General features: G+C 69.8%; 132 protein-coding genes and 1 tRNA gene (1 of these 133 only partly in view). 107 read left to right on the top strand and 26 right to left on the bottom strand.

What is annotated here, in order from left to right:
* Positions 1 to 582, bottom strand: partial view of an HAD family hydrolase gene (locus tag PINTE_RS00620; RefSeq protein ID WP_068424729.1) — the 5' portion only. Its footprint begins 135 nt before the window's first position; only the first 582 of its 717 coding nucleotides appear in the window; it begins with the start codon at positions 580 to 582; the stop codon falls past the left edge of the window.
* A 1-nt stretch (position 583) separates the two neighbouring features.
* Positions 584 to 4150, bottom strand: coding sequence for a methionine synthase (gene metH, locus PINTE_RS00615; protein ID WP_068424726.1), 3567 nt, complete (start codon positions 4148 to 4150; stop codon positions 584 to 586).
* A 205-nt stretch (positions 4151 to 4355) separates the two neighbouring features.
* Between metH and PINTE_RS00610 the strand changes: the two genes are divergently transcribed.
* Entirely contained in the window at positions 4356 to 5204 is an 849-nt protein-coding gene (locus tag PINTE_RS00610; RefSeq protein ID WP_068424723.1) for a PAC2 family protein, read from the top strand.
* A gap of 188 nt (positions 5205 to 5392) precedes the next feature.
* Here the strand turns inward: PINTE_RS00610 and mshC are convergent, their stop codons facing one another.
* The 3 genes from mshC to PINTE_RS00595 all read right to left on the bottom strand — a co-directional run bounded on the left by mshC (position 5393) and on the right by PINTE_RS00595 (position 8282).
* Positions 5393 to 6676 carry a cysteine--1-D-myo-inosityl 2-amino-2-deoxy-alpha-D-glucopyranoside ligase gene (gene mshC / locus PINTE_RS00605; protein WP_068424720.1) on the bottom strand — a complete coding sequence of 428 codons (1284 nt, stop codon included), beginning with the start codon at positions 6674 to 6676 and terminating at the stop codon, positions 5393 to 5395.
* A 96-nt stretch (positions 6677 to 6772) separates the two neighbouring features.
* A complete protein-coding gene (locus PINTE_RS00600) occupies positions 6773 to 7720 on the bottom strand; it encodes an SCO1664 family protein (RefSeq protein ID WP_245642726.1) in 948 nt (315 codons plus the stop codon).
* Position 7721: 1 nt separating this feature from the next.
* Entirely contained in the window at positions 7722 to 8282 is a 561-nt protein-coding gene (locus PINTE_RS00595; protein WP_068424714.1) for a DUF3090 domain-containing protein, read from the bottom strand.
* 268 nt (positions 8283 to 8550) lie between these two features.
* Between PINTE_RS00595 and PINTE_RS00590 the strand changes: the two genes are divergently transcribed.
* The gene (locus PINTE_RS00590) at positions 8551 to 9507 is read left to right on the top strand and encodes a TIGR03885 family FMN-dependent LLM class oxidoreductase (RefSeq protein ID WP_068424711.1); all 957 of its coding nucleotides are present in this window, start codon (positions 8551 to 8553) and stop codon (positions 9505 to 9507) included.
* Positions 9508 to 9526: 19 nt separating this feature from the next.
* Complete coding sequence (locus PINTE_RS00585) at positions 9527 to 11209, top strand: alpha-amylase family protein (protein WP_068424708.1); 1683 nt, start codon at positions 9527 to 9529, stop codon at positions 11207 to 11209.
* Between the two features lie 223 nt (positions 11210 to 11432).
* On the opposite strand, the gene PINTE_RS00580 is transcribed toward PINTE_RS00585, so the two are convergent.
* Positions 11433 to 12146, bottom strand: a complete 714-nt coding sequence (locus tag PINTE_RS00580; RefSeq protein ID WP_068424705.1) for an MSMEG_4193 family putative phosphomutase — start codon at positions 12144 to 12146, stop codon at positions 11433 to 11435.
* Positions 12147 to 12243: 97 nt separating this feature from the next.
* Here PINTE_RS00580 and corA point away from each other — a divergent pair, with 97 nt between their 5' ends.
* On the top strand, positions 12244 to 13218 hold the full coding sequence (gene corA, locus PINTE_RS00575) for a magnesium/cobalt transporter CorA (RefSeq protein ID WP_068424702.1): 975 nt from the start codon (positions 12244 to 12246) through the stop codon (positions 13216 to 13218).
* A 7-nt stretch (positions 13219 to 13225) separates the two neighbouring features.
* Here corA and PINTE_RS00570 read toward each other — a convergent pair whose 3' ends face one another.
* Together PINTE_RS00570 and PINTE_RS23625 are read right to left on the bottom strand one after the other, a co-directional pair.
* Positions 13226 to 14074, bottom strand: a complete 849-nt coding sequence (locus tag PINTE_RS00570) for an undecaprenyl-diphosphate phosphatase (protein WP_068424699.1) — start codon at positions 14072 to 14074, stop codon at positions 13226 to 13228.
* A gap of 218 nt (positions 14075 to 14292) precedes the next feature.
* Positions 14293 to 14697, bottom strand: a complete 405-nt coding sequence (locus PINTE_RS23625; RefSeq protein ID WP_068424697.1) for a hypothetical protein — start codon at positions 14695 to 14697, stop codon at positions 14293 to 14295.
* A gap of 203 nt (positions 14698 to 14900) precedes the next feature.
* Between PINTE_RS23625 and PINTE_RS00560 the strand changes: the two genes are divergently transcribed.
* On the top strand, positions 14901 to 15086 hold the full coding sequence (locus PINTE_RS00560) for a DUF5703 family protein (RefSeq protein ID WP_068424764.1): 186 nt from the start codon (positions 14901 to 14903) through the stop codon (positions 15084 to 15086).
* A 109-nt stretch (positions 15087 to 15195) separates the two neighbouring features.
* Here the strand turns inward: PINTE_RS00560 and PINTE_RS00555 are convergent, their stop codons facing one another.
* The 3 genes from PINTE_RS00555 to PINTE_RS00550 form a co-directional block, all read right to left on the bottom strand.
* The gene (locus PINTE_RS00555; RefSeq protein ID WP_068424693.1) at positions 15196 to 15597 is read right to left on the bottom strand and encodes a hypothetical protein; all 402 of its coding nucleotides are present in this window, start codon (positions 15595 to 15597) and stop codon (positions 15196 to 15198) included.
* A gap of 211 nt (positions 15598 to 15808) precedes the next feature.
* Positions 15809 to 15916, bottom strand: a complete 108-nt coding sequence (locus PINTE_RS24090) for an AbgT family transporter (RefSeq protein WP_245642725.1) — start codon at positions 15914 to 15916, stop codon at positions 15809 to 15811.
* Positions 15917 to 16701: 785 nt separating this feature from the next.
* Positions 16702 to 17061 (bottom strand): helix-turn-helix domain-containing protein, encoded by a 360-nt coding sequence (locus tag PINTE_RS00550; RefSeq protein ID WP_068424691.1) that lies wholly within the window; start codon positions 17059 to 17061, stop codon positions 16702 to 16704.
* Positions 17062 to 17310: 249 nt separating this feature from the next.
* Here PINTE_RS00550 and PINTE_RS22445 point away from each other — a divergent pair, with 249 nt between their 5' ends.
* The 93 genes from PINTE_RS22445 (at position 17311) to PINTE_RS00120 (ending at position 88820) form a co-directional block, all read left to right on the top strand.
* On the top strand, positions 17311 to 17481 hold the full coding sequence (locus PINTE_RS22445) for a helix-turn-helix domain-containing protein (protein WP_157087003.1): 171 nt from the start codon (positions 17311 to 17313) through the stop codon (positions 17479 to 17481).
* Complete coding sequence (locus PINTE_RS22440; RefSeq protein WP_157087002.1) at positions 17478 to 17723, top strand: hypothetical protein; 246 nt, start codon at positions 17478 to 17480, stop codon at positions 17721 to 17723. The genes PINTE_RS22445 and PINTE_RS22440 overlap by 4 nt, the downstream gene beginning before the upstream one ends.
* A gap of 749 nt (positions 17724 to 18472) precedes the next feature.
* Positions 18473 to 19609, top strand: a complete 1137-nt coding sequence (locus tag PINTE_RS22435; RefSeq protein WP_068424690.1) for a DUF6745 domain-containing protein — start codon at positions 18473 to 18475, stop codon at positions 19607 to 19609.
* Between the two features lie 32 nt (positions 19610 to 19641).
* Complete coding sequence (locus PINTE_RS00540; RefSeq protein ID WP_068424687.1) at positions 19642 to 20055, top strand: DUF8820 family protein; 414 nt, start codon at positions 19642 to 19644, stop codon at positions 20053 to 20055.
* Between the two features lie 404 nt (positions 20056 to 20459).
* Entirely contained in the window at positions 20460 to 20651 is a 192-nt protein-coding gene (locus PINTE_RS00535; RefSeq protein ID WP_068424684.1) for a hypothetical protein, read from the top strand.
* 143 nt (positions 20652 to 20794) lie between these two features.
* Positions 20795 to 20965 (top strand): hypothetical protein, encoded by a 171-nt coding sequence (locus PINTE_RS22430; RefSeq protein WP_157087001.1) that lies wholly within the window; start codon positions 20795 to 20797, stop codon positions 20963 to 20965.
* A gap of 389 nt (positions 20966 to 21354) precedes the next feature.
* Positions 21355 to 21933, top strand: coding sequence for a hypothetical protein (locus tag PINTE_RS00530; protein ID WP_068424681.1), 579 nt, complete (start codon positions 21355 to 21357; stop codon positions 21931 to 21933).
* A complete protein-coding gene (locus PINTE_RS00525; protein WP_068424678.1) occupies positions 21930 to 22484 on the top strand; it encodes a hypothetical protein in 555 nt (184 codons plus the stop codon). The genes PINTE_RS00530 and PINTE_RS00525 overlap by 4 nt, the downstream gene beginning before the upstream one ends.
* A gap of 104 nt (positions 22485 to 22588) precedes the next feature.
* On the top strand, positions 22589 to 22900 hold the full coding sequence (locus PINTE_RS00520; protein ID WP_068424676.1) for a hypothetical protein: 312 nt from the start codon (positions 22589 to 22591) through the stop codon (positions 22898 to 22900).
* Entirely contained in the window at positions 22897 to 23139 is a 243-nt protein-coding gene (locus PINTE_RS22425) for a hypothetical protein (protein WP_157087000.1), read from the top strand. Before PINTE_RS00520 ends, PINTE_RS22425 begins: the two co-directional genes overlap by 4 nt.
* Positions 23139 to 23369, top strand: coding sequence for a hypothetical protein (locus PINTE_RS00515; RefSeq protein ID WP_157086999.1), 231 nt, complete (start codon positions 23139 to 23141; stop codon positions 23367 to 23369). Before PINTE_RS22425 ends, PINTE_RS00515 begins: the two co-directional genes overlap by 1 nt.
* 44 nt (positions 23370 to 23413) lie before the next feature.
* The gene (locus PINTE_RS00510) at positions 23414 to 23668 is read left to right on the top strand and encodes a hypothetical protein (protein ID WP_157086998.1); all 255 of its coding nucleotides are present in this window, start codon (positions 23414 to 23416) and stop codon (positions 23666 to 23668) included.
* Positions 23665 to 23868 carry a hypothetical protein gene (locus tag PINTE_RS00505; protein ID WP_068424667.1) on the top strand — a complete coding sequence of 68 codons (204 nt, stop codon included), beginning with the start codon at positions 23665 to 23667 and terminating at the stop codon, positions 23866 to 23868. Before PINTE_RS00510 ends, PINTE_RS00505 begins: the two co-directional genes overlap by 4 nt.
* Positions 23865 to 24050 (top strand): hypothetical protein, encoded by a 186-nt coding sequence (locus PINTE_RS00500; protein ID WP_068424661.1) that lies wholly within the window; start codon positions 23865 to 23867, stop codon positions 24048 to 24050. The genes PINTE_RS00505 and PINTE_RS00500 overlap by 4 nt, the downstream gene beginning before the upstream one ends.
* Complete coding sequence (locus PINTE_RS00495; protein WP_068424658.1) at positions 24047 to 24880, top strand: PD-(D/E)XK nuclease-like domain-containing protein; 834 nt, start codon at positions 24047 to 24049, stop codon at positions 24878 to 24880. Before PINTE_RS00500 ends, PINTE_RS00495 begins: the two co-directional genes overlap by 4 nt.
* Positions 24877 to 25824, top strand: coding sequence for a recombinase family protein (locus tag PINTE_RS00490; RefSeq protein ID WP_068424656.1), 948 nt, complete (start codon positions 24877 to 24879; stop codon positions 25822 to 25824). Before PINTE_RS00495 ends, PINTE_RS00490 begins: the two co-directional genes overlap by 4 nt.
* Positions 25821 to 25997: a hypothetical protein gene (locus tag PINTE_RS22420; protein WP_157086997.1), complete on the top strand. Its 177-nt coding sequence runs from the start codon at positions 25821 to 25823 to the stop codon at positions 25995 to 25997. Before PINTE_RS00490 ends, PINTE_RS22420 begins: the two co-directional genes overlap by 4 nt.
* 86 nt (positions 25998 to 26083) lie before the next feature.
* A complete protein-coding gene (locus PINTE_RS00485) occupies positions 26084 to 26371 on the top strand; it encodes a hypothetical protein (protein ID WP_068424647.1) in 288 nt (95 codons plus the stop codon).
* A gap of 12 nt (positions 26372 to 26383) precedes the next feature.
* Complete coding sequence (locus PINTE_RS00480; protein WP_068424644.1) at positions 26384 to 26644, top strand: WhiB family transcriptional regulator; 261 nt, start codon at positions 26384 to 26386, stop codon at positions 26642 to 26644.
* A gap of 183 nt (positions 26645 to 26827) precedes the next feature.
* A complete protein-coding gene (locus tag PINTE_RS00475) occupies positions 26828 to 28390 on the top strand; it encodes a DNA cytosine methyltransferase (RefSeq protein ID WP_068424638.1) in 1563 nt (520 codons plus the stop codon).
* Between the two features lie 18 nt (positions 28391 to 28408).
* Positions 28409 to 28678, top strand: coding sequence for a hypothetical protein (locus tag PINTE_RS00470; protein ID WP_157086996.1), 270 nt, complete (start codon positions 28409 to 28411; stop codon positions 28676 to 28678).
* 142 nt (positions 28679 to 28820) lie between these two features.
* Positions 28821 to 29012 carry a hypothetical protein gene (locus PINTE_RS22415; protein WP_157086995.1) on the top strand — a complete coding sequence of 64 codons (192 nt, stop codon included), beginning with the start codon at positions 28821 to 28823 and terminating at the stop codon, positions 29010 to 29012.
* A 96-nt stretch (positions 29013 to 29108) separates the two neighbouring features.
* Positions 29109 to 29882: a phage replication protein O gene (locus PINTE_RS00465; RefSeq protein WP_157086994.1), complete on the top strand. Its 774-nt coding sequence runs from the start codon at positions 29109 to 29111 to the stop codon at positions 29880 to 29882.
* The gene (locus tag PINTE_RS00460; RefSeq protein WP_068424627.1) at positions 29879 to 31135 is read left to right on the top strand and encodes an AAA family ATPase; all 1257 of its coding nucleotides are present in this window, start codon (positions 29879 to 29881) and stop codon (positions 31133 to 31135) included. Before PINTE_RS00465 ends, PINTE_RS00460 begins: the two co-directional genes overlap by 4 nt.
* Before the next feature lie 62 nt (positions 31136 to 31197).
* The gene (locus tag PINTE_RS00455) at positions 31198 to 31440 is read left to right on the top strand and encodes a hypothetical protein (RefSeq protein ID WP_157086993.1); all 243 of its coding nucleotides are present in this window, start codon (positions 31198 to 31200) and stop codon (positions 31438 to 31440) included.
* Positions 31437 to 31820 (top strand): RusA family crossover junction endodeoxyribonuclease, encoded by a 384-nt coding sequence (locus PINTE_RS00450; protein ID WP_157086992.1) that lies wholly within the window; start codon positions 31437 to 31439, stop codon positions 31818 to 31820. The genes PINTE_RS00455 and PINTE_RS00450 overlap by 4 nt, the downstream gene beginning before the upstream one ends.
* A gap of 334 nt (positions 31821 to 32154) precedes the next feature.
* Positions 32155 to 32409, top strand: a complete 255-nt coding sequence (locus PINTE_RS23040; protein WP_068424621.1) for a hypothetical protein — start codon at positions 32155 to 32157, stop codon at positions 32407 to 32409.
* Positions 32406 to 32741 (top strand): HU family DNA-binding protein, encoded by a 336-nt coding sequence (locus tag PINTE_RS23035; RefSeq protein WP_068424619.1) that lies wholly within the window; start codon positions 32406 to 32408, stop codon positions 32739 to 32741. Before PINTE_RS23040 ends, PINTE_RS23035 begins: the two co-directional genes overlap by 4 nt.
* Positions 32722 to 33039 carry a hypothetical protein gene (locus PINTE_RS00435; protein ID WP_068424616.1) on the top strand — a complete coding sequence of 106 codons (318 nt, stop codon included), beginning with the start codon at positions 32722 to 32724 and terminating at the stop codon, positions 33037 to 33039. Before PINTE_RS23035 ends, PINTE_RS00435 begins: the two co-directional genes overlap by 20 nt.
* 72 nt (positions 33040 to 33111) lie before the next feature.
* Complete coding sequence (locus PINTE_RS00430) at positions 33112 to 33465, top strand: hypothetical protein (protein ID WP_068424614.1); 354 nt, start codon at positions 33112 to 33114, stop codon at positions 33463 to 33465.
* Complete coding sequence (locus PINTE_RS23030) at positions 33465 to 33926, top strand: hypothetical protein (protein WP_068424603.1); 462 nt, start codon at positions 33465 to 33467, stop codon at positions 33924 to 33926. The genes PINTE_RS00430 and PINTE_RS23030 overlap by 1 nt, the downstream gene beginning before the upstream one ends.
* Positions 33889 to 36372, top strand: a complete 2484-nt coding sequence (locus PINTE_RS00420) for a hypothetical protein (protein WP_068424594.1) — start codon at positions 33889 to 33891, stop codon at positions 36370 to 36372. The genes PINTE_RS23030 and PINTE_RS00420 overlap by 38 nt, the downstream gene beginning before the upstream one ends.
* A 269-nt stretch (positions 36373 to 36641) precedes the next feature.
* Positions 36642 to 38492, top strand: a complete 1851-nt coding sequence (locus tag PINTE_RS00415; RefSeq protein WP_068424585.1) for an MntP/YtaF family protein — start codon at positions 36642 to 36644, stop codon at positions 38490 to 38492.
* Positions 38493 to 38541: 49 nt separating this feature from the next.
* Positions 38542 to 38997 carry a hypothetical protein gene (locus PINTE_RS00410; RefSeq protein ID WP_068424582.1) on the top strand — a complete coding sequence of 152 codons (456 nt, stop codon included), beginning with the start codon at positions 38542 to 38544 and terminating at the stop codon, positions 38995 to 38997.
* Between the two features lie 14 nt (positions 38998 to 39011).
* Positions 39012 to 40013 (top strand): VldE C-terminal domain-containing protein, encoded by a 1002-nt coding sequence (locus PINTE_RS00405; RefSeq protein ID WP_157086991.1) that lies wholly within the window; start codon positions 39012 to 39014, stop codon positions 40011 to 40013.
* On the top strand, positions 40010 to 40435 hold the full coding sequence (locus tag PINTE_RS22410; RefSeq protein WP_157086990.1) for a hypothetical protein: 426 nt from the start codon (positions 40010 to 40012) through the stop codon (positions 40433 to 40435). The genes PINTE_RS00405 and PINTE_RS22410 overlap by 4 nt, the downstream gene beginning before the upstream one ends.
* Positions 40419 to 40679: a hypothetical protein gene (locus PINTE_RS00400; RefSeq protein ID WP_068424578.1), complete on the top strand. Its 261-nt coding sequence runs from the start codon at positions 40419 to 40421 to the stop codon at positions 40677 to 40679. The genes PINTE_RS22410 and PINTE_RS00400 overlap by 17 nt, the downstream gene beginning before the upstream one ends.
* Positions 40680 to 40702: 23 nt before the next feature.
* Positions 40703 to 41464 carry a hypothetical protein gene (locus tag PINTE_RS00395; protein ID WP_157086989.1) on the top strand — a complete coding sequence of 254 codons (762 nt, stop codon included), beginning with the start codon at positions 40703 to 40705 and terminating at the stop codon, positions 41462 to 41464.
* 648 nt (positions 41465 to 42112) lie between these two features.
* Positions 42113 to 42757, top strand: coding sequence for a metal-dependent hydrolase (locus PINTE_RS21570; protein ID WP_169798427.1), 645 nt, complete (start codon positions 42113 to 42115; stop codon positions 42755 to 42757).
* Positions 42751 to 42912 carry a hypothetical protein gene (locus PINTE_RS22405; RefSeq protein WP_157086988.1) on the top strand — a complete coding sequence of 54 codons (162 nt, stop codon included), beginning with the start codon at positions 42751 to 42753 and terminating at the stop codon, positions 42910 to 42912. Before PINTE_RS21570 ends, PINTE_RS22405 begins: the two co-directional genes overlap by 7 nt.
* Entirely contained in the window at positions 42909 to 43097 is a 189-nt protein-coding gene (locus tag PINTE_RS00380) for a hypothetical protein (protein WP_068424564.1), read from the top strand. The genes PINTE_RS22405 and PINTE_RS00380 overlap by 4 nt, the downstream gene beginning before the upstream one ends.
* Positions 43097 to 45193 carry a hypothetical protein gene (locus tag PINTE_RS00375; protein ID WP_068424561.1) on the top strand — a complete coding sequence of 699 codons (2097 nt, stop codon included), beginning with the start codon at positions 43097 to 43099 and terminating at the stop codon, positions 45191 to 45193. Before PINTE_RS00380 ends, PINTE_RS00375 begins: the two co-directional genes overlap by 1 nt.
* A gap of 11 nt (positions 45194 to 45204) precedes the next feature.
* A complete protein-coding gene (locus tag PINTE_RS00370; protein WP_068424558.1) occupies positions 45205 to 45603 on the top strand; it encodes a hypothetical protein in 399 nt (132 codons plus the stop codon).
* A 239-nt stretch (positions 45604 to 45842) separates the two neighbouring features.
* Positions 45843 to 47075: a hypothetical protein gene (locus PINTE_RS00365; RefSeq protein WP_157086987.1), complete on the top strand. Its 1233-nt coding sequence runs from the start codon at positions 45843 to 45845 to the stop codon at positions 47073 to 47075.
* 212 nt (positions 47076 to 47287) lie between these two features.
* On the top strand, positions 47288 to 47710 hold the full coding sequence (locus tag PINTE_RS00360) for a hypothetical protein (RefSeq protein ID WP_157086986.1): 423 nt from the start codon (positions 47288 to 47290) through the stop codon (positions 47708 to 47710).
* Positions 47711 to 47715: 5 nt separating this feature from the next.
* The gene (locus PINTE_RS00355; protein WP_068424549.1) at positions 47716 to 48168 is read left to right on the top strand and encodes a DUF4326 domain-containing protein; all 453 of its coding nucleotides are present in this window, start codon (positions 47716 to 47718) and stop codon (positions 48166 to 48168) included.
* The gene (locus PINTE_RS00350) at positions 48165 to 48470 is read left to right on the top strand and encodes a hypothetical protein (RefSeq protein ID WP_068424546.1); all 306 of its coding nucleotides are present in this window, start codon (positions 48165 to 48167) and stop codon (positions 48468 to 48470) included. Before PINTE_RS00355 ends, PINTE_RS00350 begins: the two co-directional genes overlap by 4 nt.
* On the top strand, positions 48470 to 49033 hold the full coding sequence (locus tag PINTE_RS00345) for a hypothetical protein (protein ID WP_505802758.1): 564 nt from the start codon (positions 48470 to 48472) through the stop codon (positions 49031 to 49033). The genes PINTE_RS00350 and PINTE_RS00345 overlap by 1 nt, the downstream gene beginning before the upstream one ends.
* Entirely contained in the window at positions 49030 to 49467 is a 438-nt protein-coding gene (locus tag PINTE_RS00340) for a thermonuclease family protein (protein WP_068424544.1), read from the top strand. Before PINTE_RS00345 ends, PINTE_RS00340 begins: the two co-directional genes overlap by 4 nt.
* Complete coding sequence (locus tag PINTE_RS00335) at positions 49464 to 50036, top strand: hypothetical protein (RefSeq protein WP_068424541.1); 573 nt, start codon at positions 49464 to 49466, stop codon at positions 50034 to 50036. Before PINTE_RS00340 ends, PINTE_RS00335 begins: the two co-directional genes overlap by 4 nt.
* Before the next feature lie 141 nt (positions 50037 to 50177).
* Complete coding sequence (locus tag PINTE_RS00330) at positions 50178 to 50573, top strand: hypothetical protein (RefSeq protein ID WP_157086985.1); 396 nt, start codon at positions 50178 to 50180, stop codon at positions 50571 to 50573.
* On the top strand, positions 50566 to 50775 hold the full coding sequence (locus PINTE_RS00325; RefSeq protein ID WP_157086984.1) for a hypothetical protein: 210 nt from the start codon (positions 50566 to 50568) through the stop codon (positions 50773 to 50775). The genes PINTE_RS00330 and PINTE_RS00325 overlap by 8 nt, the downstream gene beginning before the upstream one ends.
* A 490-nt stretch (positions 50776 to 51265) precedes the next feature.
* Complete coding sequence (locus PINTE_RS22400; RefSeq protein ID WP_157086983.1) at positions 51266 to 51436, top strand: hypothetical protein; 171 nt, start codon at positions 51266 to 51268, stop codon at positions 51434 to 51436.
* A gap of 90 nt (positions 51437 to 51526) precedes the next feature.
* Entirely contained in the window at positions 51527 to 51973 is a 447-nt protein-coding gene (locus tag PINTE_RS00320) for a hypothetical protein (protein ID WP_157086982.1), read from the top strand.
* A gap of 131 nt (positions 51974 to 52104) precedes the next feature.
* Complete coding sequence (locus PINTE_RS00315; protein ID WP_157086981.1) at positions 52105 to 53127, top strand: hypothetical protein; 1023 nt, start codon at positions 52105 to 52107, stop codon at positions 53125 to 53127.
* A 235-nt stretch (positions 53128 to 53362) separates the two neighbouring features.
* On the top strand, positions 53363 to 53839 hold the full coding sequence (locus PINTE_RS22395) for a hypothetical protein (protein ID WP_068424523.1): 477 nt from the start codon (positions 53363 to 53365) through the stop codon (positions 53837 to 53839).
* Positions 53840 to 54096: 257 nt separating this feature from the next.
* On the top strand, positions 54097 to 54285 hold the full coding sequence (locus tag PINTE_RS00305; protein WP_068424520.1) for a hypothetical protein: 189 nt from the start codon (positions 54097 to 54099) through the stop codon (positions 54283 to 54285).
* Positions 54282 to 54920 (top strand): C1 family peptidase, encoded by a 639-nt coding sequence (locus PINTE_RS00300; RefSeq protein WP_157086980.1) that lies wholly within the window; start codon positions 54282 to 54284, stop codon positions 54918 to 54920. Before PINTE_RS00305 ends, PINTE_RS00300 begins: the two co-directional genes overlap by 4 nt.
* A gap of 445 nt (positions 54921 to 55365) precedes the next feature.
* On the top strand, positions 55366 to 55830 hold the full coding sequence (locus tag PINTE_RS00295; protein WP_157086979.1) for a hypothetical protein: 465 nt from the start codon (positions 55366 to 55368) through the stop codon (positions 55828 to 55830).
* Complete coding sequence (locus PINTE_RS00290) at positions 55793 to 57880, top strand: LAGLIDADG family homing endonuclease (RefSeq protein WP_068424510.1); 2088 nt, start codon at positions 55793 to 55795, stop codon at positions 57878 to 57880. Before PINTE_RS00295 ends, PINTE_RS00290 begins: the two co-directional genes overlap by 38 nt.
* A gap of 73 nt (positions 57881 to 57953) precedes the next feature.
* Entirely contained in the window at positions 57954 to 58472 is a 519-nt protein-coding gene (locus tag PINTE_RS00285; protein WP_217996445.1) for a phage terminase family protein, read from the top strand.
* 20 nt (positions 58473 to 58492) lie between these two features.
* On the top strand, positions 58493 to 59893 hold the full coding sequence (locus PINTE_RS00280) for a phage portal protein (protein WP_084343045.1): 1401 nt from the start codon (positions 58493 to 58495) through the stop codon (positions 59891 to 59893).
* On the top strand, positions 59874 to 60707 hold the full coding sequence (locus tag PINTE_RS00275; protein ID WP_068424502.1) for a VG15 protein: 834 nt from the start codon (positions 59874 to 59876) through the stop codon (positions 60705 to 60707). Before PINTE_RS00280 ends, PINTE_RS00275 begins: the two co-directional genes overlap by 20 nt.
* A gap of 108 nt (positions 60708 to 60815) precedes the next feature.
* Positions 60816 to 61409, top strand: a complete 594-nt coding sequence (locus PINTE_RS00270) for a DUF4355 domain-containing protein (protein WP_169798426.1) — start codon at positions 60816 to 60818, stop codon at positions 61407 to 61409.
* Between the two features lie 35 nt (positions 61410 to 61444).
* Complete coding sequence (locus PINTE_RS00265; protein ID WP_157086978.1) at positions 61445 to 61816, top strand: head decoration protein; 372 nt, start codon at positions 61445 to 61447, stop codon at positions 61814 to 61816.
* Positions 61817 to 61821: 5 nt separating this feature from the next.
* Positions 61822 to 62844, top strand: a complete 1023-nt coding sequence (locus PINTE_RS00260) for a hypothetical protein (RefSeq protein ID WP_068424492.1) — start codon at positions 61822 to 61824, stop codon at positions 62842 to 62844.
* Complete coding sequence (locus tag PINTE_RS00255) at positions 62844 to 63038, top strand: hypothetical protein (protein ID WP_068424489.1); 195 nt, start codon at positions 62844 to 62846, stop codon at positions 63036 to 63038. Before PINTE_RS00260 ends, PINTE_RS00255 begins: the two co-directional genes overlap by 1 nt.
* 42 nt (positions 63039 to 63080) lie before the next feature.
* Positions 63081 to 63545: a hypothetical protein gene (locus PINTE_RS00250; protein WP_157086977.1), complete on the top strand. Its 465-nt coding sequence runs from the start codon at positions 63081 to 63083 to the stop codon at positions 63543 to 63545.
* Positions 63542 to 63919, top strand: a complete 378-nt coding sequence (locus tag PINTE_RS00245; protein ID WP_157086976.1) for a hypothetical protein — start codon at positions 63542 to 63544, stop codon at positions 63917 to 63919. The genes PINTE_RS00250 and PINTE_RS00245 overlap by 4 nt, the downstream gene beginning before the upstream one ends.
* Position 63920: 1 nt before the next feature.
* Complete coding sequence (locus PINTE_RS00240) at positions 63921 to 64172, top strand: hypothetical protein (protein ID WP_068424481.1); 252 nt, start codon at positions 63921 to 63923, stop codon at positions 64170 to 64172.
* A gap of 12 nt (positions 64173 to 64184) precedes the next feature.
* Positions 64185 to 64616: a phage tail termination protein gene (locus PINTE_RS00235; RefSeq protein WP_157086975.1), complete on the top strand. Its 432-nt coding sequence runs from the start codon at positions 64185 to 64187 to the stop codon at positions 64614 to 64616.
* A gap of 241 nt (positions 64617 to 64857) precedes the next feature.
* Complete coding sequence (locus PINTE_RS00225; RefSeq protein WP_169798425.1) at positions 64858 to 65007, top strand: hypothetical protein; 150 nt, start codon at positions 64858 to 64860, stop codon at positions 65005 to 65007.
* A gap of 64 nt (positions 65008 to 65071) precedes the next feature.
* Positions 65072 to 65653 (top strand): phage tail tube protein, encoded by a 582-nt coding sequence (locus tag PINTE_RS00220; RefSeq protein ID WP_068424465.1) that lies wholly within the window; start codon positions 65072 to 65074, stop codon positions 65651 to 65653.
* 88 nt (positions 65654 to 65741) lie between these two features.
* Positions 65742 to 66077: a hypothetical protein gene (locus PINTE_RS00215; RefSeq protein ID WP_068424462.1), complete on the top strand. Its 336-nt coding sequence runs from the start codon at positions 65742 to 65744 to the stop codon at positions 66075 to 66077.
* A 107-nt stretch (positions 66078 to 66184) separates the two neighbouring features.
* A complete protein-coding gene (locus PINTE_RS00210; RefSeq protein WP_157086974.1) occupies positions 66185 to 66451 on the top strand; it encodes a hypothetical protein in 267 nt (88 codons plus the stop codon).
* Between the two features lie 10 nt (positions 66452 to 66461).
* The gene (locus PINTE_RS00205; RefSeq protein ID WP_068424456.1) at positions 66462 to 70478 is read left to right on the top strand and encodes a phage tail protein; all 4017 of its coding nucleotides are present in this window, start codon (positions 66462 to 66464) and stop codon (positions 70476 to 70478) included.
* A gap of 144 nt (positions 70479 to 70622) precedes the next feature.
* Positions 70623 to 71417 carry a phage tail family protein gene (locus PINTE_RS23025; RefSeq protein ID WP_169798424.1) on the top strand — a complete coding sequence of 265 codons (795 nt, stop codon included), beginning with the start codon at positions 70623 to 70625 and terminating at the stop codon, positions 71415 to 71417.
* Positions 71418 to 71448: 31 nt separating this feature from the next.
* On the top strand, positions 71449 to 72540 hold the full coding sequence (locus tag PINTE_RS00195; protein ID WP_068424448.1) for a Gp37-like protein: 1092 nt from the start codon (positions 71449 to 71451) through the stop codon (positions 72538 to 72540).
* 7 nt (positions 72541 to 72547) lie between these two features.
* Positions 72548 to 73438, top strand: a complete 891-nt coding sequence (locus PINTE_RS00190) for a hypothetical protein (RefSeq protein WP_068424440.1) — start codon at positions 72548 to 72550, stop codon at positions 73436 to 73438.
* Positions 73438 to 73899: a hypothetical protein gene (locus tag PINTE_RS00185; RefSeq protein WP_068424438.1), complete on the top strand. Its 462-nt coding sequence runs from the start codon at positions 73438 to 73440 to the stop codon at positions 73897 to 73899. Before PINTE_RS00190 ends, PINTE_RS00185 begins: the two co-directional genes overlap by 1 nt.
* A gap of 9 nt (positions 73900 to 73908) precedes the next feature.
* On the top strand, positions 73909 to 76806 hold the full coding sequence (locus tag PINTE_RS00180) for a glycoside hydrolase family 26 protein (RefSeq protein WP_157086973.1): 2898 nt from the start codon (positions 73909 to 73911) through the stop codon (positions 76804 to 76806).
* Between the two features lies 1 nt (position 76807).
* Positions 76808 to 77806: a hypothetical protein gene (locus tag PINTE_RS00175; protein WP_068424435.1), complete on the top strand. Its 999-nt coding sequence runs from the start codon at positions 76808 to 76810 to the stop codon at positions 77804 to 77806.
* Between the two features lie 3 nt (positions 77807 to 77809).
* Complete coding sequence (locus tag PINTE_RS00170) at positions 77810 to 78700, top strand: hypothetical protein (RefSeq protein WP_157086972.1); 891 nt, start codon at positions 77810 to 77812, stop codon at positions 78698 to 78700.
* Between the two features lie 99 nt (positions 78701 to 78799).
* A complete protein-coding gene (locus tag PINTE_RS00165; protein ID WP_068424431.1) occupies positions 78800 to 79444 on the top strand; it encodes a hypothetical protein in 645 nt (214 codons plus the stop codon).
* 2 nt (positions 79445 to 79446) lie between these two features.
* Positions 79447 to 79893: a hypothetical protein gene (locus PINTE_RS00160; RefSeq protein WP_068424427.1), complete on the top strand. Its 447-nt coding sequence runs from the start codon at positions 79447 to 79449 to the stop codon at positions 79891 to 79893.
* Between the two features lie 25 nt (positions 79894 to 79918).
* The gene (locus PINTE_RS23755) at positions 79919 to 80752 is read left to right on the top strand and encodes a peptidoglycan recognition protein family protein (protein ID WP_084343051.1); all 834 of its coding nucleotides are present in this window, start codon (positions 79919 to 79921) and stop codon (positions 80750 to 80752) included.
* Complete coding sequence (locus PINTE_RS00150; protein ID WP_174523977.1) at positions 80752 to 81084, top strand: hypothetical protein; 333 nt, start codon at positions 80752 to 80754, stop codon at positions 81082 to 81084. Before PINTE_RS23755 ends, PINTE_RS00150 begins: the two co-directional genes overlap by 1 nt.
* Positions 81085 to 81086: 2 nt before the next feature.
* On the top strand, positions 81087 to 81278 hold the full coding sequence (locus tag PINTE_RS00145) for a hypothetical protein (RefSeq protein ID WP_068424418.1): 192 nt from the start codon (positions 81087 to 81089) through the stop codon (positions 81276 to 81278).
* A 59-nt stretch (positions 81279 to 81337) separates the two neighbouring features.
* Complete coding sequence (locus tag PINTE_RS00140; RefSeq protein WP_068424415.1) at positions 81338 to 82048, top strand: hypothetical protein; 711 nt, start codon at positions 81338 to 81340, stop codon at positions 82046 to 82048.
* Between the two features lie 204 nt (positions 82049 to 82252).
* Positions 82253 to 83311 carry a hypothetical protein gene (locus PINTE_RS00135; protein WP_157086971.1) on the top strand — a complete coding sequence of 353 codons (1059 nt, stop codon included), beginning with the start codon at positions 82253 to 82255 and terminating at the stop codon, positions 83309 to 83311.
* Between the two features lie 8 nt (positions 83312 to 83319).
* Entirely contained in the window at positions 83320 to 87762 is a 4443-nt protein-coding gene (locus PINTE_RS00130) for a chitosanase (protein WP_068424410.1), read from the top strand.
* Positions 87759 to 88046, top strand: coding sequence for a hypothetical protein (locus PINTE_RS00125; protein ID WP_217996444.1), 288 nt, complete (start codon positions 87759 to 87761; stop codon positions 88044 to 88046). The genes PINTE_RS00130 and PINTE_RS00125 overlap by 4 nt, the downstream gene beginning before the upstream one ends.
* Positions 88047 to 88052: 6 nt before the next feature.
* Positions 88053 to 88820: a sigma-70 family RNA polymerase sigma factor gene (locus PINTE_RS00120; protein WP_068424408.1), complete on the top strand. Its 768-nt coding sequence runs from the start codon at positions 88053 to 88055 to the stop codon at positions 88818 to 88820.
* Between the two features lie 25 nt (positions 88821 to 88845).
* Here the strand turns inward: PINTE_RS00120 and PINTE_RS22385 are convergent, their stop codons facing one another.
* The 4 genes from PINTE_RS22385 to PINTE_RS00105 form a co-directional block, all read right to left on the bottom strand.
* Positions 88846 to 88995: a hypothetical protein gene (locus PINTE_RS22385; protein WP_157086970.1), complete on the bottom strand. Its 150-nt coding sequence runs from the start codon at positions 88993 to 88995 to the stop codon at positions 88846 to 88848.
* 49 nt (positions 88996 to 89044) lie between these two features.
* The gene (locus tag PINTE_RS22380; RefSeq protein WP_217996443.1) at positions 89045 to 89539 is read right to left on the bottom strand and encodes a hypothetical protein; all 495 of its coding nucleotides are present in this window, start codon (positions 89537 to 89539) and stop codon (positions 89045 to 89047) included.
* An 8-nt stretch (positions 89540 to 89547) separates the two neighbouring features.
* Positions 89548 to 90645, bottom strand: a complete 1098-nt coding sequence (locus tag PINTE_RS00110; RefSeq protein ID WP_157086968.1) for a tyrosine-type recombinase/integrase — start codon at positions 90643 to 90645, stop codon at positions 89548 to 89550.
* Positions 90646 to 90810: 165 nt separating this feature from the next.
* Positions 90811 to 90898 (bottom strand) — tRNA-Leu (locus tag PINTE_RS00105).
* 335 nt (positions 90899 to 91233) lie between these two features.
* Here PINTE_RS00105 and galE point away from each other — a divergent pair.
* Positions 91234 to 92187, top strand: coding sequence for a UDP-glucose 4-epimerase GalE (gene galE, locus PINTE_RS00100; protein WP_068424396.1), 954 nt, complete (start codon positions 91234 to 91236; stop codon positions 92185 to 92187).
* On the top strand, positions 92184 to 93377 hold the full coding sequence (gene galK, locus PINTE_RS00095; protein ID WP_084343043.1) for a galactokinase: 1194 nt from the start codon (positions 92184 to 92186) through the stop codon (positions 93375 to 93377). The genes galE and galK overlap by 4 nt, the downstream gene beginning before the upstream one ends.
* Positions 93378 to 93459: 82 nt before the next feature.
* Here galK and PINTE_RS00090 read toward each other — a convergent pair whose 3' ends face one another.
* From PINTE_RS00090 to PINTE_RS00075, 4 genes are all read right to left on the bottom strand, one after another.
* On the bottom strand, positions 93460 to 93795 hold the full coding sequence (locus PINTE_RS00090) for a hypothetical protein (protein ID WP_068424389.1): 336 nt from the start codon (positions 93793 to 93795) through the stop codon (positions 93460 to 93462).
* A 158-nt stretch (positions 93796 to 93953) separates the two neighbouring features.
* Positions 93954 to 95003 (bottom strand): DUF2382 domain-containing protein, encoded by a 1050-nt coding sequence (locus PINTE_RS00085; RefSeq protein WP_245642724.1) that lies wholly within the window; start codon positions 95001 to 95003, stop codon positions 93954 to 93956.
* 336 nt (positions 95004 to 95339) lie between these two features.
* Positions 95340 to 97520 (bottom strand): DEAD/DEAH box helicase, encoded by a 2181-nt coding sequence (locus PINTE_RS00080; protein ID WP_084343042.1) that lies wholly within the window; start codon positions 97518 to 97520, stop codon positions 95340 to 95342.
* 71 nt (positions 97521 to 97591) lie between these two features.
* Complete coding sequence (locus PINTE_RS00075; protein ID WP_084343041.1) at positions 97592 to 98602, bottom strand: lysophospholipid acyltransferase family protein; 1011 nt, start codon at positions 98600 to 98602, stop codon at positions 97592 to 97594.
* A gap of 77 nt (positions 98603 to 98679) precedes the next feature.
* Here PINTE_RS00075 and PINTE_RS00070 point away from each other — a divergent pair, with 77 nt between their 5' ends.
* Both PINTE_RS00070 and PINTE_RS00065 read left to right on the top strand, forming a co-directional pair.
* Complete coding sequence (locus tag PINTE_RS00070; RefSeq protein WP_068424387.1) at positions 98680 to 99477, top strand: HipA family kinase; 798 nt, start codon at positions 98680 to 98682, stop codon at positions 99475 to 99477.
* Positions 99474 to 99899 carry a DUF3037 domain-containing protein gene (locus PINTE_RS00065; protein WP_084343040.1) on the top strand — a complete coding sequence of 142 codons (426 nt, stop codon included), beginning with the start codon at positions 99474 to 99476 and terminating at the stop codon, positions 99897 to 99899. Before PINTE_RS00070 ends, PINTE_RS00065 begins: the two co-directional genes overlap by 4 nt.
* Before the next feature lie 97 nt (positions 99900 to 99996).
* Here the strand turns inward: PINTE_RS00065 and PINTE_RS00060 are convergent, their stop codons facing one another.
* The 7 genes from PINTE_RS00060 to PINTE_RS00030 all read right to left on the bottom strand — a co-directional run bounded on the left by PINTE_RS00060 (position 99997) and on the right by PINTE_RS00030 (position 108016).
* A complete protein-coding gene (locus PINTE_RS00060) occupies positions 99997 to 100644 on the bottom strand; it encodes an SDR family oxidoreductase (RefSeq protein ID WP_068424382.1) in 648 nt (215 codons plus the stop codon).
* A 141-nt stretch (positions 100645 to 100785) separates the two neighbouring features.
* Positions 100786 to 102207, bottom strand: coding sequence for a xylulokinase (gene xylB / locus PINTE_RS00055; protein WP_245642723.1), 1422 nt, complete (start codon positions 102205 to 102207; stop codon positions 100786 to 100788).
* 69 nt (positions 102208 to 102276) lie between these two features.
* The gene (locus PINTE_RS00050; protein WP_068424376.1) at positions 102277 to 103347 is read right to left on the bottom strand and encodes a zinc-dependent alcohol dehydrogenase family protein; all 1071 of its coding nucleotides are present in this window, start codon (positions 103345 to 103347) and stop codon (positions 102277 to 102279) included.
* Between the two features lie 4 nt (positions 103348 to 103351).
* Positions 103352 to 104845, bottom strand: a complete 1494-nt coding sequence (locus PINTE_RS00045) for a mannitol dehydrogenase family protein (RefSeq protein ID WP_068424372.1) — start codon at positions 104843 to 104845, stop codon at positions 103352 to 103354.
* Positions 104842 to 105723, bottom strand: coding sequence for a carbohydrate ABC transporter permease (locus PINTE_RS00040; protein ID WP_068424370.1), 882 nt, complete (start codon positions 105721 to 105723; stop codon positions 104842 to 104844). Before PINTE_RS00040 ends, PINTE_RS00045 begins: the two co-directional genes overlap by 4 nt.
* The gene (locus PINTE_RS00035; protein ID WP_068424366.1) at positions 105720 to 106679 is read right to left on the bottom strand and encodes a carbohydrate ABC transporter permease; all 960 of its coding nucleotides are present in this window, start codon (positions 106677 to 106679) and stop codon (positions 105720 to 105722) included. Before PINTE_RS00035 ends, PINTE_RS00040 begins: the two co-directional genes overlap by 4 nt.
* Positions 106676 to 108016, bottom strand: a complete 1341-nt coding sequence (locus PINTE_RS00030) for an ABC transporter substrate-binding protein (RefSeq protein ID WP_245642722.1) — start codon at positions 108014 to 108016, stop codon at positions 106676 to 106678. Before PINTE_RS00030 ends, PINTE_RS00035 begins: the two co-directional genes overlap by 4 nt.
* A 275-nt stretch (positions 108017 to 108291) precedes the next feature.
* On the opposite strand from PINTE_RS00030, the gene PINTE_RS00025 reads away from it, so the two are divergent.
* From PINTE_RS00025 to PINTE_RS00005, 5 genes are all read left to right on the top strand, one after another.
* Entirely contained in the window at positions 108292 to 109290 is a 999-nt protein-coding gene (locus PINTE_RS00025; protein ID WP_084343038.1) for a sugar-binding transcriptional regulator, read from the top strand.
* A 10-nt stretch (positions 109291 to 109300) separates the two neighbouring features.
* The gene (locus tag PINTE_RS00020; protein ID WP_068424359.1) at positions 109301 to 109837 is read left to right on the top strand and encodes a YbhB/YbcL family Raf kinase inhibitor-like protein; all 537 of its coding nucleotides are present in this window, start codon (positions 109301 to 109303) and stop codon (positions 109835 to 109837) included.
* Positions 109838 to 109983: 146 nt separating this feature from the next.
* Positions 109984 to 110346, top strand: a complete 363-nt coding sequence (locus tag PINTE_RS00015; protein WP_068424356.1) for a YciI family protein — start codon at positions 109984 to 109986, stop codon at positions 110344 to 110346.
* Positions 110343 to 110696 (top strand): YciI family protein, encoded by a 354-nt coding sequence (locus tag PINTE_RS00010; protein WP_245642721.1) that lies wholly within the window; start codon positions 110343 to 110345, stop codon positions 110694 to 110696. The genes PINTE_RS00015 and PINTE_RS00010 overlap by 4 nt, the downstream gene beginning before the upstream one ends.
* 13 nt (positions 110697 to 110709) lie before the next feature.
* On the top strand, positions 110710 to 111777 hold a 1068-nt coding region (locus PINTE_RS00005; RefSeq protein WP_068424350.1), incomplete at its 3' end, for an RNA polymerase sigma factor.

Genomic DNA, 111777 nt, shown 5'->3' with positions numbered 1-111777 from the left:
CGACGCGAACGCGGACGCCACCCCGGTCACCGAGTCCTCGATGGCCACGCAGTCGCCCACGTCGACCCCCAGCTCGCGGGCGGCCACGAGGTACGGCTCGGGGTGCGGCTTGCCGCGCTCCACCTCGTCGCCGGAGAGCACGACGTCGAAGCTGCCCTCGGGCAGTCCGGCGACGACGACGTCGACCATCGCGCGCCACGACATCGTCACCAGCGCGCACGGCACGCCCAGCGACCGCAGTTCGGCGAGCAGTTCCAGCGCGCCCGGCCGCCACGGCACCTCCTCGCGGAGCCGGTCGATGACCCCGGACTGCAGAGCGTCGACGAGCGCCTCCGGCTCCAGGTCGACCGGCGAGTGCTCGCGGATGTACGCGGCGGTGACGAGCAGATCGTTTCCCACAAGGTTGTGTGCGTGTTCGTCGCTCCACACCCCGCCGTAGGACTCGACGAGGCGGTGCTCCTGCTCGATCCAGTACGGCTCGGTGTCGAGCAGCGTGCCGTCCATGTCCCAGAGCACCGCCGCCGGCAGGCCGCCACTCGGCACGTCCGACGTCACACTCTTGTGTGCACTGTTCGACGCCATCTCAGACCTTGAAGTACTTCGCCTCGGGGTGGTGCACGACGAGCGCGTCGGTCGACTGCTCAGGGTGCAGCTGCAGTTCCTCGCTCAACTCCACGCCGATCCGCTCCGGCTCCAGCAGCGACACCAGCGTCGCGCGGTCCTCCAGCTCCGGGCAGGCCGGGTAGCCGAAGGAGTACCGGCAGCCGCGGAAGCGCACGTCGAGCACCTCGTCGAGGTCGAGCGACTCGGGGTCGGCGAAGCCCAGCTCGGAGCGCACCCGCGCGTGCCAGAACTCCGCGAGCGCCTCGGTGAGCTGCACCGAGAGGCCGTGCAGCTCGAGGTAGTCGCGGTAGGCGTTCTGCTCGTAGAGCTTTCCGGTGACCCCGGAGACCTTCTCACCCATCGTCACGAGCTGCAGCTCGATGACGTCGGGCCGCCCGTCGGCGTCGTACTTCTCCTTGGCGCGGAAGAAGTCCGCCAGGCACAGCCGCCGGTCGCGCCGCTGCCGCGGGAACGTGAACCGGGCCCGCTCGCTGCCCTTCGCCTCGCCGTTCGGCCCGTCCTCGTGCCAGAGCACCACGAGATCGTTGCCCTGCGAGTAGCACGGGAAGTACCCGTAGACGACGGCCGGCTCCATGATGTCCTCGGTCTTGATGCGGTCCAGCCACATCCGCAGCCGCGGCCGCCCGTCGGACTCGACGAGCTCCTCGTACGAGGCGCCGCCCTCCCCGCGCGTCGGCTTGAGCCCCCACTGCCCGAGGAACGTCGCCCGCTCGTCGAGGTAGGCGGAGAACTCCGCGAGCGAGACGCCCTTGACCACCCGGGTGCCCCAGAACGGCGGGGTCGGGATGTCGTTGTCGTCGGCCACGTCCGAGCGGTTCGTGTCGGTGACGTCGGCGCCCTCCTCGTGCGGGGTGGCCGCCCGCACCCGCCGCTTGCGCAGCTCGGGCAGCACGTCGTCGAGGGAGACCGACGGGTCGTTCTTGGCCTTGGCGATCGCGTCCATGAGCCGCAGCCCCTCGAACGCGTCGCGGGCGTAGCGCACGTGCCCGTCGTAGATCTCCGCGAGGTCCTGCTCGACGTAGGCGCGGGTCAGCGCGGCGCCGCCGAGCAGCACCGGCCATTGCGCCGCGAGCCCGCGGGCGTTGAACTCCTCGAGGTTCTGCTTCATGACGACCGTCGACTTCACCAGCAGCCCCGACATGCCGATCGCGTCGACCTTGGCCTCGGTGGCGGCGTCGATGATCTCGTTGACGGTCTTCTTGATGCCGATGTTGACGACGTCGTAGCCGTTGTTGCTGAGGATGATGTCGACGAGGTTCTTGCCGATGTCGTGCACGTCGCCCTTGACGGTGGCCAGCAGCACCTTGGCCTTGGCCCGGGACGTCCCGCCGCCCGACTCCTGCTCCTCGATCGTCGGCTCCAGGTGCGCCACGGCGGCCTTCATCGTCTCGGCCGACTGCAGCACGAACGGCAGCTGCATCTTGCCGGAGCCGAACAGGTCGCCGACGACCTTCATGCCGGCCAGCAGGTGGTCGTTGATGATGTCCAGCGCGCGGGTGCCCTCGGCGAGCGACTCGTCGAGATCGGCCTCCAGGCCGTTGCGCTCACCGTCGATGATGCGCCGCTGCAGGCGCTCCCCCAGCGGCAGCGCCGCGAGCTCGGCGGCCCGCGACTCCTTGAGGGAGGCCGAGTCGACCCCCTCGAACAGCTCGAGCATGCGCGCCAGCGGGTCGTACGTGCACTCCCCCGCGTCGTCGAACTCCCGCTTGTCCCAGACGAGGTCGAGCGCGACCTTGAGCTGCTCCTCGGGGATCCGCGCGACCGGCAGGATCTTCGCGGAGTTGACGATCGCGCTGCTCAGCCCCGCCTTGGCGGCCTCGTCGAGGAAGACCGAGTTGAGCACCACCCGCGCCGCCGGCTTGAGGCCGAAGCTCACGTTGGAGACGCCCAGCGTCGTCTGCACACCCGGGTACTTCGTCGTGATCGCGCGGATCGCCTCGATGGTCTCGATGGCGTCGCGGCGGGTCTCCTCCTGCCCGGTGGCGATCGGGAACGTCAGGGCGTCGACGACGACGTCCTCGACGCGAAAGCCCTTCTCGACGAGGGAGTCGATGAGCCGGGAGGCGATCGCCACCTTCTTGTCGGTGGTGCGCGCCTGCCCCTCCTCGTCGATCGTCAGCGCGACGAGCGCCGCGCCGTGCTCGCTCGCCAGCGCCGTCATGCGGGCGAACCGGGAGTCGGGCCCGTCGCCGTCCTCGTAGTTGACCGAGTTGATGACCGCGCGCCCGCCCAGGCGCTCCAGCCCCGCCTCGACGACGGCCGGCTCGGTGGAGTCGAGCACGAGCGGCAGCGTGGAACTGGTGGCGAGCCGGGAGACGAGTTCGCTCATGTCGCCGGCGCCGTCGCGGCCCACGTAGTCGACACAGACGTCGAGCAGGTGGGCGCCCTCGCGGGTCATGTCCTTGGCGATCTCGACGCAGTCGTCCCAGCGCTGCGCGAGCATCGCCTCGCGGAAGGCCTTGGAGCCGTTGGCGTTCGTGCGCTCCCCGATCGAGAGGTAGGAGGCGTCCTGCCGGAACGGCACCGAGGTGTACAGCGAGGAGACCGCGGCCTCCTCGACCGGCTCCCGGGTCGTGACCTCGCGGCCGCCGACGGCCTCGACGACGGCGCGCAGGTGCTCGGGGGTGGTGCCGCAGCAGCCGCCGACGATCGACACGCCGTAGTCGCGGGTGAACTGCTCGTGGGCGGAGGCGAGTTCGGCCGGAGTCAGCGGGTAGTGGGCGCCGTCCTTGCCCAGCTGCGGCAGGCCCGCGTTGGGCAGCACGCTGAGCGGGATCGTCGAGTACCGCGACAGGTGCCGCAGGTGCTCGCTCATCTCCGCGGGGCCGGTGGCGCAGTTGAGGCCGATGACGTCGACGCCCAGCGGCTCCAGCGTCGTCAGCGCGGCGCCGATCTCGGAGCCCATGAGCATCGTGCCGGTCGTCTCGATCGTCACCTGCGCGATGATCGGCAGGTCGGCCTCGCGGGCGGCCAGGGCCCGCTTGCAGCCGACGATCGCGGCCTTGGCCTGCAGCAGGTCCTGGCAGGTCTCGACGAGCAGGGCGTCGGCGCCGCCGTCGATGAGCCCGAGCGCGCACTGCTCGTAGGCGTCGCGCAGCTGGGAGTAGGGGGCGTGCAGCAGCGAGGGCAGCTTGGTGCCCGGTCCGATGGAGCCGAGCACGAACCGGGGCTGCTCGTCGGTGCTGTAGGCGTCGGCGACCTCACGCGCGATGCGGGCGCCCGCCTCCGCGAGTTCGTAGGTGCGCTCGGGGATGTCGTACTCGCCGAGGTTGCCGAGGTTGGCGCCGAAGGTGTTGGTCTCGATCGCGTCGACCCCCACCTGCAGGTACTCCTCGTGCACCGAGCGCACGATGTCGGGTCGGGTGACGTTGAGGATCTCGTTGCAGCCTTCGAGCTGCTGGAAGTCATCCAGAGAGGGGTCCGCCGCCTGCAGCATCGTGCCCATCGCGCCGTCGGCGACGATGACGCGACGGCCCAGAAGGCTACGGAGAGTAGGGCGTGCGGAGGACTCGGAGCGGCTGCTCACAGTGGCGGGCTTTCTACTGGCGAACGGGACGACTCATGCTAACGACCCGACGCGGCGCGACCTTCCCGCCCGCCGGTCGCCCGCCTCCGGCGCGCCGACCACCCGGTTCCCGCCCGACAGACCGCCGCGCGCGTGCCGACGCTGCTGGACCGAGTGCGTAGGGTGGGGGAATGAGCAGTCTTTCCGAGAGCCGGCGGGTGTCCTCGTGATCGAGGTCGAGGACCTTCCCGAGCTCGTCGACCCCGTGGTCATCGCGGCCTTCGAGGGCTGGAACGACGCCGGGGAGGCGGCCACCGCGGTCGTCGAACACCTCGCGCAGACGTGGGAGGCCGAGCCGATCGCGGCGATCGACCCGGAGGAGTACTACGACTTCCAGGTGAACCGGCCGCGCATCGGCTCGACCGACGGCGTGCGTCGCATCACGTGGCCGACGACGCGGGTGATGTACGCCCCGCGCCGCGCGGCCGGCCGCGACATCCTGCTCATCCAGGGCATCGAGCCGTCGACGCGGTGGCGCTCGTTCGTCGTCGAACTGCTGTCGCTGGCCGACGAGGTCGACGCGTCGATGGTCCTGTGTCTCGGTTCGCTGCTCGCCGACGTGCCGCACACGCGGCCGCTGCCGGTCGGCACGTACTCCGAGGACGCCTCGCTGGCGCACTCCCTCGACCTCGAGCCGAGCACCTACGAGGGCCCGTGCGGGATCGTCGGCGTGCTCGCCGACGCCTCCCACCAGGCGGAGATCCCGACGATCTCGTGCTGGGTGTCGGTGCCGCACTACGCGGGTGGCACCCCGTCTCCGAAGGCGGCGCTCGCGCTGCTCGACCAGGTCGAGGAGCTGCTCGACCTGCGCGTGCCGCGCGGCGACCTGGAGGACCTGTCGAAGGCGTGGGAGCGCGGTGTCGACGAGCTCGCCGCGGGCGACGACGAGGTGGCCGAGTACGTGCAGGCCCTCGAACAGGCCACCGACACGGCCGAACACCCCGAAGCGTCAGGCGACGCCATCGCCCGCGAGTTCGAGCGCTACCTGCGCCGCCGCGACGAGCCCGGCGCCTGAGGCGGTTCACGCGGGCGCGTTTCAGTCCCTGAAAGCCTGTTCTTGGCTGGCGGGACGGGGCCGGGCGGCTGCCGCGGGACCGGCTCCGCGGAGGTGGCTCAGCGGGAGCCGGCCGGTCCGGTGCGATGGCACAGGCTCCCGTGCGGACAACGGAGACGGGCCGGCCCGGGCTCGCCTGACAGCGCGCCTTACAGCTCCACGCCCAGCAGGGCGTCGACGGTCTCGCGCGCCAGCCGGGCGCCGGAACCGTCTCCGTCGCGGGCGAGCATGCAGGCGTCGACGGCGGCCAGGGCCGCGGGGGTGTCGAGGTCGTCGGAAAGCAGCTCACGCACGTCGACCAACAGCCGCTGCGCCTGATCCGCGGAGACGGTCTCGACCCCGGCTCGCCACGCCGCGAGCCGCTGCTGCGCGGACTGCAGGGCGTCGGCGGTCCAGTCCCACGGGGTGCGGTAGTGGTGATCGAGCAGCACGAGTCGGATGGCCATCGGGTCGACACCCTCGGCGCGCAGCGTCGAGACGAGCACGAGGTTGCCCTTGGACTTGCTCATCTTCGACCCGTCCAGGCCCACCATCTCCTGGTGCATGTAGACCCGCGCGAAGGAGCCTGCGCCATAAAGGCTTTCGGCCTGCACTCCGCTCATCTCGTGGTGCGGGAACACGAGGTCGATGCCGCCGCCCTGCACGTCGAACGCGGTGCCGAGATGGTCGACGGCGATGCACGTGCACTCGATGTGCCAGCCGGGCCGACCCGCCGGCAGCCCCGCCGCCTCCCACGAGGGCTCCCCCGCCCGGGCCGCGCGCCACAGCAGCGGGTCGAGGGGGTCGCGCTTGCCCGCCCGGTCGGGATCGCCGCCGCGGTCGGCGTAGACCTCGAGCATCTGCTCCCGCGTCCAACCGCTGACCTCGCCGAACCGCGGGCAGCGCGCCAGGTCGAGATAGACGTCGGCCGACCCCGGCGCCTGCGCGTCGTCGGCCGGCACCTCGTACGCCGCGCCGGAGTCCAGCAGCTGCCGCACGCCCGCCGCGATCGAGTCCATGCTCTCGACGACCCCGCAGTAGCCGCCGGGCGCGATGACCCGCAGCGCCGCCATGTCGTCACCGAACAGCGCGATCTCGCGGGCGGCCAGGTCGCGCCAGTCGATGCCGTCGCGCTCCGCCCGCTCCAGGAGCGGGTCGTCGACGTCGGTGATGTTCTGCGCGTAGCGCACCGGGCGCCCGCCGTCGAGCAGCACCCGGTGCAACACGTCGAACGTCACGTACGTGGCCGCGTGACCCATGTGGGTCGCGTCGTAGGGGGTGATGCCGCAGACGTACAGGCCGGCCGGCGCGTGCGGATCGTCCGCCCGCGCGGAGTCGACGAGGCCGGGGCCGAGCACCGCCAGGCCGCGGCGGGAGGAGTCGTAAACCCGTGGAGGGGTGCCGGTTCCGTGGTCGGACAGGTCGGGAACGGCCGGGGAACTCCAGGATCTCACCGCGCCAGCGTAACCGCCCTGCTCGCCGGTCCCGTCCGGCGGTCCGTCGACGCACGGCGCCCGATCCCGACGGCCCGGCCGGGCGGGTTCACAGGTTCACAGGGCCGGCCACGGCACCGAGGGCCAGTCGGGGTTGGGATGCGGGTGCCGGCCGGTGCGCAGCAGGTCCCGGACCCGCCGGCGCAGGGCGCCGATCTCGCCATCGGTCAAGAGCTGCCCCAGCCGCCCGCTCACCGCCGAGTCGGGCGCGAGCGCGGCGCGCAGCCGCTCCAGCCGCTCCACATCGGCCGGCGGCAACCGGCGACCGGCCCACCCCCACAGCACGGTGCGCAGCTTGTCGTGCGCGTGCAGCGTCACCCCGTGGTCGATGCACCACAGCCGGCCGTCCTGGCCGGCGAGCAGGTGGGTGCCCTTGCGGTCGCTGTTGTTGATGACCGCGTCGAGCACGGCCACCGAGCGCAGGTCGGCCCGGTCGGCGTGCGCGACGATGACCCGTCCCCCGGTCGCCAGGCTCCCCGCGATCACCGGCAGCCAGCCCTGGGGCAGCGCCGCAGGGTCGAAGAGGTCGACGAACCGGTCGCTGTGCTCGACGTCGGTGTCGACCTCGATCTCGTCGGCGACCTCGAGTTCCTCCGGCTCCTCGACCGGCTCCGGCTCCTCCTCCAGCGGCACCTGCGTGACCCACCGCTGCACGGAGCCGGGCCCGAACGGTCCGTCGCGAAGCACCGTCGGCGGCACGACGTCCCAGCCCCCGGCGGTCGCGACGACCCACGTGGCGACCTCCCGGAACGCCAGGTACCCGTCGGGAAAGTCCCACAGCGGCCGCTCCCCGGAGACCGGTTTGTAGATCGCGTGCTCCCCGCTGCCGTCCTCGAGCCGGGTCAGCAGCGTCGTGTTCGAGGAGTCCAGCAACTGCCCGAGCACGGTCAACGGCGCCGAGCGCAGCCGTTCCCGCACCGCCGCCTCGGCGTTCACGCCCGCCTCGGCCGGTGCGCCCGCCTCGGGATCCGGCCGGCCCGACTCCGCCCGATCGCGCCCACTCACGTCAGCGCTTGTACCCGTTGGCGCGCGGACAGATGTGCCCCTCGGGGTCCAAGGGGGTGGCGCAGAACGGGCACGGAGGCCGGCCGGCCGCCACCACCGACACGCTGCGCCGGGCGAAGGCCCGCGCCACCGCCGGGTCGAGCACCACGCGCATGACGAGTTGATGGGGGTCGGTCGCCGGGTCGCGCTCCTCCTCCATCGACTCCAGGGCCTCGGGCGAGTCGTAGGCGTCGCCCGCCGCGTGGCACTCGATGACGAGGCGCTCCCGCTCCGGATCCCAGCTCAGCCCCATGGTGCCGACCGTGAACTCCTCCTCGATCGGGGTGTCCAGGGGGGCGTTGTCGACGTGGCGCTGCGCCGCCTGCTCGGTGGCCGAGCCCCCGGCGAAGGAGTCAAGCAGGTCGTTGACCCGGTCGGCGAGCACCTGCACCTGAGCCTTCTCCACCGCCACCGTCGTCGTGCGACCCGAGGCGGTCGCCTGCAGGAAGAACTGACGCTGCCCGGGCGGACCGACCGTGCCCGTGACGAACCGGTCCGGTGGATCGAAGGCGATGAGTGCCATACCTCGACCTTAACCGCGCCGCGGCGAGCCGTTCGTGCGCAGGTCCGGAGTCGGCGCGCTCCGTTCCACTTCCGGTTTCGCTCGGGATCGTGCAGACATCGTGCAGACATCGTTGCGACCCCGCAACGACGGACCGCTCCGCGACCTTCCCACCTGTCGAGACGGACAATTCGTGGACCACCGCTGCCCGTGCAAGGAATTCGCGGTGTGACGACGACACCACGGCCTCCGGAGTGCCTCGACGTGCACTTCCTGGTGTCCTGTGGGGATGACCGTTGTCGGCTTCCACGCCTCCCACGAACAGATATCGCCCAGCCAGCTGCTCGCCGACGTGCAGGCCGCCGAGCAGGCCGGCTTCGACGCCGCCATGTGCTCGGACCACTTCGAGCCGTGGAGCTCACGGCAGGGCCAGTCGGGCTACACGTGGTCATGGCTCGGAGCCGCCCTGGCCACGACCGGCCTGAGCTTCGGCACCGTCACCGCCCCCGGCCAGCGCTACCACCCGGCGATCATCGCCCAGGCCAGCGCCACCCTCGCCCAGATGTTCCCCGAGCGCTTCTGGATGTGCCTAGGCACCGGTCAGTGGATGAACGAGCACATCACCGGCGACCCCTGGCCGAGCAAGGACCAGCGCAACCAGCGCCTGCTCGAGTGCATCGACATCATCCGGCGCCTGCACCGCGGCGAAACCGTCTCCCATCGCGGCCTCGTCACCGTCGAGAACGCCAAACTGTGGACGCTGCCCGACGTGCCGCCCAAACTCATCCAACCCGCGATCTCCCCCGAGACCGCCGCGATGGGCGCGCGCTGGGGCGCCGACGGCGTCGCCACCATCAACGCCCCGGTCGACCACGTGCGCCGCGTCGTCGACTCCTACCGCGACGCCGGCGGCGACGGCCAACTCTTCCTCCAGGTGCACCTCTCCTGGGCGCCCACGCAGGACGAGGCATGGGCCATCGCCCGCGACCAGTGGCGCACCAACACCTTCGCTCCCCCCGCCAACGTCGACCTCACCTGCGAGCAACTCGAGGAGGTCAGCAAGCACGTGCCCGACGACGCCGTCGGCCGCTCCGTCCTCATCGACTCAGACATCCACCGCCTCGCCGCCCGCATCCGCGAACTGACCGACCTCGGGTTCGACCGCGTCTACCTGCACTTCGTCGGCCAGCACCAACGGCCGTTCATCGACGCCGCCGCCGAACACCTTCTGCCCGCCCTGCGCTGACCGCCGACCCAAGGAGCCCATGCGCATCACCGACACGTCCGACCGCTGGTGGAAGAACGCCGTCGTCTACAGCATCGACGTCGAGACCTTCGCCGACAGCAACAACGACGGCATCGGCGACCTGCCCGGCCTCGCCCAGCGCATCCACTACCTCGCCGAACTCGGCATCACCGTGCTGTGGCTCATGCCCTTCTACCCCAGCCCCGACCGCGACGACGGCTACGACATCACCGACTTCTACAACGTCGACCCGCGCCTCGGCACCCTCGGCGACATGGTCGAAGTCATCCGCACCGCCCACGACCGCGGCATCCGCGTCATCGCCGACCTCGTCATCAACCACACCTCCGACGAACACCCCTGGTTCAAAGAGGCCCGCAAGAGCGTCGACAACCCCTACCGCGACTGGTACGTCTGGCGCGACACCACCCCGCCCGACACCTCCGACAAAGTCGTCTTCCCCGACGCCGAAGACTCCATCTGGGAGAAAGACCAGACCACCGGCCAGTGGTACCTGCACAACTTCTACAAATTCCAACCCGACCTCAACATCGCCAACCCCAAAGTCCGCGACGAGATCTTCAAGATCGTCGGATTCTGGACCCAGATGGGCATCGACGGCTTCCGCGTCGACGCCGTCCCCTTCATCCTCGAGACCACCGGCTACACCGCCGCCGAGAAGAGACAACTCGGCGACCCCCAGGACTTCCTGCGCGAGATCACCTCCTTCCTCGGACGCCGCACCGGAGACGGCATCCTCCTCGGCGAGGTCAACATCCCCTACAAGCAGCAGCACACCTACTTCGGCGGCGACCGCGGCGACGGCCTGACCATGCAATTCGACTTCATCGGCATGCAGTCGCTGTACCTCTCCCTCGCCCGCCACGACGCCCGCCCCCTCGTCAAAGCCCTCACCCAGCGCGGCTCCTTCCCCCTCGGCCCCGAAAGCCAGTGGGCCAACTTCCTGCGCAACCACGACGAACTCACCCTCGACAAACTCACCGACAAACAGCGCGAGGAAGTCTTCGCCGCCTTCGGCCCGGAGCCCGACATGCAAGTCTTCGGCCGCGGACTCAAACGACGGGTCCCCTCGATGATGGAAGGCGACCCCCGCCGCATCCGCATGGCCTACAGCCTCCTCTTCAGCCTCCCCGGCACCCCGTCCCTCTTCTACGGCGAAGAGATCGGCATGGGCGAGAACCTCGCCGAGTCCGGCCGCATGGCCGTGCGCACCCCCATGCAATGGACCTCAGAGCCCGACGGCGGCTTTTCCGACGCACCCCCCGACAAACTCGTCGCGCCCCTGCCCACCGACGGGTTCAGCCCCGAGCACGTCAACGTCGCCGACCAACGCTCCGACCCCGACTCCATGCTCTCCTTCATCCGCCGGCTCATCTTCCGCTACCGCCAGCACCCCGAACTAGGCTGGGGCACCTTCGAAGTCGTCGACCAGCCCGACCACGCCGTGCTCGTGCACAGCTCCCGCTGGGAGGACCATCGGGTCGTCGCCGTGCACAATTTCGACGCCGGAGGCCGACGGGTCGAGTTCACCCTGACGGACGTCGAGCCGGGCACCACCCTCGTCGACGTCTTCGGCGACGAGCGCCTGTCCATGGACGACGGCCGCATCGAGCTGACCCTCGACGGCTACGGCTTCCGGTGGCTGCGCGTTCAGCAGCCCGGCGACCATCGGCTCTGGTGACCTTCGCAGGGCTTCAGTCGTTTGTGCCCCCGTCGTTTGTCCCGTCGCTTGTCCCCCGTCGGGCCGCGTGGCGGGCGGTGGGCCCTGCGGTCGGCGACCATCCGCCCGACCTGCGCTAGCGCTCCGGTCGGGCTCCCGCCAGACCCAGCCAGCCTCCCTTAGGGCCCACCGCCCGCCACGCTCCTTTGTCTGCGCGCGTCACCTTTGCGGGCGTCACTCGGGCTCAGACGCCGCCGCCTACTGCTGCGTCGCCGGGGTGCGGCTCGTCGGTCTCTGAGGAAACCTGCTTCGGCGGGGGCGCTAGGCGGCTGAGGTCGGCGCCGGTGTCGTTGACGCGCTCGACGAACGGCCGCCCCGGCGTGTACCGCACCACCGACAGGGAGGCGGGCCCGGCGACGAACCGCTGGAACTGGTCCAGGTGCGACCCGGCCGCGTCCGCGAGGATCGCCTTGATCACGTCGCCGTGCGAAACCGCCATCCACAGGGCGTGCTCGCCGTGCTCGGCGGCCACCTGCGCGTCGAGACGGCGCACCGCCGCCACCGCCCGCGCCGACATCGCCGCGATGCTCTCCGCCGGATAGTCGTCGCCCTCGGGGAAGACCGCCGCGCTCGGCTGGTCCTGCACGACCCGCCACAGCGGCTCCTTGGCGAGCTCGCTCAAGGGCCGGCCCGTCCACGCCCCGTAGCGGCACTCCCCCAGGTCCTCGACGACCTCCAGCGGCGCCCGGCCCTGCCCCACGAGTTCCGCGGTGCGGCGGCATCGTTCGAGGGGGCTTGTCGCGATGAATGCGATCGGCAGGTCAGCCAGGCGGAGCCCGAGCTCGTGCGCCGCCGCCTCGCCGTGCTCATCGAGGTGGACGCCCGGCGTCCAGCCGGCGAGGGTGCCGGAGGCGTTGGCGGCGGTACGTCCGTGGCGCACGAGCAGGCAGGTCGGCACCGCTCCACTGTACGCACCCGTACGTCGGCACGCGGACCCGCGCGCGTCGGCGGACGTGCCGCACCGCCACGGCCTCCTGTGTGGTGACATAGCAGTCGTGATCGTCGACAAGGCCGTCTACCTCGACGGTCGGCGCGTGGCCTGCGCCGACCCCAGCGACGAACTCGAGGCGCTGCGCGAGCGCGGCCAGGGCTTCCTGTGGATCGGTGTGAAGGATCCGGCGGACGCCGAGTTCGCCGAGATCAACGACGAACTGCGGCTGCACCCGCTGGCCGTCGAGGATGCCGTCAAGGGCAACCAACGCCCCAAGGTGGACTTCTACGACGAGTCGATGTTCGTCGTGCTGAAAACCCTGCACTACATCGACGAGACCAGCGACGTCGAGACCGGCGAACTCATGCTGTTCGTCGGTGACCAGTTCGTACTCACCGTGCGTCGCAGCGAGGTCAACCCGCTCGCGGACGTGCGGGCCCGGCTCGAGCAGCGCCCCGAGCTGCTGCGGTTCGGCCCGGTGTCGGTGCTGCACGGGGTGCTCGACCACGTCGTCGACACCTACCGCGAGATCGACCTCGAGCTCGCCGACGACCTGGCCGACATCGAGGAGGCGGTCTTCGCCGGTGAGGGCCGCGACCTCGGGCAGGAGATCTACAAGCTCAAGCGCGAGGTGCTGGAGTTCAAGCGGGGCGCGGTGCCGCTGGTCATGCCGCTGAAGCGCCTGGTCAACGGCGACGAGAGCGCCCACGTCCCGAAGAAGCTGCGGCCGTTCTTCGGCGACGTGCTCGACCACCTGCTGCAGGTCGTCGAGCACGCGGAGGCGTACGACCGGCTGCTCTCGGACGTGCTGTCGGCCTACCTGTCGCAGGTCGCGTTGCGCCAGAACGACGACATGCGCAAAATCTCCGCCTGGGTCGCGATGGCCGCCGTGCCGACGATGATCGCCGGCATCTACGGGCAGAACTTCGACTTCATGCCCGAACTGCACTGGGAGTACGGCTACTTCATCTCACTCGGGGTGATGGGCGCGGTCGTGCTGTTGCTGTACTACCTCTTCCGCCGCTCGGGCTGGCTGTGACGGCCCCTCACGTGGCGGTCAGGAGACCGGTGCCCAGCGCCCCGATGAGCACGAGGCCCAGGGCGATCCGGTAGTAGATGAACGCGCGCAGCGAGTTGCTCGCCACGAACCGCAGCAGCCACGCGATCGAGGCGTAGGCGACGACGAACGAGACGAGCAGGCCGACGGCCATCGGCCCCCAGCCGATGATCGTCGTGTCGACGTCCTTCAGGCCGAACAAACCCGCGGCGGTGAGCGCGGGAATCGCGAGGAAGAACGAAAGCCGGGTTGCGACGACCCGGTTGATGCCGGCCAGCAGCCCGGCGGAGATCGTGGCGCCCGACCGAGACACCCCGGGCACGAGCGAGAAACACTGCACGAGACCGAGGATCACGCCGTCGCGGACCGTCACGTCGGTCTCCTCGCGCTCACGGCCGGCGCGCACCGTGCGGTCGTAGACGATCTCGGCGACCCACATGACGGCGCTCCAGGCGATGAGCGCGCCGGCGACGACCCACAAAGAGCGCAGCGGCCCCTCGATGATCGTGCGCCCGAAGAACCCGACGATGCCGACCGGCAGGGATCCGACGATGACCGCCCACGCGAGCGTGTAGTCCTGCCCGCGGGCGCCGGCGTCGCGCAGGCCGGCGATCCAGGCGCGGAAGAGCCGGGTGATGTCCTTCCAGAAGTACAGCAGCGTGGCCGCGATCGCGCCGATCTGGATCGTCGCGGTGTAGCCGGTCACCGTGGGGTTGTCGATCTGCAGCCCGAGCAGCTTCTCGGTGATCGTCAGGTGGCCGGTCGAGGAGACCGGGAGGTATTCGGTGAGCCCCTCGACGATGCCGAGGATGATGGCGTCCAGGTAGGACAGGTACACGCTCGCCCCTTCGACTGGTTGTGCCGGTGCGTGACAAAGGCGCGTCGCCTGCGCGACGCGCCGTTGCGAAACACTAGTGCGCGATCCTGTAGGAGCCCTGAAGCCCACGCGGCGCGGTGGGCTAAATCACGGTGTGGGAGCGCCTTATTGCCGACGAGGGGGCCGGCAACCGAACGCCGCGCCCGGGCGTGCCGAGCGCGGCGCAGGGAGCAGGACCGTTACGAGTGAGGCCGGCCGGGGCGGCGCGGCGCGGGGCCCTGGCCCTCGTCGCGGTCGAACTCCTCGTCGTCGAGCCCGACGTACGGTTCGCCGTCGTCGTCCTCGTCGTCGAAGTCCTCGTCCTCGTCGTCCTCGTCGTCCTCGTCGTCCTCGTCGTCGTCATCCTCGTCGAAGTCGTCGTCCTCATCGTCGTCATCGTCGTCCTCGCTGTAGATCTCCAGCGGGGTGACCTCTTCGTAGGCGTCCATGAGGGCGTCCTCGTAGCGGTCGAATGCCTCGGCCACGTCCTGGTAGGCGGCGACGACCGCGGGGTCGTTCTCGCCGCGGCGCGCGGAAGCCGCCTCGAGATGACGCTCGAGAGCGGAGACGAAGGTAGCCAGGGCGGCTCGAGGGTCGACACTCATGTAGACGAACGTACCTTGTCGAAGGCCCTTGCCGGTACCGGGATTGAGACGCGTCGGCTCGTGCTGTACGGCGGGTGAACGCGCGGTGTCGCGCGTGCGTCGCGGTCGGGTCGGGGGCGAGGTGTCGGCGGGGTGTCGATGGTGCGGCCGCGGGTCGCGACGGGTCTCGCACGAGGCGGTGTCGATGGCCGACAATGGTCGCGATGGTCGAGTACGAGTACCGCACGGTGACGTTCAACCGCGACGTGTCGCGGTCCGAGGCGCGGCGCGTTCTGGCGGAGCACGCCGAATACGAGCAGTGGGAGTTGTTCCGGATGCGTCTGTACTTCGGTGGCGCGCGACGCGCGTTGTTGCGCCGCAAGATCATCCGGGTACGCCGCACGGCCTGAGCCGTCGACCACGCGTGGACGGACTCAGGCCGTGCGGGTGCGCTGCCCGATCGGACTCAGCCAGGAGTCACTCGATGTGGCTCAGTCGACCGGTAGGGCGCGGGGATGCTCAGTTGCGCAGCTGGCGGCACTTCTCGACCGCCTGCTGGTACTCGGTGGCCGCCTGCTGAGCGGCGGTGGCCTTGGTCTGCAGGTCGATCTGCTCCAGCGCCCGCGTCTGCTCGGCCACGCCGTTGAGGTCCATCCGGGTGGCGGCCGCGGCGGCCTGCTGCATCGCGGTGATCGCCTGGGGCACGTCCTGCATGAGGGCGCTGTCGGCGCCGACGGCCGCGTCGGCCTGGTCGAGCGCGGCGTTGCACTCCTGCGAGAGGGCTGCCTCGGTGGGGGTGGCGGTCACGGTGACGGTCGTGGTCTCGCCGGGGCTGGGGTTGGCCGATCCGAGCGAGCTACAGCCGGCGAGCAGACCGGGCACGAGCAGGGCAGCGGCGGCGAGTGCGTGGTTACGATTCATGCCCCGAGCATAGGCGGCAAGGAGGCCCGCGGTCCCGGCCACAATCCGCGAATATGTCACGCGAAGACCGGTGCGACCCGGCTGTGCACCCGGGCTTCGCTGACCCGCACCGCTCCTCACGGTCTCCGGGGCGCACCCGTCGATTCCTTCCTGGACCGAGGCTGCGCGACTCGTGAAAACGGCCTGGTCGAGCCCGCCGCGGCCGGCTGCGTCAGGGGGTGTATTCGATGGGGCTGTTCGGCCCGAGCGGCACCCCGAAGAGCATCCACACGACGAGCAGGATCGTCCACGACACGAGGTAGGCGATCGACGGGCTCACGTGCGACGTGCGCGCACGAGGGCGTTCGACGCATCCGTCGCATCGAAGACGAAGTTGGCATACATACTCGGCCTGGGCGTCGGGCGGTGGCCGCATCGCCGCAGGTCAGAGGCGTGGCTGCCAGCTGCGGCGGCGAGTGTGTGAGTCAAGTTCGTCCCGGCCAACGAGTTCAGCTCCCTGAAACCTCGGTCAGGGCGGCCGAACGCCCGGGAACCCGCGCTGCCGCCGGCATCGACGGTCGGTGCGAGGGCTGGGGTGAGTTGTGGTGTCCGGAGGGGGACTTGAACCCCCGCTCAGTCGTGCTCGGTTCGCGTTGCTGCTGGTCAGGGTGTGTCACGGGTATCGGGTTTTGACCACCGTACCCCGGAAATGACTGGTTTCGTGGTCCCTCAGGGACCACCTATCGGCACAGGGACGCCCCACTGTTAGGCCACACGAGGAGACTCCGTCAGGCCGCGCCCCGCGTCACGCCGCGCCCCGCGAACAGCCCCGACCGAGCGGGGCGATTCCCGGACAGGTGTTCCGCCGTTCCCGGGGTCCGGCCCGCCACCCTGCTCAAGCGTCACCTCATCCGGCACGAACGGGCACCCGTGATCGCACAGTCCTGGCGTCAGGCTCTGCGCTACACGGCATTTGTCCACCCAGTCCTCGCCCCTGGTCACGCACACACTCACCGTCGGCTTCCCCTTCCGTGCCAGTCGATTTCGCGCAGTCAGCCTACTGCGCACGTCCGACACGGCGGCCCGCCAAGCGCTCCCCGGGGTTCCCGCCGTCACAGGTCAGCGCTACTCCCCCTCGGGCTCGGCGCCGTCGGTTGCCCCATCGAACTGGTTGATCGAGACCAACAGGTGCCCCAACGCCGCCTTCCGGCTCACCGCCGTCGGGAACCGGTCGACGAACGCCGCCGCGTACTCCGCGGCGTACTCGGCCTCCACCGACTGCGCCGGCGTCACGAGCTGCAGCCCGTAGTACTCCAGGGCCGCGTGCATGCGGGATGCGTTGCCTTCCAGGCCCCGCTCGATCCGGGACAGCGTGTTGTACGCCACACCCATGGCTGCGGCGGCTTCCTTCTGCGATTCCCCTGCGGCTTCTCGTGCGCGTCGGATCTGCGCCCCGATCTGGCGCAGTTGGTCGGTGCGGTCCACTCGATGTTCCTGTCAGTCGGTGTTTTCCCAGGTCACTGGCAGGCTAGCGCAGCTAGTCGGGGTCGGCTCTGCACTGTGACGCGCGCTATTGACACAGCTGGCCGGGGCCTGTTAAGCGTTCCAGACCCGACACGCTGCTGGCGCAATTCCTCCTAGCGTTGTTGCGCCGCAACGGAGTTGAGGTGTACTGTCCTGCTCATGGGAAGCGCAAACAGCGCAACCACGGCGCAAGCTACGAGGGGAGCAACGATGCGATACGCACGCAAGAGCGTGGAAGCGTCGATCGCTTCCGTCGCCGACGCCATGGGGATCAGCGCAGACACCCTCCGCGCCTACGAAGCGGACCGGGCCACCGTCACCGCAGACATCACCCGACGTCACGCCCACGCCCTCGAACTCGTGTCGAGGCGGCAGCGATGACCGGCATCAGCGACTGGCTCTCACCCGAGCAACTCGCCACCGAACTTTCCAGACCCGGCCAAGAAGTTAACGCCGACTGGATCCGACGGCAGATGCGCAACAACCGCATCCCGTCCGTGAAGGTCGGCAACAAGCGCTGGTTCACCCCGGCGTGCCGAGAGCAGATGGAACACAAGCAGAGCCACCGTGAGCCGATCGACATCTCCGGATTCGGCCGCGCCGGACGCCGACGAGCGTCCTAACCCCTGATCGCTGGTCCCGGCCTCCTTCGGAGCGTCGCCCCCCCTGGCGTCCCGTATGCGCGGCTTCCCCCCGAGCTATGAGCGCGGGGCCGGGACCAGCACACCAACCAACTCGCAGCACCGCCACGCGGTGATGCAGCGCTGCCCGAAAACAGGTCGGCAGCCCGTTCAAGCCGGGCCAGCGCACGCAAGCAAGGCCCGGCCCCGCTCGATCACCTCGGGCACATGGAGCCGCGAGCACACGGCAGCACTTGACAACACCCCATAGAACACGGCGACCGCGACATACGAGCCCGCCCTACCCGCACAGCACGAGCGTCGGGACGGCGGCAGCAGACGGTGGTGAAGGCCAGGACTCGGGCGAGAGCCCGTCTGCCTGGAGGGACCAACTCACTGCCAGGAACCAGCGGGCGACCGTTTCCGAACCCGACCACGACCGGGGTGACTAGTCGTGGGAGCCCATAGCGGAGTGCAGGCACTAGGCGCGCAGCGCGGTGCCGAGCGATAGACCGAGGACCGACCTCGGAGCCGAGGGTTCGTTTGATTCACCTGTGAGCCCGAGGGTTTCGGGGTAGCCGAATCCGCCGCCCAGGCCAGTGGGGGCGACCCGAGCGTGCGCGGGGCACATCCGCACGCAAGTCGGCCTCAGGGCGCGTGTCCGTCAGGCGCTCAGCGCGGGACACAGCGATAGACCCCTCGACGGGGACCTGAGGCACTGGGATTAGTCGACCTTTTAGAAGGGACGAGCGGTGATCGCAAAGTTGACGGCCGAGCAAGAGGCCACGTTGGAGAAGGTGCGGGATGAGTGGCTCGCTGTCGGCCTGTCCACCGAGCCAGCTGACCGGGCCGCGGCCGAGAACGGGGTCCGCGCAGCGTATCGGCGTGCCGGGCTCACCCCTCCACGTGTGATGGTGTGGCTCGACTCCCCGCTAGCAGGGTGCATCGGATCAGCCATGCTCCGCCCCGACCAGGTCCGGGACCAGGTCTGGGGCCAGGTCCGGGCCCAGGTCGGGGCCCAGGTATGGCCCCAGGTCTGGGGCCATGTCCGGGCCCAGGTCCGGGGCCAGGTCTGGGACCAGGTCCGGGCCCAGGTCCGGGGCCAGGTCTGGGACCAGGTCCGGGCCCAGGTCCGGGCCCAGGTCGGGGACCAGGTCGGGGACCAGGTCGGGGACCAGGTCTGGGGCCAGGTCGGGGGCCAGGTCTGGGGCCAGGTCCGGGGCCAGGTCGGGGGCCAGGTCGGCGGCGCCGTCTGGGGTCAGCATGACGCGGGGTTCCTCGGCTGGTGCGACGCGCTGCATCGGATCGGCGTAACCATCGACGTCGAAGGGCTGTCGCTCGTCGCGCGAAACGCCGGCTGGTGGTGGCCCATGCGCGACGCGGCCATCCTCACGGACCGTCCCGAGACACTCCACCGTGACCCGCAAGGCCGACTGCACTGCACCACCGGCCCGGCCCTGCGATACCGCGACGGATGGGGCGTCTACGCCGTCCACGGTGTCCGTGTCCCCGCCGACCTCATCGAGGACGGTTGGGACGTGCAGCGCGTCCTCAGCGAAGGCAACGCGGAGGTGCGTCGGGTCGCGATCGAACTCACAGGCTGGGACCAGTTCATTCACGCGGCCGGGATGCAGCTCGTCGCGTCCGCCCCGGACCCCGGTAACTCACCTCACACACTGGAGCTGTACGACCTCCCCGACCGCCTGCGGGATATGTACGACGACGAGGCGCGCATCCTGCTGTGCACCAACGGGTCCGTAGAGCCGGACGGTGCGCGCCGCCGCTACGGCCTGCCCGTCCCCGCCCACCACGACGACCCTGTCGCCGCCGCGGCCGACCTGTACGGGTGGCCTGTCGAGGCGTACCGGCGTCTCGAAGTCCGCCGCTGAACACCAACCCCGAGACGAGAGAAGGACAAACAATGTCCACCAGCACCATCAACTCCATGACCGCGCAGACGGGCGTCACCGTCCTCGACCACATCGACCCGTCCGCTGACGTCCCGGTGGTGAGCGTCGCCGCCGCGCAGGGTGATGTGTCGATCCTGCGGGTGACCACCGCTCCCGCGAAGACCCCGCTGCCCGCCCGCGTCGACGTCGTCCGCGGCGAGGCCGGCGGCAACACCCACTCCCTCCACCCGTCCGGCGAGTGTTTCTGGGACGCGCACGCTGCGTCGTCCGTGACTGACCTGACCTTGGGGACGCTCACCGTCCCCGACGGGTCGACCGCGGTCCTGGCGCATCCCGAGCACGGGTTCCTGGAGATCGCACCCGGAACGTACCGTGTCGGGCGCCAGCGTGAGTACGCCGGTGAATGGGCGTACGTCGCCGACTGATCCCCGGCGCGGCAGGTCGCGGGGCCTCCAGCCCGTCCCGGCCGCTTGATGCGCCACACGCGCGGTCCAACAACATCCTCGGAGCCCGAAGGGATCGGGCAGCCGACACCGCCCCCAGGCCAGTGGGAGGCGACCCGGGCGCGCAGCGGGGCACAGTCTGCGCGACAACATCAGCCGACCTCGGGTTGGTCTCGACAACGCGAGCACGTTCTGACTGAGACCAACCCACGGCTGACCGCCGCACCGCGGCGGTTCCTCGCAGCAGATCGCGTAAGCCGACCCCGTACCGCACGCGAACCGGTACGGAGGCCGCATCGAAACAGAAGCTGAACCCGGTGTGATCCCGGGGCGAGGAGCGGGATCGGCTACCGCCGCCCACCCCCCCCGAGAGAAGGAGAACCCGTATGACCCGCACCATCCGCATGGTCCTCGCGACCGCTGCCCTCGCCGCCGGCATCGGCACGTTCGGCGCTGTCGGCGCCAACGCCGCCCCGGTCGCGGCCCCCGCGCCCGCCTCCCACGGGACGGCGGTCACGCAGGGCTGGGGCGGCTGCGCGCCCGCCCCGTTCGGGCTGTGGCGCAGCCCGAGGTACTGACCGACGACCGAATGGTGTGGCCCGCCCCAGCGGATTTGGGGCGGGCCACACGCCATTCCTACCACCACACAGGAGCACCGAATGCCCAAGTACACCGTCTACGTCCCGGGCGACCCGGACCTCGACAATGCGGAGGTCGAGTCGTGAGCGTCGACAAGGCCCGCGCGGTTCACGGCCGCCTCATCCACCGCCTCCGCCAGGCTGCCGCAGCGGGGCAGCGGCCCGACTGGGCCGACCGGGCCGCCCACATGGTCATCGACCTCGAAGCACGCATGTGGGCCGCCGGTATCACCCCACCCCCGAGGCCGTTGTAGGGCGGACGGTCATTCCTGGTGGTTCGACTCCACCAGCGCCCACGCACGCGGCCAGGCGCGGCGAGGCATGGCGAGGCGTGGCTCGGCGAGGCCAGGCGCGGCCTGGCTTGGCACGGCCGGGCGAGGCGGGTCTGGGCATGGCATGGCCGGGCAAGGCATGGAAGCACGGCCCAGGGTTGACGGTCTCCGTCTCGGTTCGACTCCGAGAAACCCACGCTCGCGGCTCGGCACGGCCCGGCAAGGCGGGGCAGGGCGGGGCGCGGCAAGGCAGGGCGTGGCGTGGCAGGGATAGGGGCGGACGGTTCTACCGCGTGGTTCGACTCCACGCCGCCCCACACACGCGGGCAAGACAAGACAAGGCAGAGACAACAACGACACAGGAGAACAGCATGCGTTTCCGAATCACCATCACCGGCACGGCCCCGATGCTCATGCACAACGGCCGCCTCGCGAACCCACTCGACCCCGCCACCCAGGCACTCAAGACCCTCACCGCGAAGCGGAAGAAAACCGACGACGACCTCATCGACATCGCCCGCGCCGAGTTCCTCGGCGGCCTATACATCGACCCCGACGTCGGCCCCTACGTCCCCGGCGAGAACGTCGAACGCGTGATCCTCGACGCCGCGAAGCTCACCAAGAACGGCATGAACGTCAAACGCGGCCTGTTCATCGAGACCGACGTCAACCCCATCGCCTACCACGGCCCGCGCACCGCCGAGGGCCTCTGGGAAGACGAGAACTTCCGACTCATCCGCACCGTCCGCAACCAGCAGAACCGCGTTTCCCGCTGCCGCCCCATGTTCACCGACTGGCGCACCTCCGCCGAAGGCACCATCGACGAATCCGTCCTCGACTTCCGCACCCTCGCCGCGATCGTCGAACAGGCCGGAGCCTACGTCGGGCTCGGCGACTGGCGACCCCGCTACGGCCGATTCACCGCCGAACTCGAAAGGACCACCGAGTGACCTTGGCACCCCCGTTCCAGCCGAAAGGCGAACGCGCCCGCTGGCGCATCATCTACGACGTCCTCGCGGCCCTCGGCCCCGGGGACGTCCTCACATACGACCGATGCGCCGGACTCCTCGACCTCGACCCCCTCAAAGACCGCGGCCTGATCCAAGGCGCCGTACGCGACGCCGCCCGCCGCAACGAAGTCGACAACAAACACGCCATCGAAGCCATCCCCAACAAGGGCTACCGGGTCGTTGAAGCAGTCGAGCACGCACGCCTCGCGAAGAACTACCAGCGGCGATCCGTGGTCGCACTCAAGGCCGGGAAATCGAAGGTCGTAAACGTCAACATGGCCGGACTCGACCCCGACACCCGCCGCGGCTTCGAACTCATGGCCGTCGCGTTCGCCCGGCAAGAGGACTTCAACCGGCGCCTCGACATCAGACAGCGGCGCCTCGAACAGTCCGTCGCCGCCGTCACCCAGACCGTCGACCGGTCCGCCGAGGAAGTCGCTGAACTCCGCGCCCGCCTCGAACGACTCGAACGACAGCAGCACACCGACTAGCAGCAACCCGCCCGGGGCCACCCACGGCCCCGGGCACCCAAACCCGTGAGGGGCGGCGCCTACCGAACAGGCACCGCCCCTCAACTCATGAACGGAGCCACCCCGTGCACACCGCCGACCAGCTCGACCTCCGCGGCCTCGACACCAAGACCCGCCACACCGTGGCCGCCCGCGCCACGACCTCCACCGCAGCCCGACAGGCCACCAGCCGCCCCGACCTCATCGCCACCATCCTCAACCCCGACGAGGACTGGCTGTGGCTCGACGACTACACCGCCGACGAACTCCGCGACCTCGCCGGGCAAATCGGAGACGCCTGGCCCGACGCCACTCAGTGGCTCAACCACGTCGCCGACTGCATCGAACGGCAGGAGGCGTGCATCGCCGACTCCCGGTACGCGTGGAGCCACCGATGACCACCCTGTACATCCTCCCGAACCCGGATGACGCCGACCCCGGCTTCACCGACGGGGAGCCCGTCGACCCGGAAGGGCACGTCGGCCCCGCCCGATGGGCCACCGTCACCCCCCTGCGCCGCAAGACGGTCCCCGGATGCCCGTGGTGCGAAGCGCAACCCGGCGGCCCCTGGCACGACCCCAGCACCAGATGCCTCGACACCAACAAGACCCACTGCACATGTGGGAGGTGCTTCTGATGAACGACCTCATCGGCTACAGCATCGGCGTGATCGTCCTCCTCGCCGTCACCGGCGGCCTCGCGTGGGCCGTCGCGAACCTCTGCTTCCGAGAAGCCTGCCCCCACTGCGGCGCCGAACCCGACACCACCGTCATCGACACCCAGGAACGGGAACACCACGTCTGCGCAGCCTGCGCCTACAAGCGGTGGCCCAACGCCACCGACATCACCCAAGAGCGCGCGTCATGACCTGGACCTCCTGGCTCATCCTCACCGCAATGTGCGCACCCATCGTGTGGGCACTCATCGACACACTCCGCGACCACCGCCGAGCCGACCTCGCCGCACGCGCCGCCGAACAGGCCGCCGCCGAGAAACAGCGCCTCACCGCTCGCGCCGCACAGATAAGCGCCACCGCAGTCGCGGCCGAACGCGAAAAGGCGCGCCGCGAAGTCCACGAACACGCCCTCGACCACCTAACCGACAGCGACGTCGACACCCTCTTCGACCGCATCATCAGCCGCTACGACGAGGACAGCCACCGATGAACCGCGGCCCCTATCCCATCGCTGACCACGGCCTCGACACCAGCGCCGACGCCCACTACGCCAACGACTGGTGGGACGACCGAGCCGACCGCGCATTCGACGAACGCGCCGCCGCCGCCGAATGGGACTGGCTCACCCGCAACGACCCACCCCCGGCAGCCAAACCCGACCCGTGGGGACAGGACAAGGAGAACCGATGAACCCCACCGTGTGGACCATCGGGGTCACCATCACCACGTTCGCGTTCCTGCTCGGGCTCTCCACGATCAACCTCATCCGCAAGAAACGCCCCATCGACCGAGCGGTCATGGCCGCGACCTCCGCAGCCGCGGTGGCCCTGACCGGACTGGCCCTGCTCCTCTACATCGCGGCGAACCAATGACCGATACCGCCACGGCGCGGGTCGTGACCGGCATGCCCGACCCGGACTACCGGGCCGTCCCCGCCGTGTCCCAAACCTCCCTCAAACGCATCCTCGACTGCCCAGCCCGCTACAAATGGGCACTCGACCACCCCGAACCCCCACGGGACGCGTTCGACTTCGGGCACGTCGTCCACGCCATGATCCTCGGCCGCGGCGCCGATATCGCACGCCTCGACTTCCCCGACCGCCGCACCAACGCCTACAAGGACGCCGTCAAGACCGCCCGGGCAGCCGGAAAGGCCCCGCTACTCGCGGCCCACTACGACCAGGCCGCCGCGTGCGCCCAAGCCGTCCTCGCCCACCCGTTCGCGTCCCAGCTCCTCGCGCTCCCCGGCGACTCCGAAGTCGCCCTGTTTTGGACCGACGAGGAAACCGGGATCAACTGCAAGGCACTCATCGACCGGGCCGGGGAACTCCCCGACGGCACGCGGCTCCTCATCGACGTCAAGACCACCGCATCGAGCGCCGACCCCGACGGGTTCGCCAACGGGTCAGCCCGCTACGGCTACCACGTCCAAGCCGCGTTCTACACCGACGCCTGGCGCCGGATCACCGGCGAGGACGACGTGCGGTTCCTGTTCGTCGTGGTCGAGAAAGACGCCCCACACCTCGTCTCCATCGACGAATACGACGACGACTCCACCGCCGCCGGCCGCGCCCGGTACCGCGACGCACTCACCACCCTCGCCACCTGCCAGCGCAATGACACGTGGCCCGGCTACACCGACCAAATCATCCGCACCATCCGCCTACCAAGGTGGGCCCTCACCGAAGGAGACACCCCGTGAGCACCGACCTCGACACCTACCAGCCCAACGAGCAGACCATCGCCGCCGTCACCACCAACCGGCCCACCGGCGGCTCACTCATCCGCGAAGCCGCCCTCCAGATGCACGACGCCTACGAACTCGCGAAAGTCCTCTGCGCCACCGGCATCGTCCCCGCCCACTTCCGCGGCAAACCGCAGGAAGGCGCCGCCGCCATCATGTTCGGCGCGTCCCTCGGCCTCGACCCCATCAACGCACTCCGCGGCCTCTACAACGTCCACGGCACCACCAGCATGTACGCCCGCATGATGGCCGCCCTCGTCCTGCGCGACGGCCACGAACTGTGGACCGTGTCCTCCACCGACGACCGCGTCATCGTCCAGGGACGCCGCCGCGGCAGCGACACCATCGAAGAAGGCGACTGGGACTACGCCCGCGCGAAGAAGGCCGGGTACACCAAGAACGACAAGTACCAGTCCGACCCGCAGGCCATGCTCTACGCCAAGGCCGTCTCCGAGGTGAGCCGCAAGATCGCCCCCGACACCCTGAACGGCATCTACACCGTTGAGGAGATGGAGATCGAGCGGGGCGAGTCCCGACCCTCCGGGCCCGGCACCGGCCGCAAGCCCGTCACCCTCGACTCCCTCACCAACACCCGCATCGTCCACGACGCCCCCCGGGCCGAACCCGAACAGCAGCGGGAGACCGTGGACACCACCACCGGCGAAGTCACCGTCACCACTGACGAGCCCGCCAGCCGCGACCAGCTCGCCCGCATCGGCGCCGCCTTCGACGAGGTCTTCACCGACTCCGCCCGCACCAACACCGGCAAGGAACGCCGCGCCTCCTACCTGCGCGACGTCCTCGGCCGCGATGCCACCGCCGGCGACCTCACCGGCAGCGAAGCCGACCTCGTCCTCGCCGCACTCACCGAAGACCAGACCAGCGACGGAGACGAGCAATGACCGCCACCGTCGAACGGCCCGCCCCCACCCCACAAGACCCGGGGGCGGGCCGCTACCGGCTCCAACTCGGCCCCGGACTCGTCGCCCACACCGACTGGGACCGCGACGGCACCACCACCATCACCATCCGCCACCGCCCCACCACAGACGAAGACGACAACCGACCCTTCTAACCCAGCACGCCACAGCGGGGCCGGACACCTGCGGACCGAACACGCAGGACCGGCCCCGCGGCGCGCCACCACACGGGAGCAGCCACGTGGGCGACTGGATCAACCACCCGACACAAATCGTCACCAGCGGCGGACGCAAGAGCCTCCCGAAGTGCACCGCCGGGCCCGTCATAGCGCCCGACACCATCGACGGCCACCACGTCACGCCGTGCATCATCACCGGCCAATGCGACGCCCCGACCAGAGACCCCAGCCACGCGAAGTGCTGGCAAGCCGACGGCGTCGAACCACCCAGCCACGACCTCGGCGCGTGCCCCGGCCCGCACCGGCTCCGCTGCCGCTGCAACTGCCACAACACCATGGTCTTGTTCTAAGGAAGCGACACAATGCGCATCGACCTGTACCTGCCCGACCTCGCCGCAGACGACGCCAACTGGCGAGACTCCGCCCTCTGCGCACAAACCGACCCAGAAGAGTTCTTCCCAGACAAAGGCGGCGGCACCAGCCAAGCCAAACGCGTCTGCGCCGCCTGCACCGTCCGCACCGAATGCCTCGAATACGCCCTCGCCCACGACGAACGCTTCGGCATCTGGGGCGGCACGTCCGAGCGGGAACGGCGCCGCCTCAAACGAGGAAACGCGGCATGACCAGCGACGAACGAGAGGACAACCCGCCATGCGACGGTTCGTGACGAACTACATCTGGGACGCCATCGCGGCCGCCTACGGCCGTTGAGCGGCCTGCGCAGTTCCCCACTACCTTACCTAGCCCGAGCGGCCCGTCACGAACCGTCGTGGCGGGCCGCTCCCACACCCCCAGGAGACACACGCGTGACCGTGACCCTGACTGACTTCTTCTGCGGGGCCGGCGGCAGCTCGACCGGCGCCATCGCTGTCCCCGGCGTCGAGGTGAAGGTCGCCGCGAACCACTGGAAACTCGCCGTCGACGTCCACAACGCCAACCACCAGAACGCGCTACACATCCAAGCCGACATCTCACAGTACGACCCGCGGTTGGTGCCGCGCACCGACATCGCGTGGCTGTCCCCGTCGTGCACGCACCACTCCATCGCGCAAGGCAAAGCGCGTCGCGTCATCGACGGGCAGCCCGACCTATTCGGCGAGATCCTCCCCGACGAGGCCGCGGAACGGTCACGCGCCACCATGTGGGACGTCGTCCGGTACTCCGAACACCACCGGTACCGGGCCGTGATCGTCGAGAACGTCCTCGACGTAATGAAGTGGCTCCCGTACCGAGCGTGGCTCCTGGCGATGGACTCCCTCGGCTACGACCACGAGGTGCTGTCGATCAACTCGATGCACGCGCAGCACGCGGGCCTCCCGGCTCCGCAGTCGCGGGACCGGTTCTACGCCGTGTTCTGGCGCAAGGGTGACCGGCGCCCCGACCTGGACGCGATCCAACGTCCGCGGGCGTGGTGCCCGTCATGTGACCGTCTGGTGGAGACCCGGAAGTCGTGGAAGAACGGCCGCACGGCCGGCCGGTACCGCGCGCAGTACGTGTTCGTGTGCAGTACTGCGCGGTGCGGTGCGCTGGTCGAGCCCGGCTGGCTGCCCGCATACACGGCGATCGACTGGTCGATTCCCGGGAAGAGGATCGGGGACCGCGACAATCCCCTCGCGGACAAGACCCGCGCTCGGATCGCCGCCGGGATCGCCCGCTACTGGCGTGCACCGTCATTGGATGAGCCTTCGGCGACGGTCGCGGCGTCGGGAAACCATATAGGACTGGCCGTTCCGCTTCACCTGGAAGCCGCGGGCAACACCTACGACGCGTCGAACCCGAAGCACGCGCGCTACGGCGACCCGAACTCGTACTACCGGGTGTGGCCCGTCAGCGACCAGCTGCGCACCATCCACACCGTGGAGTCCAAGGCGCTCATCGTGCCCGTGGAAGGCCGCGAAGGGAAGCATGCCCGTGCCGCCGGTGAACCGATGCGGACGCAGACGACCCGACTGGAAACAGCCGTCGTGACGCCGTTCATCGCTGAACTACGCGGTGGCGGTTCTGACGCCCGGTCCGTCGAGTCGGCGCTCTCCACAGTCACCGCATCCGGGAACCACCACGCCCTCGTGATGCGGAACAACAGCGGCGGCGACGAGATGACCACACCGGCCCATGAAGTGATGCGGACCGTCACCACGGCAGGCCACCAATCGCTCATCACGCCAGGCGACATCGAGGCCGCGAACGCGCAGATCGACGACTGCTTGTTCCGGATGCTTGAGCCGTCCGAAGCCGCCCGAGCGATGGCGTTCCCGACCACCTACGAGTGGGCCGGGACACGTCGCGAGCGTACCCGCTTAGCGGGAAACGCCGTCACACCGCCGACGGCGAGGGACATCGTCGGCGCGGTCGCCGCCGCCCTGAACTGACCACCGAGGGAGACCCCGATGGACCGCCCTTGTTCCTGCTGGATCGCACCCAAGCTCGCCTTGCACGACGGGCACTGCTGCTTCCTGCACGGCCTCGGCGACTGCCACGAGGACGTCCTTGACGCCGCCGACCGGATCACCGGCTCCCGCGACGCCACGTTCAACCTCGACGACCGCACCAAGACACGGCTCATCGCGGAAGTCATCGACCGGCTGTACCCGAGTGCCATCCCCGACGACCTCGACGAGTACGGCACCCCACCACTTCCACTCGGCGGACACACGTGACCTGCACGGAGTGCCGCGCGGCAATCGCCGCCCGGCTCACAGACACACCCGGCGACCCATGCCAGCGGTGCGCCGCCACCCACATCAAGGGCCACCCCCCAACACGGGCGGGTGGCCCTCACTCATCCCCCGAGGAGGACCCGTGGACCACGCCATAGACAACAGCGACGACTACTGGAACGACCCGATGCGCCGCGAAGACCGGTGCCCGAAATGCATCACGTCGCTGGAAACACCGCAACGTCTGATCACCACGGAACAGACAGGATTCGCCGCCGCATACCGGTGCCGCCGCTGTTCACACGAATGGGTAACCAACTGGTCCTGGCGGTGACCAGAGACGAGGAACTAGAGGGGCAGAAGGGAGGTAGTCAGAATGCGCATCCGAAGCATCCGGCCGGAATTCTGGAGGTCTGAGGATGTAGCGGCCATGGACTGGCACACGAGGCTGATTTTCATCGGGTTGTGGTCCTACGTCGATGACAACGGCGTCGGCCGGGACGACGAGCGGATGATCGTCGCGGACCTGTTCTCCCTCGACATGGATGCTCACGGAAGCCTCCGTGAGCCCTCACTGAGGGTTCAATCGGCACTCACGCACCTCTCAAAGCACGGTCAGATCACCCGCTACGAAGTCGACGGGCGCCGTTTTCTCCACATCACGTCGTGGAAAACACATCAGAAGATCAATCGGCCTACCGAGAGCCGCTATCCCCTCCCCACCAGCGACAATGCCGTCTCAGTGAGTCATCACGACGGCCTCACTGAGGACTCAGTGAGGCCTCAAGCAAATGTTGCCCTTGGAGAAGGGGAGAAGGGGAGAAGGGGAGAAGGGGAGAAGAAGTCGGAACTTCGTCCCGACGCCGCCCGCATCCTCGACCTCCTCGACGCCCGCGTCACCGCCAACCGCCACCAGAAGCCAGCACGCAACAAGGGCAACCTCGACGCCGCCCGGCTCCTCACCACCAGCGACGGCTACCCACTCCCCGAGATCGAACGCATCATCGAGTTCGCCACCCAAGACCAGTTCTGGCGGGCGAACATCCGCTCCATGGCGAAGTTCCGGGAGAAATACACCACCCTGCGTGCACAAGCCGAATCCAAAGGCTGGCTCAACCCCGGCGCGAACATCCGCTCCATCAACGGCCGACAGCGACGCGACATCGACGCGCACGGCAATGAAATCCCGGAGGCCCTGCGATGAATCAGCCTGACCCGGCACTCATCAAGGCCGAAGCCACCATCACCGGCTGCCTCATCACCAAGCCCGAATGCCGGGAAACGGTGTGGGAAACCATCCGCGTCGAAGACCTCACCCCGCCGCACCGGCAGATCGCCGAAGCCGTCCAGGGACTCCACGTCCGCGGCGAGGACGTCTCGGCACTGTCCGTCATCGATGAGATGACGAAACGCGGGACCCTCGGACGCGCCGGTGGCGCCGCGTCAGTGACCGGGGTCACCGAGTTCGGGTTCGGTGATCCCGGGTACGCGCTGGACATCGTGGCCAGGCACGCCAGGCTCCGGAAGCTCGGTGCCATCGGCGCTCGGGCGTTGCAGCTCGCGGAGAAGCCAGACGCAGACCCTCACGACCTCGCAGCGAAGATCGCCGGCGCAGCCCAGGCCGTCGTGGATGGGATCGAGTCGGCGGGTGAGGTCACCACCCAGACGCTCGGGGAGTTCCTCGACACGCAGGACGACCCGTTCGACTGGGTCATCCCGGACCTGCTCGAACACGGTGACCGGCTGATCCTGACCGGCGGTGAAGGTCTCGGGAAGAGCGTGCTGTGCCGGCAGATCGCGGTGTGCGCCGCGGCGGGTGTGCACCCGTTCACGTACGCCCGGTTCGAGCCGCAGCGTGTGCTGCTCGTGGACTGCGAGAACGGCCCGGCGAAGCTGCGGCGGGCGCTCCGGTCGCTGCGGGTTGTGGCTCGTCAGGCGGGTCATGATCCGGAGCTGAACATGTGGGTGGAGACGGTCCCGTCGGGGCTGGACTTGACGAAGCCGGAGGACGAGTTGTGGCTGGTACGTCGGGTGACGGCGTTGCAGCCGGATCTTCTGGTGACGGGCCCGATCTACCGGCTGCACGCGGCGAACCCGAACGATGAAGAGCCTGCTCGGAAGGTTTCGCAGGTGCTCGACCGGTGTCGTGCCGCGTCGTCGTGCGCGTTGATGACGGAGGCGCACGCGCCGCATGCGCAGGGCAATGGTGAGCGTCCGTTGCGGCCGACGGGGTCCTCGTTGTGGATTCGGTGGCCGGAGTTTGGTTACGGCATCCGGTTGGCGGACGGGTCGTCGCTTGAGGAGCGGGTGGTGTCGTTCAGCGGGTGGCGTGGTGATCGTGAGTCGCGGGGGTGGCCGAAGCGGTTGCGTCCGGGGACGTCGTGGCCGTGGGAGGACGACGCTGCGGAGCCGGTTCGTGACCCGAATCTGGCGCACGTGTACCAGATGCCTCGGTGATCGCGGTGGTGTCTATCGACGGGGATGGGGCGCCGTTGTGGCGCCCAGAAAGGGGTGACTTCATGGATGGAACGCAGCCCGCCGCGTCGTGGCGGGTGCGGTGGCCGGTCCTGGATGATTCGTGGACGCTGGCGAGGCTGCGGGCGGCAGCGTTGCCGGAGTTCCACAGGCTCGCTGCCCGGGCTGGGGTGCTCGCGGTGCCGCCGATCGCGTGGGCGGTTGAGGAGGACGATGCCGGTCTTTGGCTGGTCGGGGAGGCGGCGGCGGAGACCCTCGCGGGGATCGCTGCGAGGGCCGCGTCGTGACGAAGACGCAGACGCGGGTGTGGCGGATCCGGTTGCCGTACGTGAAGCCGCCGTTGTCGTTGAACGCGCGTCAGCATTGGGCGGCGCGGGCTCGGGAGACGCGCAGGGTGCGGTCGGATGTGCGGCTGCTGGTGCGGGCTGCGCGGGTTCCGCCGCTGTCGAGGGTGCGGGTGCAGTTGGAGTACACGCCGCGGGACGGCAGGCGGCGGGACACGGACAACCTGGTCGCCACGTTGAAGGCGGTGTGTGACGGGGTGGTTGACGCGGGCGTGGTGCCGGATGACACCCCGGAGTTCATGGGCAAGCCGGAGCCGGTGATCACGGCCCCGGACCGTGTGGATCCGCATCTGCGGCTGCTGCTCGTCGAGGAGGTCTTGTGACGCGGGTGTTCCGGGCTGGCCTGTTGTGGTGGGTCGCCGTGTGCGCGCGGTGTGGGTGGGCGTCGTCGGGTATGTCGAGGTCGGGTATGCGCCGTTTGTCCCGGTTTCATGAGGCGGCGCACTCACGAGCATCCCGGGCCTGACCTGAAATACCCCCGAATTCGCTACAGGGAGCCTCCCAGGACTGTCGCGCATGCCGGTCAGGTGTACGTGGACTTCCGGCTCCCGAAAACCCAGCAGAATCGCTTACAGAAGCCCGGTGATCCGTTGGGGTGCCGGGCTGCCGACATGAAAGGGCACAGAGCATGCTCGACACGACGACGGGGGCCGCGCAGTGACGGCCCCGAAGACGCCCCCGGACGCGCCCGGGGCGCAGAACCCGATGGTGTACAAGACCCCGGATGGTTGGGTCGCGCACTGCCCCGGCTGCCACGTCCGTGTGTGCGGCTCATGGGAGGGCGCGATGGTCAACGCGGAAGCGATGTGGGCGGTCCACCACGGGTGGTCGCCGATGGACATCGCCGCCCGCCGGATCGCGGCCTACATCGACCGCATCGAGGCCGCCCTCGATGGTGGGGGTGGGGAGTGAACAAGCAGCAGGCCATCCGGGCGGTTTCGACCCGCGCCGAGGTCGACGAGCCGACCACGCGCAGGGTGTTGGAGGTGTTCTTCGACGTCGTGGTCCGTGAGGTCGCGGCGGGCGGGACAGTGAGCGTGGCGGCGTTCGGTTCGTTCGAGCGGGTCGAGAAGGCTGCGCGGGTGGGCAGGAACCCGCGGAAGGGTGAGGGCCTGGTGATCCCGCCGACGCGGGCGCCGAAGTTCCGGCCGTTCCCCGCGTTCCGCGAGTTCGTGGCGGACCCTCAGCTACTGCCGGATCGGCCGGTCGGTCAGCGCAAGCCACGTGACCGTGCTGCCGCTTGACGGGCCGTTGTGGTGGGTGACGTTCGACCCTGGCGCGGCCCGCTGTGCGCGCGTGTCCGGGTACGCGAAACCGGCTGGGTGGCGGCGCCGTCAAGGCGGCTGGCTGTGGTTCACCACGGCACCCGAGCGGCTCGACGAGGCGCCCTACCGGTTCCGCGTCATCGACCCCGGGCCGTGCGCGCCGTGGGCGCCGCTCGCAGCGGCCGGTCTGATGTTCCAGGGCGGCTGGGAGCCGCCTGTTCCTGAGCGGCCCGTGTGGTGGCTGTCTCTCACCCCCGTTCGGGTCGAACCGGCCTGAACATTTCGCACACAAAAGTGGGCGGTCACCCATCGGGGGTGGCCGCCCTTCCTCATCGAAAGGACACGAATCATGAACCCTGACCCGATCCCCACCCCGGGCGGTACCGCGACAGCGGCGGCCCAGGCTGGCGCTGGCGTGTGGAACCAGTCTTCGCAGCTCGCGCAGCTCGCGAACTCCAGTACCGGGCTCGCGCCGTCCATGTCGTTCCTCGTCGGAGTGTTGTTGTTCCTCCTGGCCGTCGCGGTCGGGTGGCTCGCCATCGCCCAGAGCTTCTCCGCGGGGAAGGGCAACACCCAGAAGACCCGTCAGCAGGGCGTCGTCATGGCCTCCGCGATCGGGTGGGGCACCGTGTCCGCGATCGGGTTCGTGGTGTTCCTCGTCGGCGCTGCCGGGTGGTTCCTGCGGGCGGCGTTCTCCGGCTGATGATCTACGAGTCCGACGACGCGGCGAACCGTGTCGAGGAGATCGCGACCGAGCTTCCCGGGGAGTTCCGCTGGCACATGTGGATCCGCGGTTTCGCGGGGATGGCCGTCACGGTCCCGGCGTACGGGGTGGCGTTCTGGTCCGTCGGGACCGTGCTTGGCGCGGGCCCGTGGTGGCTGATCGCCGCCGCCCTGGCGGCGGTTGTCGCGGGGTTCGCGACCGTGGTCTCGGTACTGCGGGTCGTGGGCCGTCACGAGAAACCGCAGAAGCCTCTCCCGTACCTGCTGTGGGTGCTGCGGTCGGAAGCCGCGGCGCCCCGCCGCCCTGACACGACCGCTGTCGGGGCCTCACCTATCCCGGTCGCTACCGGCCCCCTCACCGTGGGGGCGCCGGTGGCGCCTCCTACCCGATTCAGGAGTCGATGTGACTACCCCTCTTGCCCGCCTGACGGCGTGGCGTAGCAGCCGGGCCGAGCGTGCCCGGATCCGCGCGGAGGAGCCGTACGCGCACGGCCGGTTCCTCACCCACCCGGCCGCCGGAACCACGTTCGCGTTCTGGCTGCTGAACGACGTCGACACCATCGGTCTCGGCGCCGGGGTCGACAAGGTCATCGCCGCGCAGGCCGGCATGTACCCGGACCTGGTCGGGCGGCGCCTGGTGTGGTTCGGGTGGCACGAGTCGCCGGACCGGGCGGCGTTCCGGGCGGCGCAGGACGCCGAGTACCCGGGCGCGTCCGGGGAATACCTGGACCGGATGGCGGACGCGTTCGTGCACTCCTCGCTGGGTGCGGCGTGGTGGCGGTGCGTCCTGGCGGTCCGGGTCGCCGACCGTGCGGTGGCGCGGGAGCATCTGCCGCTGTGCGAGCCGGGCGCGCCGCTCGCGCCGGAGCTGTCCGAGTTCGCTCAGGTGCAGCACGAGGTCCGTCTCCTCGATGACGTGATCGGCGGGTACGGGCGTCGCCTGACCGCCGGGCAGATCGAGGACCTGCACCGGGAGTTCACCCGCATGGGCCTCCCCGGCGCCGGGGCGGTTACGCCGTCGGCGGACCCGATGCAGCCGAACACGCACCTGTCGACGCTCCACGCGGGTGACCGGGTGGAGCAGTGGGTGCCGGTGGTGCGTGTCGACACCGCCCCGACCGGGTTCGACTCGGCCGCGCAGCCGCCGTGGCTGGCGTGGTTCGGGCGCCGCCCGGGCCGCACCTACCTGGTCGCGCAGGGCACCGTCGTATCCCCCGGGGAGCTGCGCAAAGACATGCAGCTGCGGTTGCGGGAGAACCGCTCCCACGAGCGTTCCTCGGCGAAGGCCGGGTACGACCCGACACCCGAGGTCGAGGACGGCATCGCCCGCGCCGTGCAGGTCAACCGTGAACTGCGCGCGCAGGACCGCATCGACTCCTACCGGGTGCAGGCCGTCGTGAAGGTCGCCCTCCCACGGGACACGCACGAGGCGGCGGCGAAGGCCGTCACCTCGGTTGTGAAGGACGCCGACGACCAGATCCACGCGACCGTCAGCCACGAACTCGGGCAGTACGCGGACTGGGAGTCGATGGAGCCTGGCCGGCTGTTCCGGCTCGACGGGCATGTCACGCAGGATTCGGCTCGGGTGTGGGCCGCTGGGGTCCCGAACTCCTCCGGGCGTGCTGGTGCGACGGTCGGGCAGTTGTTCGGCGCGGTTGACGGCACCCGGGAGAACCTCGTCATGGACTGGTGGGAGGGCCCTAGGGCGAAGACCAGCCGCACCGACGTCGAAGGGTCCGGCGTGACCCTCGTCGTCGGCGGTCTCGGTACGGGGAAGTCCACGGTCGGTGTCGGCGCCGCCGCCCACTGCCACGAGGTCGGCCGGCGGGTCATCATCACGGACCCGTCGCCGCATTCGGGGATGGCGCGTCTGGTGAAGACGCCGGGTGTGGACGGGCGTGAGATACCGGTGACGACACAGGCCCCTCAGGGGGCGTTGATGCCGCACGTGCTGATCCCGGACCCGGTGCAGACCGACGGCACCAGCGACGCCGAACACGCTGGTGCGTTGCGGGCGGCGCGGGCTGAGCGGGTGGCGTTCGCGGTCGACATGACCCGGGCGTGCGCGTGGGAACTCGCTGACGACCGTGACGCGATGCGGGCTGTGTCCGCGGCGTGCAACGAGGTCGGCGGCGCCTACGGGCAGCACTCCTCGACGATCCTGGATGCCCTCGACCGCGAGGGCGACGCCGGGCGGCGGGTCGGGAAGCTGCTGCGCGGGAAGCGTGACTCGCTTGAGGGGATGCTGTGCTTCCCGGCGGGTGACGTGGACGCGGATCGGTTGACGAGGTCCGTGTCGTCGGCGGGCGTGACGGTGCTGACGATGCCGGGTATCGAAATCCCGGACATCGGTCTGGACCGCCATGACTGGACGGTCGGGATGCACCAGTCGGTGCCGATCCTGCTCGGCGCGTCTCGTCTGGCGGGACTCAGCCTGTGGGCTGACACGGACCCGAAGATGCAGATCGATGACGAGCTGGGTGTGACTCTCGCTGGGCACTCGGCGATGGCGACGTTGATGCGCCGGTCGGCGTACACGTCGCGGAAGGTTGATGCGGCGATTCTGTGGCTGATGCAGACCCCGACGGCCATGTCCCGGCTCGGTGATGACCTGATCGGGTCGCTGGTGGGTCAGACGCTGTGCGGCCGGGTGGTCGGCGCGAACGCTGAGGTGATGGCGCGGATGATGCGACTCGCTCCGGTGGACGCGGCCCGGCTTCCGTCGCTTGGGACGGGTGATTTCACGGTCCGCGGTTTCGATGGTCGGGTGCGGCACGTGCATCACGACACCGGCTGGTGGGCGCCCGACGTGAGGCGGGCGTCGTTGACGACTCCGTCGAAGGAGGCTCCGAAGATGGCCACGTTGTGGGGTGAGCGGGCGTCATGACCCGCTTGCGTAGGTTGGCTGCCACTGCTGGTGTGGCGGCCGTTTTCATGCTGGGTGGGGGTGGGGCCGCGTTCGCTGCGGACCCCACCCCTGCCCCGACGCCGCAGCCGACAGCCACCGAGCAGGGGGCGTCGGCGGGTGACCTCGCCGGTGCCGCTTTGCGCGGCGCTGTCCGAGGCCTCATCCCCGGCTTGGGTGCCGCGGAGGCGTTGAAAGGCGCAGCGGGCGCGGCGGCCGGGTCGGACGCCGGTCAGGCAGCTGCGGCAGCGGTGATCGGGGACCGGTGCAAGATCCTCCCGACGGTCGGGACCCCCACGGACGGCCTGGCGGGCCGGATCGACCCGGGCCCGTCGCATCCGGGGACCGGGTTCTACTCCACCTACGGGTGGGGCGGTCTCGCGCCGGTGATCCACGACCCAGGCTGCCCGGTCGGCCTGGACTTGTCCACGACGGGTGCGCAGAAGCGGGTCGCTGACCCGGCGAACTCGACCGCGGGGAACCTGATTCAGGCGCAGGTGACGATGCTCGCCGCGTCGACACAGGCCGCGCAGATCGTCCTCGAACCCGCGGACGGCCTGTGGCAGGTGTTGACGCCGTTGACGTCGTTCGTCCGGTACACGATGGGCTACCGGGCGTGGCTGTTCTTCTTCACCGCGCTCGTCGGTGCCACCGCGTTGTGGCACGCGTTCCGCGCCGGGAACGGCGACACCGCCGAGTCCCGGGAGAAGACGTGGAAGGGCGCGGTGATCCTCGCCGCCGGCGCGATCACCCTCGCTGTGCCGATCACGGCCGGGTCGCTCGTGTCGCAGGGCGTGACGGCCGTGTACTCCACGATGGCGACCGGCACGGCGTCATCGGCGGGTCAGGCCGGTGCGTCGGCGGACGCAGCGATCGGTGACGTGCTGTGGGAGCAGATCGTGTGGCCCACCTACGTCGACATCAACTTCGGCGCCGACAAGGCCGCTGCGGACAAGTACGCGATGCGACTGTTCGCGGCGGGCGCGATGACCCGGGCCGAGCAGGCGCAGGCCGCAGCCGACCCGGCCTACGCGGCGCAGTTGGACGCGGCGAAGAAGGCCGACTACCTCGCGGTCGCGAAGGCGTACAAGGCCGAGTTCCCCGCGACCTACGAGCGGACCCTCGCCGGATCCGATACATCGGAGCGTCCGTGGAAGGCACTCCTCGGAGCGGTCGGGGCGTTCCCCGCGGCGTACTTCCTGCTGTGGACGCTGTTCTGGGTCGGCGCCGCCCGCCTCGCGCTTGAGCTGGTGGTGGCGTTCACGCCGGCGGCAGCTCTGGTGGCGCAGTTCCCGGAGTGCCAGTGGATGGCCCGCGCGGCAGTCGGGTGGCTGTCGACGTTCTTCGTGACAGCGTTCGCCGCGACCGTGGTGTACGTCGCGTTCACGGTCGGTGTGGTCGGCGGGATTCTGTCGGCTACGACGGTGGGCACGATGGGGAAGTTCGGGTGGATGCTCGCGATTCTCGTCGTGGCCCGCATGGCATGGCGTCGTGGCCGGTCGAAGCTGTATGCGCGGACTGGTGTGGATCAGTCGGCGCGTGGCGTGGTCGGGGTGTTGCGGCAGATCCTTCGGGAGCTGCAGATCAGCAACCGCGACCGCGGCCGTGGTGGTGATGGGTCGGGCGCTCAGGATGCTGGGCGTCCCGGATGGACGCGGCGTCGCCGCGCCGCGACCGGCCAGGTCCCGGGGCAGGCTGCGTGGGAACCCGGCTCCGCCGACACTGGCGCCGCCGAGCAGGCCGCCCCGCTGCCGCAGCAGCGGCCGGTGCGGTTCATCCCCGCCGAGCAGTTCGACACCGAACAGCAGCAGCAGCGGTCGGACGCGTCCACGCAGGTCGTCCAAGGGGTTGTCGTCACCGACGCCCCGGACTCGAGCGGCGCGCCGGAGCCGCGGATTCGGCGGCTGCCCGACCCGGTCGACACAACCTCGCCGGGCTACTCGCCGCGAGTGAACAAGATCCCGCCGGATTCGGCGCGGTTGTCGGATGAGGTTCGCGCTGAGCTGGCCCGGCTGCGGGTGGCTGCGGCGACGACGATCACACAGAAGGAGCACACGAATGTCCTCGTCGAGGTCGCGGCGGTCACTCGCAGGGTCGAGTAGGTCGCGTTCTGTCGCGGCGTGGTTTCTGCGGCGGCCATCCCGGGTTGGGGTGGCCGCCGCGGTCGTCGCGGTGCTGGTGGTGTTGCTGTTCGGGCGGGCCGTGTGGATGTCGGCGCACGGCGCTCGGGAGGCGACGTGGATGCAGGGGCAGCGGTCGTCGTGTGAGGGCGCGGTGCGTGGGTTCGCGGTCGACTTCTTCGGGCCGGACCGGTCGGATTGGCCGGGGTCGGTGGCGCGCTGGGTGGAGCCGCAGCTGCGGGCCGGAGTGTCGGCGATCGACCCGGATCAGGTGCCGGTTGGTACCCCGGTGGTGGAGGCCACGGCCGGTCAGGTCCCGCGGTGTGACGTGTGGCTGCGGGTGACCCCGGCCGGCGGTCAGGGTGTGACGCCGCGGGTGCGGGTGACGGCGGTGCAGCAGTTGCGTGGTGACTGGCTGGTGCAGTCGTGGGAGCCGGTGGACAACCCGGTGACCTCCACCGACGGCGACGTTGAGGGCGGGTCGTGAGGGGTGAGGGCCTGGTGGCGGTTGCTCTGGTCGGGCTTGGCGTGTTCGCGTCGTGCTCCGGTGGCGGCGGTGGTGGGGGTGAGACGTTCACCCCTGCTGGCGCTGCTGCTGCGGCGCCGGCGGCCGCGCAAGCCCGTCAGGCCGCGCCGGGCAGTAGTGCCGCGTCTCTTGCTGGCTGTGTCGGTCCAGTGCCGAACCTGGACCGGGAGCAGGCTGACATCGCGGTCCGCGGGTACCGGGCGGCTCAGCGCGCCGGGACCGGGGCGGAGGGCGCGCGGATCATCGTCGCGGCCGGGCTGGTGGAGTCGCGGTTGAAGAATCTGCCGAACGGTGACCGGGACTCGAAGGGATGGTTGCAGCAGCGTCCGTCGAAGGGCTGGATGAATTCGACCGACGTCGACAGGGCCGCGGATGACTTCTTCGCGGAGATGAAGCGGTTGGTGCCGGGCTGGCGCGGCATGGATCCGGGCGCGGTGGCGCAGGCTGTGCAGCGGTCGGCGTACCCGACGAGGTATGCGGATCAGATGGAGCGGGCGTCGGCGATTGTCGCGGCGATCGAGGGTAAGGCCGCGTCGTGTAAAGCACCGGCCCCCGTGGCTGCTGTCGGTGATTGCCCGGCGTCTGGTTCTTCCGCGGAGAAGGGTTTGCAGCCGAAGGCGTTGCGGGTGTTGAGGTGCGGGAAGAAAGCGTGGCCGTACATCACGGAGCTCGGTGGTGTCGGTGGCCGCCCTGGCCCGTCGGATCACCCGTCTGGTCGGGCAGTGGATTTCATGGTCCCTGGCTGGAACACCACGGATGGTCGGGCGAAGGGTTGGGAGGTTGCGCGCTGGTTCGAGAAGAACGCCGCGGGGTTGAACGTGAAGTACGTCATTTGGGATGCGAAGATCTGGAACCCGAGCCGCGCCGGTGAAGGGTGGCGGCCGTACCGTAACCCGTCGCTTTCTACAGCGAAGACGGAGGCGCAGCGGAACACGATGCAGCATTTGGACCACGTGCATGTGTCGGTGACGTCATGATGGGTGGCGTGACTGGATGCCCGGCTGATGACCCGCTTGTTCAGCGTCTCGCCGCGGCGGTGGAGGCGACCGCTAATCCGATGGTTCTCGTAACGCAGCCGGATCTCGCGGCGGCGGCGCTTGTGTCGATGCGGGTCGGTGTTTCTCAGGAGCACGCGGATTGGTGGGCACGTACCGGGCAGGTTCGTGTGACGGGCTGGTTGAACGACACGCTTGGTTCATCTCCGGCGGTGAACATGTGGGCGGCGGCGTGTGTGATGCATGCGTCGATCGCGGCTGATCTTCCGGTGGATGATGATCATGAGGTGGATATCGCGGATTGGGCGGCGTTGGCGGTGGCGTGGGACGCGGGCCGCCGTGATGTCCCGTTGACTCAATCTTTCGGTCAGGATTTGGGAGGTTTCGATGATGCTGGAGCGTGAGCCGCGGCCTGGTGATTTCTGCGTGCTGCGCGGTGATGTGGTGGAGGCGGTGTCGTTTCTGCAGGATCGGGTTGTGGCGTCGGCTGGGCAGCTTGGTGTTGTCCGGTCGGTTGAGCGTCCGCTTCTGCTGTTCGGTGCGGCGCGGGTCGAGGTGGTGTTGATCGGCACGGGCCGTGTCGTCACTGCCAGGCCGGAGCAGGTCGGGGTTCTCGACGCTTTCCCGACGGTGGAGGCGGCGTCGTGAGAGAACGTGGTTTCTGGACAGTGTTGGCCGCCCCGCTCGCATTGTGGGGCGGTTTTCATTTCGCCGGCCCGCGGTTGTGGACCGTGGCGTTCATCATGGCTGCCACGCTTTACGCGTGGTGGCGTGACGCGAATTCGCCCGATCGTCGGGTGACGCGCCCGATCCTGGCGTGGTTCATTCCCGCGTTGGCGTGGTGTCTGGTGTCGACCGCCGCCGGATTCGCCGGTTGGGGGTCGCCGCAGTGGTGGCTTCTGCCGGGGATGCTGGCGCCGGTGACGTTGTGGCTGTGGGTTGCGGTCGTCGCGTGGTGGCCCCGCATCGAACCCGACGACGACCTCGAGGAGCCGGAGGAGGTGGAGGCTCCGACGCGGACGCTGTACGTGGTGGACCGGACCCCGCCGCCGGAGCCGCTCGTTACCGTGCCGCCGCGGGTGGTCACCTTGCATCAGCGGCCGGTGATGGTGGACCTCGGCGGCGACGACGAGGAGCCCGAGACGGAGCCGGATGAGTCGCTGCCGGGGCGTCTTGAGCAGGTGTGGCCGGAGCGCCGGAAGACCCCGAAGGGCGCGGTTCACGTCGCGGATCTGGCGGGCCTGACTGGTGTGCCGGAGGCCGAGCTCGGGGCAGCGTTGGACGCTGCGGGGAAGGCTGAGCGGGTGTCCGCGCGGCCCCTCGCCGGCGGGGCTCCGAGCAGTGAGAAGGGCCTGAAATGGGCTGCGCTACAAGCCTGGGTGTGCGCTACGTCGTGCGCTACGCCCGGAGAGGGGTGTGACCTGCACAGATAGGGGTTTGCGCTACGTGCGCTACGCCCCGTTGCGCGGGTGTCTGTTTGTGCTCAGGACGTGTAGCGCGCGCTACACGGAATCGTGGTTCGAGAGGGGCTCGCCGACGCCTGTCGGGGGCTCCTCTCGCGCTGTCTGGAAGGTGGTTCGGCGTGGCTGAACGTGTGGTGATCGAGGGTCCGGGGCGTCGCGTTCCGGAGGCTGTGGTTGATGTTGGGGCGTCGTGGTCGCGGTCCCGGAACCCGTTCATCGGGTCCCGGGCGGGTGAGTTCGAGCGATACCGGTGTCCGGCGGGTGATCCGTGGTGTCACGCGGAGCTGCTGTTGCGGGTCGCGGCGGGTGAGGAGCCGTGACGGGTGATGAGTCCCCGATCGTTCCCACGTCGGGGTTCAGGTGGCGGGTGACGGTCGAGCTTGTGGGTGCCGAGGTTCCGTTTCAGAGGTCGGTGGTGGCGACCGGGTGGGACGCCCGGTCGGCTGTCGGCCAGGCTGCGGCGACGCCGTTGGTGTTCTGGCGCGACCCCGAAGCCACGGCCTACGAGGGCGGCGACGGATGCCCCGAATGCGGGGCTCCGATGGTCTGGTCAAACCGCGATGATACAGACGGCGTGTGTGGCGCTGAATGCAAGAAGGAACAGCGGTCACTGTCGTGATGGGTGTTTCTCACATGGCGTCGGGTTTCGCCACGGGCTTGTGGTCGAGTCTCGCTGTGGCGCCGCTTGGTGTTCCGGCTCAGGTGGTGTGGACGTTCACGTCTGCTGCGTTTTCGCTGGCGCCGGATATTGACCATCCTGGGTCGAATGCGGCGCGGATGTGGGGGCCGTTGTCTCGTGTCCCTGCGGGCGTTGTTGGGCGTGTGTTTGGTCATCGTGGCGCGACGCACCAGATTGTTGGAGCGTCGATAGGGACGGCGGTTCTTGTCGCTGTCGCGTGGATGGCGCCTTACGGGCAGGCGTTCACGGTGGCGTTCGCTGTCGGGATGCTCTTGTCGGCCGGTGCGAATGTGCAGGGCGGCGCGAACATTCTCGTGTCGGCGGCGTGCGGGTACGGCGCGACCACGCTCGATTGGGATGCGTGGTGGCTGCCGATACCCGCCGCCATAGGGGTCGCCACACACATTGTCGGTGATTCCCTCACCACAAGCGGAGCCCCCGGACGCGACGGCCGTCGCTGGGGGCTCCGCGCTTTCACCACCGGCTCGCCCGCCGAAGCGGCCGTGTGTGTTCTCATCGCCGCGTCGATCGCGGCATTCCCTCTCCGCGAGCAGCTCGCGGAGCGACTGATCGGAGCATGGTGACACCGAGAGATAAGGGCCGGTACACGATCACAATCGAGCGTGACGGGTTCGTGTTCGAGCCGGTCACGGTGATGGCCCGCACGATCGCGGGCGCTTTGCACGCGGCGTGGCGGATTCACCAGTCGCAGTGGCAGGCCGGGAAGGACGAGAAGTGAGTCATGGATGGATCAGCCACTACGCGATCGGCGAAGCGATCCGCAAGCACGATGGCGCAGCGACCGTGAAAGAGATCGCGGACACTATGCACGCCCGCGCGCTGCGGCGTCTGACGTTGTCGGATTCGCCGGCGCTCGTGGAGCTGCTGGCGTGGATTGAGGATCAGGAGGTGGAGCCGCCGTGATGAGGTTCGTCGTGGCTGCGCTGGTGGGGGCCGCGTTCACTGTGGTGGGCGCGGCCCCTGCGCATGCGCAGGACATTGTGGTGCAGCCTGGCGGGTCGGTGCAGGCCGCGTTGGATCGGGCGCAGCCGGGTGACACGGTGCGGCTCGCGCCCGGGGTGTACCGGGAGGCGATCAGGTCGGTTCGTGGCGGCGCACCGAACGCGCCGATCACGCTCACGGGGCCGGGGGCGACGCTCGTCGCGGACGGGCACGTCATCGACATCGACCACCCGTACATCACTGTCTCGGACCTCGCGGTGTACGGGCAGCCGGGCATCCCGTGGGCCGCGTACCCGGCGAACCCGTCGCTGCAGGAGGCGCGGGCGTTCAAGGAGGCTCAGCAGGGCGCCGCGGTGGATTCACGGCTCGTGTACATCGGGGCGAACGCGGCCGGGGTGCATGACGTGACGTTGGACAGGTTGATTCTGCGGGGCGCTGGCGGTGAGTGCGTGCGGATGCGCTCGAACGCCACAAACAACCGTGTGCAGAACAGCGTTGTCGACTGGTGCGGCATGTTCGCGAAGGCGAAGAACGCTGACCCGTTCCACAACGGTGAAGGCGTCTACGTTGGCACGTCGCCGAAGTCCACGGGTCAGCCGATGCCCGGCACCGACCAGTCGCAGCGGAACTGGGTGACCGGTAACCGGATCGCCACGTGGGGGTCGGAGTGCTTCAACGTGAAGGAGGCCGCTACCCGCAACGTGTTCCAGGGCAACTCGTGCACCGGCAGTATCGAGACGACCAACGGTTCCCTCGTGGAGCTGCGCGGCCCCGGGAACGTCGCGACCGGCAACGCGTACGGCGCGACGGCCGGGCAGATCGTGAAGGTGAAGGCTGATCCGGGGTTCTCAGCCGCCGGGAACCAGGTCGACCAGCCAGGGGCGGCGTCAGCTCCGGGTGTGCCGTCGGCGGAGCCGTCGATCCCGGCGTCGATCGCCGCCCCCAAACCCCAGCCCACGCAGCCGCAGCCGACGCGGCAGGGGTCGGGGTCGAAGCTCGGGGCGCGGTCTGGTCTGCCGTACGACATCGGTGTGTTCGCGCACTCCCCGGACCGGGTCGCGCGGTTCGAGGAAGCGATCGGACGCCCAGTGGACGTGTGGCAGGTCGCGCCGCAGCGTGAGCAGGGCGATGACGTGATGATCTCCGAGACGAAACGCATTGTCGGAGAGGCCCCGGACGGGGTCGGGTTCGACGTCGCGATCCCGCTCGTGTCAACCGATGTTGCGCGGCAGATCGCGGCGGCGGTGTGCGTGAAAGACCCCGACGCGTACATCCGTCCCGGGTGGGAGTTCAACCTGTCCGGGTCGTGGGATTGGACTGTCGACAGGATCGGCCCGGACGCGTTCAAGGCCGGGTTCGTCAACTCCGCAAGGGGCATCCGCGCGGGCTGCCCGACGGCCCGGCTGGAGTGGAACCCGAACACGGGTCAGGGCGGCGTCCAGAAGGCCGTCGCGGACGCGTGGCCCGGTGACCAGTGGGTCGATGTGATCGGCGTCGACGCCTACGACTGGTCCAACGAGGACCCCATGGACGGCGACGGGCAACTCAACGACTGGGCAGAGTTCGCCAAGACCAAGGGCCTGCCGCTGTCGCTGCCGGAATGGGGCGCTCACGGGAAGGACGGCCGCGGCGACAACCCGGCGTTCGTCAACGACGTGTTGGCGTGGGCGGCGCGGAACAACGTGGCGATGATCTCGTACTTCGACGAGCCCGCCGCGTACATCGCGAACTCGGTGGGTGACGGGCAGATGCCGAAGGTCGGTGCCGCGCTCAAGGCCGGGTTCGCTGCCGCCGCCGGCGGGAAGGGTGTGGCTCCCCGCTCGACGCCGACACAGGCCCCGGCCGCCCCGGCGCCGTCGGCGTCCGCTTCACCGGCGCCGCAGGTTGGGACGCCGGTCCCTGCCGAGCAGGCCCCTGGCATCGGGTTGCCGCCGATTCAGGCGCCTCCGAAGCCGTCGGTGCCGTCGTGGCTGCGTCCGGTGGAGCAGGACGCGGGGGTGCCGCAGTACGAACTCCAGTGGGGCGACAACGGCCTCACGATTCGGAAGGAGAAGTGATGGATGGACCAGTGACGAAGACCGGTATCAGGGAACGGCTGTTCGCGCTTGCACGTGCGCTGGGTGCCGACCCGACGGTCGCTGCGACGGCGCAGGCGGTCGAGAGGGCGGTGCGTGATCTGGATGAGGCGATGACTGGGCATGGTGAGCGCGTTGAGCGTCTCGTCTACAAGCCGGGCATGAACTGTCGCGAGTCGTACGAGTTTGTTGGTATGGCGTGGGAGTCTGGTCCGTTCGCGCACGAGGTGTGGCGGATGGACGAACTCGGTGGGCGCGGTGAGCCATGTGGAGTGGCGTGTCCGTCGACGGCGCTGATCCTGCCTGACGGTCAGGAGGTGTGGCCTGGTGAGACGATCGTGCGGCGCGGGGCTGCTGGCGGGTTCTCTTTCGAGGTGGAGCCGTGGGAGTGAGCAGTGCTGTCCTGGTGGCCGCCGTGACCTTCTCGGTTGCGGCGGCATCGTCGTCTCCGGGTGAGGTCGTGTCGTGGTCTGGCCCTGGCGGGTTGTCGTCGGTGTCCAGGTCGTGGGAGGCGCCGCGTGACGCCGGGTGCCGGGTGGTGTTCCTGCCTGGTGATGAGGAGCCGTCGGACGGTGACGAGGATCCGGGCGGCCTGTGGGCGTCCGGGGCGGAGCCGGGTTACACGTCGAGGATGCGTGACGCCGCCGTCGAGGCGGGCTGCGGGTTCTCGCAGCTGCGGACCCCGGATCGGGTGTCGGGCACCTGGTACAAGCAGGGTGCGCGGAACGCGGAGTGGATCCGTTCGTGGGTGTCCGCGCACACACGCCCGGGCGACCGGGTGTGGTTCGTCGGGTACTCGGGCGGCGCGCAGGAGTTCCGCTACCTGACCGCCGCGTACGCCGGGCGGATGCCGCCTGGTGGTGCGGTGCTGTTCGGCGGTGGAGGCCCCGCCGGCGGAGGCCCCGCCGCGGCTCCGGCCGGGTATCGGGTGGTGCGGGTCACCGGCACCGGCGACACGGCCGGTAACGCGTCGGACGGGTACGCCGCCCTCGCCGACGCCCGGGCGGGTCACGCCGCTGATGTCGAGGGCGGCGCGCGGGCGTCGCTCGAGACCCCTGCTGTGGATCACGGCGGGGTCATCGATCACATGGGCGCGGCCGTCGGCCGCGCACTCAAGGAGTCCCCGGCCACACGGGCCGGGGTTAGTGAAGGAGAGAGCATGATCGCAAGTGCAGTTGTGGCGGGCGCGATGGTTCTGGGTGGTGGGGCGACTGAGCCGACCCCCGCAGCGACCGAGGATGTGAAGTCCCCGGCGGCCGTGAGCCAGCAGGCGTCGGTGGGGGAGGGCACCTCGACCGGGCAGCCCACCGCTGAGGCAACGTCGGGGGTGCCGTCTGGGATCGGTGTCCCGACCGTGCCGTTCGCGCAGCCCACCCAGTCCACGCAGGAGCCGTCGGCGGATTCGACGGCTCCCGCGGCCCCCGGTCTGGCGCCGGTTACCCCGGCGAGCCCGACGCAGGTCCCGTCGCAGCAGTCGGGCGGGTTCGGTTCGTGGATCTTCCCGCTGTTCATCGGCCAGGACGGCCGCCCGACGCAGCCCACGCAGGAGCAGCAGTCGGGGTTCGCGGCGTGGTTCCAGAGCCTGTTCGGTGGCGGGCAGCCGCAGATCACGGCGCCGGCGCCGCAGGCCCCCGCGCAGGGCGTGCCGGCCCCGTCATCGGACCCGACGTTGGGTCTGGCGCTCCCGGGCACGCAGCCGACGGCCCCGTCGGAGTCGGCTACGGGCGGCGGCGAGGTCGCCGGTGACTCCCAGGACCACGACGCAGAGGAGGGTCAGGACAAGGCAGGCGAGTCCGACCAGGGCGGCGGCCAGGGTCAGGACGACGGGAAGGACAGCAAGAGCGACAGCGACAGCGGCGAGTAACCACACGCACGGCACATCGCGCGGGCCGGGACCACACCTGAGGGTCCCGGCCCGCGCACGTCTGGAAGGGAAGAACGGATGGAGGAGGAGGAGTCGTGAAGCTCCCTGAGGATCCCGGGTACGGGACGATCTGCCGCAGCCCGTACGGGAATCTGTGGGTCCGCACGGGCTGCGACGAGGAACACCCGTGGAACCCGGTCGACTCCACGGGCATGTGCATCGATGACGGGTACGTGCGGGAGAAGGGGTGGGAGGTTATCTGGTCCCCGGACGAGCCCGCCGCGCCGGAGCCTGCGCACCGCCTGGTGATCGAGGACGGGTTCGTCCTGTTCGAGTGCCATGCTCCGGCGGATGCGCTGTGCCGGGCCGTGTACGACTGCGGCTGCGAGGAGTGGTTTGCGGCCGGCGTCGAGGATGGTGTGCCGTGGCACGAGTGCGCGGGCGAGTCGTGGGAGCGGAAGGTGCGCCACTTCGGCCGGTTCGACCCGCGTGAGTGCAACGCCCGTGACTGGATCGAAGGTGACCCGATCGAGTGCCAGGCACGCGGCACGGACGGTCAGGTCGTGATCCCGGTCGATGTCGCCTGGACCGGCCACGGCGTGGAATGGAAACCGGCCAAGGGAGGCGCACGGTGAACGGCATGAAGTCGACCAGGCCGCGGCGTATCCAGCGGCGGCGGGTCAATGGGTGGCGGATGCCAGAAGGCGCCGTCTACGTCGGGCGCGGGACACGCTGGGGCAACCCGTTCCGTGTCGGGAAGACGCAGATGCGGTCACCGCGGCTCGACGGCCAGACCGGCTGGGAGCACGAGGGGCGGCTGTGCAAGACGTCCGGGGAAGGACACGCGTTCCACCACGGCGACGGGCAGGTCACGTGGCACGACATCCGGGACGCCACCGCCCAGGAGTGCGTCGACCTGTACCGGGAATGGGTAACCGCCCGTCCCGTGTCGCTCGGTTGGAGCCCTCAAGGGATGGTCGCGGAGATACGCGAGCACCTCCGTGGTCGTGACCTGGCGTGCTGGTGTCCGCTTGACGCGCCGTGTCACGCCGATGTCCTCCTGGACATCGCGAACGAGGGAGGTGTGCGATGACCGGCGATGAGCACAGGATCACGGTCACCCGGCAAGCCGTGTTCGACGCATTGGCGTCTGGCCGGTTGACGTGGTGGGGGCAGCGCGACTTGGACGGCGATCCGATGCAGCGCGGCGACACGATCGTGTTCCACCTGAGCGCAGTGAACGTCCGTGGCGAGCGGCCATCGCCGCTGCGGATGGTCGTGACCGATGCCCGGGACCTCACGGTGTCGCTCCCGATCGGCGGGTCTGAGCAGACGGGTGACGTGTTCGTGGCGCGGATCCTGTCGCTGCGGCCGGATAGTGATGGTTCCGGGTGATGGCGCGGGTTGCGTGTGCGGCGGCGGCTTCGGTCGCCGCCGCGCTCGTCTCGGCGGCCCCGGCTGCCGCGGTCGATGGTCCGAGGTGGGTGCCGGCGTTCGTGACGGCGTACACCTGGGCGGACAACACCCCGGCGGGCGGGGCGATATCGCATGGCATGTGGCACAGGGAGGCGGGCGGCACCGGCACCTACGAAGACCCGGTGACGCTCGCGGTCGGGCACGACCTGTCCACCGGGGCCGATGTGCTCGACTGGCCGGCCGGGACCCGGTTCTACGACCCGGGGCTGCGCCGGTATCTCGGGGTTGAGGACACGTGTGGTGACGGCCCGGCCCCGCAGAACGGGGCGTGTCACGTACCGGGCGAGGGCGCCGCGCCGGGAGTCACAACCCAGGTCGACGTGTGGATCGACGGCCGCGGCCTGTCGCCGGACGCGTCGGCCCGGTGCGCATCTGCGGTGACGTCGTCGCGGTGGCTGATCGTGAACCCCCAGCCCGGCTACCCGGTGGACCCCGGCGAGATCGCTGTGAGGTGCCCTAACGTGACGGGAGGACAGCAGTGACCGAACTGCATCACGCGCTCGTCGAACTGTGTGGGCTCGCGTTGTGGCCCGCGCAGGTCGCCCCTGACGTGACGGGCGCGACAGCGTTCCGGAACAGCATCGTGCACCGCGTCATCGACGGCGACACGTTGGACGTGTGGCTCATCCGCAAAGAAGACACGGGCGTGTTCACCGCTGGTCTGCGCCGCGTCCGGCTCGCGCACGTCGACACCCCAGAGTTGCGGTCAAAAGACCCGGCTGAGCGGGCCGCCGCGGCCGCGGCGCGGGACCGGGTGCTGGAGCTGGCCAGGCCGGGGCAGCTCGCGACCGTCTACGAGTACGACCGGGACAAGTACGGCCGGACCCTCGCCACCATCGAGGTCACCGGCATCGACATCGGCCAGACGCTCCTCGCCGAGGGCCTCGCGGACGCGTACGAAGGAGAAACACGATGAGGAAGATCCCGACGCTGTTTCAGCGTGACCCCGACGACCGCCGTCACGTGATCCCCGGGGAGGTGACACCAGGGTGTGAGTGGGTCCTCGCCGGTGAAGGTGTCGCGACCCGGAAGTGGGACGGCACCTGCTGTCTTCTGGACGATGCCGGGGCGTGGTGGGCGCGGCGGGAGGTTAAGCCCGGGAAGAACCCTCCGCCCGGCTGGCGCGAAGTCGACCGTGACGAGGCCACCGGGAAGCGCGTCGGCTGGGAGCCCATCGAACAGTCCGGGTTCGCCCGATGGCACGCCGAAGCACTGGAGCAATCCTCGCTGTGGGAGCCGTGGACGTACGAACTCATCGGCCCGAGGATCAACGGGAACCCGGACCGTGCCAGCTCCCACCTGCTCGTGGCACACGGCTCCCTGTTCGGTTTGGGTGCGGATCCGCTGGCCCTTCCAGCTGACGCGATTGCGGATGCTCGTCGTCTCGGCTGGGAAGGGATCGTGTGGTGGCGCGACCCGGGCGACCCGGACTGCGACAAGGCCAAGTTGAAGGTCAGAGACTTCCCGGAGGTGAACCCATCGTGATCTTGCCGTCGGAGTACCGGTGCCAGTGTGGCGCGGTCGTGTACATCGGCAACGCGGCGTGCCCCCGCTGCAGGGAACCGAACCCCGCAGCTAGTGGATAGTTCGCGTGCGGCCCGGTTTCCTGGTGGGAGGCTGGGCCGCATGTGGCGCGAAATCAACCCAGACCAGCTCGACCAGATCGGAGACGTCATGCCTCGGAGAGCACCCCGCGTCACCGCTGAACACTCGCAGGAAGCGAGTAGCTGCCGCACCATGGACGGCCGTGAATGGGTCACGTCCGATGAGATCGAGGTGCGCGTCACCTGCACGGTGGACAGAATCGGCCCGGCGACCGAGCAGCTACGTCGCGCGGTGGCTGATGTCGAACGGCAACTGTCGCAGATAGGCCAGCGCGTCCTCGTCGCCGGCCAGGACGGAGCACAGGACTCGACCGCCCGCAGTTACCCGGACCTCAAGGAGATGTCGCTGCGGGCACAGTGGGCGGCACATCGCCAGGGGCTCGCACCCGAGCCGGAGGAAGGAGCGCAGGATGAGTGATGTGAAGCGCGCACGCAAGTTCGCTGGTGCGAACAACGCACCGGAATACATGATTGTCGAGCCTCGCGCTGATGGCACGGTGCGGGTGACGGTCGCGGAGAACCAGGATCAGATGCACAGTGCCAGGTTCGAGGCGGCGTGTGTCCTCACGGCGCGGCAGATGACGAGGCTTGCGCGGCTCGTGATCAACGGAGACATCTGAGGACCAAGGGGCGAGGAGAACAGGATGAGTGAGGCCCGTCGAGAAGGATGCCGGTTCGACCACCCCGAGAAGGAACGCTATCTCGGCGCGCAGACCGGTGACATGCTGTGTCGCACGTGTGGAGAAGCGTGGCCGAAGTCGAATCCGCCTGCGGAGCCGCCGTGCGTGACGGGGGCGCGAGATGAGCGGTGAGACCAGCTGGCGTCGCGGGTCCCAGCGCAACGGAACCCGCGTTGAGCAGGATCCATCCTGGGCCTCCGCCACGGACAAGAAGGCAGCCAAGCTGTGGGGGTCCGGGTGGCGCAGAATCCACTGGTGGCCGTATGGGCCCAACGTGTGGCTGGAGTCCCGAGAAGCGTTGCTCACGTGGGCCGAGGCCACTGGTGCCAGGCCGTCACGTGGCCAGCCGTGTGGGCACTGGCTGCGGTCTGGTCGGTGCGGCGTCGCTGTGTGCCGAGAGCGATTCCGCGAGCGTCGTTGGGCAGATCACGTGACGACCTGGTTGATGCCGGAAGGTCGGAGGCTGGTCGTTTCTCAGCCGTATCTGGAAGCCGATGATGTCAGCGAGATGCTGCCCAAGGACGAGTTCAGATGCGTGGTGGACGACCGTGGAGGATGGTACGGGGCCGGGACCGTCTGGGTGGAGGTCTGGTCACGCTGAGCCCCTCTCGGCGGAACGCCGATAACGGAGATTATGTCATTACGGCCCAAACGGGGCCTCCCCCAACGCAACGACAGGAGACGAATGCACATGTCAGGTACCCGCCTCCCGTTCCCGTTCACTGGGAACAGGGACGACCCGCTTCCCGCCCCGCCGGATAAGGTTCTGAACTGGATGATCCACTGCGTCGCGTACGAAGCGGCGAAGTTCATCCTGCGCGACCTACATGAGGCTGACGAGTACCACCCGGGCTTCATGCACCCTGGCGACTCATTCGGGGATGTTCTCTGTTGGCTCTGGACTGAGCGCGACTACTTCCGTGCTGCCAATATGACGTCTGACCTACTGAGCCAGATCCGCGTTTGGACGAACCCGGTGCCTGACCCTCGGCCGACGCTTGAGCAGCTTCTCTCCGGTATCAGGTACTGCATCCATTCCGAAAGGTGGGGTTTGTCTGAATCTGGCCGTGAGGAGATCATCGCGTTCCTGCGCGCCGGAGTCCCTCCGTTCTACGGCGACAGCTACGACGAGCCGTGACCTGCGATTTGGCCCCCCGCCGTGTGCGGGGGGCCTTTTCGTGTTTACGGGCGTTCACTCCCTGGTCGTTTATGCTGGTCAGCGGCGGGGGAACGCCGTGTGTCCGGGCTGTCGGGGATCCTGATTCTTGCGTGAAGGGAACCCGTGTGACGGTCGTGTCTGTTGAGAAGCGCTGCGAACGGTCTGATCTGCCGGCGTCGATGTGTGCGCATTGCGCGGGGCATGGCGGGGTGCCGTCGATTGACGTCGCCCCCACGCCTGCTCGGCCGCCGCGGTTGCGGGTGGTGCGTGACCCCGAGGTCCCGGTCCGCCGAGCCGAACCGGCACCGGCCTCGTCGGTGCGGGTGGAGTATCCGGTGTTGTGCGCGTCCGGCCGGTGCCGCCCCGACGAGCACGGCGGCCCCCGCGAAACCGGCGGACGGTCCCACGTGTGCCCGGTCTGTGAGGACCGGGCGCGGGAGAACCTCGACGCGCTGGCGGCGGCGTGGCCTGATCTGCAGAAGCGTCTCACCGCGCTGCGGTCGCCGTGGGGCAGCGAGCCCGTCACCGGTGGCGGCTCGACCGGGATCGACTTGGACGAGCGGGTGTCGGGTACCGCGCACGCCGCGGCCGAGCTGGTCGCGTTTTACTCGCGGCTGGTGATCGCGGAGCGCGGGCACACTCCCCCGGCCGCGTCACCCTCGAGCCTGGCGAGGTGGTTGGCGCGGTCGCAGACGCCGTGGCTGTGCGCCCACCCCGACCAGGGCGTCGCCGCCTCCTACGTCGGTGATGTGGCGGACGCGTGGCGTGACGTGCGCGCCGCCGCTTACCCCGTCGGTACCAAGACCATCCGTCTCCCCCTGCGCTGCTCGAAGCTGTGCCCCGTCCCCCACGACGACGGCACGATGCCCGAACCAGACGACGACGGCGAATGGCCCGACGGGACCAGGTTCGTCCCGTGCCCCGGCGGCATGACCGCCACCATCCACCCCGACCTGCAATACGTCCCCGACCTCGTGTGCGACCTCAACCATGGGCATCGTGTCCCGCCGGCGGAGTGGCAGCGCACCGGGTGGAAGTCCGCGGCGAAGAATCAGGCCGCGACACACCGACTGTTGCAGACCGTTGACACATCCGGGGTACTTGACAGATCATCGGTACGAGTGGACACGTGACTAAGGAGGCCCCCGACCCAGCGTCGGGGGCTTTTCGCATGCCCACCCCAAGGACCGTTGGCGGGTGTCAACACCGGAAGCCGTCCCCGTGTGATCACAGCTCGTCGGGTTGCTTCCGCATATCGACCGGTGAAGGGCGACTGGGCCAACCAAAACCCGCACGGGGACGCGCGGATCCTGAAGGCCTGTAGCGGCGCACCTGCACCCGCCAACCCAAACCCGAGGAGGCCCGCGCGTGGCGAATCAGCACACGTTGACGATCCCCCTCAGCCAGGCCACGGAGCGGCAGCTTCTGGTGCACATCGCCTCACGGATGGAGACCCACATGTCCGCTATGACGGATGCCCTTGACAGGCTCGCGGAGGCGGTCGCGAAGGAGATCCGCGACATCCAGACCGACCTGCTCGCGCAGATCGACGCGTTGCAGACCGACAACGAGGCCGCGAAGACGCAGCTTCAGGAGAAGGTCGCTGAGCTGGATGGTGCGGTGGCGCGGGTGAACGCGATGTCCGACAGCCTCGACGCCAACGACGTGCAGCCGGAGCCGAGCCCGGAGCCGAGCCCGGAGGAGCCGCCGTCGGCGGACCCCACCCCCGAGCCCACCCCGGAGCCGGAGCCGACCGTCCCGCCGAACGACACGGCGACCGAGACCCCCGGCGAGCCCGTCCCCGCCCCCGACTTCCCCGAACAGCCGGGCGACACCCCGGCATGATCGCGCGCCGCGCGCGTCCACACACGCGCCGACGCGCCTCACCCAGCCCAGCACGGTTCCCCAACCAAGCGCGGGGCTAGCCAGGTGAGAGCCCGCGGAGCCGCCCACCCCTCGCAGCTCGCGGCGGGCACACACACTCCCCCCCACGGGCGCCAGCTGAGCCCAGGCAGCAGCAAGGCTGACAGCCACGTTCCAAGTGCAGCCAGCCCCGAGTTGGAGCGTCACGCCACGCTGCAACCCGACTAGGGAGGAGCGGCATGGACGGCACCGTGACCGATGTGATCACCATCCGCCGCGTCACCCACCCAACCGGGTTCGAGAAGATCACCGTCGACTGGGAAGGCGACTCCGGCCCCGCCGTGCACCTCGGGATCATCGACGTCGCCCGAGCCCAGATCCTGCGTGACTCCCTCGACGCTGGACGAGCAGGGACGGACTGCGAATGACCCCACGTCTCGGGCGCCGGGTAGAGCACGACCGCAGGTCCCTGAACTACCCCGCCGCTGCAGGCCCGGTGCGCACCGTGACGTGGCGCCGCTACGGCGCCACCCTCGACCAGGGCAACTCAAATGGATGCACGGGTCACGCCATGGCCCACGCGATCAACAGCCGCCCCGTCCACAAGACTGGCGCCCGCCTCCTGAACCACGCGGATGCGATGCGCCTCTACTCCCGCGCCACCCACCTCGACCAGTGGCCCGAAACGTACCCGCCCGACGACGACGGATCATCCGGCCTCGCCGTCGCCAAAGCCGCACGCGAAGCCGCCCACATCACCGCATACCGGTGGTGCTTCGGCCTCGACCACACCCTCGCCGCACTCTCCCTCGGTCCCGTCATGCTCGGCACCAACTGGACCACCGACATGATGCGACCCAACACAGCCGGCCTCGTGCAACCCACAGGCCAGGTCGTCGGCGGACACGAGTACCTAGCCGTCGGCGTCGACCTCCGCAGCAAGACGATCCTCTGCCAGAACTCCTGGGGCACAGCCTGGGGCCTCAAAGGCCGGTTCCGCATGACCTGGGACACCCTCGCCGAGTTGCTCGCACAGCAAGGCGACGCACTCCAACCCGCGTGAGAGTCTGCCTCGACTGCCCGCGCCTCATCCCCAACGGCTCACGCTGCCCAGCCTGCACCCGAGCCAAGGACCAAGAACGAGGAAGCCGAGAGGCACGCGGCTACGGGCACACACACCGCAGACTCAGAGCCGAGTACCAGAACCGCATGAACGCCGGAGAGCGATTCTCCTGCTGGCGATGCGGAAACCCGATCGACCCCGGTAACTGGCATCTCGGCCACACCGACAGCCAAACCGGGTGGACCGGACCCGAGCATCCCGACTGCAACATCGGAGCCGCCAACCGAAACCGGTGAAGGGGTGGGGGCCACCCCGAGCCCGCCCCAGGGCCCCCTCCTGGGCCGAGGGCTCTCCGATGTGCGGAGGGCGCAAACATTTCTGGCTGGGGGGCGCGATGCCTCTCGGTGACCTGATCGCGGTGCGATGCCGCTGAGGGAGTTAGATCATGACGAGTGGCGGTCGCCGCAACCGAAATCACAAGCCCGTGGAGGGTTCTGCGCGGTCTGATGCCCGCGGTTTCACGCTGACGGCGCTTCCTGCTGAGGGATTCCGGGGTCCGGTTCCGGATTGGCCGTTGCCGGTTCCGCTCGAGCGGGAGCTTGAGGTGTGGGAGTGGGCGTGGCGGACGCCGCAGGCGTGTGCGTGGTCGCTCCCTTCGGAGTCGTGGCGTGCGCGGACGGTTGCGTTGTGGGTGCGGGTGTCGGTGCGGTGTGAGGATGCGGACGCTCCGGCGTCGCTGTTCGCGCAGTTGCATCGGCTGGCGGATCAGGTTGGGTTGACGACGGCTGGTCTCGCGGAGATGGGTTGGAAGGTCGCGGTCGATGAGGTCGCGGCGCAGCGTTCGCAGCGGCCGGCGGTGGATCCGGTGAAGCGTGAGCGGCGTCTGCGTGCGGCGGGCGATGCACAGTGATCGTGTCGGCGCAGTCGATTTCCCAACTCTCGGGGATCTGGTAGACGGCTGGATCGAGCAGCATTGCCGCATCCCGGATGGGTTCAAGCGGCGGCGGCCGTTCAAGCAGTACGACTGGCAGTTCTGGGTTGGTGCGAATCACTACCGGGTGCGTGAGGACGCGACGTATGACCCGGATGATCCGCCGCTGAATCAGGCGTTCACGTACCGCCGGTCTGAGGTCGTGATGGCCCAGAAGGCTCTCGCGTTGGACACGCCGGTTGCGACTACCGATGGGTGGTCGACGATCGGTGATGTTCCTGTCGGTGCGTTCGTGTTTGATGAGTCGGGTCGGCCGACGCGCGTGTTGTCGAAGTCTCCGGTGTGGCGCTCGGACACGTACCGGGTGGCGTTCTCTGATGGTTCGTCGCTCGTCGCTTGCAAGGATCACCAGTGGTGGGTTGAGCGTCGGTCTCGTCGTGGTGTGAAGATCGAGCGGGTCCGCACGGAGGACTTGGTTGGGAACCTCCGCGACGGCGGCGGTGCTCACCGGTATCGGGTGCCGAACGCGAAGCCGGTGCAGTTGCCGGATGCGGAGTTGCCTGTTCCGCCGTACACGCTGGGCGCGTGGCTTGGTGACGGGTGCCGTGCTGATGGTCGGGTCGTCGGTGTCGACGATGAGGTGTTCGACCGCATCGCGGCTGACGGTTTCCGGGTGACGCGCACGTCGGTCCAGAAGCGCCGGCAGGTGCACGGCCTGATGGTGTTACTGCGAGGCGCGGGCGTGCTCGGCAACAAGCACATACCGGAGCGGTACCTGTGGGCGTCCGAGCGGCAGCGGTGGGAGTTGCTGCAGGGCCTGATGGATACCGACGGCTACGCGGATGAGCGCCAGGGGAAGTGCGAGTTCACGACGACTCTGCCGGCGTTGAGGGACGGCGTGACAGCGTTGTTGTGGTCGCTGGGCGTCAAGGTCCGTTGCTACGAGGGCGTTGCCACGTTGAATGGGGTAGCGACTGGCCCGAAGTGGCGGATTGCGTTCGCGGCGCGTTCTGACATGCCGGTGTTCTCGTTGCCGCGTAAGCAGCAGCGGTTGAAGCCTCCGGGGCGCGGGCACGGTCAGTTCCAGCATCGGCGGATTGTCGCTGTCGACCGCATTGAGACGGTACCGACGCAGTGCATCACCGTCGAGGCGGACTCGCACGTGTTCCTAGCTGGCCGGGAGTTCATCCCCACCTGCAACACCGGCAAGGGCCCGATGTCGGCGTGTTACGTCGCGGTGATGGCTGTTGGGCCGGAGTTGTTCGCTGGGTGGGCGAAGCGTGGTGACGTGTGGGATTGCGCGGACCATGGCTGCCCGTGCGGCTGGTATTGGGAGTATGAGCCGGGTGAGCCGATGGGTCGGCGGCATCCGTCGCCGTTGGTGCAGGTGTTGGCGACGTCGCAGGATCAGGTGGACAACATTTGGCGGCCGTTGACGACGATGGTCCGTTTCAACGACTCTCCGCTGCGGAATCTGTTGTTGCCGCGCGAGGAGTTCATTCGGGTCGTGGGTGAGAATCCGGACGACCCGGAGCTGGACCGGATTGACGCGGTGACGTCGGCGGCGCTGTCCCGGCTTGGTAACCCGATTTCAGCGTTCGTGCAGGACGAGCACGGCACGTACACTGCGAGCAATGGGATGATCAAGACGGCGGACACGATGCGTCGTGGCGCGGCCGGCATGGGTGGTCGTGGGATGTGCACGACGAACCCGTGGAATCCTGCGGAGGATTCGTCGGCGCAGCGGGCGTTCGAGACGAACCCGGATGATGTGTTCATCTTCTACCCGGTGCCGCCGGCGGAGTTGTCGTGGATGGATCGGCGGCAGCGGCGGCGGATCATCGAGTTCGCGTATCGGGATTCGCCGCATGTGTCGGTGGATTCGATCATGGCTGAGGCTGATGAGCTGATGGTGCATGATCCGGCGCAGGCTGAGCGGTTCTTCGGTAACCGGGTGGTGCAGGGCGCGGGGTCGTGGCTGCCTGAAGGTGTGTGGGAGTCCGCGTGGGCGGGTCATGAGGTGGGTTGATCCTCCCCCGTCTGGGGCGTCGGTGTGTGGCGGGTTCGACGGCGCGCAGACGGACGACTGGACGGCGATCAAGTTGGAGACGATCGACGGGCTGTTGTTCACCCCGAGGTATGGGCCGGATGCGCGGCCGACGATCTGGAATCCGGCGGAGTGGGGTGGCCGCACCCCCCGTGACGAGGTGCACGCGGCGTGGGACGAGATCGCCCGCACGTACCGTCTTGAGCGGGTGTACTGCGACCCTCCGTTGTGGCAGTCGGAGATCGCGTCGTGGGCGCGGAAATTCGGCGACGAGGTGTTCGTGGAGTGGCCGACGTATCGGGTTCCGCCGATGCATGCGGCGTTGGAGCGGTTCGTGACGGATCTGGGGACTGGGGCGTTGCGGCACGACGGGTGCCCGGTCACTGGGTTGCATGTTGGGAACGCTCGCAGGCTGGCCCGGCCTGGTGACCGGTACATTTTGGGGAAGCCGTCGCAGACGCAGAAGATCGACGCTGCGATGGCCGCGGCGGTGTGTCATAAGGCTGCCGCGGATGCGCGGGCTGCCGGATGGACCAGTGAGATACCGGACACGCGGGTGTTCTGTTTCCGATAACCGAGAGGGGCGCCTGTCTCGTGCTGCTGCGCGCCTCGAAACTCTCTGATGACGAGCAGGTCATCGTGTCGCGCATGTCGGGGAATCTGGGTCGTCAACGCGGCGGGCTGGACCGGCTGGACTCCTACTATGAGGGCCGTCAGCGTCTGCAGCACATGGGGATTGTCGCGCCGGATGAGCTACTGCGGTCGTTCGAGACTGTGGTGAATGTGCCGCGGATGGCTGTTGATGAGCCGACCCGCAGGCAGAAGGTGAGGGCGTTTCAGCGGCGCGGGTCGGCGGACGCTGATGCGGTGTTGCGGGAGGCGTGGGAGGCGAACAACCTCGATTCGCAGGCTCCGCTCGCGGCGAAGGATCGTGGCGTGTTCGGGCGGACGTTCGTGACGGTCGGGACGAACGAGGACGACCCTGAGCATCCGCTGGTGACGGTTGAGGATCCGCGGCAGATGACGTGCCTGGTCGACAACCGGCGGCGTCGGATGGTGGGGGCGTTGCGGAAGTGGCGGCGTGACGCGCTGTCACTGGACGCGCTGGAGACCCTGTATCTGCCGGAGCGGACGGTGTGGCTGTCGCTGCGTGAGGGCGGCTACGTCGTGGAGGACGTCGATGAGCACCGCCTGGGGCAGGTGCCGGTGGTGATGCTGCTGAACCGGCCTCGCGCGGGCCGGTGGGACGGCACGTCGGAGATGGCCGATGTGATCGGCATGACGGACGGCATCGCGCGGCTGATCACGAACATGCTCGTCGCGTCGGAGACGCACGCGGTGCCGGACAAGTGGGCGATCGGCGTGTCCCGCGGTGATTTCGTCGGTGATGACGGGAAGCCGCTGCCGACGTGGGAGACGTACTTCACGGCGATCAAGGCGACCGCGAACCAGAACGCGAAGTTCGGGCAGTTCACCGCGTCGTCGCTGGACAACTTCCACGCGTCGGTGAACAACATGCTCGCCTGGTGCGCCGCGGTGCTTGGGCTCCCGACCCGGTACGCAGGGCAGCAGTCGGTGAACCCGGCCGCTGAGGGCGCGATCCGCGCGGACGAATCACGGCTCGTGATGAACGTCGAGGCGATGAACGCGAACGACGGCGACGCGTGGGCGTGGGTCATGGCCCTGTATGAGCGGTTCCGCACCGGTGAGTGGCTGCAGTCGAACGAGATCCGCACACTCTGGGAGAACCCCGCGACCCCGACCCTGTCGGAGCGGGCCGACGCGATGATGAAGCTGAACTCGCAGGGCCTGATCTCCCGTGAGGGCGTGTGGGACGAACTCGGCTGGGACGAGGCCCGGAAGGACCGTGAGCGGGCGTATCTGGCGGCTGAGGCGCAGGACCCGGCGATTGAGCGGATCATGGCTGGCGTGACGCAGGCCGCCACGCAAACCCAGCTCGAGCGGCCGGTGGCGGGTGCTGTCGTCGGCGGTTGAGCATTACGCGACGCAGGCGCGGATCACGGCGCTTGGTCTGCTCGCGGCGCGCCGGGTACGTGATGAATCACCTGACCGGCTGTTGGCGATCATGATCGGGCTGCAGTTGGCGGCGGCGACCGAGACGTTAGCGGCGTTCGAGGCGATGCTCGCCGAGCAGGGCATCGACCCCTCCCCCGCCGCGGAGGTTCGCCCGGAGGCGCTGGTTGGGGTCGCGTCAGACGGCCGTGACCTAGGGTCGCTGCTGCAGTTGGCGGCGACTGCGGCGCAGTTCGACATGATCGTCGAGACCCAGTTGCAGGACGTTGCCCGGCAGGCCGCGGCTGTGTCACTTGGGACGCACCCGCAGGTGACCGGGTATGTGCGGATGGTCAACCCTGGCGCGTGCGGCCGGTGTGTGATCCTCGCTGGCCGCTGGTACCGGTGGAGCGACGGTTTCCAACGTCACCCGCGGTGCGCGTGCCGGCATATCCCGGCGATGGAGGACGCGGCCGGGGATTTCCGGACGGACCCGCGGGAGTACTTCGACTCGCTGACCGGGGCGGAGCAGGACGCTACGTTCGGGAAGGCCGGGGCTGAGGCGATCCGGCTGGGTGCGGACATGGGGCAGGTCGTGAACGCGCGCCGCGGCATGTCGACTGCACAGGTTAGTGCGCGTTCCGTGCTGGTGACGTCCGAAGGAACGTCGCGAGCTGGTGTTGCTGGGCGTTCCGGTGTGCGCGGGGCGCGGCTGATGCCTGAGTCGATCCTCGCGTCCGCCACGAGCCGTGACGACGCTGTCCGGCTGCTGCGCGAGTACGCGTACATCACCTAAACCACCCGCTGGCGCGACGCCGAGCGGGCTTCAACCGAGCGATTCGGAGCACAACGCATGTCTGGAAGTTCCCTCCCCTACCCGTTCGACCTGTCCGCTCCTGGCGCCGTGGATGCGCTGCTGGCGTTCCACAGGGCTGTGTTCGGCGGCGCCCGCATGGAGGCCGACGACGAGGGCGGGCAGCCCGACGAGCAGCAGGATGAGCAGAAGCCGCCTGAGAAGGAGCCGGAGTCTCGGAGCGATTCCGATGGTCTCGGTGACGCCGGGCGGAAGGCGATCGCTGCCGAGCGGAAGGCCGCTCGGGAGGAGAAGCGCCGCGCTGATGAGGCGCAGGCGCAGTTGGATGAGCTGCGCCGTCAGCAGATGACGGAGCAGGAACGCGCTGTCGCGGAACGCGACGACGCACGCAAGCAGCTCGAGGAGGCCAACGCGAGGTTGGCGGCGTTCGAGCAGGAGCGCACACGGAACGAGGTCGCCGCCGCAAAGGGCCTCTCTCTCGCGCAGGCGCGACGCCTGTCCGGGACGACCCGGGAGGAGTTCGAGGCCGACGCTGACGCCTTCAAGGCGGAGTTGGCGGCTGTCGCGGCTCCCCCGGTGCCGAAGCCTGACCCGTCCGCTGGGGCGGTCGACTCCGGCAAGCCCAGTTCGGTCGCTGACGCGATGCGCGCTTATCAGGCGCGTTCTGCGCGTAGCGGCACCTAAATCACCCGTAATTCAAAGGAAAGGGGCGATCCAGAATGCCTGGCATCGTTTCGAAGACCCTTGGTTCGGGAGACTTCCGGTGGCTTCTCCATACCCACGGGATTCGCGACGCGGTGACCACCGCGATGCTCGACGTCTCCACGTTCACCAAGGCCACTCACTACCCGGACGGGTACTTCAAGTCCGGCCTGATCGTGAACATCGCTGACCCGAAGGCCGTGAAGCCCTTCACCGGAGCAGCCGGGGAGAAGCTCGCGTTCCTCATGGGCGACCACGAGACCGATGGTGTGGAGGACCGCGCCGCCGCGTTCCTGTTCCACGGGTCGATCCGCACCGGGTTCCTCCCCGTGTCCGCCAACCTCCCGGCCGCCGCGCCGGCCGGTTTCTACTTCACGGCTGGGGTGTGATCTGAATGCCTCTGTGGACTGACATCATCACCCCGGTCGAGGCGACCGGTATCGCCCGCGCGGAGCTGCAGGCACGCGAGCAGGCGAAGGGATCGCTGTCGCGGTTCCTGCCGAACGTGTCCGTCGCGGATGACCACGTGAAGTTCATCAAGGGCGAGCACGGCCTGGTGGACGAGGCGTACTACCGGGCGTACAACGCTGCCCCGGAGATCATCTCCTCGGACGTGGTCGGCTCCACGCTGATCGAGCTGGTTGCGATGAGCAACAACCAGCCGATCGACGAGCGGACCCAGAAGGCCCTTCGGCGTCTGCCGGAGGACCAGGTTCGCAAGTCGGTCGAGTGGGCGATTCGTCGTGCGGCGTGGTCGATCGCGGACCGCAACGAGCGGACCCGCGGCCAGGTGATCCACACCGGTAAGGCTCTCGCGAACCAGCACAACTTCATCCTGAACGACGACTTCGGGCGTGACTCTGCGCTGTCGTTCACGGCTCCGGCGCTGTGGTCTGACCCGGCGACGGACCGGATGGAGCAGCTGGACACGTGGCTGGAGCTGTACGCCACGAAGAACCGCGGTGACCGCCCGGGCTGCATCGTCATGTCGGATGCCGCGTTCTCGGCGTTCGCTCGCGGCGCGCAGTTCCACACCGTCCTCGTCGGTGGCGCCACGCGCATGCCGATGGCCGGTGAGGTCAACTCGATCATCGACGCCGCAGGCTACCCGTCGATCGAGAAGTACAACCGGTCCACGAAGTCCGGTTTGGTGCTGCCGAAGGAGTGGATCTACTTCCTTCCGTCGCCGACGGACCCGTTCGACCAGGACGGCACCGAGCTGGGTGCCACGTTCTACGGGCAGACGGTCACGTCGGAGTCCCCGGAGTTCGACATCGCGCCCGGTGAGCAGCCGGGTGTCGTGGTCGGCGTGTACCGGGAGGACCGCATCCCCTACACGGTCGAGGTCATGGCGGACGCGATCACGCTGCCGGTGGCGCGTGACGCGAACCGTGCGATGGCCGTGAAGGTGCTGTGATGCCGAAGTTGACGGGCAACACGGCTGTGATGCGGCCCGACACGCTGGAGGTCGTGACCCTCGCGGAGGGCGACGATCTGCCGGAGTGGGCCGACGGGCTCGTCGGCGCTCACCTCCTCGAGGAGGAGAAGCCGAAGCGCCCGGCACGCCGGAAGACAGACGCCGACAGCGGCGACGACGACGCCAGCGAGTAGCAGCGGCGTGCGGGCGGGGGTCACGTGGTGAGTGTTGAGTTCGTGACTCCCGCCGACGTCGCCGTGTTCGTTCCCGGTATCGGGGACGAGAAGGCAGCGGCGATGATCCGGTCCATCACCGCGCGGGCTGTGGCGATCGCGCCGTGCATCGCCGGTGACGGGCTATCCACCGATCAGGCGGAGACGGTCCGGGCGATCATCCTGGACGCTGTCACCCGTTGGGCCGAGACCGGTGCCGGTGAGGTGACGACACAGACGGCCGGTCCTTTCACGCAGCGGGTCGAGCCCCGCTCGGACCGCCGGGGCGCGTTCCTGCAGTCCGAGTTCCACGATCTGCAGGGTGTCTGCGCGGCCATCGACGGCGCGCGGGATGGGGCGTTCTCGATCATGCTCGGCGGCGGGCGTCTTGCGGCTCACGCCGGTGAGGTAGCTCGAGCACGTGAAGCTGTGTCGTATAGGGACGCGGTCGCGCGTGGCTGGGTCGTTGAAGCGTGGTGGCTGGCGTGATCCCGACGCCGTGGACGATCGGGCACCGAGTGTGGTCCTCATCGGGGGAGCCGGACGCGCACGGGAATGTGGAGGATTCGTGGGCTGATCCGGTGGCGGTGGCGGTGCATGCGGTGTCGCCGCGCCTGTCGGATGAGCCGGTGGAGGCCAGGCGGCATCTTGTTGTGGAGGGCCTGACGGTGTACGCGCCGGCGGGCACGCAGGTGGGTGAGCATGACCGGGTGGTGTGGCCGTTCGTGCAGGACAACACTGGTGCTGTGCTGCTGGCTGGGGATGAGTTCGAGGTGGACGGCCCGGTCGCGGACTGGACGTCTGGGCCGTGGTCGAATCCGGTCGCGGGCGTCACGTTCGACCTGAACAGGGTGGAGGGCTGACGTGGCGGTGCGGATCAAGTTCCACGAGCGCGGGTTCGAGCAGCTGCTGCGGCACCCGAGGATCAAGGCTGATCTGCTGCGGCGGGCGGAGCGTATCCGTGACGCCGCCGGTGGTGAGGATGACGGGTTTGTGGCGGTGTCGGGTGAGGGCGCGACGCGGTCTCGTGCGGCGGTGATCGCGGCGTCGCGTGGTGCGCGGCGCGCGAACGCGAAGACCAACGTTCTGGTGCGGTCGATCGACGCCGGGCGGTGAGGGGTGGCGGCCGTGGTCGGCGCGGAGAGCGTGGACGTGGAGGCGCATGTCATTGCGTATCTGCGGCCGCTGCTGCCCGGGGCGACGGTCGCAACGAGCATCCCGAGGTCGAAGTCTGGTGAGTTGGCGTTCCCTGCGCGGATGGTTCGGGTGTCCCGCACCGGCGGTGTTCGTTGGTCGCCGGCGCATGACCGGCCGACGGTCCTCGTGGAGTGTTGGGCCGGGAAGTCGACGGATGCATGGCGTCTGTGCGCCGATGCACGGGCGGCGCTCCTCGCCCTGGACAACACCCTTGTCCAGGGCGGTGATCCGGCCGCGCCGGCGGGTGCGTGGCTGTCGCATGTGGCGGAAGGCTCCGGGCCGGTGAACTTTGAGGACCCGCGGACGACGATGCCCAGGTATCAGTTCCTGCACGAGCTGCTGGTTCGGTGTGCGGTTCGGTGAATCGTTTGGGGAGGCATCATGGCAGTGAAGTTGAGTCACCCGGTGTTCGGGTCGGTCGTGAAGGTCCCCGAGGCCGATGTCGCCAGGTGGGAGGCGCAGGGCTGGGCGCGTGTCCCGGCGTCGGGTGCGGAGCCGCCGCGAATCCTGCCGAAGCCAGGCGCGGGCCCGCGCGTCGTGGACGGACTGGAAGTCGACGCCGGTGAGTGACGTGTTCGATCGCCCCCCGCGCGGCCGTGACCGTGTGTCGACGGCGACGGCGCTGGCGATGTTCCGTGACGAACTCACCGCGCTCGGGTTCGCGGCGGAGGACGTGCGGGAGCTGGTGCTGGTCGCGTGTGAGGGCGAGATCCGCGGCGACGGGTTGAACGTGAGGAACCCCCGCACCACCTGACTTTTGTAGCAACAACTGAATACATAACCCAGGGCCGGGAAGCACTGGGAAGCGAGAAATCACCGTGGCCAATCTGGTCCAGAATGTCATCGCCGGTAAGCCGCTCGCTACCGGTGGCCTGCTGTCCGGTCCGCTGCTGTCGCCTTTGCCGACGGATACCGTCGCGGCGGTTGACGCGGCGATCGTCGGGGTCGGGTACATCTCCGAAGACGGGGTGTCCATGACCATCGGGCGCGAGACCGACAAGATCAAGGCGTGGGGTGGTGACGTCGTCAAGATCACCCAGAACGAGCACTCCGTCACGCTGCAGTACACGATGATCGAGGCCGCCCGCGCGGACGTGAACCGTGAGGTGTACGGCGAGCCGAACGTCACCGCGACCGCCGCCTCCGCCTCCTCCGGGAACCTGCTGGCGGTGCGGGTCACCGCGGAGCAGCTGCCCCACCGTGTCCGGGTCATGGAGATCAAGGACGGCGACGCCCGCATGCGGCTCGTCGCGCCGGACTCCCAGGTCACCGAGGTCGGCGACATCACCTTCCAGGACTCCTCCATCATCGGCTACCCCGTCACCGTCGAATGTTTCCCCGACGACGAGGGCGTGAAGCTCTACATCTACTCCGACGACGGGAAGAAGCTCGCCCCGTAACAAGCCGGCGTCTGGGGGTTTCCATCCCGGCCCGCCCCCAGACGCCCCATCCATCAGTGCCGGGAATCGAGTATAGGAAGGGGCCGGGATGCCCACGACGCCAGCAGGCGCGAAGAAGCCCGCGGACCGGAAGCCGAAAGCGACGGCGTCTGTCGATGACGACACCGTCACTCTCACCATCGGCGGCGACGAGTTCACGTCCAGGCCGTTGCACGACGTGTTCTCCCCGAAATGGCTGCGGCTGAACCGTCGACGGGACGAGATCGACGCCGGGTACACGATGGTCGAAGACGCGTTCGAGGGCGTGCGGGGATTCCTCGACGCGTGGGACGGGCTGTCGTTCAAGGAGCAGGCCGACTGCATCGGTGAGCTGCAGGCGGCGATGGAGACGAGCCTGGGGGAATTCATGGGCTCGTCGACCTGATCGACGAGCACCCCACCGAGGTCGAGTACGAACTGATCCGCCACGGGCAGCGGCTGCGGGACTTCCCCAACACGCGGTTCCGGTGGCGTGACCTGCTCGTGGTCCTCATGCACGCCCCGGACGATTCCCCGTTCAAGCGGGCCATGTCGGAGTGCGGACACTCCACCTCCGAGCACTTGCAGCTGCTGCTACACCACACCCTCGCGGGTGCGAACTGGCAGCGCGGGTCCGGGAAAGAGAAGGACCGCCCCAAGCTGCCGGAGTGCATGCTCCCGCCGGAGCTGCGGCCGGAGAAGAAACACCTCGGTGACGCCCGCATGAGCCTGGACGAGACCGCGGACTGGCTCGGCTGGTCACTGCCCGAAGCATCCTGACAACGACCGGGTGGGGGTGCTGGTGGCCAACGGCATCGAACTCGCCACTGCGTGGATCTCCATCGTCCCGAGCACTCAAGGGCTTCGCAAGGAAATCGCGGCGGAGATGCGCGGCGTGGAGGCCGACGCGGACCGCACCGGCCGCAACGCGGGCAAGAAGATGGGCGGCGGCATGTCCGGCGCCATGGTCGGCGTCGGGAAAAAGATCTTCGCGCCCCTGGCCGCGGCTGCCGCGACGGTCAGCCTCGGGTCGTTCTTCTCCGACGCCATCAAGGGCGCGTCCGACCTGCAGCAGTCCGTGGGCGGCGTCAACACCGTCTTCGGGAAGCAGGCGGCCGCGATCAACGCCGCGTCCGCGGCGGCGTCGAAGAACCTCGGCCTGTCGAAAAACCAGTACAACGAGCTCGCGACCACGATGGGCGCGATGCTCAAGAACCAAGGTTTCAAGGACTTCGGCGACCAGACACAAATCCTGATCAAGCGCGGCGCCGACCTCGCCGCAACGTTCGGCGGCACCACGAAGGAATCCGTCGAAGCCCTCTCCGCGGCGCTCCGCGGCGAGTACGACCCGCTCGAACGGTACGGCATCACCCTGAACGAGTCGATGATCAACGCCGAACTCGCGGCGAAGGGTCAGGACAAACTCAAGGGCGCCGCGTTGGAGCAGGCCAAGGCGCAAGCCAGGGTCTCGTTGATCATGAAGCAGTCCGCGGCGGCTCAGGGTCAGTTCGCGCGGGAAGCGGACACTTACGCCGGCAAACAGGCACGACTCGCCGCCTCGTGGGAAAACTTCAAGGCGATCGTCGGGTCCGCGTTGCTGCCTGCGATGTCGGCGCTGCTGGACGTGTTCACGGCTGTCGGTGGCGCGATGGGTGACCTGTTCGCCCGTGCCGGCGGCGGTGAGGGCGTGATGGCCCGCCTCAAGGCCGGGTTCGACGCGATCGCGCAGTCCCCGGTGGGGCGCTGGTTCACGCAGTTCGCGCAGCAGGTCGCGGCGAAGGTGTGGCCCGCGCTGCAAGGCATCGGGCAGACGATCACCGGTGACGTGCTGCCGGCGTTCGCGGCGTTCGGTCAGGCGCTGGTGAACTCCCCCATCATCCGCGGGCTGTTGGCGATCTTCGGGCCCGTGGTGATGGGCATGATCGACGGCCTTGTGCGGGTTGTTCGGGGCGCGGTGAACATCATCGGCGGCGCACTGAAGGTCCTCACGGGAATCCTCACGCTGGACTTCGGGAAGGCGTGGGAGGGTCTGGTCCAGATCGTGAAGGGCGCGTTCGATGGGATCATCGGCCTGTTGCAGGTCGGGTTCCTCGGCCGCATCGGCGCGGTGTTGAAGGGCGCAGGGGTGATCCTCGGCGCGGCGTTCAAGGGGATCTTCGGGGCCGCGAAGGGAACGATCGTAGCGTCGGTCACGGAGATGGGCCTGTCAGTCGGGCAGATCCTCGGGCGACTGTTCGGGGCAGCCGTGAAGGCCGCCGGCGTCGTCCTGACCGCGTTCCTCGCGACGTCGCAGACGGTGTGGAGCGCCGTGTCGGGAGCGGTGTCGACGGCGTGGGGCGTCATCTCGGGCGTGTTCGCGAGCTTGACGTCGTGGCTTGGCGGGCGGCTGGCGACCGGCTGGGGCCAGTTCCGAGACGCCGTGGTGACGGCCTGGTCCGGGGCGTCATCGGCGGTGTCCGCCGCCTGGTCCTACCTGTCTGGGGTGTTCACGCAGGTCGCAGCGTGGCTTGGCGGTCGGCTGGCGGCTGGCTGGGCTCAGTTCCGGTCCGCTGCCGCGACGGCCTGGTCGGCGGTGTCGGCCGCGGTCTCGGCGGCCTGGTCGGTGATGTCGCCGATCTTCACGTTCCTCGGGAACGTCCTGACCAAGGTGCTCGCGGGAGCGTGGAACGCGTACAAGACCGCAGCGACTGTCGCGCTCGCGCTCGTCGTCATCGGCGTCCAGGGCATGTGGAACGCGGCGAAGGGCATCTTCAACCTCCTCGCCGCAGCGCTCCAAGCCACGCTGGTGCCGGCGTTCAAGGCGTTCCAGACCGCGGCGACCGTCGCGTGGTCGACGGTGTCGACGGCCGTGGCGAACGCGTGGGCGCGGATGTCCGGGGTGTTCTCCACGCTCGTCGCGTGGGTCACCGGGCAACTGACCGCCGGCTGGCGGACACTGCAGGCCGCAGCGCAAACCGCCTGGTCGGCGATCACGAACGCCGTCTCCGCGGCCTGGGCTCGCCTGCTCGCGATCTTCACGCCGCTGCGCGCCTGGGCGGCGACGACCCTGACCGGCGCATGGAACCTGCTCCGCTCGGTCGCCGCGACAGCCTGGGCTGGGATCACGTCGGCGGTGTCAGCGTCGTGGGCTCGCCTGATCGCGATCTTCACGCCGCTGCGCACCTGGGCCGTGTCCACCCTCACCAGCGCATGGGCGACCCTGCGGTCCGCGACGTCGACTGCGTGGTCGGCGATCACTACGGCCGTGTCGAACGCGTACTCGCGGCTCGTCGGCTGGTTCACGCCGCTGCGCACCTGGGCGACGTCGACACTCACCGGCGCGTTCAACACGCTCCGCGCGACGATGTCGACCGTGTGGTCCGCGATCACGTCGACCATCGGCAACGCGTGGTCCCGGATCTCCACGTCGTTCACGAACTTGAAGAACGGCGTCAACAGCGTGTGGTCGTTCTTCCAGTCGGCGCAGCGCGGCATCGCGGACGTCTGGTCCCGCCTCACCGGCTCCGTGCAGGGACCGATCAACGCCACCCGCTCCTGGATCAACGCCAACCTCGTCGGGAAGATGAACTCCGCCCTCAGCGGCATCGGCGTCTCCCTGCGCGTCCCCAGGCTCGCCAAGGGCGGTTTGTGGCTCGGGCCGGGCGTCACGAAGGCCGCTAGCGGGTCCGTCCTTCCCGGGTACACGCCCGGGAGGGACGTGCACCGCTTCTGGTCCCCGACCGGGGGCCGCCTGGACCTGTCCGGTGGCGAGGCGATCATGGTCCCCGAATGGGTCCGTGCACTCGGCCCCGCCCTGATCCGGCAGATGAACGCCATCGCCCGCCGCGGCGGCGTCGGCGCCATCCGCCGCTTCTTGTTCGGCGACGGCACCCCCGGCTCCGGCGCAGGAGACACCCCCTACCTCGGGCGAACCGCGTTCGCGTCCGGCGGGATCTGGCGGCCGCGGTCGTTCGCGGGCGGCGGGATCCTCGACACCCTCAAGGGCGTCGGCGGCGCCGTGCTGGATTTCTTCGGGAACCCGTTCGGGGCGTTCGTCGGGCTCGGGAAAGCTATCCTCGGTGACCTCCCCGGAACGGCCGGGTTCGCGTGGGGCATGGCCCGCGGGTTCATCCCGAAGGTCGCGGAAGGCGTCGCCAACAAGGCCAAGTCCCTGTTGTCGTCGATGTTCGGAGGCACCGGCCCCGTAGGGAACGGCACCGCCTCCGGGAACGTCATGGGCTGGCAGAACCAGTGGAACTGGCTCCGTAACGCAGTCCCCGGCGTCCAGCTCCACTCCGCGTACCGGCCCGGAGCGATCACCGCCACCGGCAACCGCTCCTACCACTCCCGCGGCCGCGCCATCGACGTCACGCCCTCTATGGCCGTGTTCAACCGCATCAAATCTGCGTGGGGCTCACGGATCGCGGAACTCATTTACTCTCCCGCGAACGGCGGGCAGGTGTGGCACGGCCGCCCCCACATGTACACCGGCGTCACACGCGCCATGCACTGGAATCACGTGCACTGGGCGATGAAACACGGCGGCCTGTTCGATGGCGTGAAGCTGTTCGACCAGGGAGGTCTACTCCGCAAGGGCGACGTCGCGGTCCATCAGGGCATGAAGCCTGACCGGGTGTTGACGGACGCGCAGTGGAAGGCCGTGATGCGGCACCTGCCGGTGCAGCAGCACGCGGCGTCGCCGTGGGCGGCGCTGCAGGGCGGCGTGCATGTTCACGGGGACGTGTACGGCGACCCGGAGAGGTTCGCGAAGAAGACCACGACCAGACTTCGGGATGAGCTTGCGCTTGTCTCGCTCGCGGGGGTGTAGCCGCTCGTGGGTGTTCTTGTCGCGTCCCCGAAGCCGCTTCCTCCTCCGCCGGCGCCGATCCCGTGGCCGGGGGTGGCGCGGTCGACGTGGACGGCGGACGGGCAGGATCCGATCGACTTGCTGAATCCGGCGACGGACGGGGTGATGCTCGTCCAGGACGGTGTGCGGGGCCTGGGGATGCCGCCGGTGCAGCGGTACACCAGCACGTCGCCGGCGGTGCACGGGTCCAGGTGGCGCGGTCACCGTGTGGAGGAGCGCGGCGTGTTCTGGCCGTTGTTTGTGTGGTCGGACAAGGGGACGGCGGACTGGCTTGAGCGGGACGCCCGGCTGTGGCGCAGCTTCCGGCCGGACGTGGAGGGCTGGTGGGAGTTCGCCACGTCGAACGCGGTCCGCAGGCTGCGGTGCCGGTTCGTTGACGACGGTGACCATTCGTTCTCGGCGGACCCGTCCCGCCGCGGCTGGGACCTGTACGGGGTGCGGATGGTCGCGGAGGACCCGTGGTGGCACGGCTCCTCGGTGCGGGTCGAGTGGGGCAAGTCCACTGGTGAGGGGTTCCTGCCGGGGCCTCCGTTCTCGATCTCCGGGGCGCTGGACATGGGGACCGCGGTGATGCGTAACCCCGGCGACGTCCACGCCTACCCGGTGTGGACCATCCCCGGCCCCTCCTCGTCAGCGACCGTCGGGCTGCCTGGCGGGACCGTGCAGGTTCCGTTCGCGATCGCTGACGGCGAGTCCCTCGTGATCGACACGCGCCCGTCGGCGATGACCGCCATGGTGTACACCGCTGCTGGCGCCGTCGTTGACCGCACCGGCCAGCTCGGACCAAGCACGTTCGCGGCGATCCCGCCCGGGACCGCCGTCACGCTGTCGCTGTCCGCGACAGGCGGGTCCGCGGTGCAGGCCACCCTCGACCCCCTCTACTACCGGGCCTGGGGCTGACGTGACTGGCCTATCGCCGTTCACGTTGACCGTGTACACGCGGGCGTTTCAGCGGATCGGGTGGATCGGCGCGCCCCTGCGTGTCGAACTAGTTCCCCGGCATCTGTCGACCGGGTACTGCAAGGTCACCGTCCCCACCGACGACCTGCGGGTGCCGTACCTGATGGACTCCGGCGCACGCATGACCGTGCACTACCTCGGCGAGCTGGTGATGTCAGGGCGGGTGTCCGCGGCGGAGGGCGACGGGCCACGCAGGGAGGGCACGCTGACGGTCACGATCGACGATGACTTCCGGCTGCTGACGCGGCTGCTCGGCTGGCCGAACCCTGCCGGGGCCATCGATGCGCAGGGCGCGGCGACCGCGTACCACACGGTCACCGGCCCCGCCGAAACCGTCCTCAAGACTGTCGTCAACGCGAACAAGGGCCGCTCGCAGCCGCCCATCACCGTCGCCGCGGACGCGGGCCGCGGAGGCCGCGTCACCGCCACCCTGCGCATGCACCCGATCGCTGACCGGGTCCTGCCGCTCCTCGAAACCGCCGGCGTCGGCGTCACCGTGCGGCAGTCCGGCGCGGGGCTCGTGGTGGACTGCTACACCCCGACCGTCCGGCCGCAGGTCATCTCGGAGGAATCCGGGGCTCTCGTGGACTGGGCCTGGTCGAGTCAGGCCCCGTCCGCGACCCGCGTTGTGGTCGGCGGCCAGGGCGAAGGCACGGCGCGTGAGTTCCTGTCGGTGATCGACACGGACCGCGAGCAGCTGTGGGGCGAGACGATCGAGGTGTTCAGGGACGCCCGCGACACCGAAGACCCCGCGGTCCACGCCGAACGCGGCAACGAGACGTTGGCGGAAGGCGACGCCACCACCGGGTTGACCCTCACGCTCGCCGAGACCGCCGGTTTCCGGTACGGGAAGTCCGTGCGGGTCGGGGACACCGTGACCGTGCAAGTCGCCCCCGGGGTGACGGTGACCGACACCCTCCGCGAAGCACAAATCGTGTGGGACACCCAAGACGGCCTGAAGGTGACACCGATCGTCGGGGAACGCTCCGACGACCCATCCGTGACCCTCCGCACCACCATCAACCGGCTCGCCCGCTCCATCCGCGACATGAGAACGAGGTGATCGACTAGTGGCGATCGTGTCTGTCGGGTACGGCACCGACAGCATCAACGAAGGCGAGTGGGCGGGAATCGCCGCGCACCTCGGCACCCCCTACTCCTACTCCTCCCCGAACGCGCTGCGCCTGTACGCGGGACCCGGCACGCGGGAGGTCGCCCTCACCGACGGCTGGACCCTCGGCCACGGCGTCCGCGACACCCTCACCGGCGAGAAAATCAGCCTCCCAGCGGCGTCGTCCGGCACCATGTCGTGGCTCGTGTGCCTGCGCCGCGTCTGGGGCTCCGGGAACCGAAAGACGACCCTCGCGTACCTGCAGATGTCCGGGGCGTCACCCGTCGGGCGGGTCACGCAGCCCGGCGTGGAGGACTACCAGCCCCTCGGGGTCGCGACCGTCGCCGCAGGCTCCACCACCGTCGCCAGCCTCGTCGACTACCGCGTTCACGCCGGGAAAGCCTGCTACGCCCCTTCCCTGCAGGCCGCCAGCATGGACCCGCAGCTCGGGGCCGCGTACGTCCTGCCCAACGGCGACCGCTACCGGGCCGTCATCACGAGCAGCGGCGGCGTCGGCCTGGAGAAAGAAAAAGACCCGGCCATGCCGACGATGCCGTCCGTCCCGCTGATCGTCGCCGGAACAACCCTCGATGTGACGTTCTCCTCAACGGGGGCCGCGACCATCACCCACGGCCTCGGGTGGACCCCGCGGGTGATGTTGTTCAAGCCGCGGCTGGGAGCGGCGAACCCTTTGCTGGAGGTGTACGTGTCCTATCAGGACAGGGCGGTTACGGCGACGCAGGCGATCATCACCGCGAAGCTCCCGACGAACACGGCCGCGGGCTGGAAGGCATACGCGGGGAACCTCAGCTACCTGGATTGGGTGGCGTACGGGGGGGTGACCGGCTGATGGCCGCGTTCGGCTATTCGTTCCCGTGGGTCGTGGTCGACCGAGTCAGCAACCAGCTCGCCGCGGACCGGAACGACGGGGCCCTGCTCGACCCCACGACGCGCCAGCCGGTGCCGACGTTCGACCAGCTCGGCGTCCAAGGCCCCCTGCGCACCGGACCGTACGGGGTGCTGCGGAACTTCACCGCTGATCTGCAGTACGGGATCGCGAGGTTCGGGGAGACCGAGACCCTCGTCATCTCCGACCGCGGTCTGAACGCCCTCGACGAGGCCGACCAGGCCCTCGCGCAAGCGACGGCCGCGCGGGCAGCGGTGGATGCGATCGCGGCGACCGCCACCACCGTCCGGTACGTCGGGCAAGACCCCGACGGACGCATCTGGGTGTCCTCCACCCCCGTCCTGGATGGCGGGCTCATGGTCATCGACGACGACGGCCGCGTCGCCGCCTTGTTCCCCCTCTAAGGAGATCGCTTGTCTACACAGCCTGTGCAGTCTGACCGTCAGTACGTGGTGCGTGAGCAGGACGTCGACGCCCGCATGGCGAAGGAGGCCACGGACGGAACCAGCCTGTTCCGTGCCGCGTTGGGGCGGATTCTGCCGTCAGGGTCGGCGATCGTCCCGCGCGGCGCCGTGACCTCCGTCGTGCAAGCGTCTGACGGGTCGTGGCCCAACCCCGCCCGGGACGCCACGCAGGGCTCCCGCATCTACTTCTCCCCCCTCGCGTCCGGCCGTGCCCCGGCCGTCGCTGACGGACTCACCATCGGCGACGTGTGGGTGTCGCAGACGGTGTTCCAGTGGTGCACCGCCATCGCCGCCGGGCGGCCGTCGTGGACGACGATCGGCGGCACCCCGGGAGGCGGCGGCACCGACCCGGGCACCACACCGACCGACCCCGGGACCCCGGCCGCGGACACCTCCACCCCGTCCCCCACCGTCCGGCCGTTCGCGGTGCTCCTGCAGGACGGCACCTGGTCCACCCCCGCCGGGGTGACCCTCGCAGCCGCCCTGTCCGACGGGGACACCCTGACGTCCGCGACCGGCACACCCACTGTCGGCTCCGGCGGTGTCCGGCTGCAGCTGGACATGCGGAACTTCCAGCACGCCTCCACGTCTGGGAACGACCTGGTTGTGACCCTGTTCGGAGTCCGGTCGTCCGCTGCGGGCACGGTGCAGGTGCGGCTCCTGTCCGGCTCTCAGGTGTGGTGCGCCGCCGTCGCGAAATCCACCACCACCTCGGCGCAGACCCTGACGTTCACGTGGGCCGCCGCGTCGCAAGCCGTCATCCCGTCGTGGAAGGACGTCGAGGTCGAGGTCGTCAAGACCAGCGGCGACCTCACCCTGACGGACGTGATGCTGCAGTCGTCGCCGGTCGCGGTCCCGCCCCCCGCGGGCACCGACACCACCGACCCCGCCACACTGCGGTTCGCCAACAACTCCGTGTTCTACAGCGACCTGTCGTCGGCGCCGGCAGCGAAGGCATCCGCGGGGCTCGTCACCTACCTCCGCGGCCAGGTCGGGACCGCGTCCACGTCGGCTCTGCGACTCGACGCCTACCAGGACTCCTGCCCGATGTGGATGGCCACCGCGTCCACGCCGCGCGTCAACATCACCCCGCCGGCCACGTCCACGCGCGGCGATGTGGCGCTCATGCACAACACGGCCGGGACCGGAGCCCTCGACGCCGTGCCCATCCCGTCCGGCATGTCGCCCCCCGCGAATCTGTTCAAGACCGCCGCGATCGTGTCCCTGGACACGAAGCAGGTGTGGGAGTTCCTCGGGCTCACCCAAGCCACCGACGGCACGTGGAAGTGGTCCGCGTCGTGGGGTGGGCGTATCGACTCCGCCGGCACCTCAACCGGCGCGTTCCCGACCGGAACCGGTTTCACCGGCTCTGGGATTTCGTTCGTCGCCGCCGCGATCAAGGTCAGCGAGGCGAGGGCCGCGGTGACGCAGCAGAACGTCAACGCGATCGGGCACGCCATCGGCTTGAACCTCGCCTACGACACCGCCGCGACCGGGTACGTGTGGCCCGCGACCCGCTCCGATGGGACCTCCACCGACGCGAACGCCCCGAAGATGGGGCAGCGGTACCGACTCAAGGCATCCGCGGACCTATCGCAGTGCACCCCGCTCGGGAAGGCCGTCGGAACCGCCATGAAGAAGTACGGCCTCGTCGTCATCGGCGGCGCCGAGAAACCTGGCCTCGTCTGCGAATCCGGCGCCCGTGAGCAAGCGCAGACCGGGACCGACCCGTGGGGCACCTACCTCCAAGGCCGCTCCGTCGACACCGTCCTCCAGGGCATCCCCCTCGACCAGCTCGAAGCGGTCTCGCCCGGCTGGGGTGGTCCGGCGTGGGTCCCGGAGACGGACACCACGACCCCGACCAACCCGACGCCCCCGACGACACAGTCCGCCGCGATGCGGATCCTCGGCCCGACCCGATCTGGCCTGCCGTGGCACGTCGGGGCACACACGTGCGGGCGGCCGATGGACGCGCAGGCCGCCGCGGACATGGAGTCGTGGATGGGTTTCCCCCTCGACGGGTTCGTCACCTACAGCGCGCGGGATGGTGGGCAGTCCGGGCTCGTGGAAGACTGGCCCGCCGGGCTCACCAACGGTTACAAGGGCCGCTTGATCTTCGGGTACACGCCGCTGTCGAAGGCGGCCGGGAACGACTGGGCGGGCGTCGCCAGCGGGAAATACGACTCGATCGCGCGGGACACTGCGAACTACCTGGTGAGGTACGGCCGCGGGAACTCGATTATCCGCCTGACGTGGGAAATCCAGATCGATTGGACGTGGAAAGTCACGACCGCGAATGTCGCGAGCTTCAAGGCCGGGTTCCGCCGCCACGCGCAGATCTTCAAGTCGATCAGCAAGGACTTCGTGATTTGTTTCGAGGTCAACTCCGACAACGGCCTGTCCGGGTCGTCGGCGGCGAACGGTGTCCTGTCGATTCCGTACCCCGGTGACGACGTCGTCGACTTGATCGGCCTTGACATCTATGAGTTCAAGGACGCGGGCGGCGGGACCTGCCCCACCGACAAGAACCGGTACTTGCGCCGCACCTCCGGCTCCGGTGTCATGCTCGACAACGTCGCGGAGTTCGCCCGCGCCCACGGCAAGGGCATGTGCATCAACGAATGGGGCTGCCACGGCACGCAGGGCTGCGGCGACTCCCCAGCGTTCATCCAGTTCATGTACGACTGGATTTGGAAGAACCGCGACGTCGTCGCCGTCGAAGCGTACTTCCACGAGGACATGGACTACATCCGCAACGCCCTGCGAATCGCGGGCGGCGGGTCGAACATGCCGAACGCCGCCGCGAAATACAAGGCGCTGTGGGCCGGGGCGAGGGGGAAGGTCTGACATGGGCACACCGTCTGGGTGGCGCCGTGAGGACATCGTGTCGCGGCGGTTTCTGCCCGACGACATGGCCGAAGTCGCGCTGACCGCGGGGTCGACGTTCCGGCGTGCCGTGGAGTCGATCGTGGACCTGTGGCTTCAGGGCCACGGCGGCGGAGGCGGCCTGACGGATGAGGACCGGGCGTCGCTGGTCGCCGCGCGGTGGCGCACCGACACTGACGAGCAGACCCCGACCGCGACGAACTGGTCCGCGCGTCCGCTGGGGTTCGCCGCGGTCGTCGCTGTCGGCGCCGCCCCCGCACCCGCGGACGCGGGACCCCTGGATTGGCGCCAGGACCGTGACGCCAACACAGTCACCGACGTCACCACGACATTCTCCCTGGTGGATGGTGCGTCGTGGCCCGCGCCGTGGATCACCGAGCGTGTCCCCGCGGGCGGTGGGGCATCCGTCGCCGCCGGGCGGGGTGTCGTCACCACTGGTTCGCTGGGTGCCTCCGCGTTCGAGGACCAGGCCGCCATCCGCTACGGCTCCGGGATGCAAACCAACACCAACGTGTTGTTGACGTTCCGGCACCAGAGCGACGCGGCCCGCCCGAGGTTCGTGCTGCGCTCCGACGTCGCAAACCTCGGCGCGAACACCGCCGTCCGCGTCGGCTACGACCGCACCTCGCTGACGATCTCGGACGTCGTCGCGGGCACAGCGACCGTCATCGCCACCGCCACCAAGACCCTGACCGTCGGCGCCGACTACCGACTGCGGATCGACGCCACTGGACCCACCGTGAAAGCCCGCGTGTGGCCCCTCGCCGACCCCGAACCCACCGGGTGGGACGTCACCGCCGCGACCGTCGCGAAAACCACCGCCGGGTACCTCGGCATCGTCGTCGCCGGCACCAGCGCCACCCCGGGCGCGGCGCAGGTCGTCCAGTACGACGACATCACCATCACTGCCACCGCATCCGGCGGGTTCGGCATCAACTACGGCGCAGCGTTCGGAGCGTGACCGATGGCTTACCAGAACATGCCGGCCAAGCCGAACGAGGGCGGCACGTGGACGACGTGGGGTGACACCGCAGACAACAATCTGCGTGAGGTGATCAGCGACGTCCCGTCGCTGAAGGCGGCACTCGGTGGCGCCGCCATCCGCGTCCGCTCATCCGCTGACGAGGCGGCCCCGACCGCCACCAACTGGCGGGCGCGTCCGGCCGGGTACTCCTACGTGATCGCGGTCGGGGCCGCTCCCGCACCGAACGACGCGCAGCCAGGCGATTTTCACATCCCCGCCACCATGCAGGCCGGGACCGCCACCGGAGAACTCACGTCGTTCGGCACGGACCAGACGTCCGGGTGGCCCGCCCCGTGGGTTCAGGCGGCGCTTCCAGCAGGAGGCTCCATCAGCGTTTCCGGTGGGCGTGGCCTCCTCACGACCGCCGCGGCCGTCGGCAACTACGGGTCCGAGGATGGCGTCGCCGTACGGCACCAGACGTCAATGGCAAACTTCACCATCACCTACACGTTCCGCCGCGTGAACAGCGTCTACGCGCGGTTCGTGCTGCGTTCCGATGAAACCGACTTGGACCCCGGGAACGGAATCGCCGTCGGGACTTTCGGGTCGTCACTCTCGATCGCGGAGTCGGTGAACTGGACCGAAACAACCCTCGGAGAGACACCCAGGACATGGACAACCGGAGTCGACTACAAGGTGAAGATCGCGGCCGCTGGCGGAACGGTGCAAGCGAAGTCGTGGGCCGCGTCTGCGTCAGAGCCGGCGGGTTGGGACCTGACGGTCAACCCGTCGAAGACAACCGCCGGCTACTTGGGTTTCGTGGCGCGACCGTCCTCGACGGCCGCCGCGTACACCGCCTCATACGACGACATCACATTCCTCGCTGGCTAGCCGAAAACGGAGAGGAGTCGGGTGTTAACGGTTCCCCACGGCTGAAGCCGGGGGATTTCAACCTCAAGCAGCACCCGACACCTCGAAGGGAGGCTCCGAATGTCTGACGCTCTCAACGACCGGTGGCAGCCCGCAGCGCTCGTCACGTCCGACATCATCCTGCTCAAGCTCATGCTCGCTGCCGCCGCCCTCATCCGCGCCGAAGACTATGTCCACGGCGCCAAGGACAGCTTCGGCTACATCGAATCGGCGTTCCCCCTTTTCATCTGGGCGGCCTGGTCCTGGGCCGTCGGCGCACTCATCCTCCTCGGCATCGCCGCCCAACGCCACATCCTCGTGTGGCTCGGCAACTCCCTCGGCGCCGGGCTCTACGGAATCCTCGCGTTCGCGCAGCTCGCGAACGCCTTCGACGGGTGGCCTCCCCAGCAGACCGCGGTCGACGCCATCCCATGGAGCATCTGGGCCACCATGTGCGCCGCGCTCGTCACCATCCTGCCCGCCGCAGCGCTCACCGCCACCGGCCGCCTCCGCCCCACCGCCTGGGCAGCCTGCATCGTCGGTGTCACCATCACCGCCGCCCTCGTCGCTATCGCCCACGTCCCCGCCGACGGCATCCGCGGCATCCTCCCCCTCGGCATCCTGTCCATCCTCCACACCATGCTCGCTGTCCGCTCCGGACCACGGCCCCTCCGAGACGAAGACGCCGTCCCGGTCGAAACCGCGACCGCCCCTGCCGGCAGCTAGCCGTGGACCAAGACGCCATCCCACCCGGGGCGCTCGACGCGATCGCCCGGACACCCTGGGTCATCCAGGTCATCGCCGTCGTCTTCGTGATCGGGGTCATCCTCCAAGCCGCTCCACAGCTCCTCGGGAACTACCAGTCGGTCATCCGGAAATGGACCGACGGGCGCCGCCGCACCCTCCTCGACAAGAGCGACGCCATCCACGACATCCTCACCAGACAGAACCACGGCCTCGAAGAACGCCTCGACGACGTCCTCAACGAACTCCACGCAATGCGCGCCTACCAGCGCAGACACGAGGAAATCCTCGCCGACCACGCCATCTGGGACCGGGCCGTCAGATACGCCCTCATCGACATGGGCGGCCACCCCCCACCCCGGCCGCCGCTGTGGCCACCAGACGAAGACGACGACGGAGACCCCGTCGCCACGGGCCACGGCACCGCCTAGGCCAACAACCGACCACGGAGACCCCATGGCTATCCAAATGATCCAGGCCACCAACTACCGCCGCGGCCGCGTCAGAAACGTGCGGCTCGGGATTATCCACACGATGGAGTACCCGGAGCGGCCCACCTCCGCGGAGTGGTGCGCCAACTACTTCCGCAGCTCCAAGGCCCCGATGGCATCCGCCCACTACTACGTCGACGCGGACTCCACCATCCAGGGCGTCAACGAGCTAGACACCGCCTACGCGGCGCCGGGCGCGAACGCCGACGGCATCCAGCTCGAACACGCGGGATACGCGAAACAGGGCACCGCAGACTGGGCTGACGCGTACTCGCTGGCGATGCTGCGGGACCAGTCCGCGCCGCTCATGGCCGGGATTTGCGCCCGCCACGACATCCCCATCAGGCACCTCACCGACGCGCAGCTGCGCGCCGGGGAGGCGGGTCTGATCGGGCACGTCCAAGCGTCCCGGGTGTACAAGCTGTCCTCCCACTGGGATCCCGGCACGTCGTTCCCGTGGGGCGACTACCTGACGTGGGTGCGGAACGCCGCTGCCACGCGGAACGCGCCCGCGTCGATCGTGAAGCCCACCGCGCCGGCCGGTCCGCCCACCGAACCCCGTGGACCGTTCCCTCTCGCCGCCGGGCACTGGTACGGCGTCGACGACGGCGGACCCCGCTCCCACTCGGGGAAGCGGGTGGCGGACCGGTTCGCGATCGGCCTCATCCAGAACAAGGTCAAGGTGGCCAGCGACGGACGGTTCGGCCCGGCGACGGCGAGGGCTGTCCGGGACTGGCAGAAGGCCCACGGACTCACCCCCGACAGCATGGTCGGGAGCATCACCTGGGCGGCCATGTGATGGACGCGAAGCGTGAACCTCTCGCGATCCGCGCCGCCGTGGTCGCGGCTGTCACCGCGGTCCTGCACCTCCTAGTGATCTCCGGCGTCCTGCCTCTCACCGCGGAGGTGGAGGGGCAGGCCGCGCTCGTCATCGACCTCGCCGGAACCGCTGCACTCGTCCTCTGGACCAGGGGGAAGGTGACCCCTGTCGATGAGCCCCGCGCAGCGGACGGCACCCCCCTCGTGCCCGCCGACAGGTCCCTGTACCAGGGCGGCGACTATACCGGGCGGCACCGGGACCCTGATGGTCCGACACAGTACGACCGTCTCCACGACGGCGAGGAAGGATGACCGTGGCCGGCAAGAGGTATGAGTACGTTGCGGAGTCGCTGTGGGCGTGGCTTGGGCCAGCGTTCCGCGGGATAGACGCCGACCTGAGAGTGTTAGAGGATTCGGCCGGTGGCGGCGGGACGTTGCCGTACAACCCGACTCAGGCCGAGATAGACGCGATGCCAGCTGGCCAGCTGTACGTGACGGGCCCCTGACGGTGGCGTTCACGCACTGGTCCGGCACCCCAACAGGCCAGCATGTTCCTGGTGTCGAGTTGGGAACCGACTTCGGTGGCCTGCCGGTTCTGTGGGAGTCGTACTCCACCGGGACCCTGGAGGTGGTGCCCGGGGCGTCGCCGTACGGGGACCGGGCCGTGCGGATCACCACGTCCGCCGCCGCCGGCGAGGCCAGCGTGCTGCGGGCCGCGGTGCCCGCCGGGGCGTCGGAGGTCGCGGTGTCTGCCGTGCTGACCGTGCCGTCCCTCGCCTCCGGGCAGTGGATGCACGTACTCCGCGTGTCTGCCGACGGCACCGACAACGGCTACACCCTGGCCCTCGACCAGGGCGGCCGGGCCGAGTTGGCGTGCGAGTGGACCGCGTGCCACACAACCGCGGCCGGGGCGCTACCCGCCGCCGGGACACGGCTGCGCGTCGCGCTCGCCCTGTCCATCGGGGGCGGCTCATCGACGTGGCGCCTGTCGATCGTCAACGACGAAACCGAAGCTCAAGTGACGTCCGGCTCCGGGACCGCCGCGTTGGCCGGGGACGGGTGGGACGCCCCGCGGATCGGGAAAACCACCTGGGAATCCGGCGTCGCCGCGTCCATTACTGTCCACACGATCCGCGTGGACCAGGCCGCCGGCGCGGGCTCTGCGCTTCCCGTCGACGAACCCTACGGGCAAGGTCTCGTCGTGCAACGCAAGGGCAGCGGCCCGGTCACGCTGCGACGCGCCGGGACAGGCCGGGTCGGCGTGAACCGCCGCTAGCACCCGTCAACCCCCGCCGGTGTCACCGGCGACTGGAACATCAACCCCCTTGTCCGCACAGCCGACCACCCGAGCTAGTGGTGCGCACCGCCCCGGGGATCTCCCTGACCTAAGGGACCAGCCGCACACGGGAACCGTCGACCGGGTCCATGTCTGGACCGAAATCCGCCACATGAGAGGGGCCAGCCCGTGCCGATCGTGCCGATGCCAGCGAAGCCGACCACAGGGCAGCCGTGGCTCGACGTCGGGTACGCCTGGTACGACAACGTGCAGCAGCTCATCACCGACGTCCCTCAGCTCAAGTCGGACGTCCTCGCGCTGCAGGGGACGCTGGCGAACCTCCAGGCGACGCGGGCGCCGCTGGCGAACCCGTCGTTCACGGGCACGGTCAGCGGTGTGACGGCCGCGATGGTCGGCCTCGGGAACGTCTCGAACACTGCGGACGCGGCGAAGACCTACAGCGCCACGCAGATCACGTCCGGGACCATCCCGCCCGCCAGGCTGCCCGCTGGGGTCGCCGCGGTCCGGCGCCGCACCCGCGCCAACGAGGCCACCCCCACCGCCACCAACTGGGAGCCGCGCCCGGCCGGGTACCCGCTCGTCATCGCCGTCGGCGCCGCACCCGCCCCGTCGGACGCGCCCGCGACCGACCTGCACGTCACCCCCCTCACCCAAACCACCGCCGGAACCAACTTCAACGGCCTCTCCAACGGCGCCGCGTGGCCCGCGCCGTGGGTCCTGTCCCGCCTCCCCACCGGCGGATCCGCCACCGTCCAGAACAACCGCGGCCGCCTCACCTCCGGCAACACCATGGGCAACTACAACTCCAGCGACGGTGTCGCCGTGCGGCACTCCACGCTCGCCGCGAACGTCGAAGCGACGTTCCTCCTGAACCGCGGCAGCGACTCGCAGGCCATGTTCGTCGCCCGCTGCGACCAGCCGAACCTCGACCCTCAGAACGGGGTCAGGATCAGGTTCTCCGGCGGAAGCTTCTCCGCCTCGCAGATCGACAACTGGACATACACCACCCTCGCGTCCGTCACCCGCGCCACCGACTCCGGCACCGACTACCGCCTCCGCATCCGCATCAACGGCGGCACCGTGCAGGCACGCGCGTGGGCAGCGACCGCCACCGAACCCTCGGCGTGGGAGATCAACGTCACCACCACCCAGGTCGCCGCCGGATACTTCGGCTTCGTCTGCGGCACCGGGCAAGCCGTGGCATCCGTGTCCATGGACGTCGACGACATCACCATCACCTAGGAGACCCTGTGGCGTACCCCCCGTCGATGCCGCCCCGCCCCGACCGCCACGACCAGTGGACCGCGGTGGGCGACGCCCAGCACGACGCGATCGGGCAGGCCGTCGGCGACACCGACGACGCCCGCGGCGACATCACCGCCATCCGCGACACCCTCGCCGCCGCACGCTGGGCACCCACCGTCGACCCGGCGTTCACCGGCGTCGTCACCGGCATCACCAAAGACATGATCGGGCTCGGGAACGTCGACAACACCAGTGACGCCCAAATCCAGCTCGCTGCGGAGCGTATGACGTCCGGCACCCTCGCCGCGGCACGGCTCCCCACTGACGTCGCGGGGTTCCGGGTTCGCGCGCCCGTCGACGAACGCAACCCCACCGCCACCAACTGGGGGCCTCGCCCCGCTGGGAATGGTGTCGTCATCGCCGTCGGCGCACCCCCTTCCCCAGCCGACGCGTTCGCCGGTGACCTCCACGTCCCCGCCGCAGGGACCGGCAACACCGGCACCCCGACCGACCCCGGCAGCACCGACCCAGGCGACCCGGGAACCGTCACCGGCCCCAACACCCCCACCGGCGGCCCGGCAGGCACCTGGACCCTCACGTTCGCCGACGACTTCACCGCCCTCAACACCAGCGTGTGGACCACACTGCGCGGCGCCCCCGGCGAAACCTACAACTCCCCCATCAACCCCGCCGGCGACAACCACGCCTACTCCGCGGACCGCGTCACCGCCACCGGCGGCATGCTCCGCCTCGCCTGGGATCCCACCCCCATCACCTCCTACGGCACCACCTACCCCTACACCGCCTCCTACGCCCACACCGCCACCGGCCTCACCGTCCGCGAAGGAACGTTCCTCGAAGCCCGCATCCGGCTGTCCACGAACGCACCCGGCCTATGGCCCGCGTTCTGGCTCCTGCCGCTGCCGATCAACACGTGGCCCCCCGAGGTCGACATCGCCGAGTTCGTGCAGGCCGACACCCCCGACGGGAAGTACCACCCTCACTTCAACGTCCACTGGTCGGAGGACGGCGGCGCAACGTCGAAGCAGGCGTACTGGCAGTCCTACGGGCCGTCCGGCGTCGACTACGCCGACGGCGCCTGGCACACCTACGGCCTCGAATGGGTCGACGGCCGCATCCAAGTGTGGCTCGACGGGCAGCCAGGACCCTCCTACACCGGGCCCGGCCTCGACTACATCGGCACCCTCTACCCGGTGTTCTCCACCGGCGTGATGAAGGGCTACACCCCCCCGGCCGGGCACATGGACGTCGACTACCTGCGAACCTGGCAGCTGCAGGACACCTCCGTGCCGACCGACCCGGGCACCGTCCCCCCGCCGCCGCAGTCAGGGTGGGCCACCTCGACCGGGCTCGCGTCCACCGGCTGGCGGGAAATCGCGCTCCGCCTCACGAGCACTGCCGAGAACTCCACCACGGCGTGGACCACGAAGTACGGGTATATCGAGGACATCGGCGACGGCCGCGGATACACCGCCGGTATCGTCGGATTCTGCTCCGGCACCGGGGACATGCTCACCCTCGTCGAGTACGCCAACACCGCCTACCCCTCGAACAGCCTGGCGAAGTGGCTGCCGAAGTTGCGGCAGATCATGGCGGCCTCCTACTCCCAACGTCCCGCCCTGTCCAACAGCCTGCTCGGGTCCGCGTTCAAAACGGACTGGGCCAACGCCTCCGCGCAGGCATGGTTCCAGGACTGCCAACGGCGGGAACGCGACCGCGTCTACTGGGGCCCCGCGCTGGCCGCCGCCCAAGAAGACGGCGTCGGGCTCCTCGGACTCTGCATCCTCTACGACATCTCCGTGAACCACGGCCCCGGCACCGACTCCGAAAGCTTCGGCGGGATCGTCGCCAAAGCCCGCGCCGCGACCAAACCCCCCAGCAAGGGCGGATCCGAAACCGCGTACCTGTCGAAGCTCACCGACCTCCGCAACACCGTCCTGCAGGGGTGGGGAGATAACCAGGCCACCGACGGCCGCGTGTTCTTCCACCGCAAGCTCATCGCGAACAACCCCGGCATGACGCTGCCCATCACGTGGACCTGCTACGGCGACCCGTTCTCCATCACCTCCATGCCCACCGAAGGCGGGCTCGCCGCGGTCGACCTCACCGACGAAGCCGACATCATCGTGGCCGCCGACTCCAGCAACTTCGACGGCGCCGCCCTCGTCGGAACCATCAACTCCAACTCGATCTCCACCGCCACCCGCGACGACTACGTCATCCGGTTCCCCGGCGCCCAGTGGCTCGCCGGGTTCCGGCAGATGGCCCGCAACGTCTGCTCCATCCTGTACAACAAGCAATCCGAGGTGCCCCGCACACACGCCATCGTCAAGCTCACGTTCACCGCGAACGACATGCTCGCCGCCGCGACCGCCTCCACCGGCGGCATCGAGTTCGGCAACCAGTCCCGCGGCGCCGCTGTCACCGCGTCCTACACCACCCACGAGGTCGTCCACCTCTACCAGAACGGCGCATCGTACGGCACCTCGCAGCAGGCCACCGGCACCATCGAAGGAATCGCCGACCTCGTCCTCATCCGCCTCGGCTATCACCCTGCCCAATCCCGGCGGCCCTCTGGTGGCGGCACCAACTGGTACGACGGGTACGACGTGACAGGGTTCTTCTTCGACTGGATCGAACGCTACGCCCCGACACCGTCGCCGGGGTTCGTGAAAAAGCTGAACGCAGCACTCACCTCCTCGACGTTCAACCCGTCGATCATCACCAGCCTCAACGCCCGCTCCAAGAGCGTCGACGCCCTATGGACCGAATACAAGGCGTACGTCGCCGCCCTCCCCGCCTACTCCGGCGGCGGCGGGTCGACACCGACCCCGACCGCCACCATCGGGCAGCGCCTCGACCTCACCAACTGGAAAGTCACCCTCCCCACCGACTCCACAGGAGGGTTCACCGGCACCGCCGCCGAAATCAAACAGCCCTCCCTCGGCACGTACAAAGACACCTACATCTACCCATCCACCGACGGCGCAGGCGTGACGTTCGCCCCCGTCTGCGGCGGCTCCACCACGTCCGGCTCCGTGTTCCCCCGCTGCGAACTCCGTGAAATGACCAGCAGCGGGTCCGCGAACGCCTCCTGGGGATTCAACGACGGCAAGTACCACGAGATGACCACCACCCTGCGCGTCGACCGACTCATGCTGAAGCGGCCGATGATCGTCGTCGCCCAGATTCATGACGCGGCCGACGACTGCTGGATGGCCTACGCCGACGGGTTCTGGCCCACTGTCGGGAACGCGGCCGTCACCGGCACCGCCACGGGCGGGTTCCGCATCAAGTGGAAGTGGAACTCCGTCATCCAATCCTCGCCGCTCATCCCCGAAGTCAGGGTCGGGCAGCTGTTCACCATCCGCGTCCGCTCCGAAAACAACACCGTCACCGTCTGGGCCGACACCGGCACGTCGGCGACCACCCAGCGCGCGCAGATCACGAACGCCTCCAGCACCTTCCCCAACTCCGCGGGCTCCGGCTGCTACTTCAAGACCGGCGCCTACCTCCAGTCCAACACCACGAACTCGGGGAAGACGGTGCCGTACAACACGTGCACCGGCACCGGCACCAGCGGCGATGACCTCACATCCCCTCCCGCCGGCACCGCGACCGGCGGCGACGCCGCGGCCACCGTCGGCGCTGTCACCGTCACCAAAGTCGCCCTCGCCCACGGCACCGCCGCCACCGTCCCCACCACACCCACCGCGACCCTCCCCTTCACCGACCGCGAGAACGTCTCGTTCACCGGAGCCGGGAAGACGTCGAAGTACCACGCGTACGCGTCCGGGCTATCCTCCGGCGCTGGGCTCATGATCTGGCTCCACGGAGACGCCGCCTACGAGTTCAACAACCCCTCCAGCTCGTACATCGTGGGCGGCTCCTCCGGTATCCGGGTCGCGGCGAAGAACGCCGGGTTCATCCTCGCCTCCTGTCGCGCGCCCGACACGTCCGGGACCGTCACCTGGTGGGAGTCCGGGAACGCCAACGCCGACTACCTCAAGGCGCTCATCGACTCCCTGAAAACCGGGTACGCCATCAACCCCTCCCGGGTCGTCCTCGCCGGATTCTCCGGCGGCGCCCAGCAGGTAACGCAGTTCTTCATGGGCCGCTACCCCGAATACCTCGCCGCCGGCGGAGCGACCATCGTGTTCGGCGGCGGCGAGGCACCCGACGTCACCCCCACCTACTCCACACAGGTCAAGTCCGCGATCCGCATGCACTGGTGCGCCGGCGCCAACGACACCGCAGCCAACTCCGAGGACGGGTTCGACGGCCGCGCCACCGCCGAATACGGCGAACAGTGGTTCCGCGGGAAGGGATTCAACACGTCCATCCAGATCATCTCCGGGAAGGGCCACGACGTGAACCCGAACTTCGGCCCGGTCGTCGCCGCCCAGTTGGCGAGGTTCCCCTCGTGACCAGGGGCAAGATGCCGGCGGCGCTCATCCCCGCCGCCGCCATCATCGGCTTCGCTGCACTCGCCGCGGGGCCCGCCTTCGGGTGGGCCGACGCCCTCTGGATCTGCTGGGGTGCTTTGTTCGCCCTCCTTGAAGGGAACGCCGTGCTCAACGAGACGGAAGGCGACACCCTCTCGGAGAGAACACGCGCCTGGTTCCGGACGAAAACCCCGGCAGGCCGGTTCGGGTTCACCGCGCTCCTGGTGACGTTCGTCGCCTGGTTCATCCCGCACATTCTCGGCTAACCCGGCATGGCTGGGGACGCCGTCACCGACCTGTGCGAAACCCACGCCCACCTGCCCCGCGAAGCCGCCATCTTCATGGCCCGCCGCGCACCGGCGTGGGTGCACCACACCGACCTCGAACCCGCCGCGTGGCACGGCCTCTACCTCGCCGCCGCCACCTACGACCCCGACCGGGGGACGGAGTTCGGGGCGTGGGCATGGCACCGGATCTGCGGCGCCATCCGCGACGACATGCGCGGCATCGACCACGTCCCGCGGCGTCTGCGCGTGGACAGGCATCGTGTCACCGACGCCGCAGTCGCCATCACCTCCACCGGCCGCCCAGCGACCACCGAGCAGGTCGCCGCCGCCACCGGGCTCACCCCGGCCCGGGTCCGGGACGCTCTCGCGCTCGCCGCGGCACGGCCCGCGTCCATCGACACCCGCATCGCCAACCACGTCCCCGCCCAGCCCGCGCCCGGCATCGAACACGCGAGGGACGCCGCGCTCACCGCGTGGTGCTGGGCCGCGATCCGCCGCCTCCCCGACCAGCAGCGCCAAGTCATGGAGTGGACGTACCGCGACGGCTGGTCCCGGCAGGCATGCGCCGACGAACTCGGCGTCACCGAATCCCGCATCTCGCAGATCCACTCCGCCGCCTGCACCACGGTCCGTGACTTCATCGCGTGGCGCCTCGGCCGCCCAGACATGCCCGTAGGCCCGACACAGGCCAAACGCCGCCACACCTACCGGCAGGCAGTCACCGCCGACATGCAACAGCGCCCCCGCCACTAGGCGGGGGCGCTTTCGTCGTTCTCGGTCACTTCTCGTACTTTTCTTGCTCCAACGCTTCCGCGACCCACGTCCGGATCACCTGGGCCTGGGAGAACCGGCGCCCGGCGGTGGAGAGGGCCGCGGCTCTCCGGTCGGCCTCCTCGATCACCCAGTCCGGGAACCCCAACCCACGCACGAAAAAGGGTCCGCTCCTGACCGAACCAGGAACGGACCCCACCCGGAGCCTACTCGAACGTCACCGGCTGCCCCGAGTAACCCCAGTCCACCGTCAACAGAAAGTCGCTGCCCGGTTTCCCGAACGCCTGCCGCCACTTCAGCGACTTGCCCGGCATCACCCGCGACGACGGAAACGTAGACCGGTCACCATCGAACACGGCCTCCGCCTCACGGTCGCCCGACGTCGCCCTCACCACGATGTTCGACGCCTCCACCGCCGCCGAAGATCCGTTCGTCAACGTGATGTCGACCGCGACGAAGTTCTTCACCGACTTGTCCGAGATCGCCGCGTACTCGCCCGGCTTGAACACGGTCGGCTTCGACACCCGCACCTTCACACCGTCCGGCCACGTCGCCTCCTGACCGAACGCGTACGCACCCTCCGCAGGCGACGACACTGCCGCGGTCTCCGCCGCAGCCTCCCCAGGATCGGCCACCTGCGGCCCCGGCGACGCACACCCAGCCAGCACCAACACCGTTGCCGCAGCAGCAGCCGCCCACACGCGAATCCTCATGCCCTAGAGCCTATCCCGCGCACAACCCCAGGCGCCGCCACAAGATCAGCGAACGCATCACGATCCGCCCGGAACACATGCCCATACCGATCCGACGTCGTCGTGATCGACTCATGCCCCATCGTCCGCTGAATCGCCGTCAACGAATGCCCATCCGCGATCGCCCACGACGCGAACGTATGCCGCAAATCGTGAATCCGAGGACGCTTCCCCTCACCCACCTCATCCCACACCACACGCGGCCGACCCCGCCCCTCACGCACCACCCGGCGCCGGTCACCCGCGAACGCGTGCACTGCCGGGGTCCACACACCCTCATGGAACGTCGGGTGCCGCACCGGCCCTCCCCGGGTGTTCGTGAACACGAACTCCCGCGGCCCGCGCCCCTCTACGAGCTCCTCGAGGTCGGCCCGGCAGGCGGTCGGGAGCGCGACCGTGCGGTTTGAGCGCGTGGTCTTCGGAGCCCCGAGTCGGTGCCCTGCGCCGTCGGTGTGCTTCCACGCCCGCCGCACCTGGATCGTCCGCGCCTCGAAGTCCACATCTGCCACCGTCAACGCGGTCGCCTCCGACCAGCGCATGCCCGTACCAGCGAGCAGCATCACCAACGGCCGCCACCGGGCCGGGACGAGCTCGTGCAGCCGCGCGAACTCGCCCCGGGTGAGGAACGTCATCTCCGGCCGCTCCACACGCGGGAGCTTCACGCCCTTCGCGACGTTCGTCCCGACCAGCCCGTCACGCACCGCCGACGCCAACGCCGCCGACAACAACGACTGCCTGTTCCGGATCGACTTCGCGCTCAGCCCACGCCGCTGCAGCCCGTTCACCCACGCCGCGACAGCGTCATACGACAGGGCCGTCACCGGCACCGGACCGAGCTGCGGCACGATGTCCCGCTCGCACATGCGCCGGTAATCCCGCCGCGTGCCCTCCTCGACACCCGTCAGGTGCGTGATGTGGTGCTCGACCTGCTCACCGACCGTCCGCGCCCGCGCAGCGTCCGGCACCTCAAGCGCCCGCAACGCCAACTCCGGCCCAGCGGACTCCAGCAGCGCTTTCCAGCGCCGGGCGCCGGTCTCGTCGGTGAACGGCACCACCCGCCGCCGACCGTCCTGCCGCCAGTAGACGCGCCACCTCGTCTCGCCGCTGGCGAGGGTCCGCTCCTCAAGCCCGGCCATCGATCGCACCTCCGCGTGGTCCCTGACTGGTCCCTAACATCCCGAGAAACCCCACCGAAACCCGGCTTGACCTGCGCGAATACATGGTGTCCGGAGGGGGACTTGAACCCCCACGCCCGATAAAGGGCACTAGCACCTCAAGCTAGCGCGTCTGCCATTCCGCCACCCGGACAAGGATGTGAGCGGCCCGCCTGCGAGGTCTCCAGCACCGCTGGTTGCGCTCGTGTGCGTGCCGCCGGCAACGACATCGAACACTAGCACGGGCCCCCCGGCGCCCGCGAAATCCGGCGGCGCGGCACCGGTCCGGGCAATGTACGCATGGCACGTTCAGCACGCGGTCGGACCGATAGAGTGGCGAGAGGCCCTGCGCCCGTTGGGTGCCGCTGGGGGTGGCCTACCGGCTCCTTCGCTCGGCAGTTCGCCCGGGGCCGTCGCCGACATCACACGGTGACATCAGACTCTGACATCACGCACAGACATCGCACACAGCCGACGGAAGGGCGCAGCATGAAGCTCGTCGTGACCGGGGGCGCCGGCTACATCGGGTCGGTCGTCACCTCCCAGCTCCTCGACGCGGGACACGAGGTGACCGTCGTCGACGACCTGTCGACGGGGCATCGCGACGCGGTGCCCTCCGGAGCCGGTTTCGTTCAGGCGCGGGTGCACGACGCCGCCGACTTCCTCGACCCGCAGGTGGAGGGCGTGCTGCACTTCGCGGCCAAGTCGCTCGTCGGGGAGTCTGTCGAGAAGCCCGAGATCTACTGGGAGAACAACGTCGTCGGGTCGTACGCGCTGCTGGAGGCGGTGCGCGCCCACGGCATCGAGCGGTTCGTCTTCTCCTCCACCGCCGCCTGCTACGGGGAGCCCGACGTCTCCCCGATCACCGAGGACGTGACACCGGCTCCGATCAACCCGTACGGGCACAGCAAGTTCGCGGTCGACATGCTGCTCACGGGCTACGCCGCCGCGCACGGCCTGGGCGCCACCTCGCTGCGCTACTTCAACGTCGGCGGCGCGCGCGGGGCGTTCGGTGAGCGACACGCGATCGAGACCCACCTCATCCCCAACCTGCTCAAGGTGCCGGCCGGGCAGCGCGAGCGCGCCGCGGTCTTCGGCACCGACTACGCGACGAAGGACGGCACGGCCGTGCGGGACTACCTGCACGTCGTCGACCTCGGACGCGCCCACCTGCTCGCGCTGGAGACCAGCGAGCCGGGCCGGCACCGCATCTTCAATCTCGGCAGCGGCAACGGGTATTCGGTCAAGGAGGTGCTCGATGCCTGCCGCGAGGTGACCGGTCACGAGATCCCCGCCGACGAGCACCCGCGTCGGGCCGGCGACCCGACGACTCTCGTCGCCAGCTCCGCCCGCGCTCGCGAGCAGCTCGGCTGGGTACCCGAACTCGGCCTGCGTGAGATCGTCTCCGACGCGTGGGCGTTCATGCAGGAGTCGGGCCGATGAGCACCGACGCCCAGGGCGGGGCCGGGTCGGCGCAGGGCGCTACGCAGCTCTTCGAGTCGTTGCACGGCCGCGCGCCTCAGGGTGTCTGGGCCTCCCCCGGACGGGTCAACCTCATCGGCGAGCACACCGACTACAACGAGGGATTCGTGCTGCCGCTGGCGATCCGGCAGCGCTGCGTCGTCGCCGCCTCGGCCGCCGACGCCTCGGCCGGTTCGAGCGTCACCTCGGCGCAGCGCCCCGGCGAGACGATCCGCTTCACCGCAGCCACCGTCTCCCCCGGCGATGTCGACGGCTGGGCCGCGTATGTCGCCGGCGTGCTCTGGGCGCTGCGCGAGGCCGGCCACGTGGTCGGGGAACTCGATCTCGTCGTCGACAGCACGGTGCCGCTGGGGGCGAGTCTGTCGTCATCCGCGGCCATCGAGTGCGCGGTCGCCGCCGCCGCCGCGGGCCTGGTCGGGATCGACCTCGACGCCACGCAGATCGCGCTGCTCGCCCAGCGCGCGGAGAACGACTTCGTCGGCATGCCGTGCGGCGTCATGGACCAGATGGCCTCGATGCACGGCAAGCCCGGGCAGCTGGTCTTCATCGACACCCGCAGCCTGGCGGTCGAGAACGTGCCGTTCGACCTGTCCGGCCACGGCCTCGCTCTGCTCGTCATCGACACCCGCGCCCCGCACGCGCTCGTCGACGGCGAATACGCCGCGCGACGCCGGGACTGCGAACAGGCCGCCCAGCGCCTGGGCGTGCCCGCGCTTCGTGACATCACCGGGGCCGGTCTCGACGACGCGCTCGCCCGGCTCGACGGCCCCGACGACGAGACGATGCGCAAGCGGGTGCGGCACGTCGTCACCGAGGACGATCGAGTGCTGGAGGTCGTGCAGGTCCTGCGGTCCGGCACCGACCCGCGCGCCATCGGCCCCATGCTCAACGCCTCGCACGCGTCGATGCGCGACGACTTCGAGATCACGGTTCCGCACGTCGACGTGGCCGTCGACACCGCGCTGTCGGCCGGTGCCGTCGGGGCCCGCATGACCGGAGGCGGTTTCGGCGGGTCGATCATCGCGCTCGTCGAGCAGGACGCCGCGGAGTCGATCGCCCAGGCCGTCGCCGGCGCCTACGCCGAGCGGGGCTGGGAGGCTCCGGCGCCGTTCGTCACACGCGCCGAGCAGGGCGCCACCCGGCTGGCCTGAGCGCGGAGCCTGAGCGCGGCGTCCGAGGAGCGGCTCGCGTGCGGCGGGTGCTCCGCGCAGCCGGCCGCCCCGCGCCCGCCTCCTACCTCTCCTGGAGGCGCCGCCGGGCGTGGGCGGCGAGCATGACGCCCGCACTGACGCACATGGTCAGGCAGCCGATCGGTAGCGGCAGGCAGCAGCCGGCCACCGTCACCTGCGTGCCGCGCCGCGTGCGGGTCGTGTAGTGCGGGAAAGGCAGCCCACCGAAGCCACCGCGTGACGCCTGGGCAGATTCCGGACCCGGTCCGCGGCCACGCGAGGGCACGTCGTCCTGCGGCCCGTACGGGTCGCTCATCGGACCGCCGGGACCGCCGGGACCGATGGGCTCGACGGGCGACTGGCGGGGCGGTCGGTCCTGCGGCTCGTTGGGGTAGGTCATTCGACGCAGATACCCACCGGAGCGCGACGCAACACCTCCCGAAACCGACATACCAGGAAAACACAGAGAGGCCCGGACACGATCGGTGTCCGGGCCTCTCCCACGGTCGGCGACGCGGTCAGCGCCGCCGGGTACGCCGTGTCAGCGTGTCAGCGCCGTCAGCGACGACGGTTGCGGTCGACGTCGCCGTCGCCGCGGACGTCGCCGTCCTTGTCGACCTCGACCTCTTCCTTGCGGACGGTGTCGGTGACGCGCTCGTGGTCGGTGACCGTCTCCTTGGACAGGCCGACGCGCTCCTTGGCGACGGTGTCCTTGTCGACGTGCACGCGGTCCTCGTGGACGTCCATCGAGACCTCTTCGGAGTCGTCGCCGATGCGGCCGACGTTCTCGCCCTCGCGGACGGGCTGGCGCTCGACGTGCACCTCTTCGCGCTCGACCGGCACGTTGACGGTCTGCTCCTCGGTGCGCACGTGCTTGCGCAGCCGCACGCGGCCGGTCCGCTCGCGCTCGGTGCCGACGCGCAGCTCCTCCTCGCGGCGGACGACCGAGTCGCCCTCGGCGCCGCGGTCGGCACCGCGGTCACGGTCACGGTCACGGCCGGTCAGGCCCGCACCGCGGTCCGCGCCGCCATCAGCGCCGTGGTCCGGGTCGAAGCCCGCACCGCGGTCCGCGCCACCGTCAGCACCATGGTCCGGGTCGAAGCCCGCACCGCGGTCCGCGCCACCGTCAGCACCGTGGTCCGGGTCGAAGCCCGCACCGCGGTCGGCACCGCCATCAGCACCGTGGTCCGGGTCGAAGTCGGCACCACGGTCACGGTCACGACCACCGGCGGCCCCGGCCGCGCCCGCCGCACCGGCAGCGCCCACACCCGCGCGGGTGTCGGTGCCACCGACGTTGTAGTAGCGGTAGAGCTCGTCCTCTTCCTGCTCGGTGATGTGGTGGTCGGCGTCCATGTTCGGCGCGTCCTTCACGAAGCCCTTGGAGTAGGGCACGCGGATGTCGTCGCCGTCCAGGCTCGCGTCCTGCAGCGGAACGAAGGTCTCCTTCGTGCCGAACAGGCCCGTCTTGACGGTCGCCCAGGTCGGGCGGTCGGTCTGGTCGTCCAAATAGATCTGTCCCACACCGCCGATCTTGTCGCCGGTCTCGTCCACGACGTTGGCGTCGTAGAGACGGCGAAGGTCGTCCTGCGTCATGTCGTTGCCGAACATCCTGCTCCTTTTGTGTGAGTGGTCCCCGGGGGGCTGCGGGCGCCGTCATCGACAGCGCCCGAGGCCGGACTGCTGGTTGTCACATTGCGACAGCGCGGTGCGCGCACGCGCGCCCGACCATCCCCGAGCGGGTAGACCGGTACGAGCACGCTCGCCCCGGCCGCCGGTTGTCCAATGCCCAAGCCACCCCAGATACATGCACGTTTGCGGGAAATATCCGCAAGCGCCGATTGCTCATGGCGCACATCGGTTTCGCCGCCTAGCCCGGAGCGCGCACCGCGTGAGACGGCTCACACCCGCCGGTGGGCAGGCGAATGCGACACCGCCGGGCCTGCATCAAGGCCGGCGGTGGACGAGCAGCGGGAGCACCGCATGGGCACCGTGCCGACGCAGCGCCCGGGTGGCCACGGTAACCGCCCAGCCCGAACTCGTCGCGTCGAGAACCAACAGCACGGCCCGGTCGGCCACCGCCTCGGCCACGGCTGGCGGCACCTCGAGAGCGTCGAGCCAGCGCGCCACCTGGGCGGCACCGGCGAGTTCTCGATCGCCCTCGATGGCGGCGGACCCGCCCGGCGCAGGCCACCGCGCCCGCTCGAGTCGCCCGACGGCGGCGACATGGTCGGCGACCGCCCCTGCGACGCGGGGCAATCCGGCGGTCGGCAGGTCGACGACGACGTCGGGACGCCGGCTCCACTCGGAACGCCAGGCCACCAGCGCGTCGACCGCCGCTTGGCCGAGTTCCGGTGGCGGGTCGGCGTCGTCGGTGAGGCAACCGCGCACGACCTCCGACCACTCCGGGGCGTCGGCGTGCACGAGCACCCGCCCAGGCTCGGCAGCCTCCCCGGCCGCGATTCGCCCTCGCAACCCGGATTCGCCGCCGGGCCACATGCGTCGGGGTTCGAGCACCGTCTGCTGCGAACGCAAGACGCGCGCCACGGCCCCGACGACGTCGCCGGACGGGCGATCCGTCCACCCGTCCGGCAGCCGCCCGGTGCACACGCCGCAGCGACCGCACGGGCCGGCCTCGGGATCGTCGAGTGAGCGGGCCAGCAGCTCCATGAGGCAGGCGCGCCCGGCGAGATAGTCGGTCATGATCGCCGCTTCTCGCCGACGACCCGCGAGGATGCCCTCGTAATGCTCTGCGTCGTAATGCCATTCGCGGCCGGTGGCGACCCATCCGTCGACCTCGCGGCGCACGACGTCGTCGACGGCCAGCTGCTTGAGGAGCAACTCGACACGCCCCCGCCTGATCCCGGTGCCGGCCTCCAAGGCGACGACCGACTGCGGCTCGGGCTGCGCGCGCAGCGCCTCGAGCAGCCGGTCGCACTGGCGCGGGTCGGGCAGCGTCGACGTGGCGTAGTACTCCCACACCCCGGTGTCGGCGCCGGAGGGCAGCACCGCGACCGCGGCGTGGTCGATAGCCCTCCCGGCGCGACCCACCTGTTGGTAGTAGGCGACGGGCGACGGTGGGGCGCCGACGTGGACGACGAATCCCAGATCGGGTTTGTCGTACCCCATGCCGAGGGCCGAGGTCGCGATCAGCGCCTTGAGGCGGTTGTCGCGCAGCGCGTCTTCGAGGCGTTCACGCTCCTCGATGGGCAGGCCGCCGGAGTAGGCGGCCACCGGCGCGTCGGGACCGTGCACGGCCCGAACGGCCTCGACGAGGCGGTGGGTGTCGGCCACCGTGAGCACGTAGACGATTCCGGAGCCGGGCAGGTGCGGCAGGTGTTGCGCCACCCACGCGTACCGTTCCAGCGGCGACATCGGGGGCAGCGCGTGCAGCGCCAGGGACGATCGCGACAGCGGCCCGCGCAGCACGAGCGTCGACTCCCCCAGTTGCGCGGCGACGTCGGCCGTGACCCGCGCGTTGGCGGTGGCGGTCGTCGCGAGCACGGGGGTGGCCGGGTTGAGGTCGCGCAGCACGTCGGCCACCCGGCGGTAGTCGGGGCGGAAGTCGTGCCCCCAGTCGGAGACGGCGTGCGCCTCGTCGACGACCAGCAGCCCGAGCCGCCCGGCCAGGTGATCGAGCACCCGTCGCCCGAATCCCGGATTGGCCAGCCGCTCCGGGGAGACGAGCAGCACGTCGACCTCGTCGGCGCGCAACGACTCCTCGATGCCGGCCCACAGGTCGACGTTGCCGGAGTTGACCGTCACCGCGCGCAGGCCGGCGCGCCGGGCCGCGGCGACCTGGTCGCGCATGAGGGCCAGCAGGGGCGAGACGACGAGCGTGGGCCCGGCTCCGCGCGCTCGTTGTAACGCGGTGGCGACCCAGTAGACCGCCGACTTGCCCCAGCCTGTGGCCTGCACGACGAGCACTCGGGCCGCCGGCTCCAGGAGGGCGGCGACCGCCGACTCCTGGTCGGGGCGTAGCCGGGCGCCGGGGCCGGCCAGGGCCGCGACGACGGCGTCGGCACGCTCGCGGTCGGCGGGCCCCAGTGGGCTCGGGGCGTTGCGCGGGGACGCGTCGGTGGGCGCCGACGCGGGCGGGGGCGGGGAGTTCTCGGTCACGGTCGCCACGGTATGCGCGAGGTCCGACAAGATGCTCGGCGCCGCGGCACCGCCTGTGGACGACGCCCCGACAGCGCAGGTCAGCGGGGCTCGGGCGGCGGGGAGGTGATCTCGGCCGGGTCGGCTTCGGGCTCCGAGGCGAGCCCACCCGAGGTCGACGCGGCCCCGGGGGACCCAGCGGACTCAGTGGGCTCAGCAGACTCAGTGGGCTCAGCAGACTCAGCAGACTCAGCGGGCCCAGCCGGAGCGCCGGGCGGTTGGGTCGGAGCCGGCGCGGTCGGATCAGACGGCTTCGCAGCCGATGCCGCCGGATCCGACGCCGCCGGCTCAGACGCGGCCGTCAGCCCCTTGGCGGCGCGGCGGGCGGCGACGTCGGCGGCGTCCATGCGCCCCGCCTCCTGCAGGGTCGGTGCGGTGCCGCCGAGGCGTGCGGGCTGGAACACCAGATCGCTGCCGGTCAACGGCGGGTACATCGCCTGGGCGGCGTCGAGCATCTCCTGCATCCGTTGCCGCAGCAGCGTCTCGACCTCGGCAGGCCGCTGCCCGCGCTCGACGCGGATCGGCTCCCCGGCCGACAGGATGATCGGCGTGTTCGTGCGGCCGAGTCGCTTCGGGTGCCCCTTGGTCCAGACCCGCTGCGAACCCCACAGCACGACCGGAACGATCGGCACACGCGCCGCCGCGGCCATGCGGATGGCGCCGGACTTGAACTCCTTGAGCTCGAACGACCGGGAAATCGTCGCCTCGGGGAAGACGCCGACCAGCTCGCCGGCCTTGAGCGCCTTGAGCGCCTCCCGGAACGACGCGCTCCCGCTCTCGCGGTCGACCGGGATGTGCTTCATGCCGCGCATCAGCGGCCCCGCGACCGGGTGGGTGAAGATCGTGTCCTTGCACATGAACCGGATGACCCGCTTGTTCGGCCGGGCGACGAGACCGGCGTACGCGAAGTCGAGATACGACAGGTGGTTCATGACGATCACCGCGCCGCCCTCGCGCGGGATGTGCTCCGCGCCGGTCACGGTGAATCGCAGCCCCTGCAGGGCGAACAGCAGGCGGGCGAACCCGATGACGGGGGTGTAGACCGGCTCCATAGGCGGCAGCGTAGCCGCGCGGGCCCTGCGAGCAGCGGCGCGCTCGCCGTCCCGCACGGCTGGCTACCCTGTCGTTCATGCCCTCCCCGCCGACGGCGTTGCGCCATGTCAACGCGACCCGTTACGTCACGCCGTTCCGCGAGGGCGGCTCGCTGCCCGGGCTCGTGGAGGCCGACGACCTCGGCATGTACGTCGTGAAGTTCACCGGAGCCGGGCAGGGGCCCAAGGTGCTCGTCGCGGAGGTCGTCGTCGGCGAGCTCGGCCGGGCGCTCGGCCTCCGGGTGCCCGAACTCGTCTCGATCGAGCTGCCGGCGCCGATCGCCCGGTACGAGGCCGACGAGGAGGTGCAGGATCTGCTCAACGCATCGGGCGGCCTCAACCTCGGAATCGATTACCTGCCAGGGGCTTTCGGCTACGACGGGTCACGGCCGGTGCCGGGGCCCGAGGCGGAGGCCATCCTGTGGCTCGACGCGTTGACCGCGAACATCGACCGCACCTGGGACAACCCGAATCTGCTCGTGTGGCACCGTCGCCCGTGGCTCATCGACCACGGTGCGGCGCTGTACTTCCATCACGGCTGGCCCTCCCGGGCCCCGAACGCCCAGCGCTTCGCCGCCGCCCGCTTCGACGCCGACCGGCATCTGCTGCGCGCGCAGGCCGGCGACCCGGCGAGCCGACACGAGGAGTTCGCGGCGGTGCTCGACGACTCCACACTTGTGCGTGTGGTCGAGATGGTTCCGGACGCGTGGCTCGAACCCACCGAGCAACTCACCGACGCCGAGGCGGTGCGAGCGGCCTACGTCGAGCACCTGCGGGCCCGGCTGGACTCCCCCGACGCCTGGCTGCCGGGGCCCGCGGGGGGAGGCTCGCAATGACCGCCTCCATCGACTATCAGTACTTCGTGTGGCGGGCGGTGCCGCGGCCCGAGCGCGAGGAGTTCCTCAACGTCGGCGTCGTCGTGTACTGCGAGGACAGCGGCGAATTCCTCTGCGGGTACGAGGTGAACGACGACCGCCTGCGGTCGCTCGACCCCGGCGTGGACCTCGACGCACTGCGCGACGCGCTGGAGAACCTCAGCGGGTTGATCCGCGACGGCGGGAGCGCCGGGATGGCTCGCGCCCGCCGCCGCGGCGCCCTCTTCGGTTGGCTGGCGGCGCCCCGCAGCACCCTCGTGCAACCCGGGCCCGTGCACGGCGGTCACGTCGCCGAGCCGGGGCCCGACGGGCTCGCGGGGGAACTGGACCGGCTCATGGCGCGGCACGTGGCAGTGCCGGCCGCGCCCAAGTACCCGGAGTAGCCCGGCGTAGCCCGGAGCCCCCGGCGTAGCCGCAGACCCCCAAGGAGTCGGGTGCGGCCGCGCCGAGCGGGGGCGGGCGGGCGCGCGTCGGGAGCGGTCAGCCGAGCAGGGCCTCCACGATCGGGGTGGCCCCGTCGCGGAAGTCGATCGTGCGCCCGATCGTGGCGGGCTCGCGCAGCGCCGCGACGATGACCTCGGCGACATTCTCCCGGGAGGTCTCGTTGCCGTCGGAGAAGCGGCCGACGTCGATGTGCTGGGAGGCGGGCTCCAGGGTGAGCTGACCCGGTCCGAGGATCGTCCAGTTCAGGTCGGTGCCGCGCAGGTACTCGTCGGCGGCGGTCTTGGCGTCGGCGTAGGCGAAGAACGGGTTGTCCTCGGGCACACCGTGGTCGGGGCCGGCCCCCATGTACGAGACCATGACGTAGCGGGACACCCCGGCCTCCTTCGCGGCGTCCATCGAGCGGATCGCGGCGTCGCGGTCGACCGCGTACGTGCGCTGCGGGTTGCCGCCGCCCGCGCCGGCGCTCCACACCACGGCGTCGCGGCCGCGCAGCGCGTCGGCGATCTCGGCGGTGTCGGCGTTCTCGATGTCGAGCACGAGCGGCGTGGCGCCCGCGGTCTCGATGTCCGCGGCGTGCTCGGGGTTGCGGATGACGGCGGTGACCGTGTCGCCCTGGGCGGCAAGGACCGGCGCGAGGCGCAGCGCGACCTTGCCGTGGCCACCGATCACGAGGATGTCGGACATGTGAAGCCTTCCTTCGTCGGCTGAAACGGGGTCTATCCGGCGCCAACACGGCTGACCCCGCGAGCATTCCGGCCGCCTCGCGCCGGTCCGGGGCACCGCCGCACCGAGCCTCGGAGGCGGCGCGCGGCGGCGTCGAGATCCTCAGCCGTGCAGAGCGACCCGCAGCGCCGCGTAGCGCTCGCGCAGCTCGCGGGAGGCGCTGGCGTCGCCCGGCTCGGTCTCGGAGACGATCCGCATCGGCCACGAGGGCGGGGCCTCGTCGCCCGAGAGCGCCCAGGCCGCCTGCCGGGCCGCGCCGATGCCGACGTACTCGCCGGGCTCGGGCACGGCCACCGGCACACCGAACAGCTCGGCGGCGACGGCCCGCACGGCTGGGGAACCGGCGGCGCCCCCGATGAGCAGCACGCGCTCGATCGGCGTGCCCTGCTCGCGCAGCGCGTCGACGCCGTCGGCGAGGTTGCACAACATGCCCTCGACGGCCGCCCGGGCGAGGTTCGCCGGGGTCGCGTTGGCGCGGGTCAGCCCGCCGAGCGTGCCGGTGGCCTCCGGCAACGCGGGAGTGCGCTCGCCGTCGAGGTACGGCAGGAGACTGAGGCCGTTCGCGCCGGGTGGCGCCGACAGCGCGAGGCGCGACAGGTCGTCGAGGTCGACCCCCAGCATCGAGGCGGCGGCGACGAGCACGCGCGCGGCGTTGAGGGTGCACATCAGCGGCAGGTGCCGGCCGGTGGCGTCCGCGAAGCCGGCGATCGCGCCGCTGGGATCGGTGGGCGGCGTGTCGCTGACGGCGAACACCGTGCCGCTCGTGCCGAGCGAGACCACGGCCTGCCCCACCTCGAGCTCCAGCCCGAGGGCCGCCCCCATGTTGTCCCCGGTGCCCGGGGCCACGACCATCCGGGGTGATCCGCACACAACACTGTGCCCAACGGTCTCCCCGGGAGGCGCGACGTGCGGCACGCCGCACTCGCGCCCGAGGCCCATCGCCAACAAGTCTGGGCGGTACTGATTCGTCGCGGCGCTGAAGTACAACGTTCCCGAAGCGTCCCCGCGGTCTGTCACCCACTCCGGCGGTCGGGCTCCCCCGTCGGCCAGCAGCCGGCCCGTCACCCAGTCGTGCGGGAGTACCACGTGGGTGACCCGCGCGGCGGTCTCGGGTTCGTTCTCGGCGAGCCAACGCAGCTTGGTCAGCGTGAACGACGCGCCCGGCACCACCCCGACCGCGTCGACCCACGCCTGCGGACCGCCGAGTTCCTCGGTCAGCGCACGGGTCTGCGGGGCCGACCGGGTGTCGTTCCACAGCAGCGCGTCGTGCAGCACGGTGCCGTCGGCGTCCATCGCCACCATGCCGTGCTGTTGCCCACCGACCGCGATGGCGTCGACGCCGTCGAGGAGACCGCCCGCCGCCGCCGTCTCGAACGCCTGCCACCAGTGCGCCGGGTCGACGGCGGTGGCGTCGGGGTGACTCGCGCGGCCCTCGCGCACCACCTGCCCCGTCTCCGCGTCACAGACGACGATCTTCGTCGACTGCGTGCTCGAATCGACCCCGGCGACCAGCGTCCGACTCACGGTGCTCTCCCTGTCTTCTCGACTCATCTCGGCTCGTCTCGGCTCGTGTCCAAGCGCCGCGCGACGCGCTCACTCGTCGAAGACGATGCAGACCTTGCCGCCCTCGCCGCGGTCGGCGATCTCGTAGGCGCGCCCCGCCTCCGACAGCGGCAGCCGGTGCGTGACGACCACCTCCGGGTGCAGCCGCCAGCGCACGAGGTTCTCCAGCAGCTCCTCCATGTGCAACACGGAGGTGACCCACGACCCGTACAAGGTGATCTGCTTGTGGATGAGCAGGTCGGAGACGGCGAACCTCACCTCGCCGCCCTCGCCCACGAACACGCACCGGCCCCACGACCGGGTGTTGCGCAGGGCCGACTCGCGAGCGGCCGGGTTGCCGGAGCAGTCGACCGCGACCTCGCACCCCTCGCCGCCGGTGGCCTGCGCGACGGCCGCGTCGAGTTCTTCGGGCGCGACCGCGACGTCGACGAGCCCGAGCTCCAAACCCTGCGCGCGCCGGCCTTCGTTGACGTCCGAGTCGATGACGTGGGTGACGCCGAGCGCGCGCCCGAGCATCGCGGTGGCCAGCCCGACGGGCCCCAGGCCCGTGACGAGGAGCCGGTCCCGCCCGCTGGGCGCCGCCTTGAGCAGGCCCTCGTAGGCGGTGCCGAACCCGCACGAGACGAGCGCCCCGTCGACATAGGTCAGCGGCTCGGGCAGGAGCACGCAGGAGTCCCCCTCGGCGAGCAGATACTGCGCGTGCCCGCCGTCGCGCTGCCAGCCGTGCGCGGCGCGGAACGGCTCGTGGCAGCCGACCTCGTAACCCCGGCGGCACTCGGTGCAGACCCCGCAGCCGGCGATGTGGTAGACCACCACCCGGTCTCCGACGCCCAGCCGCCGCACCCCCGCACCGACGGCGACGACCTGGCCGCACGGCTCGTGCCCCGCCAGCACCCCGCGGTACGCCTCGGCGCCGGTGCCGAGGTGCTCGCGGTAGATCGCGCGGATGTCGCTGCCGCAGATCGAGGAGGCCTTCGTCGCCAACAGCACCTGGCGCGGCCCCGGGGAGGTCACCGGCGCGGTGATGTGTTCGACCGTGCTGTCGCCGGGAAGCCGGACCCCCGCCATCGTCTCGGGCAGGGCGGCGGTCGTCGTGCTCATGCGGTCAGGCCCCTCTCATGAACGCCTCGAGCGTGGCCCGGGCCCCCTTCTCCCGCAGGGACGCCAGGTGCTGGGTGTAGGCGGCGACGAACCGCTCGTCGCCGGCCAGGGCGCCGAAGTAGTCCTCCATGCGCAGGAAGGCGACCGGGTCGGTCTTGCTCGCCTGTGCCGCGGCCATCACCCGGTCGCGGTCGTTGTCGCGCACGTCGATGGGCTCGCCCTGCTCGTCGACGCCCTCGGCGTAGCGCGCCCACGAGGCGACGACCAACGCCGAGGCGTCGAACTGTCCGCCCGCGGCCAGGTTGTCCCGGATGACCGGCACGAGCCACTTCGGGATGCGGTCGGAGGATTCCAGGCACAGCCGCGACAGGTGATCGCGCACCGCCGGATTCGCGAAGCGGTCGATGAGCTCGTGCCGGTAGGCCGGTAGGTCGACGCCCGGCACCTCAGGCAGCGTCGGGGAGCCTTCGCGCTCCATGTACCGCAGCAGGAACTCGCGGAACAGCGGGTCGGCGCAGACTTCGTGGGCGTACCGGTAGCCGACGAGATAGCCCAGGTAGCACAGCGCCTGGTGGCTGGCGTTGAGCAGCCGCAGCTTCATGAGTTCGTACGGCACGACGTCCTCGACGAGCTGGGCGCCGGCGTGCTCCCAGTCCGGCCGCCCGAGCGGGAAATGGTCCTCGATGACCCATTGGGTGAACGGCTCGGCCACTACCGGCCACGCGTCGCGCACCCCGAAGCGCTCCTCGATGAGGGCGACGTCCTCGGGCGTCGTCACCGGGGTGATCCGGTCGACCATCGCGTTGGGGAAGGCGACGTTCGCGGCGATCCAGTCGGCCAGCTCGGGGTCGATGAGCCGGGCGAAGGCGCAGATCGTGCGTTTGGCGACGTCGCCGTTGCCGGGCAGGTTGTCGCTGGACTGCACGGTGAACGGCGCCACGCCCGCCTCCCGGCGCGCGGCCAGGGCGGCGACGATGAAGCCGAACGTGGTGCCCGGGGTGGCGCCCGGCAACAGGTCGGGCTGGATGCTCGGGTGGTCGGCGCGGAATTCGCCGGTCACCTGGTCGATGAGGTAGCCGCCCTCGGTGATCGTCAGCGCGACGACCTTCGTGTCGGGGTGGGCCATGACGTCGACGACGGCCTGCGGGTCGTCGGGCGCGAACAGCATCGTCGTCATCGAGCCGATGATGTGCGGCTCCAGCGTGCCCGACGGGTGCTTGAGCACGAGGGTGTAGAGGCAGTCCTGCCCGGTCATCGCCTCGAAGATCCGCCGGTCGTGGGGCAACGCCGCGATGCCGCAGATCCCGAAGTCGAGGGCCTCACCGCGCGCCATGAGTCGGTCGAGGTACATCGCCTGATGTGACCGGAAGAAGCCACCGACGCCGACGTGCACGATGCCGGTGCGCACCCGCGACCGGTCGTAGCCGGGCACCGCGACCGCTTGGCCGGCTCCGATCTGCGACAGCGTCTGGGCGGACAACGGCAGGCTGGCACTCACTTGACGGCTCCCATCGACAGTCCCTGCACCAGCTTGTCCTGGGCGGCGAAGCCTGCGATGAGCACGGGCAACGAGACGACGAGCGAGGCCGCGCAGACCTGTGCCAGGAACAAGCCCTGACTCGTGACGAACCCGGTCAGGAAGACGGGCGCCGTCTGGGCCACCGTACCCGTGAGCACGCGGGCGAAAAGCAGTTCGTTCCAGCTGAAGATGAAGCAGATGAGCGCGGCCGCGGCGATGCCGGGCATGACGACGGGGGCCACGACCTCGCGCATCGTGCGGATGAGACCGGCCCCGTCGACCTCGGCCGCCTCGAGCATCTCCTTGGGCACCTCGGCGAGGAAGCTGCGCAGCATCCAGATCGCGATCGGCAGGTTCATCACCGTGTAGAAGAGGATGAGCAGCCAGATGTTGTCCAGGAGCCGGGTCCGCACCGCGAAGAGGAACAACCGCAGCGCCGCGACGATCGGCATGAACTTCGTCGACAGGAAGAAGAACAGCACGTCGCTCCACTTGTTCACCGGCCGGATGCTCAGGGCGTACGCCGCCGGGAACGCCAGCAGCAGCACGAGGAGTGTCGAGACGACGCTGGCCATGAGCGAGTTCGCCAGGTACGGCCACGGGTTGGAGCCGAAGAACGAGCGGTAGCCGTCGAGCACGAGCGGCGCGAACACCGACGGCGGATTGGTGGCCGCGTCGGCCTCCCGGTGGAAGCTCGTCAGGACCATCCAGAACACCGGCGAGACGAACACCAACCCGACCACCCAGGCGAGCACCCCGAGCAGCAGCTCCGAGCGTGGCGTGCGCTTGTGCCGGATCTCCTGGGAGCCCGAACCGCCGGCCGGGCGAGCGACGGGGGCATCGGCCGTGGTGCTCATCGGGTCTCCTCCTTGAACAGACTGAGCACGGTGCGCAGCGCGAACATCGCGATGATGATCGTGCCGAGCACGACGATGACGCCCGCCGCAGAGGCGATGCCGTAGTCGTGCGCCGTGTAGAACGTCTGGTAGATGAAGTACGGCAGGTTCGCGGTGCCGAGGCCGCCGGACGTGATCGTGAAGACGTGGTCGAAGTTCTGCACGATGTTGATCGCGCCGAGCAGCCCGGCGAGTTCGATGAACGGGCGCAGGTGCGGCAGCGTCATGTGGATGAAGATCTGCCAGGCGTTCGCGCCGTCGATGCGGGCCGCCTCGACGACGTCCAGCGGCCGGCTCTGCAGGCCCGCGAGCAGGATGAGCATCATGAACGGCGTCCACTGCCACACGATCGCGATGACCACCGACCAGAACGGCCACTGACTGATCCAGTCCGGCTGCGGCGCGCCCGCCCCGAACACCCACGTCAGCACCCCGTTGAGGAGCCCGTACACCGGGTTGTAGACCGCGTGCTTCCACAGCAGGGCGGCCGCGATCGGCACGAGCAGGAAGGGCGTGATCATCATCGTGCGCACGACGCCGCGGCCGAGGAACTGCCGGTCGAGCAGCAGCGCCATGACGAGACCGCCGAGCAGCGAGAGCAGCACGACCGCGGCGGTGAGCAGGGCCGTGACGAGGATCGCGCTGCGCGCGTCGGGGTCGGCCAGCACGTACCCGTAGTTGGCGAAGCCCGCGAAGTAGATGTCGTTGGGGTAGTAGGCGTTCCAGTTCATGAACGAGATCACGATCGTCGCGACGAACGGGATCTGCGTCATGAGGATGACGAGGATGAGAGCCGGCAGCAGCGGCATGCGCCGGGCCCACGCGCCGGTGCGGTGCAGGGCGTTGCGGTTCTTGGCGGGCTGGGTGGCCGCAGCGCGACCGCGCTCGGGGGTCTGCGGAGTCTGGGTGGCGGTCATCGCTGTTGGTACTTCCGTCCGACGAGTTCGGCTGCCGTCTGGCCCTTGTCGAGCGCCTCGGCGACCGTGGTCTGGCCCGCGATCGCCGCGCTGACGTCCTGGCTCACGCTGGTGCCGAGCGCCGGGAACTCGGGGATGTCGATGAACTGGATGCCGGGAGCCGGTCGCGGCTGCAGGCCGGGGTTGTCGGGGTCGGCCGACTCGATGGCGGCCTTCTCCACGTCGGCGAAGGCCCCGGCGACCCGCTGGTACTCGGGCCGGTCGTACGTCGAGGCGCGTTTGCCGCCGGGCACATTCGCCCAACCGACCTGCTCGCCGACGAGCTGCTCGTACTCCTTGCTGGAGGCCCACGAGATGAACTGCCAGGCGGCGTCCTTGCGCGGGTTGGCGGCCTGCACGGCCCACGCCCACGTGTACAGCCACCCCGAGCTCTTCGTCTTGACGACCGGTGCCGCGACGTAGCCGAAGTTGCCGCGGTGCGGGGAGTCCTGCGCCTCGAGGGAGCCGGCCGCCGACGTCGCGTCGTACCACATGGCGGTGCGCCCGGTGACCAGGCTGTTGAGGCACTCGGTGAACCCGGACTGGGCCGCACCGGCCTGCCCGTGCGCGCGAACGAGGTCGACGTAGAAGGTGACGGCCTGGGTGAACTCCGGGGAGTTGACGCCGGCGGTCCAGTCGGCGTTGAACCAGGTGCCACCGAAGGTGTTGACGACCGTGGTCAGCGGGGCGAACACCTGGCCCCAACCGGGCTGGCCGCGCAGGCAGATGCCCTTCATACCCGGCTGCGCCCCGTCGAGCTGGGCCGCGATGTCGGCGACCTGCCGCCACGTGGGGTTCGGCGGCATGTTGATGCCCTTGGCGTCGGTGACGTCCTTGCGGTACATGAGAAAGCTCGACTCGCCGTAGAACGGCTCCGCGTAGACGTTGCCGTCGACCGACAACGACTGCGTCATCGGCCCGAGGATGTCGCCCTGGTCGAAGGCCGGGTCACGCGCGATGTAGTCGTTCAGCGGCGCCACCCAGCCCGCCTTGCCGTAGATCGGCACCTCGAAGTTGCTCAGCGACGCGACGTCGTAGAGCCCCGCCTGCGCGGAGAACTCCTGGCTGATCTTGCTGCGCACGTCGTTCTCGGGCAGCGTCGTGAAGTTCACCCGGATGCCGGTCTTCGCGGTGAAGTCCGCGGCGGTCAACCGCTGCAGATCCATCATCTGCGGGTTGTTGACCATGAGCACGTTGACGGCGTTGGCGTCGTCGCCCCCGGCCAGGCCCGCACCACCGAAACCGGCGCAGCCGCTCAGCGCGACCGTTCCGGCCGTGGCGAGCGCGACGGCGGCCACCGCCACCGTCCTCGTTCGTGTCCTGCGCACACGCCCTCCCCGTTGAGGATGCTCATCTGAGCACACTTAGTGCACACATGCTGTGTACGGAGCATTCTTAGTCTGCGACGAGTTTCGTTGTCGATAGTCCGTTCTGCCCGTCCGGCACCGACACTGGGCGCCATTGTGGAAGGTGACACGTGTGGGGTCCGTCCGGTCGGTCCCGTGCGCACGAGGAGGGCGCGCGAGGCCGCGGCCGTAGGCTGGGACGGCAGAACAGCTCGGAGGACGATCACATGAGCGAGCAGACGCAGCACCATCGCGGGACGAGCCGCGGGCTCGACCCCGCTGGCGGCCCGCCGGCCGGTCCCCGGCACGCGCTGCTGCTCGGCACGGTCGCCCGCCGCTTCTACCTCGAGGGCGCGACCAAGGTGCAGATCGCCGACCAGCTCGGGCTGAGCCGGTTCAAGGTGGCCCGGCTCCTGGAGGAGGCGCTCGACAGCGGGCTCGTGCGCATCGAGGTCGGCGCGCCCGGCGGCCTGGACACCGACCTGTCCACCAGGTTGGCCGCCCGCCTCGGCCTGCGTGACTGCCTCGTCGTCGATACGGCGGGGCGCTCGGTGCCGGAGGCCCGCCGCCAGCTCGGCCGCACGTCGGCGGACTACCTCGCCGAGGTGATCACCCCCGACGACGTGCTCGGCCTGCCGTGGTCGCGCGAGGTCTACGCGATGGTGCAGGCCCTGACGACATTGCCGCAGGTGGAGGTCGTGCAGCTGTGCGGCGCCCAGCAGCTGCCCGACGACGACGCCAGCGCCGTCGAGGTCGTCGTGCAGGCGGCCCGCCTCGCGGGAGGTCGCGGGCACGTCTTCTACGCGCCCCTCATCGTCGACGGCGACGAGGCAGCCCGCGCCGTGCGGCGGCAACCGACGGTCGCCGAAGCCCTGGCCCAGGTCCGGCGGGTCACCCGGGCTGTGGTCGGGATCGGGCACTGGGCGCCGGGAACCTCCTCGATCTACGACGCGCTGACCCCGCCGGTCCGCGAGGCGGTGCGCGCGCAGGGCGTCGTCGGCGAGATCGCCGGGGTCTTCTTCGACGCCGAGGGCGCCGCCGTGACACCGGAGCTCGCCCGCTGCGTCGTCGGACTGTCGGATGCACGGCTGCGGGCGATCCCCCGCGTCTGCGCCGTCGTGCTCGGGGCCGCCAAGGCCCCGGCGGTCCGCGCGGCGGTCGCGGGCGGTCTCGTCGATTCACTGATCATCGATTCGGCCCTGGGAGAGGCGCTGCTCGACGGTTAGAGTCGGGCATATGAACCAGGAACGACCGCAGGCCCACGACCCCTACGCCCGGCTCCCGCAGACCGCTTCGTTCGAGTTGAGCAGCCCTGGCTTCGCCGACGGCGATCCGCTGCCGGCCAAGCACGCCTACGGCGAAGACAACATCTCGCCCGCCCTGGAGTGGTCCGGCGCCCCCGAGGGCACCAAGCAGTTCGTGCTCTCCTGCTACGACCCCGACGCACCGACCCCCTCGGGCTTCTGGCACTGGTTCGTCGTCGGCGTCGCCGGCGACGCGACCGGCGTCCCCGAAGGAGCCGGTCACGTCGGCGGCGGCTCGATCCCCGGCACGGCGGTGCAGCTGGCCAACGACTACGGCACCCGTGACTTCGGCGGCGCCGCTCCCCCGCCCGGAGACGGGCCGCACCGCTACATTTTCGCGGTCCACGCCCTCGACACCGACGACCTCGGCCTCGACACCGACACGAGCCCGGCGAAGGCGTCGTTCATGATGCTCGAGCACGTCATCGGCCGCGCGACCCTGACCGGGACGTACGAGATCACGGGCTGAGACCACCCGCCCGCGCTGCGGCGCCCCGCCTGGCCGGCGGGGCGCCGCAGGTGTTTGTGCACCTGTTGTCGATTCGACCCCGGCTCGTCCGTCATCGTGGTGAGGTCGCGCCCGCGGCCTCACCGCCGTGACGAAAGGACACCCTCATGACCGAGTACATGGTCGTCATCCTCGGCGACTCCGACCGATGGTGGTCGTCGATGAGCCTGGCCGAACGCAAGGACGGGTACGCGGAATACACGCGCTTCCACCGCGAGGTGACGCAGCGTGGGCACCGTGTGCTCGGCGGCGCCGAGCTGCACGCGAGCACGGAGGCGAAGTCGATCCGGCCCGGCGGCGGGCCCGTCACCAATGGGCCGTTCGCAGAGACCGCCGAGCACGTCGGCGGCTACTACCTCATCGAGACCGACGACCTCGACGACCTACTCGACTGCTGCCAGATCATCGCTCGCGTCGGCGACGGCATCGAGGTGCGCCGCACCGTCGACCCGGCGGAGAGACCCTCGTGAGGTACCTCGTGCTGCTCATGGGGCCCGGCGAGTTGCCTGCGTGGGCTGAGCTGAGCGCGGCCGAGCAGGAGGAGGCGATGGGCCGGTTCGCAGCCTTCGACGCGGCCTGCGCGGCCCGCGACGGCGTCAGCGTCCTCGCCGGTGAGGCGCTCGGCGACGGCGACACCGCGACCGTGCTGCGCACCCGCGGCGGACGGGTGAGCCTGACCGACGGCCCCTACGCGGAGGCGGTCGAGCAGCTGGGCGGGTTCTATCTCGTGCAGGCGCCGGATCTCGACGTGCTCGTCGACCTGCTGGCGCTGTTGCCGCCGTACGACATGCAGATCGTGCCGGCGATCGACGTCGCGTGAACCCGCCTCCGGCATGACGCACGCACAGGCGGACGCGGCCCTGCAGACGGTGGTGCGCGAGGAGTGGGGGCGCCTGGTCGCCCTGCTCCTCGCGCGCTACCGGCGGCTCGACCTCGTCGAGGACGCGCTGGCCGACGCCGTCGAGGCGGCCGCCCGCACGTGGGGCGCAGCGGGCGAGCAGGACGTGCCCGACAACCCGGCCGGGTGGCTGCTCACCGCCGCGCGGCGCCGCGTGCTCGACCGGCTCCGGGCCGAGGCAATGCACCGGCGTCGGGCGCCCCTGCTGACCACGGACGCCGAACTGCGCGCGGCAGCCGCCGCGACGATGGCCGACCCTGGCCGGCTCGTCGAGAACGACCTGCTGCGCCTCGTGCTCATGTGCGCCCACCCGGCCCTCGCGCCGGAGGCGGCCAGCGCATTGAGCCTGCGGCTCGTGCTCGGCGTGCCGACCCCCGACATCGCCAGCCTCTTCCTCGTGTCGGAGCCGACGATGGCGGCGCGGATCACCCGGGCCAAGAAGAAGATCGTCACGGCGGGCATCCCCTTCGCGGTGCCCGACCTCGACGCGCTGCCCGGGCGGCTCGACACCGTCGCGTCGACGGCCTATCTCGCGTTCACCGCCGGTTACGCGCCCGGCAGCGGCCCCGACCTCATGCGGATCGAGCTGGCCGGCGAGGCGATCCGGCTCGTGCGGGCGGTGCTGGCGTTGCGCCTCGGGGAGCCGGTGCTGCTGGCCCTCCTCGCGCTCACCCTCCTGCAGCACTCCCGGCGCGACGCGCGCCTCGACGACGCGGGTCAGCTCGTGCTGCTGCCCGATCAGGACCGTTCGCGCTGGCACCGCGACGAGATCGCTGAGGGCCTGGGGTTGCTGGCGGCCTTTCCCGCCGACGCCCCGGTGACCGCGCAGGCCGCGAGCACCTGGCTGCAGGCGTGCATCGCCGGGGAGCACGCCCGCGCGCAGACTCCCGAACAGACGCGCTGGGATCGGATCGTCGCGCACTACGACGCGCTGCTGGCCCTCGGCGACTCCCCCGCCGCGCGGCTGGCGCGCTGCGTCGCGCTCGCCGAGGCCGAGGGCCCG

It is taken from the genome of Piscicoccus intestinalis NBRC 104926 (genome assembly GCF_001515525.1).
Taxonomy (GTDB): Bacteria; Actinomycetota; Actinomycetes; order Actinomycetales; family Dermatophilaceae; genus Kineosphaera; species Kineosphaera intestinalis.
The sequence above is the reverse complement of the archived record's forward strand: the minus strand, read 5'-3'. Positions and strand labels throughout refer to the sequence as shown.

Excerpts from the sequence above, each read along its gene's own strand:
- PINTE_RS00320 (WP_157086982.1), top strand. The coding sequence starts at position 51,527 with ATGTCAGGTACCCGCCTCCCGTTCCCGTTCACTGGGAACAGGGACGAC.
- PINTE_RS00135 (WP_157086971.1), top strand. The coding sequence starts at position 82,253 with ATGCCAGCGAAGCCGACCACAGGGCAGCCGTGGCTCGACGTCGGGTAC.
- PINTE_RS00535 (WP_068424684.1), top strand. The coding sequence starts at position 20,460 with ATGACCCGCACCATCCGCATGGTCCTCGCGACCGCTGCCCTCGCCGCC.
- PINTE_RS00165 (WP_068424431.1), top strand. The coding sequence starts at position 78,800 with ATGTCTGACGCTCTCAACGACCGGTGGCAGCCCGCAGCGCTCGTCACG.
- PINTE_RS00185 (WP_068424438.1), top strand. The coding sequence starts at position 73,438 with ATGGCCGCGTTCGGCTATTCGTTCCCGTGGGTCGTGGTCGACCGAGTC.
- PINTE_RS00070 (WP_068424387.1), top strand. The coding sequence starts at position 98,680 with ATGCCCTCCCCGCCGACGGCGTTGCGCCATGTCAACGCGACCCGTTAC.
- PINTE_RS00465 (WP_157086994.1), top strand. The coding sequence starts at position 29,109 with ATGGACTGGCACACGAGGCTGATTTTCATCGGGTTGTGGTCCTACGTC.
- PINTE_RS00335 (WP_068424541.1), top strand. The coding sequence starts at position 49,464 with ATGAGGAAGATCCCGACGCTGTTTCAGCGTGACCCCGACGACCGCCGT.
- PINTE_RS00345 (WP_505802758.1), top strand. The coding sequence starts at position 48,470 with ATGGCGCGGGTTGCGTGTGCGGCGGCGGCTTCGGTCGCCGCCGCGCTC.
- PINTE_RS00555 (WP_068424693.1), bottom strand. The coding sequence starts at position 15,597 with ATGAATCGTAACCACGCACTCGCCGCCGCTGCCCTGCTCGTGCCCGGT.
- PINTE_RS00040 (WP_068424370.1), bottom strand. The coding sequence starts at position 105,723 with ATGAGCACCACGGCCGATGCCCCCGTCGCTCGCCCGGCCGGCGGTTCG.
- PINTE_RS00470 (WP_157086996.1), top strand. The coding sequence starts at position 28,409 with ATGGACCGCCCTTGTTCCTGCTGGATCGCACCCAAGCTCGCCTTGCAC.
- PINTE_RS00365 (WP_157086987.1), top strand. The coding sequence starts at position 45,843 with ATGCGTGACGCCGCCGTCGAGGCGGGCTGCGGGTTCTCGCAGCTGCGG.
- PINTE_RS22425 (WP_157087000.1), top strand. The coding sequence starts at position 22,897 with ATGACCACCCTGTACATCCTCCCGAACCCGGATGACGCCGACCCCGGC.
- galK (WP_084343043.1), top strand. The coding sequence starts at position 92,184 with ATGAGCACCGACGCCCAGGGCGGGGCCGGGTCGGCGCAGGGCGCTACG.
- PINTE_RS00585 (WP_068424708.1), top strand. The coding sequence starts at position 9,527 with ATGCGCATCACCGACACGTCCGACCGCTGGTGGAAGAACGCCGTCGTC.
- PINTE_RS00300 (WP_157086980.1), top strand. The coding sequence starts at position 54,282 with ATGACCCCACGTCTCGGGCGCCGGGTAGAGCACGACCGCAGGTCCCTG.
- PINTE_RS22440 (WP_157087002.1), top strand. The coding sequence starts at position 17,478 with ATGACCGGCATCAGCGACTGGCTCTCACCCGAGCAACTCGCCACCGAA.
- PINTE_RS22445 (WP_157087003.1), top strand. The coding sequence starts at position 17,311 with ATGCGATACGCACGCAAGAGCGTGGAAGCGTCGATCGCTTCCGTCGCC.
- PINTE_RS00375 (WP_068424561.1), top strand. The coding sequence starts at position 43,097 with ATGAGGTTCGTCGTGGCTGCGCTGGTGGGGGCCGCGTTCACTGTGGTG.
- PINTE_RS00065 (WP_084343040.1), top strand. The coding sequence starts at position 99,474 with ATGACCGCCTCCATCGACTATCAGTACTTCGTGTGGCGGGCGGTGCCG.
- PINTE_RS00540 (WP_068424687.1), top strand. The coding sequence starts at position 19,642 with ATGTCCACCAGCACCATCAACTCCATGACCGCGCAGACGGGCGTCACC.
- PINTE_RS00495 (WP_068424658.1), top strand. The coding sequence starts at position 24,047 with ATGACCGATACCGCCACGGCGCGGGTCGTGACCGGCATGCCCGACCCG.
- PINTE_RS00085 (WP_245642724.1), bottom strand. The coding sequence starts at position 95,003 with ATGTTCGGCAACGACATGACGCAGGACGACCTTCGCCGTCTCTACGAC.
- PINTE_RS00590 (WP_068424711.1), top strand. The coding sequence starts at position 8,551 with ATGACCGTTGTCGGCTTCCACGCCTCCCACGAACAGATATCGCCCAGC.
- PINTE_RS00480 (WP_068424644.1), top strand. The coding sequence starts at position 26,384 with ATGCGCATCGACCTGTACCTGCCCGACCTCGCCGCAGACGACGCCAAC.
- PINTE_RS00595 (WP_068424714.1), bottom strand. The coding sequence starts at position 8,282 with ATGGCACTCATCGCCTTCGATCCACCGGACCGGTTCGTCACGGGCACG.
- PINTE_RS00330 (WP_157086985.1), top strand. The coding sequence starts at position 50,178 with ATGTGGCGCGAAATCAACCCAGACCAGCTCGACCAGATCGGAGACGTC.
- PINTE_RS00355 (WP_068424549.1), top strand. The coding sequence starts at position 47,716 with ATGAAGTCGACCAGGCCGCGGCGTATCCAGCGGCGGCGGGTCAATGGG.
- PINTE_RS00515 (WP_157086999.1), top strand. The coding sequence starts at position 23,139 with ATGAACGACCTCATCGGCTACAGCATCGGCGTGATCGTCCTCCTCGCC.
- PINTE_RS23030 (WP_068424603.1), top strand. The coding sequence starts at position 33,465 with ATGATCTACGAGTCCGACGACGCGGCGAACCGTGTCGAGGAGATCGCG.
- PINTE_RS00020 (WP_068424359.1), top strand. The coding sequence starts at position 109,301 with ATGAACCAGGAACGACCGCAGGCCCACGACCCCTACGCCCGGCTCCCG.
- PINTE_RS00360 (WP_157086986.1), top strand. The coding sequence starts at position 47,288 with ATGTGCATCGATGACGGGTACGTGCGGGAGAAGGGGTGGGAGGTTATC.
- PINTE_RS23625 (WP_068424697.1), bottom strand. The coding sequence starts at position 14,697 with ATGAGTGTCGACCCTCGAGCCGCCCTGGCTACCTTCGTCTCCGCTCTC.
- PINTE_RS23755 (WP_084343051.1), top strand. The coding sequence starts at position 79,919 with ATGGCTATCCAAATGATCCAGGCCACCAACTACCGCCGCGGCCGCGTC.
- PINTE_RS00460 (WP_068424627.1), top strand. The coding sequence starts at position 29,879 with ATGAATCAGCCTGACCCGGCACTCATCAAGGCCGAAGCCACCATCACC.
- PINTE_RS00530 (WP_068424681.1), top strand. The coding sequence starts at position 21,355 with ATGCGTTTCCGAATCACCATCACCGGCACGGCCCCGATGCTCATGCAC.
- galE (WP_068424396.1), top strand. The coding sequence starts at position 91,234 with ATGAAGCTCGTCGTGACCGGGGGCGCCGGCTACATCGGGTCGGTCGTC.
- PINTE_RS22410 (WP_157086990.1), top strand. The coding sequence starts at position 40,010 with ATGATGGGTGGCGTGACTGGATGCCCGGCTGATGACCCGCTTGTTCAG.
- PINTE_RS00120 (WP_068424408.1), top strand. The coding sequence starts at position 88,053 with ATGGCTGGGGACGCCGTCACCGACCTGTGCGAAACCCACGCCCACCTG.
- PINTE_RS00215 (WP_068424462.1), top strand. The coding sequence starts at position 65,742 with ATGCCCACGACGCCAGCAGGCGCGAAGAAGCCCGCGGACCGGAAGCCG.
- PINTE_RS00025 (WP_084343038.1), top strand. The coding sequence starts at position 108,292 with ATGAGCGAGCAGACGCAGCACCATCGCGGGACGAGCCGCGGGCTCGAC.
- PINTE_RS00505 (WP_068424667.1), top strand. The coding sequence starts at position 23,665 with ATGAACCGCGGCCCCTATCCCATCGCTGACCACGGCCTCGACACCAGC.
- PINTE_RS00060 (WP_068424382.1), bottom strand. The coding sequence starts at position 100,644 with ATGTCCGACATCCTCGTGATCGGTGGCCACGGCAAGGTCGCGCTGCGC.
- PINTE_RS00265 (WP_157086978.1), top strand. The coding sequence starts at position 61,445 with ATGCCTGGCATCGTTTCGAAGACCCTTGGTTCGGGAGACTTCCGGTGG.
- PINTE_RS00210 (WP_157086974.1), top strand. The coding sequence starts at position 66,185 with ATGCACGCCCCGGACGATTCCCCGTTCAAGCGGGCCATGTCGGAGTGC.
- PINTE_RS00500 (WP_068424661.1), top strand. The coding sequence starts at position 23,865 with ATGAACCCCACCGTGTGGACCATCGGGGTCACCATCACCACGTTCGCG.
- PINTE_RS22405 (WP_157086988.1), top strand. The coding sequence starts at position 42,751 with ATGGTGACACCGAGAGATAAGGGCCGGTACACGATCACAATCGAGCGT.
- PINTE_RS00350 (WP_068424546.1), top strand. The coding sequence starts at position 48,165 with ATGACCGGCGATGAGCACAGGATCACGGTCACCCGGCAAGCCGTGTTC.
- PINTE_RS00050 (WP_068424376.1), bottom strand. The coding sequence starts at position 103,347 with ATGAGCACGACGACCGCCGCCCTGCCCGAGACGATGGCGGGGGTCCGG.
- PINTE_RS00255 (WP_068424489.1), top strand. The coding sequence starts at position 62,844 with ATGCCGAAGTTGACGGGCAACACGGCTGTGATGCGGCCCGACACGCTG.
- PINTE_RS21570 (WP_169798427.1), top strand. The coding sequence starts at position 42,113 with ATGGGTGTTTCTCACATGGCGTCGGGTTTCGCCACGGGCTTGTGGTCG.
- PINTE_RS00430 (WP_068424614.1), top strand. The coding sequence starts at position 33,112 with ATGAACCCTGACCCGATCCCCACCCCGGGCGGTACCGCGACAGCGGCG.
- PINTE_RS00090 (WP_068424389.1), bottom strand. The coding sequence starts at position 93,795 with ATGACCTACCCCAACGAGCCGCAGGACCGACCGCCCCGCCAGTCGCCC.
- PINTE_RS00455 (WP_157086993.1), top strand. The coding sequence starts at position 31,198 with ATGGATGGAACGCAGCCCGCCGCGTCGTGGCGGGTGCGGTGGCCGGTC.
- PINTE_RS00560 (WP_068424764.1), top strand. The coding sequence starts at position 14,901 with ATGGTCGAGTACGAGTACCGCACGGTGACGTTCAACCGCGACGTGTCG.
- PINTE_RS00260 (WP_068424492.1), top strand. The coding sequence starts at position 61,822 with ATGCCTCTGTGGACTGACATCATCACCCCGGTCGAGGCGACCGGTATC.
- PINTE_RS00035 (WP_068424366.1), bottom strand. The coding sequence starts at position 106,679 with ATGACCGCCACCCAGACTCCGCAGACCCCCGAGCGCGGTCGCGCTGCG.
- PINTE_RS00150 (WP_174523977.1), top strand. The coding sequence starts at position 80,752 with ATGGACGCGAAGCGTGAACCTCTCGCGATCCGCGCCGCCGTGGTCGCG.
- PINTE_RS00075 (WP_084343041.1), bottom strand. The coding sequence starts at position 98,602 with ATGGAGCCGGTCTACACCCCCGTCATCGGGTTCGCCCGCCTGCTGTTC.
- PINTE_RS00015 (WP_068424356.1), top strand. The coding sequence starts at position 109,984 with ATGACCGAGTACATGGTCGTCATCCTCGGCGACTCCGACCGATGGTGG.
- PINTE_RS00305 (WP_068424520.1), top strand. The coding sequence starts at position 54,097 with ATGGACGGCACCGTGACCGATGTGATCACCATCCGCCGCGTCACCCAC.
- PINTE_RS00170 (WP_157086972.1), top strand. The coding sequence starts at position 77,810 with ATGGCTTACCAGAACATGCCGGCCAAGCCGAACGAGGGCGGCACGTGG.
- PINTE_RS00295 (WP_157086979.1), top strand. The coding sequence starts at position 55,366 with ATGACGAGTGGCGGTCGCCGCAACCGAAATCACAAGCCCGTGGAGGGT.
- PINTE_RS23025 (WP_169798424.1), top strand. The coding sequence starts at position 70,623 with ATGCTCGTCCAGGACGGTGTGCGGGGCCTGGGGATGCCGCCGGTGCAG.
- PINTE_RS22420 (WP_157086997.1), top strand. The coding sequence starts at position 25,821 with ATGACCGCCACCGTCGAACGGCCCGCCCCCACCCCACAAGACCCGGGG.
- PINTE_RS00325 (WP_157086984.1), top strand. The coding sequence starts at position 50,566 with ATGAGTGATGTGAAGCGCGCACGCAAGTTCGCTGGTGCGAACAACGCA.
- PINTE_RS00400 (WP_068424578.1), top strand. The coding sequence starts at position 40,419 with ATGATGCTGGAGCGTGAGCCGCGGCCTGGTGATTTCTGCGTGCTGCGC.
- PINTE_RS00175 (WP_068424435.1), top strand. The coding sequence starts at position 76,808 with ATGGGCACACCGTCTGGGTGGCGCCGTGAGGACATCGTGTCGCGGCGG.